General features: G+C 62.4%; 80 protein-coding genes, 1 tRNA gene and 6 pseudogenes. 56 read left to right on the forward strand and 31 right to left on the reverse strand.

Annotated features, from left to right (window positions below):
- The first annotated feature begins 260 nt into the window (after positions 1 to 260).
- The 12 genes from PTE30175_RS20950 to PTE30175_RS21005 all read left to right on the forward strand — a co-directional run bounded on the left by PTE30175_RS20950 (position 261) and on the right by PTE30175_RS21005 (position 9,238).
- On the forward strand, positions 261 to 536 hold the full coding sequence (locus tag PTE30175_RS20950) for a PAAR domain-containing protein (RefSeq protein WP_150699008.1): 276 nt from the start codon (positions 261 to 263) through the stop codon (positions 534 to 536).
- A gap of 190 nt (positions 537 to 726) precedes the next feature.
- Positions 727 to 1,080 (forward strand): ArsR/SmtB family transcription factor, encoded by a 354-nt coding sequence (locus PTE30175_RS20955; RefSeq protein ID WP_150699009.1) that lies wholly within the window; start codon positions 727 to 729, stop codon positions 1,078 to 1,080.
- A 159-nt stretch (positions 1,081 to 1,239) separates the two neighbouring features.
- Complete coding sequence (gene soxC / locus PTE30175_RS20960) at positions 1,240 to 2,616, forward strand: sulfite dehydrogenase (RefSeq protein ID WP_150699010.1); 1,377 nt, start codon at positions 1,240 to 1,242, stop codon at positions 2,614 to 2,616.
- A complete protein-coding gene (locus PTE30175_RS20965; protein ID WP_150699011.1) occupies positions 2,600 to 3,796 on the forward strand; it encodes a c-type cytochrome in 1,197 nt (398 codons plus the stop codon). The genes soxC and PTE30175_RS20965 overlap by 17 nt, the downstream gene beginning before the upstream one ends.
- 133 nt (positions 3,797 to 3,929) lie before the next feature.
- Positions 3,930 to 4,235 carry a c-type cytochrome gene (locus tag PTE30175_RS20970; RefSeq protein ID WP_420819664.1) on the forward strand — a complete coding sequence of 102 codons (306 nt, stop codon included), beginning with the start codon at positions 3,930 to 3,932 and terminating at the stop codon, positions 4,233 to 4,235.
- A gap of 72 nt (positions 4,236 to 4,307) precedes the next feature.
- On the forward strand, positions 4,308 to 4,775 hold the full coding sequence (gene soxY / locus PTE30175_RS20975) for a thiosulfate oxidation carrier protein SoxY (protein ID WP_150699012.1): 468 nt from the start codon (positions 4,308 to 4,310) through the stop codon (positions 4,773 to 4,775).
- 29 nt (positions 4,776 to 4,804) lie between these two features.
- On the forward strand, positions 4,805 to 5,116 hold the full coding sequence (gene soxZ / locus PTE30175_RS20980) for a thiosulfate oxidation carrier complex protein SoxZ (protein WP_150699013.1): 312 nt from the start codon (positions 4,805 to 4,807) through the stop codon (positions 5,114 to 5,116).
- 62 nt (positions 5,117 to 5,178) lie between these two features.
- The gene (gene soxA, locus PTE30175_RS20985) at positions 5,179 to 6,045 is read left to right on the forward strand and encodes a sulfur oxidation c-type cytochrome SoxA (RefSeq protein WP_224788904.1); all 867 of its coding nucleotides are present in this window, start codon (positions 5,179 to 5,181) and stop codon (positions 6,043 to 6,045) included.
- Positions 6,046 to 6,065: 20 nt separating this feature from the next.
- Complete coding sequence (gene soxX / locus PTE30175_RS20990; RefSeq protein WP_150699014.1) at positions 6,066 to 6,719, forward strand: sulfur oxidation c-type cytochrome SoxX; 654 nt, start codon at positions 6,066 to 6,068, stop codon at positions 6,717 to 6,719.
- 9 nt (positions 6,720 to 6,728) lie between these two features.
- Complete coding sequence (locus PTE30175_RS20995; protein WP_150699015.1) at positions 6,729 to 7,259, forward strand: TlpA family protein disulfide reductase; 531 nt, start codon at positions 6,729 to 6,731, stop codon at positions 7,257 to 7,259.
- A 58-nt stretch (positions 7,260 to 7,317) separates the two neighbouring features.
- Positions 7,318 to 9,027: a thiosulfohydrolase SoxB gene (gene soxB, locus PTE30175_RS21000; RefSeq protein WP_150699016.1), complete on the forward strand. Its 1,710-nt coding sequence runs from the start codon at positions 7,318 to 7,320 to the stop codon at positions 9,025 to 9,027.
- A 135-nt stretch (positions 9,028 to 9,162) separates the two neighbouring features.
- Positions 9,163 to 9,238, forward strand: a tRNA-Ala gene (locus PTE30175_RS21005).
- Positions 9,239 to 9,614: 376 nt separating this feature from the next.
- Here the strand turns inward: PTE30175_RS21005 and PTE30175_RS21010 are convergent.
- A pseudogene (locus PTE30175_RS21010) lies at positions 9,615 to 9,879 on the reverse strand (IS3 family transposase); the annotation flags it as partial.
- On the opposite strand from PTE30175_RS21010, the pseudogene PTE30175_RS21015 reads away from it, so the two are divergent.
- Positions 9,860 to 9,994: pseudogene (locus tag PTE30175_RS21015) on the forward strand (IS3 family transposase); the annotation flags it as partial. The pseudogenes PTE30175_RS21010 and PTE30175_RS21015 sit on opposite strands and share 20 nt — an antisense overlap.
- A gap of 92 nt (positions 9,995 to 10,086) precedes the next feature.
- Positions 10,087 to 11,106 (forward strand): annotated as a pseudogene (locus PTE30175_RS21020) (IS110 family RNA-guided transposase).
- A gap of 664 nt (positions 11,107 to 11,770) precedes the next feature.
- Here the strand turns inward: PTE30175_RS21020 and PTE30175_RS21030 are convergent.
- The 4 genes and pseudogenes from PTE30175_RS21030 to PTE30175_RS21045 all read right to left on the reverse strand — a co-directional run.
- Positions 11,771 to 12,994, reverse strand: coding sequence for a D-glucuronyl C5-epimerase family protein (locus tag PTE30175_RS21030; protein ID WP_150699018.1), 1,224 nt, complete (start codon positions 12,992 to 12,994; stop codon positions 11,771 to 11,773).
- A 262-nt stretch (positions 12,995 to 13,256) separates the two neighbouring features.
- Positions 13,257 to 13,553, reverse strand: a complete 297-nt coding sequence (locus PTE30175_RS21035) for a hypothetical protein (RefSeq protein WP_150699019.1) — start codon at positions 13,551 to 13,553, stop codon at positions 13,257 to 13,259.
- A gap of 81 nt (positions 13,554 to 13,634) precedes the next feature.
- On the reverse strand, positions 13,635 to 13,838 hold the full coding sequence (locus PTE30175_RS28805; protein ID WP_263596294.1) for an integrase core domain-containing protein: 204 nt from the start codon (positions 13,836 to 13,838) through the stop codon (positions 13,635 to 13,637).
- 411 nt (positions 13,839 to 14,249) lie between these two features.
- A pseudogene (locus tag PTE30175_RS21045) lies at positions 14,250 to 14,439 on the reverse strand (DUF1153 domain-containing protein); the annotation flags it as partial.
- A gap of 381 nt (positions 14,440 to 14,820) precedes the next feature.
- Between PTE30175_RS21045 and PTE30175_RS21050 the strand changes: the two are divergent.
- Both PTE30175_RS21050 and PTE30175_RS21055 read left to right on the forward strand, forming a co-directional pair.
- On the forward strand, positions 14,821 to 15,996 hold the full coding sequence (locus PTE30175_RS21050) for a GumC domain-containing protein (protein ID WP_150699020.1): 1,176 nt from the start codon (positions 14,821 to 14,823) through the stop codon (positions 15,994 to 15,996).
- Positions 15,997 to 16,258: 262 nt separating this feature from the next.
- Positions 16,259 to 16,915: a DUF3108 domain-containing protein gene (locus tag PTE30175_RS21055; protein ID WP_150699021.1), complete on the forward strand. Its 657-nt coding sequence runs from the start codon at positions 16,259 to 16,261 to the stop codon at positions 16,913 to 16,915.
- Positions 16,916 to 17,113: 198 nt separating this feature from the next.
- On the opposite strand, the gene PTE30175_RS21060 is transcribed toward PTE30175_RS21055, so the two are convergent.
- From PTE30175_RS21060 to PTE30175_RS21070, 3 genes are read right to left on the reverse strand one after another with little or no spacing between them, the layout of a single operon-like run.
- A complete protein-coding gene (locus PTE30175_RS21060; RefSeq protein WP_150699022.1) occupies positions 17,114 to 18,001 on the reverse strand; it encodes a GumC domain-containing protein in 888 nt (295 codons plus the stop codon).
- A gap of 50 nt (positions 18,002 to 18,051) precedes the next feature.
- Entirely contained in the window at positions 18,052 to 19,947 is a 1,896-nt protein-coding gene (locus PTE30175_RS21065; RefSeq protein WP_150699023.1) for a polysaccharide biosynthesis protein, read from the reverse strand.
- 40 nt (positions 19,948 to 19,987) lie between these two features.
- Positions 19,988 to 20,548 (reverse strand): sugar transferase, encoded by a 561-nt coding sequence (locus PTE30175_RS21070; protein ID WP_150699024.1) that lies wholly within the window; start codon positions 20,546 to 20,548, stop codon positions 19,988 to 19,990.
- A 503-nt stretch (positions 20,549 to 21,051) separates the two neighbouring features.
- Between PTE30175_RS21070 and PTE30175_RS21075 the strand changes: the two genes are divergently transcribed.
- From PTE30175_RS21075 to PTE30175_RS21135, 13 genes are all read left to right on the forward strand, one after another.
- Complete coding sequence (locus PTE30175_RS21075) at positions 21,052 to 22,356, forward strand: nucleotide sugar dehydrogenase (RefSeq protein WP_150699025.1); 1,305 nt, start codon at positions 21,052 to 21,054, stop codon at positions 22,354 to 22,356.
- A 2-nt stretch (positions 22,357 to 22,358) separates the two neighbouring features.
- A complete protein-coding gene (locus tag PTE30175_RS21080; RefSeq protein ID WP_150699026.1) occupies positions 22,359 to 23,420 on the forward strand; it encodes a Gfo/Idh/MocA family protein in 1,062 nt (353 codons plus the stop codon).
- Between the two features lies 1 nt (position 23,421).
- Positions 23,422 to 24,006 carry an acyltransferase gene (locus PTE30175_RS21085; RefSeq protein WP_150699027.1) on the forward strand — a complete coding sequence of 195 codons (585 nt, stop codon included), beginning with the start codon at positions 23,422 to 23,424 and terminating at the stop codon, positions 24,004 to 24,006.
- Between the two features lie 15 nt (positions 24,007 to 24,021).
- Positions 24,022 to 25,116 (forward strand): DegT/DnrJ/EryC1/StrS family aminotransferase, encoded by a 1,095-nt coding sequence (locus PTE30175_RS21090; RefSeq protein ID WP_150699028.1) that lies wholly within the window; start codon positions 24,022 to 24,024, stop codon positions 25,114 to 25,116.
- Positions 25,117 to 25,176: 60 nt separating this feature from the next.
- On the forward strand, positions 25,177 to 26,310 hold the full coding sequence (locus tag PTE30175_RS21095) for a lipopolysaccharide biosynthesis protein (RefSeq protein WP_150699029.1): 1,134 nt from the start codon (positions 25,177 to 25,179) through the stop codon (positions 26,308 to 26,310).
- A gap of 3 nt (positions 26,311 to 26,313) precedes the next feature.
- A complete protein-coding gene (asnB, locus tag PTE30175_RS21100) occupies positions 26,314 to 28,335 on the forward strand; it encodes an asparagine synthase (glutamine-hydrolyzing) (protein WP_150699030.1) in 2,022 nt (673 codons plus the stop codon).
- Positions 28,336 to 28,344: 9 nt separating this feature from the next.
- Positions 28,345 to 29,424, forward strand: a complete 1,080-nt coding sequence (wecB, locus tag PTE30175_RS21105; protein ID WP_150699031.1) for a non-hydrolyzing UDP-N-acetylglucosamine 2-epimerase — start codon at positions 28,345 to 28,347, stop codon at positions 29,422 to 29,424.
- Positions 29,425 to 29,447: 23 nt separating this feature from the next.
- Positions 29,448 to 30,743: a glycosyltransferase gene (locus PTE30175_RS21110; protein WP_150699032.1), complete on the forward strand. Its 1,296-nt coding sequence runs from the start codon at positions 29,448 to 29,450 to the stop codon at positions 30,741 to 30,743.
- An 18-nt stretch (positions 30,744 to 30,761) separates the two neighbouring features.
- Positions 30,762 to 33,218 (forward strand): glycosyltransferase, encoded by a 2,457-nt coding sequence (locus PTE30175_RS28810; RefSeq protein WP_224788906.1) that lies wholly within the window; start codon positions 30,762 to 30,764, stop codon positions 33,216 to 33,218.
- Between the two features lie 50 nt (positions 33,219 to 33,268).
- Positions 33,269 to 34,123 carry a dTDP-4-dehydrorhamnose reductase family protein gene (locus tag PTE30175_RS21120; protein ID WP_150699033.1) on the forward strand — a complete coding sequence of 285 codons (855 nt, stop codon included), beginning with the start codon at positions 33,269 to 33,271 and terminating at the stop codon, positions 34,121 to 34,123.
- A gap of 20 nt (positions 34,124 to 34,143) precedes the next feature.
- Positions 34,144 to 35,154: a polysaccharide biosynthesis protein gene (locus PTE30175_RS21125; protein WP_150699034.1), complete on the forward strand. Its 1,011-nt coding sequence runs from the start codon at positions 34,144 to 34,146 to the stop codon at positions 35,152 to 35,154.
- Positions 35,147 to 36,277 (forward strand): non-hydrolyzing UDP-N-acetylglucosamine 2-epimerase, encoded by a 1,131-nt coding sequence (wecB, locus tag PTE30175_RS21130; RefSeq protein ID WP_150699035.1) that lies wholly within the window; start codon positions 35,147 to 35,149, stop codon positions 36,275 to 36,277. The genes PTE30175_RS21125 and wecB (PTE30175_RS21130) overlap by 8 nt, the downstream gene beginning before the upstream one ends.
- A gap of 85 nt (positions 36,278 to 36,362) precedes the next feature.
- Positions 36,363 to 37,325: a glycoside hydrolase family protein gene (locus PTE30175_RS21135; RefSeq protein WP_150699036.1), complete on the forward strand. Its 963-nt coding sequence runs from the start codon at positions 36,363 to 36,365 to the stop codon at positions 37,323 to 37,325.
- A gap of 93 nt (positions 37,326 to 37,418) precedes the next feature.
- On the opposite strand, the gene PTE30175_RS21140 is transcribed toward PTE30175_RS21135, so the two are convergent.
- Positions 37,419 to 39,344 carry an acyltransferase family protein gene (locus tag PTE30175_RS21140; RefSeq protein ID WP_150699037.1) on the reverse strand — a complete coding sequence of 642 codons (1,926 nt, stop codon included), beginning with the start codon at positions 39,342 to 39,344 and terminating at the stop codon, positions 37,419 to 37,421.
- 453 nt (positions 39,345 to 39,797) lie between these two features.
- On the opposite strand from PTE30175_RS21140, the pseudogene PTE30175_RS29135 reads away from it, so the two are divergent.
- Positions 39,798 to 39,962, forward strand: a pseudogene (locus tag PTE30175_RS29135) (polysaccharide biosynthesis protein); the annotation flags it as partial.
- Positions 39,945 to 40,256 carry a polysaccharide biosynthesis protein gene (locus tag PTE30175_RS29140; protein ID WP_338044468.1) on the forward strand — a complete coding sequence of 104 codons (312 nt, stop codon included), beginning with the start codon at positions 39,945 to 39,947 and terminating at the stop codon, positions 40,254 to 40,256. The pseudogene PTE30175_RS29135 and the gene PTE30175_RS29140, both read left to right, overlap by 18 nt.
- Before the next feature lie 136 nt (positions 40,257 to 40,392).
- Here the strand turns inward: PTE30175_RS29140 and PTE30175_RS21150 are convergent, their stop codons facing one another.
- Positions 40,393 to 41,577 (reverse strand): O-antigen ligase family protein, encoded by a 1,185-nt coding sequence (locus tag PTE30175_RS21150; RefSeq protein ID WP_191629160.1) that lies wholly within the window; start codon positions 41,575 to 41,577, stop codon positions 40,393 to 40,395.
- Between the two features lie 270 nt (positions 41,578 to 41,847).
- Positions 41,848 to 43,839 (reverse strand): acyltransferase family protein, encoded by a 1,992-nt coding sequence (locus PTE30175_RS21155; protein ID WP_150699040.1) that lies wholly within the window; start codon positions 43,837 to 43,839, stop codon positions 41,848 to 41,850.
- 364 nt (positions 43,840 to 44,203) lie between these two features.
- Here PTE30175_RS21155 and PTE30175_RS21160 point away from each other — a divergent pair, with 364 nt between their 5' ends.
- Genes PTE30175_RS21160 through PTE30175_RS21180 form a run of 5 tightly spaced genes read left to right on the forward strand, consistent with a single transcriptional unit; the run spans position 44,204 to position 49,069 of the window.
- Positions 44,204 to 45,562, forward strand: a complete 1,359-nt coding sequence (locus PTE30175_RS21160) for a cytochrome c oxidase subunit II (protein WP_150699041.1) — start codon at positions 44,204 to 44,206, stop codon at positions 45,560 to 45,562.
- 22 nt (positions 45,563 to 45,584) lie between these two features.
- Positions 45,585 to 47,342, forward strand: coding sequence for a cytochrome c oxidase subunit I (gene ctaD / locus PTE30175_RS21165; RefSeq protein WP_150699042.1), 1,758 nt, complete (start codon positions 45,585 to 45,587; stop codon positions 47,340 to 47,342).
- Complete coding sequence (locus tag PTE30175_RS21170; RefSeq protein WP_150699043.1) at positions 47,342 to 47,974, forward strand: cytochrome c oxidase subunit 3; 633 nt, start codon at positions 47,342 to 47,344, stop codon at positions 47,972 to 47,974. Before ctaD ends, PTE30175_RS21170 begins: the two co-directional genes overlap by 1 nt.
- Positions 47,975 to 48,019: 45 nt before the next feature.
- A complete protein-coding gene (locus PTE30175_RS21175; RefSeq protein WP_150699044.1) occupies positions 48,020 to 48,733 on the forward strand; it encodes a heme-copper oxidase subunit III family protein in 714 nt (237 codons plus the stop codon).
- A gap of 9 nt (positions 48,734 to 48,742) precedes the next feature.
- Positions 48,743 to 49,069: a cytochrome C oxidase subunit IV family protein gene (locus tag PTE30175_RS21180; RefSeq protein ID WP_150699045.1), complete on the forward strand. Its 327-nt coding sequence runs from the start codon at positions 48,743 to 48,745 to the stop codon at positions 49,067 to 49,069.
- A gap of 27 nt (positions 49,070 to 49,096) precedes the next feature.
- Here the strand turns inward: PTE30175_RS21180 and PTE30175_RS21185 are convergent, their stop codons facing one another.
- Complete coding sequence (locus PTE30175_RS21185) at positions 49,097 to 50,029, reverse strand: LysR family transcriptional regulator (protein ID WP_150699046.1); 933 nt, start codon at positions 50,027 to 50,029, stop codon at positions 49,097 to 49,099.
- A gap of 226 nt (positions 50,030 to 50,255) precedes the next feature.
- On the opposite strand from PTE30175_RS21185, the gene PTE30175_RS21190 reads away from it, so the two are divergent.
- The 8 genes from PTE30175_RS21190 to PTE30175_RS21225 all read left to right on the forward strand — a co-directional run bounded on the left by PTE30175_RS21190 (position 50,256) and on the right by PTE30175_RS21225 (position 61,202).
- A complete protein-coding gene (locus tag PTE30175_RS21190; RefSeq protein WP_150699084.1) occupies positions 50,256 to 51,041 on the forward strand; it encodes a putative hydro-lyase in 786 nt (261 codons plus the stop codon).
- Positions 51,042 to 51,089: 48 nt separating this feature from the next.
- Entirely contained in the window at positions 51,090 to 52,424 is a 1,335-nt protein-coding gene (locus tag PTE30175_RS21195) for an MFS transporter (protein ID WP_150699047.1), read from the forward strand.
- 154 nt (positions 52,425 to 52,578) lie between these two features.
- A complete protein-coding gene (locus PTE30175_RS21200) occupies positions 52,579 to 56,214 on the forward strand; it encodes a hydantoinase B/oxoprolinase family protein (RefSeq protein WP_150699048.1) in 3,636 nt (1,211 codons plus the stop codon).
- Between the two features lie 211 nt (positions 56,215 to 56,425).
- Positions 56,426 to 58,063, forward strand: coding sequence for a hypothetical protein (locus tag PTE30175_RS21205; protein ID WP_150699049.1), 1,638 nt, complete (start codon positions 56,426 to 56,428; stop codon positions 58,061 to 58,063).
- 17 nt (positions 58,064 to 58,080) lie between these two features.
- Complete coding sequence (locus PTE30175_RS21210; RefSeq protein WP_150699050.1) at positions 58,081 to 58,479, forward strand: hypothetical protein; 399 nt, start codon at positions 58,081 to 58,083, stop codon at positions 58,477 to 58,479.
- 28 nt (positions 58,480 to 58,507) lie between these two features.
- Positions 58,508 to 59,080: a hypothetical protein gene (locus PTE30175_RS21215; RefSeq protein WP_150699051.1), complete on the forward strand. Its 573-nt coding sequence runs from the start codon at positions 58,508 to 58,510 to the stop codon at positions 59,078 to 59,080.
- Positions 59,081 to 59,193: 113 nt separating this feature from the next.
- The gene (sctE, locus tag PTE30175_RS21220; RefSeq protein WP_150699052.1) at positions 59,194 to 60,480 is read left to right on the forward strand and encodes a type III secretion system translocon subunit SseC family protein; all 1,287 of its coding nucleotides are present in this window, start codon (positions 59,194 to 59,196) and stop codon (positions 60,478 to 60,480) included.
- Positions 60,481 to 60,503: 23 nt separating this feature from the next.
- Positions 60,504 to 61,202: a hypothetical protein gene (locus PTE30175_RS21225; RefSeq protein WP_150699053.1), complete on the forward strand. Its 699-nt coding sequence runs from the start codon at positions 60,504 to 60,506 to the stop codon at positions 61,200 to 61,202.
- A 96-nt stretch (positions 61,203 to 61,298) separates the two neighbouring features.
- On the opposite strand, the gene PTE30175_RS21230 is transcribed toward PTE30175_RS21225, so the two are convergent.
- On the reverse strand, positions 61,299 to 62,798 hold the full coding sequence (locus PTE30175_RS21230; protein ID WP_224788907.1) for an SLC13 family permease: 1,500 nt from the start codon (positions 62,796 to 62,798) through the stop codon (positions 61,299 to 61,301).
- A gap of 175 nt (positions 62,799 to 62,973) precedes the next feature.
- Here PTE30175_RS21230 and PTE30175_RS21235 point away from each other — a divergent pair, with 175 nt between their 5' ends.
- Positions 62,974 to 63,261 (forward strand): GIY-YIG nuclease family protein, encoded by a 288-nt coding sequence (locus PTE30175_RS21235; protein ID WP_150699054.1) that lies wholly within the window; start codon positions 62,974 to 62,976, stop codon positions 63,259 to 63,261.
- A gap of 49 nt (positions 63,262 to 63,310) precedes the next feature.
- On the opposite strand, the gene PTE30175_RS21240 is transcribed toward PTE30175_RS21235, so the two are convergent.
- Positions 63,311 to 64,447 carry a serine hydrolase domain-containing protein gene (locus PTE30175_RS21240; RefSeq protein ID WP_191629161.1) on the reverse strand — a complete coding sequence of 379 codons (1,137 nt, stop codon included), beginning with the start codon at positions 64,445 to 64,447 and terminating at the stop codon, positions 63,311 to 63,313.
- Positions 64,448 to 64,812: 365 nt separating this feature from the next.
- Here PTE30175_RS21240 and mprF point away from each other — a divergent pair, with 365 nt between their 5' ends.
- The 6 genes from mprF to PTE30175_RS21270 all read left to right on the forward strand — a co-directional run bounded on the left by mprF (position 64,813) and on the right by PTE30175_RS21270 (position 74,006).
- Complete coding sequence (gene mprF, locus PTE30175_RS21245) at positions 64,813 to 67,482, forward strand: bifunctional lysylphosphatidylglycerol flippase/synthetase MprF (RefSeq protein ID WP_150699056.1); 2,670 nt, start codon at positions 64,813 to 64,815, stop codon at positions 67,480 to 67,482.
- Between the two features lie 53 nt (positions 67,483 to 67,535).
- Positions 67,536 to 68,993, forward strand: a complete 1,458-nt coding sequence (locus PTE30175_RS21250) for a virulence factor family protein (RefSeq protein ID WP_150699057.1) — start codon at positions 67,536 to 67,538, stop codon at positions 68,991 to 68,993.
- Between the two features lie 137 nt (positions 68,994 to 69,130).
- Entirely contained in the window at positions 69,131 to 70,438 is a 1,308-nt protein-coding gene (locus PTE30175_RS21255; RefSeq protein WP_150699058.1) for a solute carrier family 23 protein, read from the forward strand.
- A 237-nt stretch (positions 70,439 to 70,675) separates the two neighbouring features.
- On the forward strand, positions 70,676 to 72,268 hold the full coding sequence (locus tag PTE30175_RS21260) for a DEAD/DEAH box helicase (RefSeq protein ID WP_150699059.1): 1,593 nt from the start codon (positions 70,676 to 70,678) through the stop codon (positions 72,266 to 72,268).
- 413 nt (positions 72,269 to 72,681) lie between these two features.
- Positions 72,682 to 73,242 (forward strand): gamma carbonic anhydrase family protein, encoded by a 561-nt coding sequence (locus PTE30175_RS21265; RefSeq protein ID WP_150699060.1) that lies wholly within the window; start codon positions 72,682 to 72,684, stop codon positions 73,240 to 73,242.
- A gap of 8 nt (positions 73,243 to 73,250) precedes the next feature.
- On the forward strand, positions 73,251 to 74,006 hold the full coding sequence (locus tag PTE30175_RS21270) for a peptidylprolyl isomerase (RefSeq protein ID WP_150699061.1): 756 nt from the start codon (positions 73,251 to 73,253) through the stop codon (positions 74,004 to 74,006).
- 40 nt (positions 74,007 to 74,046) lie between these two features.
- Here PTE30175_RS21270 and PTE30175_RS21275 read toward each other — a convergent pair whose 3' ends face one another.
- The gene (locus PTE30175_RS21275; RefSeq protein ID WP_191629162.1) at positions 74,047 to 74,670 is read right to left on the reverse strand and encodes a YbhB/YbcL family Raf kinase inhibitor-like protein; all 624 of its coding nucleotides are present in this window, start codon (positions 74,668 to 74,670) and stop codon (positions 74,047 to 74,049) included.
- Positions 74,671 to 74,687: 17 nt separating this feature from the next.
- Positions 74,688 to 74,933: pseudogene (locus PTE30175_RS21280) on the reverse strand (SAM-dependent methyltransferase); the annotation flags it as partial.
- On the opposite strand from PTE30175_RS21280, the gene PTE30175_RS28320 reads away from it, so the two are divergent.
- Positions 74,869 to 75,054: a hypothetical protein gene (locus PTE30175_RS28320; RefSeq protein ID WP_191629164.1), complete on the forward strand. Its 186-nt coding sequence runs from the start codon at positions 74,869 to 74,871 to the stop codon at positions 75,052 to 75,054. The pseudogene PTE30175_RS21280 and the gene PTE30175_RS28320 sit on opposite strands and share 65 nt — an antisense overlap.
- Here the strand turns inward: PTE30175_RS28320 and PTE30175_RS21285 are convergent, their stop codons facing one another.
- Positions 75,055 to 75,369, reverse strand: coding sequence for a DUF190 domain-containing protein (locus PTE30175_RS21285; RefSeq protein ID WP_150699063.1), 315 nt, complete (start codon positions 75,367 to 75,369; stop codon positions 75,055 to 75,057).
- A gap of 44 nt (positions 75,370 to 75,413) precedes the next feature.
- The gene (crcB, locus tag PTE30175_RS21290; RefSeq protein ID WP_150699064.1) at positions 75,414 to 75,809 is read right to left on the reverse strand and encodes a fluoride efflux transporter CrcB; all 396 of its coding nucleotides are present in this window, start codon (positions 75,807 to 75,809) and stop codon (positions 75,414 to 75,416) included.
- 270 nt (positions 75,810 to 76,079) lie between these two features.
- Here crcB and PTE30175_RS21295 point away from each other — a divergent pair, with 270 nt between their 5' ends.
- Positions 76,080 to 76,769 carry an orotate phosphoribosyltransferase gene (locus PTE30175_RS21295; protein ID WP_150699065.1) on the forward strand — a complete coding sequence of 230 codons (690 nt, stop codon included), beginning with the start codon at positions 76,080 to 76,082 and terminating at the stop codon, positions 76,767 to 76,769.
- Positions 76,770 to 77,190: 421 nt separating this feature from the next.
- A complete protein-coding gene (locus PTE30175_RS21300; RefSeq protein WP_150699066.1) occupies positions 77,191 to 79,479 on the forward strand; it encodes an NADP-dependent malic enzyme in 2,289 nt (762 codons plus the stop codon).
- Between the two features lie 97 nt (positions 79,480 to 79,576).
- On the opposite strand, the gene PTE30175_RS21305 is transcribed toward PTE30175_RS21300, so the two are convergent.
- Positions 79,577 to 83,140, reverse strand: a complete 3,564-nt coding sequence (locus PTE30175_RS21305) for an indolepyruvate ferredoxin oxidoreductase family protein (protein WP_150699067.1) — start codon at positions 83,138 to 83,140, stop codon at positions 79,577 to 79,579.
- Between the two features lie 444 nt (positions 83,141 to 83,584).
- Between PTE30175_RS21305 and PTE30175_RS21310 the strand changes: the two genes are divergently transcribed.
- Together PTE30175_RS21310 and PTE30175_RS21315 are read left to right on the forward strand one after the other, a co-directional pair.
- Complete coding sequence (locus PTE30175_RS21310) at positions 83,585 to 83,779, forward strand: hypothetical protein (protein WP_150699068.1); 195 nt, start codon at positions 83,585 to 83,587, stop codon at positions 83,777 to 83,779.
- Positions 83,780 to 84,107: 328 nt separating this feature from the next.
- Positions 84,108 to 84,596 carry an Lrp/AsnC family transcriptional regulator gene (locus tag PTE30175_RS21315; RefSeq protein WP_150699069.1) on the forward strand — a complete coding sequence of 163 codons (489 nt, stop codon included), beginning with the start codon at positions 84,108 to 84,110 and terminating at the stop codon, positions 84,594 to 84,596.
- 34 nt (positions 84,597 to 84,630) lie between these two features.
- Here the strand turns inward: PTE30175_RS21315 and PTE30175_RS21320 are convergent, their stop codons facing one another.
- From PTE30175_RS21320 to PTE30175_RS21375, 12 genes are all read right to left on the reverse strand, one after another.
- Positions 84,631 to 85,287 (reverse strand): GNAT family N-acetyltransferase, encoded by a 657-nt coding sequence (locus PTE30175_RS21320; protein ID WP_150699070.1) that lies wholly within the window; start codon positions 85,285 to 85,287, stop codon positions 84,631 to 84,633.
- 277 nt (positions 85,288 to 85,564) lie between these two features.
- Complete coding sequence (locus PTE30175_RS21325) at positions 85,565 to 86,530, reverse strand: MBL fold metallo-hydrolase (RefSeq protein ID WP_150699071.1); 966 nt, start codon at positions 86,528 to 86,530, stop codon at positions 85,565 to 85,567.
- A 112-nt stretch (positions 86,531 to 86,642) separates the two neighbouring features.
- Positions 86,643 to 87,266: a TetR/AcrR family transcriptional regulator gene (locus tag PTE30175_RS21330; protein WP_150699072.1), complete on the reverse strand. Its 624-nt coding sequence runs from the start codon at positions 87,264 to 87,266 to the stop codon at positions 86,643 to 86,645.
- Positions 87,267 to 87,273: 7 nt separating this feature from the next.
- A complete protein-coding gene (locus PTE30175_RS21335) occupies positions 87,274 to 88,053 on the reverse strand; it encodes a DUF1835 domain-containing protein (RefSeq protein WP_150699073.1) in 780 nt (259 codons plus the stop codon).
- 173 nt (positions 88,054 to 88,226) lie between these two features.
- Positions 88,227 to 89,315 carry a 1,2-phenylacetyl-CoA epoxidase subunit PaaE gene (gene paaE / locus PTE30175_RS21340; RefSeq protein WP_150699074.1) on the reverse strand — a complete coding sequence of 363 codons (1,089 nt, stop codon included), beginning with the start codon at positions 89,313 to 89,315 and terminating at the stop codon, positions 88,227 to 88,229.
- Between the two features lie 100 nt (positions 89,316 to 89,415).
- Complete coding sequence (gene paaD / locus PTE30175_RS21345; RefSeq protein WP_150699075.1) at positions 89,416 to 89,958, reverse strand: 1,2-phenylacetyl-CoA epoxidase subunit PaaD; 543 nt, start codon at positions 89,956 to 89,958, stop codon at positions 89,416 to 89,418.
- 15 nt (positions 89,959 to 89,973) lie between these two features.
- Entirely contained in the window at positions 89,974 to 90,786 is an 813-nt protein-coding gene (paaC, locus tag PTE30175_RS21350) for a 1,2-phenylacetyl-CoA epoxidase subunit PaaC (RefSeq protein WP_420819663.1), read from the reverse strand.
- Between the two features lie 58 nt (positions 90,787 to 90,844).
- Positions 90,845 to 91,129, reverse strand: coding sequence for a 1,2-phenylacetyl-CoA epoxidase subunit PaaB (gene paaB, locus PTE30175_RS21355; RefSeq protein WP_150699086.1), 285 nt, complete (start codon positions 91,127 to 91,129; stop codon positions 90,845 to 90,847).
- 38 nt (positions 91,130 to 91,167) lie between these two features.
- Positions 91,168 to 92,181, reverse strand: a complete 1,014-nt coding sequence (gene paaA / locus PTE30175_RS21360) for a 1,2-phenylacetyl-CoA epoxidase subunit PaaA (protein ID WP_150699077.1) — start codon at positions 92,179 to 92,181, stop codon at positions 91,168 to 91,170.
- A gap of 163 nt (positions 92,182 to 92,344) precedes the next feature.
- A complete protein-coding gene (locus PTE30175_RS21365; RefSeq protein ID WP_150699078.1) occupies positions 92,345 to 93,124 on the reverse strand; it encodes a slipin family protein in 780 nt (259 codons plus the stop codon).
- Positions 93,121 to 94,509 (reverse strand): NfeD family protein, encoded by a 1,389-nt coding sequence (locus PTE30175_RS21370; RefSeq protein WP_150699079.1) that lies wholly within the window; start codon positions 94,507 to 94,509, stop codon positions 93,121 to 93,123. The genes PTE30175_RS21365 and PTE30175_RS21370 overlap by 4 nt, the downstream gene beginning before the upstream one ends.
- A 262-nt stretch (positions 94,510 to 94,771) precedes the next feature.
- The coding region (locus PTE30175_RS21375) for a hypothetical protein (RefSeq protein ID WP_224788908.1) at positions 94,772 to 95,157 on the reverse strand (386 nt) is incomplete at its 5' end.

Raw genomic sequence — 95,157 nt, forward strand, 5'->3', positions numbered from 1 at the left:
ACCAAGTACCGGCACCTGCCTGATCTAGCCACAGCCCACCGGCCAACTCTCTGCGGTGTGCGTAAATTCGCGCTTACCCAACAACAATTGGGATTTAACCCATCCTTGCCCCAAAAATGTCTCTCATGGGGCACATCCGAGGTAGCTTTCCGGATTCTGACGATGACAATGCAGCTTGACGCCGCGTGGCTTGAACGACCGCAGATGACCCCTGGCGCGCGGACGACAGCGCGACGTCGTACGAAATTGGAGAATTGACGATGAAAATGTTGGCAGTAAAAGGCAATCGCACGACCACCAATGGCTACGTACTGGAAGGCGACGAAACGTCGCTCGACAACGGACAGCCACTCGCACGCCACAAGGATCTCGCCTCTTGCGGCCGTTGCAAAAAGACCGGTCCGATCTTCGGAACAGCGATGTCTCTCTGGACGGGCAACATGCGAGGCGTTCTCGATGGGGACATCGTCAGTTGCGACTGTCCGCAGGGCACCAACCGGGTGATTGCACGCTCCACCATGTACTACCGGGTATAGCGCCACGCACTTGGCCGGCGCATCCGAATTTCAATACGCCCGTCGCAATCAAGGCCGCCCCCTATACCGATTTCCTCCCAATGTTGCAGCGCAGCTTGCAAAGCGCGCAAATTTGCTCAATGATCCGTATATGCGTATGTATGCATATACGAAATAACCTCAACGCGACCCATCATCAAGCTTCAGCGCCATGGAAGAACTCGACCGCGTCTTTGAAAAGGTTTCGCACTATTTCAGCTTGCTGTCCGAGCCGTCGCGCTTGCGCATCCTGCACGCACTGTGCGGCGGCGAACGGTCAGTCGGCGAGGTCGTCACTGCGGTCGGTTCGTCGCAAACGAACGTCTCGCGGCACCTGAACGCCATGTACCTCGCGGGCGTGCTGGCCCGCCGCAAGGAGGGCAACCAGGTCTATTACACGATCGCGGATTCCGGGGTGGTCGAGATCTGTCGCGCCGTGTGCGTGCAGGTCGCCGGCCGAATCGAGGAGGAAGCGCTGCCGTCGAAGGCCGTCGACGGTTTCATGCCGCGCCAGAACGAGGCCTGATTCATCCGTTTCACCGCAGCAAAGTCGTTTGGCAACACAGCCGTACCCGCAACAGCATCACGACGCGGCGCAGACCGCGAGCACTGCAACATCGTTTGTACCCCCGGCCGCCGCCCCCCGAAACGTCGCGGCCGGGCCCCCACGAGACGAGGAGACAGGGTGAGCGACGCAGGATCGAAACCGGCCGGCCGCCTGCGCCGTGCGCCGGAGCATTTCGTGGACGACAGCCTTGCCGGCGACATCGTGCGCGACGGCTTGACGCCGACGCGCCGCCGCTTTCTTCAACGCAGCTTCGCGGCCGCGAGCACCGCACTGGCCGCCGGGATCGCTGGGCGCGCGAGCGCCGCGCCGGCCGGGGCCAGCGAGCCCGCCGGGGATCCGATGATCCTGCAACCGCGTCCCTGGGCGACGTCGCTTGGGCAGCCGGTGGCGGCGCGTCCATACGGCGAGCCTTCGCGCTTCGAAGCCAATCTGCAGCGCCGTCAGTCGCCCGGTCTCACCCAGACGAAGGCCGCCTCGGTCGCGTTCACGCCGCTACAAGGCCTGTTCGGCATCATTACCCCGAGCGGCCTGCATTTCGAGCGCCATCACCAAGGCTGGCAGGACATCGACCCGGACCAGCATCGGCTGATGGTTCACGGGCTGGTGCGTGCGCCCAAGGTCTATACGATGGACGACGTCATGCGCCTGCCGTCCGTCTCGCGCATGCATTTCATCGAATGCGGGGCGAACACCGGCATGGAGTGGGGCAACGCAGCGGTGCCCACGGTCCAATACACCCACGGCATGCTGTCATGCTGCGAATTCACGGGTGTCCCGCTATCCGTCCTGCTCGATGACGTCGGCGCCGATCTCAAGCGCGGCCGCTTCGTGCTGGCCGAAGGCGGCGACGGCTCCGGCATGACGCGCACGATCCCGATGGAGGCGGCACTGTCCGACGTGCTCGTCGCGTGGGGCATGAATGGCGAGATGCTGCGTCCGGAAAACGGCTACCCGTTGCGGCTCGTGGTGCCCGGCGTGCAGGGCGTTTCATGGGTGAAATGGCTGCGGCGCATCAAGGTGGGCGACGCGCCGTGGAACAGCAAGGACGAGACCAGCCACTACGTCGATCTGATGCCGGACGGGCAACACCGGCAATACACGTCGATCCAGGAGTGCAAATCGGTGATCACGTCGCCGTCGGGCGGTCAGGCGCTGCTCGATCGCGGTTATTTCAATATCACCGGGCTCGCCTGGTCGGGGCGCGGACCCATCCGGCAAGTGGACGTCTCCGTCGACGGCGGCCGCAACTGGCGCACCGCGCGGCTGGAATCGCCCGTGCTGCCGAAATGCCTCACGCGCTTCAATGTCGACTGGCAATGGGACGGATCGCCCGCGCTGCTGCAAAGCCGCGCGATCGACGAAACGGGATTCGTGCAGCCGCGATACCGGCAACTCCGGGCCGTGCGCGGAGGACGTTCCATCTATCACAACAACGCGATCCAGACGTGGCAGGTGGCCGAGTCCGGGGAGGTGAGCAATGTCCACGTCGACTGAGCGCACCGTCTCGCGCATTCATGCCCCCTGTCGGACCGCGTTTGGCCTTGCCGGCGTCGTAGTGTTGCTTGCGTTTTTCGCCGCAGGGTCCGGCAGAGCGCAGGCGGCGGGGCCGTCCGCGGCATCGGGCAAGCCGGCCGCCGCGCTGACGCCTCCGGCCGGCGTCGGACGGGCCGCTACGCCGGCCGAGCTGGCCGCGTGGGACATCGACGTGCGGCCGGACTTCCAGGGGCTGCCGAAAGGTTCAGGGTCCGTTGCGGACGGCCAGAAACTCTGGGATGCACGTTGCGCCTCGTGCCACGGCACCTTCGGCGAGAGCAACGAAGTGTTCAACCCGATCGTGGGCGGCACGACGGCCGACGACATCCGAACGGGCCACGTCGCCTCCCTCACTGCCAGCAACCAGCCCGTACGGACCACGCTGATGAAGGTCAGTACCGTTTCGACGCTGTGGGATTACATCCGCCGCGCGATGCCGTGGAACGCCCCGCGTTCGCTGACGCCCGACGAGGTGTACGCGGTGACGGCGTACATTCTCAACATGGGTGAGATCGTGCCGGCGGATTTCGTGTTGACGGAGCGCAATATCGGCGACGTCCAGCAAAAAATGCCCAATCGCAACGGCATGACGCGCGCGCACGGGATGTGGCGCGTGGGCGACAAACCCGACACGCACAATACGGCGTGCATGCACGATTGCGCCGGGGCTGGTATCGTGACGTCCGCACTCCCTGCGTACGCCCGCGACGCACATGGAGACCTCGCTGCGCAGAACCGTGTCGTCGGACCGGTGCGCGGCGTGGATACGAAGCTGCCCCCGCTGTCAGGTTCCGCCGCCCAAAATGCGGCGCAGCGCAAGACCGCGGCCCTCGCCCTGCTGATGGCGGCGAGTCCGGACGCGTCGGCCCATCCAGCCGCCACGACGTCACCGGCAGCGATCCTCGCGGACAAGAACGGTTGCCTGGCGTGCCATGGCGTGACCGAGAAGAAGGTCGGTCCGGCCTTCTCCGAGGTGGCGGCCAAATACCACGGCCAGGACGATGCCCCCGGGCGGCTGGCGGCGAAGATTCGCGCCGGCGGCGCCGGAAACTGGGGTAGCGTGCCAATGCCGCCGCAATCCCAGTTGGCCGAAACCGATCTCCGCGACATGGTGACGTGGATTCTCCGTGGTGCACAATAGCGGGTTAGCGCTGCCGCGTTTTCCGGTGTCGTGCCGGGTGCGTGGGCGGCACACCCCCAAGACATGAGAATTAGGAGATAGCTGTATGAAGCTGAAGCACCTGATGAAAAGCGTGGCGCTGGTTGGGGCCCTGATGGGCGGCTTGATGACGGTATCGTCGGCGCAGGCCGTCGATATCGCGAAGGCGAACCAGCTCGCTGGCGCGAACGCCTGCATGGGCTGCCACGCGGTCGACAAGAAGCTGGTCGGGCCGGCCTACAAGGATGTTGCCGCGAAGTACAAGGGCGACAAGGATGGGGTTGCGAAGCTGGTGAAGAAGGTCAAGGCCGGCGGCTCCGGCGTGTGGGGCCCGATCCCCATGCCTGCGCATCCGGACATGAGCGATGCCGATGCCAAGACCCTGGTGGAATGGGTCCTGGCAGGCGCACCGGCGAAGTAAGCCGGCGGGGACCCGGGCGCCGCCGGAGCCGGACCGGCCGGCGGCGCTCATCTTAGCGAGGAAAACACACAGATGAACCAACAGCGACGCGACATGCTGCGGCTTTCCGCGGCATTGAGCCTGGCCGTGGCCGCCGGGCTGATCAAGCCGGAAGAGGCGCGTGCCGAGGCGGCCCACTGGAACAAGGCGGCCTTCTCGACGAAGAGCGTGAGCGATACCGTCAAGGCCCTGGGCGGCTCGGCGGCGTCGGCCAGCGACCAGATCGTGCTGACGGCCCCCGATATCGCCGAAAACGGCGCCGTGGTGCCGATCGCCGTGACGAGCAAGGCTGCGAACACGCAGAGCATCGCGATCCTGATCGAGAAGAACCCGAATACGCTGGCGGCGTCGTTCGACATCCCGGCCGGCACCGAGCCGTCGGTGACCACGCGCGTGAAGATGGGGCAGACCTCGAAGGTCTACGCGCTCGTCAAGGCCGACAACAAGTTCTTCGTGGCCGAGAAGGAAATCAAGGTCACGCTGGGCGGTTGCGGCGGCTGATTCGACACTCGACAGGCAAGGAGTCAAACATGGGTAATCCGATGCGCATTCGCGCGATTGAGACCGGCGGTGTCGTCGAGGTCAAGGCGTTGATGAGCCACATCATGGAAACCGGCCAGCGCAAGGACGGTTCCGGTAATATCGTGCCGGCGCACTTCATCCAGACGGTGACCGTGACTTGCAACGGCAAGACGGTGTTGAGCGCGCAATGGGGACCGGCGGTGTCGAAGGATCCGTTCGTGTCGTTCAAGTTCAAGGGCGGCAGCAAGGGTGACAAGGTCACCGTGACGTGGGTCGACAACAAGGGCGACACGCGCACTGACGAAACCACGATCGCGTGATCGGCCGTTTCAGCACGATGCTGCGGGTGTGGCGGTTTGTGACCCCACAAGAGGAGATACGGATGACTAAGGCGCGACACAGCGCATCGGCACGGCACACGCGCCCCGCGGCGCCCCTGGCGGCCAGTCTGGCGGCCGTGGCGATGGCGGCATTCGCCACGATGGGCGCATCGCCCTCGATGGCAGCCGACAGCACGGCCGACGCCATTGCCCAGTACCGCCAGATGCTGGCGGACGGCAATCCGGCCGAACTGATCGAGATGCGCGGCGAGGAACTGTGGAAGACCCCGCGCGGGCCCAACAACGTCGCGCTCACGCAATGCGACCTCGGTCTGGGCGCTGGCGTAGTGAAGGGCGCCTACGCCCAGCTGCCGCGCTATTTCCCGGACGTGCATCGTGTACAGGATGCGGAATCGCGCATCGTCGAATGCATGGTGACGCTGCAGGGCTTCAAGCGTGAAGACGTCATCAAGCAGCCGTTCTCCAAGGAAGGACAGGATCCGACCGATCTCGAATCGCTGACCGCCTACGTCGCGGGCTTGTCGCGCGGCGAAACCATCCGCGTGCCGCAGTCGCACAAGGAAGAGAAGGACGCTTACGCACGCGGCCAGAAGCTCTTTTACTACCGTGCGGGACCGTATGACTTCTCTTGCGCGTCGTGCCATGGCGCGGACGACAAGCGTATCCGTCTCCAGGATCTCCCGAATCTGACGAAACCGGCGGCGGCGCGGCAGGCGTTCGCGACGTGGCCGGGCTATCGCGTATCGCAGGGCGCGTTGCGCACCATCCAGTGGCGCATGTACGACTGCTTCCGTCAGCAACGCATGCCCGAACTGAACTACGGCTCGCAGGCGTCCATCGACCTGATCACCTTCCTGGGCGTGATGGCCAACGGCGGCAAGATGGACGCGCCGGGTCTGAAGCGCTAACCGGCCACGAGGCAAACACGATGACAACATTCGCAAAGCGCGCGGCGGGCGTCGCCGCGCTGGCGACCGTGGCCATGATCGGTGCGGCGCATGCACAACAGGCTGGCCCGGGCAGCGCCATGGTCAAGGGCGCGACCGACGCCGACGTCGCGCAGGTGCTGCACGATTCGTTCCGCGCTGCCGGTATTGCCACGCTCGACCGGCTTGATCAGAGCGAACTGCAGCGGCTGTGCACGCAGTACGCGGCGAAGGCCATACCGGCCAAGGTTGCCGGCAAATTGCAGAAGGCGGAGCTGGCCAAGGTCAAGGCGCCCGCCGACGGCAAGTATCTCGGCGACTGGAAGGAAGGCGAGAAGGTTGCCCAGAACGGGCGGGGCATGCAGTTCACCGACAAGGCCGATACCGTCAACGGCGGCAATTGTTATGCATGTCATCAGATGACCAAGGCCGAGATCTCGTACGGCAACATTGGCCCGTCGCTGTACAACTACGGCAAGCTGCGCGGCGATTCGCCCGACGTCGTCAAATACACATGGGCGAAGGTCTACGATTCGCACAGCTTCACGGCGTGCTCGACGATGCCGCGATTCGGCGCAGCGGGCGTGCTGACCGAGCAGCAGTTGAAGGACGTGATGGCGTTGTTGCTCGATCCGGCTTCGCCGGTCAATCAGTAAGCGGTGGTCATGCATCCGGTGCCTCGCCCGTGGCGTGCCCCATGGCTGGCCGGCTTGGCGCGGCGCGCGCTGGCGTTTGCCGTCGCGCTGGGTGCGCTGACGCCGCTGTGCGCCTTCGCGGCCGAGGTGGGAGACACCGTGTCGTTGCCATCCGTGACGTTGCTGGATGGACGGACCTTGCCCGCCGGCTATTTCAGGGGCAAGACCGTCATCGTCGAGTACTGGGCGTCGTGGTGTCCGTTTTGTGCGCAGCAGAACCCGCACCTGCAGAAACTGTATGAGACGACGCGCGGCAAGCCGCTGGAGATCGTCGCGATTTCCATCGACAAGACGCCGAAGGAGGCGTCCGACTACTTGCGCGACCGTCATTACACGTTCCCGGCGGGCATGGACACGGCGGATTGGCAACGCACGCTGGGCAAACGCAAGGCCTTGCCGGAGTTGTATGTGATCGGCCGCAACGGCCGGATCCTGCGCAAGGAAGTCGGCGAAATGTTCCCCGAGGACGTGGCGGCGCTGGCCGAGTACGCGGGGAAGTAGCGCACCGGGGCGCCGGGCGCCCACGCATGGGGTGCTTTAATCCATCACAGGAGTGGAAATGAATCGACGCGAGTTCATGCAGGTGCTGGCGGTGGCTGCCGCCGGCGGCATGGCCCTGTCTCATCGTGAGGACGCGGCGGCGCAGGCGGCGTCGAGCTTCTATGACTTGCCGCGCTTCGGCAACGTTCATCTGCTGCACTTCACCGATTGCCACGCGCAACTGTTGCCGATGCATTTCCGCGAGCCCAGCGTCAATCTCGGCATCGGCGCGCAGGCGAACAAGCCGCCGCATCTGGTCGGCGATGCATTTTTGCGGGCGTACGGGCTCAAGCCCGGCACGCCCGATGCCCATGCGTTTACGTACCTCGACTTCGCGGCCGCGTCGCGTACCTATGGCAAGGTGGGTGGTTTCGCGCATCTGGCGACGCTGGTCAAACGCATGAAAGCGTCGCGCCCGGGCGCGTTGCTGCTCGACGGCGGCGATACCTGGCAAGGCTCGGGCACGGCCATGTGGACGAAGGGCCAGGATATGGTCGACGCGACGCTAGCGCTGGGCGTGGACGTGATGACGGCTCACTGGGAGTTCACCTACGGTGCGGAGCGGGTGAAGTCGGTGGTCGAGGAGCAGTTGAAGGGAAAGATCGAATTCATTGCACAGAACGTGCAGACGAACGACTTTGGCGATCCGGTTTTTGCGCCTTACACCATGCGGTCCATGAACGGCGTGCCGGTGGCGATCATTGGTCAGGCGTTTCCGTACACGCCCATCGCGAATCCACGGTATTTCGTGCCGGATTGGACGTTCGGCATTCAGGAAGAGCGTTTGCAGACGCTGATCGACCAAGTCCGCGGCAAGGGGGCGCAGGTCGTGGTGTTGCTGTCGCATAACGGCATGGACGTCGACATCAAGCTCGCCTCGCGCGTGCGCGGTCTGGACGCAATTCTTGGCGGCCATACGCATGATGGCGTACCTGCGCCGGTTGTCGTGGAGAACGGCGGCGGGAAGACGCTCGTGACAAACGCCGGATCGAACGGCAAGTTCCTGGGCGTGCTCGACTTTGATGTGAAAGGCGGCAAGCCGGTCGATTTCCGTTACAAGTTGCTGCCGGTGTTTGCGAACCTGCTGCCGGCGGATGCGCCCATGCAGTCACTGATCGAGCGCGTGCGCGCGCCGTTTGCCGCCAAGCTGGCAGAGCCGTTGGCGGTGACGGAAGGGGTGTTGTACCGCCGGGGGAATTTCAACGGCACGTTCGATCAGTTGATTCTCGATGCGGTGATGGCGGTCAAGGGCGCGGAAATCGGGTTTTCGCCGGGCTTTCGCTGGGGCACGTCGCTGCTGCCGGGGCAGGCGATCACGATGGAGAACCTGCTCGATCAGACGGCGATCACGTATCCGTACACGACCGTCACGCCGATGACGGGCGAGACGATCAAGACGGTGCTGGAGGACGTCGCGGACAATCTGTTCAATCCCGATCCGTATTACCAGCAGGGCGGGGACATGGTCCGCGTGGGCGGGATGGATTATGCGATCGATCCGAACGCTCCGATGGGGCGGCGGATTTCGGATATGCGGCTTGGTGGCAAGCCGATCGAGGCGGGCAAGACGTATAAGGTGGCCGGCTGGGCGCCGGTCGCCGAAGGTGCGCAGGGTGAGCCGGTTTGGGATGTGGTGGCGGGGTATCTGCGTGGGAGGAAGACTATCGTCGCGTCGGTGCCGAGGCTGCCGAAGGTCGTCGGCGTGAAGGGCAATGCCGGGATGGTTTGAGCGTCGCGCGAATTGGTTGGAAGCATTGTCGGGCGGGGCTTCTGGCGAATCCTGTGGCGGTCGCGCGACGCTTTTTTGCGGGTGCCGCCCCGACTTGGCAACCCTGAGAAATACGCTATAATCGTTCCCTGATGTGGGGCGGTAGCTCAGCTGGGAGAGCGTCGCGTTCGCAATGCGAAGGTCGGGAGTTCGATCCTCCTCCGCTCCACCAACGATCCATTTTTCTTTGAAGGGCAAGGCAATTTTGCCCACGATGTCGCTGGTTCTGGCTTGGTGTCCCAAGTGGATGTCCCAAATCAAATCGGCGATGGCATTTGAGCTCCCCTCACGCCTACATCGCAACTGCCACGGCACGCTGTATTCCGGACTTTGATCTCGGCCGATTTGCACCCCCCTTGTTTCCGGTCCCCGAGGGATATCGACGCCCCCACACGGCGAGCGTCCCCACACGATGGGATCGGCTCGCCCGGCGTCACCGACCAAGGCAGCGTGAGCACGGAGAATATTGGCTAACCAGTCGTCAAGGAAGCTTTCGGATGCCCGGAATGCCAGCGCCGGTAGACGCCGCGCAAGAAGGCCACGTGGAGCAATGCCGTTTGCGGGTCACGATGGCTACGATACTGGTACACCGAGCACGATAACGCCACCAGGCGGCATGCGCGTCGCTCCGTGACCGGATAGCTTGCTCGCAGATAATCCACAATGCTGCGCCTCGGCGAGGACTTCACCACTTTTTTTCAATACGCCGGTCAGCATCGCCTTGTCCAGCGTCAGCTCCGCGACCACCTTCTTTAGTTGGGCGTTCTCGTCCTGAAGTTGCTTGAGTTGCCGAACCTGGTCGGTCTGCAGCCCGCAAAGTAACGGCATGGCGGAAAGCTTCGTGAAGTCGATGAAACGCGATTACGTGGCCCTCATGCCGAAGCCCGATACCGCGACTGCCGCACGCAATCTCGCCATTGCATTTGAGCAATGAAATGAACGCCTCCCACCCAAACCGAGACGACGGTGCCGACCTATAGTTAGACGGCTAGGGAGTCTTGGTACAAGTCGGAGGTCGATATGGTGCTCACGCCAGTCGGGATTGATATCGCGAAGTCGGTAATTCAGGTGCACCACATAGACGCGACCACGGGCCGCACTGTCAGCAAGACGGTCAAACGTGCAAGCTTTTTGCCGTATTTCGCAAACCGCTCCCCTTGCCTTATCGGAATGGAGGCATGCGGTGGCGCGTAACATTGGGCACGTGAACTGACAAAACTGGGACATCAGGTCAAGCTGCTCTCACCGAGATTTGTGAAGGCATTCAACATCGGCAACAAGAGCGATGCGGCGGACGCGCGAGCGATCTGGCTGGCTGTCCAACAGCCTGGCAAGCAGGTTGCTGTAAAAACCGAAACGCAGCAGGCAGTACTTGCCATGCATAGGGTGCGGGAGCAGCTTGTGAAGATGCGGACGATGCAGATAAATGCCTTGCGCGGCCTGATGACCGAATACGGAGAGGTTATGGGCAGGAGCCGCGCGACCCTCGAGAGAGAAATGCCAGGCACCCTACAAAGGCTCGCCGAACGTCTACCGGCAATGCTGATCGACACGTTGCGTGAAAGATGGAGCGAAGTCGCACGAATGGACGAGCAGATCGCAAGGATTGAGCAACGGCTTCGCGTCTGGCTTAAGCAGGACAGAAATTGTTCAGCCATCGCAGAAATTCCGGGCGTCGGCCTGCTGACTGCCACGGCGGCCGTGGCCACGATGGCTGATCCCAAGTCGTTCAGGTCGGGGCGAGAGTTTGCAGCGTTTATAGAGCTCGTTCCCCGACAGTCTGGATCGGGTGGAAAGGTAAATCTGTTTGCGATCAGCAAAAGGGGCGACAGTTATTTGCGCACGCTCTTAACTCACGGAGTGCGCTGCGTACTGGCAAATGCCAAAGACCCGGGTCCTTGGGTCGAGCAGCTAAAGAAGCGACGGCCAGCGAACGTGGTAGTGATCGCTTTGGCGAACAAGCTTGCACGAATCATCTGGGCAGTCCTCGCACACGATCGCCCCTATGAAAAGAGCTATGCGAGTGTTCGTCCGGCGTGAACATACTCCCCCATCGGAGCCGGTAAACAGCAACTCAGCCGAAAAACTCATTGTGCTGTACATGTACCATCAACAGGTTGCGCAGGCGCTTCGCTGATATGACAGAACAGGTAGGACCGGGACTCGCTGAACCTGGGTTGTAATGTGAGCTCCGAGCTCGTTTGAGCAATGAGGTGCGAGTCAGCGGATTTCATCGGGGCCCGCAGCAGTGGTTTGAGCTGCAATCAGGCCGGATATACAGCTGCAACCCATCTTGTTCTGAATTGCAAGCAAAGCTTCTCGCAAAGGGAGGCGTTCATATACATTACAATGAGCAGCACCCTCATAGCGAGCTGAAGTGCCGCTCGCCACGCGAGTTCCGGCGCAGGACCGATTCATCAACCTTAGTGTGAGGCGGTGTCCGGAGGTACGGGGGCAAATCCAGCACGGCTCCTTTCCCATCGAAAAGTCCGCCGAAAACTCGCTTACATCATGGCACTGCTTACCGGGGGCCGCTCAGGGTTCTACTTCTGAAATGTCTGCATGACGGGGGAGCTTACGCCCTGCTAACTCTGACAGGGAAATTGCGCATATGCATGAACTGTCGGATACCGGATCGCCAGTTGCTCTGTGAGCATTTCGGCATTGAGCCGCCGCTGTTCGACCGGCGAAAATTGCCGCTAAGCTATTTCGTCGCCAGATACTTCTTGTAATACTTCAACTCGGGATCCACATCCATCGCCCACCGGTCGGCCCACTCCTTGAAGAACGGATCGTTCGTCAGGTTGTGCAACGTGTACAGCATGTAAATGTGGGTGTCGTGATACGACGGATTGACGATCGGATTACGCTTGTAGATCACGTGCCCAAGGTCGTACGCCGAGAATCCACCGATGTCCGCATAGGGCACGATCATCTTGAGCGTCGCCAACCCGCAGGCGAAATAACCACCCGCGATCGTGGCATCGTCGCCGGCCTCTTTCACGTACGACCAGTCATGCAGACCGATTAATGTGTGTATGAAGCCATTGACCGTGTAGTTCGACTTTGTGTCTGGCGGCACGATCGGGTATTCCTCGAACATTACGTATCGCGATAGAGATGGGCTGAGACTGGCCAGTGAGTCGCGCGAGCCGCCGGCCTTCGTATCCGTCAGCAAAAATGCTAAGGCCTTGTCCCCTGCCTCGATGTAGGCCTTATTTCCCGTGAGCGAGTACGCGCGGGCGAGTAGGCTCAGTGCCTGACCTTGGGCGATTGCGCTGGTCCAGCCGGGCATGTACGTGTTGACGTTCTGAAAGTGGTGGTAGGGGAATGGGTATTCGAAGCCGCCGCTGGCATTCTGCATCGAAAGGAGTTTATCGATTGCCCGAAGGAGTACTGGTAGCTGTGACTTGTCACCGGCCAGATACTTCGCATGCTCCATCAGAGCAAATTGGATTAGCGTCGTGGGGTTGTATTCGAAACCGCCTGCGTAGTTTGCTTCCGGCACAGCTTCGTATTTCACCTTCGGCAGCCCGTCATTGTCGAAGATCACGCGCGCTGGATTGCCTTCGAAGTTCTTCGTGACGTTGTAGTTGAAATACCGGCCGTCCCACTGATGAGCATTGATGTAGATGCTGTACTCGTAGTGCTCGCCAAGATAGGAGTTCACGCCATCGGTGACGATCTTCCAATATCGGTTGCCAGGATCGTAGTTCGGAAACTGCTCATATGCGAACACATGCCCTGGGCGTGCACAATTCTCCATTGCGATCACGGCTGGCGTCTGGGGGAGATGGGACCTATTGGCGCATCCAACGAGCAAGAGGCTAACGACGACGATTGACTGCTTGACCATTACGTTCCTTATTCCACATGTTTGTGATTGTACCTTGGCATCGCTGATGCTTGATATGGCGATCTGCATCATCAAGTCTTTCTCTAATAGTGACTCAGCGGTTCGCCGCAAACCCGCGCCGTTATGTGCATATTTATTGCGCCCTGGATTGGGGAAATCTTACGGAATCGCCCTTAGTTGACGCCGCGAAGCGAAATATCGCCGCATTTGATTTGGGATCAGAGGGTCGTAGGTTCGAATCCTATCGCTCCGACCAGTATTTCCAAGGGTTTTAGTCCTTCAGTGTTTGCCGTTTCTGATACTTTTTCCGAATGGATTCTGATAGTTTCCGATTTCACCGCGCCAGAGGTAGCGTCAGCCGCACGTGCGAAACCGACACGTCGCGGATCTTGACGGAGTCCTCTGCCACATTGGCGTCGCTCTGCGCGGCCGCCGCCTGCAGGGCCTCAATGTGGTATCCCGTCCGTTTGGCGACCGTCAGGGCCTTCGCCCGGATGTCCGTGACCGAGTATTCGACGTCCGCGAGCTTGGCGCGCCGCTTTTCAGCCTTCAAGGCTTTCAGTATGCAATTCGTTGCGTACGGCTTTTCCTCCTGGGTATGGAAAGGGTACCGGCTCTTCACGACGCCCATCGTGCGGACCCGCTCGAGTAGGGCGTCGATCTCGGGCGTGATGGCTAGGTTGATGTACTACCACAGCGATACCTCCACGGGTTAAGTGGCCAATGCGAACGCCTCGGCCGAGGATTTCATCTTCAGCGCCTGATGCGGCCGTCGGTGGTTGTAATACTGAATCCAGTGCGCGATCACGCGGCTGGCATGCTGCAGGGTTTCGAAGCGATGCCGGTGCACGCATTGCGCCTTCAGCGTACGGATGACGCGCTCGATCACGCCGTTCTGCTGCGGGCAATGCGGCATGATGAACTCCTGCCGCAGACCGTCCGTTGTCGCTTCTCCGCAGAAATGGCATTGCCACCCGTCCCACGGAACCGAAGCGTGCAATTAGGGTATGCTCCAGTGCGCTTAAACGCGTGCTGGCCTTGCCGCTGCGTGACAGATGCCCGCCGAGCAATTCGCGCGTGTGGCAGTTGATCGCCAGCGCCAGCGTCGCCCAGCCGTCCCGGCCCGCCCAAGCGCGGCACAGATCGATTGACCAGCGCTCGTTCGGCGCCGTCGCCACCGATGGCATGGCCTGAATGCACGGTCTGAAGCTGATCGGGCGTTAGCGCAACTGCCAGCCCATCAGCTGGTACACGCGCTGGACGGTGTTCTTGTTGAATTCCAGCAGGTGTGCAACCGTCCGGTAGCCGAACGACGGCGACTCCTCGATCATCTCTCGTCCTCGCCAAGCAGGGACTGCAATTTTTTTCTTGCGCGACTCCAGCATCGCTTCGCCGTACGCCTCCCGCAGTTCCTTGATCTGCCGCTCGTACTGCTTCTTCACGCCCAGTGGGTTCGCATGCAAAGGGTTTTCCACGCCTCGCTTGCCATCGTCGACCCAACCCTTGACCTCCGACGGCTGGCTTTGGCCAACTAAGGCATCGTGTCCCGACCGGCTTCGCGCGATATCCTGACGAACTGTTTCTCGCTGTACCGGCTCTTCTTCATGCCACCTCCTCGTCTGAGCTGAGAAGCCATTATCTCGAGATTCGATTTGCACGAAAATCCCGGGTCAGGTCACTCCGGCCATCCGGAATGCGACAGGCCCGTGTCACGACCGCATAAATTGCGAGCGGGGCCCTTCGGGCATTTGTGCCGACTGCAAAAACAACGGACTACCATTTCGTTTCCCCTTGGATTAAGAAGCTGATAGAATCCTGCGTGCCTTCGCTAGGCATTCGCCCGATTTGAATTGGGTTATGAATAAAATGAATAAAGTCAAAATTCGGGGATATTTTCGGTGTTGAATTCCGCGGCAATTGCGCCATCGGACGACGTTGGCCTTGATTTCCTGACAGTGCTGCACTGTTTGCAGCGCAACTACAAGCGTTTCGTCGCTGTCGCCATCGTTCTAACGTTGGCATTGTTCTGCGGTATTTTTGCCGTGCAATGTAAATACGTCAGCGATGGTTTTTTGCACGCCCCGCGCTCTGTCGTCGAATACAACGCACAAAAATCTGCCTTTTCCGACAAGAATCTTTTGCGCCGGTATCTGGAAGCCCGGCGACTGATTGAAAACGCCGATGGCAAGTACCTGCTGGAGGCACTCGACGGCGCATTCTTTCAAAAACATGTGCGCTTCGAGATGCCATACACGAAGGACGACTTGCGCTATCTGGATGACAAGACTCCCGGCGATGTGAAGTCGCTCGGTTTTGCTATCTCGTTTGACAGCAAATCGTCACCTCAAGACGCGCAAGCGCGGGTCAGCTTGATGGGAGATTTCATCAAAGACACCATGTTGCAGCAAGACCTGCTTGAGCTGATCCATGCAAATGCATTGGACGCCAAGTCCCGTCGGCAGCAACTAGACAATAAGCTGATCCGCAAGACGCTCAGCCTGACTGAAGCCAACAGCAAGCTCGTAGCGATTCGTGCAATCGCGGCGCGGTATCCGGACGCCTCCAGGATGGGCGAGCGTCAACTGCTGTCGACGACGAGTGAAGGTGCGCGATATCTCTCGCCCACCGCCCAACTTGTCGGACTCGAGTCGGATATCGCGGACATCAAGACATCTCGGGATCAATTGAATCGCGATATGGCGCAAAACGCCCTGTTGCTTGACTTCTACTCGAGACTCGATGTGCTGATCGAACGGCCCGCGACGGGCGCAGAGCTGCTGGCGGCCTTCCAGGCGACGATCAAAGACGTCTTCAAGGATCAGGAGCTGTCGGACGACAAGGCACGCGAAGTTTACAACCAGCTTCTGCTCATTGCCAATCGTATGCAAGCCAAGCATGTCGATGATCCTCGATTTGTGTCGGGCCCGACTTTGCCCCTGCACCGATCGGGGCCCGGTCCGGTACTACTGGCGTTGGTTTCCTTGGTAATCGGTGCTTTGTTTAGCGCTCTGATAATCCTCCTCAGCGATTCGCTGAAGCAACTCGAAGTCGCCGACGTTGCCGCCGAGCGCTGACCCGGCGCGCGGCCATTAGGGGTGGGCCCGCCTCGCTGCGCCCACCCACCGCACGTACGTGAACACCCCACAGTCTCAAGAGCGTTATCCCATGAACACATTGCTTGACGCCGCAGTCCGCTGCTTCGCGGGCAATCTGCGCCATTGCCTGCAGGCCCTCGCACTTTTCGCCGCAGGCACATGTCTCGTCCATGCCGGCACGACGCGCATTACCGCTACGTACGACCTCGACCTGAACGTCGACTCGCCGAGCCGTTTGCTAATGCAGCCCGATGTCAAATCGGTATTGATCGGCGCAGGCTTCGGCATCCTCAATGGCAATGTGCATGTGGGCGTTGTCGAGGAAACGTTGACCTTCACGGACAATAAGTTCGATATTCGCTCTGTAGGCAAACCGGCGGAAATTGTTGCGAAGGTATTCAAGAACGCAACCATTGTTCGCCAGAGCGACGGCAATATCAGTGCTGGTCGTTTCTTCACTGCGCGCTACATGGAGCGGCGTGGAGAGTCGTACGAGAAGACGGCCGTTATCGACACGCGCGGGAAAAAAGTGCATTTCTACGACGGCCAGAATCTCGTCGCCGACTCGCCGCTGCCGGGGGGGGTAACGGACAACCTGTCGTTTCCTTATGCGTTCCTTGGTCGAAAAATGCCGGCGGCGCCGATTCATGCAGTGGCCACCGACGGCAGGACGATGCGCCCCATGACGTTCGATGTGTCCGAAGAAATGCTGGTCATCGGCAAGCAGAATTATCCTGCGGTCAAATTGAGGCGCCGCAAAATTGAATCGGACGACGCCGGCATCGAGCTCTGGTTCTTGCGTGGCAGCAACTTCCCGCTGCGCGTGCGGGTGGAGATGAGTCAGAAATATGGCGTCATCGTTGATCAAACGCTTCGGGGCGCCCCGGCTGTGCTTTGATCGCACGCGATACGTGTTGCCGCAACCCTCACGGCGATATTTTATGGAGCGAAGCGCGATTGCGCTCGCTGTGATTGATCGGGTGGAGCGCTCGGTCGGCGTCTTCCGTCGGCGCAAACAGAGCAAGCCGCCCCCGAGCAAGCGGCGATCCGCCCGTCCAGCCTCGCAGCTGACTGACGGGTGTTGTCGCATCTTCCCTCAACGTCCAGGGGGAGGCGTTTTCGACCTTCGACGGTCTCGTAGCATCGACACGCTCAAACCGGTCAGAAAGCCTAGCAAGGCACCCCAGCCGCCGAAGATCGGCTTCTTGGGATAGACGGGCCGGTCGCTGACCTGAATCCCCTCTGCCAATGGCTTGGTGTTGAAGGTGCGCGATGCGGTCAGGTCATTCTCCAGCATATGGATTTGATTCCGCAGCTTGTCCGAAGCTTCGAGGCTGGACTGAACCAGAATGCCTGAGAGTAGGTCATTGGTGGCTTTGGCCCCGACAGCATTGATTTGCTTGTCCATCGCTGCCTCGATCGAGGTGCCGTGTTGCTGCATTTGCTGAAGCGACTGCTTGTACTCGGCAATCTGCGCCTGCAACTGGGCCACTACAGGCTGTTGCAGCGCCTTATGAACGTCAATCAGATGCTGCTGATAGGTTTCGACAAAACGACGGGCCTCCTCGGGCGAACTGCCGCGGGCTTGAATCGCGACCAAATCCGTGCCGCGGACCTGCGTGAGCGTGAGGTAGTCCTCGAGTAATGCGGTGCTATGGCTTTGGCTGCGTTCGAGGGGGAGATTGAGCTTACGCAGCACGTCGTCGCGAAACGTGCCCATCGACATGCGTTCGATCGCGTAGGCCGGCGATTCGACCTGCGTGATGTTGTTTGTTCCCCATGTGATCTGTCCGACTTGCAGTACCGTCTTCGCTTGCCACTGCTTGGGAGCTGCGGTGCTGACGGCAACGCCGACGGCTGCGCCGATCAGCGTTAAGCTGAGGAGGCGAACAGCGTGACGTTGGGCAAAGCTGGCAATATCGGACAAACTTAGATCTTGCGAATTATCGGTGCCGGGGGGCGGGAAGGCGGATTCGTTCGACATATCCTTGGCAAAAATTACGCTGGACCGGTGTCGCAACCAACGCGCGCCAGTCAGCAGCTGCTTGTTGCGGGGCTCGGTACGGCCCCGATGTCTTCGCCCGGTTGCGGGGCATACTCTGGGACTAGACTCATAATAGCAAGCATCGTTCCCTCGCGGTCAAAACGCCGGCACGCTCGGAAAAGGGTGTCGAATTCAGGCATCAGCGCTTCCCACGGCACCATCCGTTCGTGTGCGCGCATGATCTTGCGGTGCTCGCTCGCCATGACGTCGTCACCGATCAGTAACTCCTCATAGAGCTTCTCGCCTGGACGCAGGCCGACGATGCTGATGGCAATGTCGCCGTTGGGAAACTCAGGCGTTTTTTCCGAAAAGCCGGACAGATGGATCATCTTGCGCGCCAGATCGATGATGCGTACCGGCGAGCCCATGTCGAGAACAAATACGTCGCCGCCTTGTGCCATTGCGCCGGCCTGGATAACGAGTTGCGCGGCTTCAGGAATCAACATGAAATACCGATTGATGTCGGCGTGAGTCAACGTAATCGGTCCGCCTTCGACGATTTGCTTCTTGAACAGCGGAACGACCGATCCGGACGAGCCCAGCACATTGCCAAAGCGGACCATCGAGAAGCACGTATCGCTGAATTTCGTGGCTGCGGCCTGAAATACGAGTTCGGCGATACGCTTGGTGCAGCCCATGACGTTGGTCGGGCGAACTGCCTTGTCGGTCGAGATAAGAACGCAAGTCGCGACCTTCGCCCGTCCGGCCGCGCGCGCCACGGCAAGCGAGCCCATCACGTTATTGAGCACGCCCTGGTGCATATTGCTCTCGACAAGCGGTACGTGCTTGTATGCGGCCGCGTGGTAGACGGTATCCGTGGCGTAGTCGGCCAGCACCCTCTCAAGCAGGGTTTCATCGCAGACGCTCCCCAGGATCGGCGTCAACGGCAGCGCGGGTGCGCGGCTCTGCAGTTCGGCTTCGATCGCATACAGATTAAATTCGGAGTGGTCGAGCAGGACCAGGTGCGCCGGCTGTTGGCTCGCGATTTGCCGACACAGTTCGCTGCCGATTGAGCCGCCCGCCCCAGTCACCAGGACCGACTTGCCCTTGATGCACCGAGAGAAAAGGTCGGGACGAGGCGGAACGGGATCCCGTCCCAGCAGGTCGCTGAGTTCGAGTTCCCTGATGGAGGATATTGTGATTTTTCCGTCGACAAGGTCGACGATGCCAGGTAGCGCCCGAGTCGTGATGTTGAATTTCGCAAGTGATTCAATCACTTCGCTACGTCGGGAGGGCGACAGCGACGGCATGGCGAGGACAATCATCGATACCGTATAACGATCGAGCAGGCCGTGCAATTCATGAGGTCCGTAGACCCGAATGCCAGCCACGGTCTTGTGGCGCAGCGCAGGATCGTCGTCGATGAAGAAGACGACTTCGTATTCGCGGCTCTGCCGCATGGCCTGCGCTAGTTGAGCTCCGGCGCCGCCAGCGCCGTAGATCAGGACTTTCTGGCGATTCCTGTGTTGGCTGCCCGTCAGGCGCTGTATGAACGAGCGAGCGCCGAAACGGGACAGGGAGACATAGACGAACGCGATCAGCCAGAAGATGGCGAGTGACGTGCGAGGCGTGCCGTTCTGACCAAATAGCAGCATGACCAGGTAACCCGCCAATACCACGATGCCCAAGCCCAGGCAGATCGTCTGTACGACCTGCATCTCGATGAACCGGATCACGGCGCCGTAGAGGCCGGATCGTACGAAGAACACGATGGCGACGCCCGTGATCACGGCCGCGAGCAAAACGGTGGAACTCGTAAATACGCGCCAAGTGCCAAGGCGAAGCGCCGTGGCGAGGAAAAAGCACATCGGTAGACAGATCGCGTCCATCAGCAACATCAGGGCGATCTTGACGGGGCGCTTCAGTTTGACAAGGCGTTCAAGCATGGCTCGGGTGGAATGATCCTGGTGTCGATCGGAAGGACGGTCAGTGCGACACGCCGTCGCGTTTCAATACTTTTAGTATTGTCATCCAGACGATGCGGAGATCGAATGCCAATGACTGACGCTGCAGATATTCAACATCGTAGGCGACCTTGGCCGGGATCGGCAGCTCGTCCCGGCCATTGACCTGAGCCCAGCCCGTGAGTCCGGGGCGCAGAACTTCAGCCCCAGCGGCCGTGCGCAGCGCGATCAGGTCGTCCTGGTTGAACAGGGCGGGGCGCGGTCCGACAATGCTCATGTCGCCCGTTAGAATGCACCACAGCTGCGGCAGTTCGTCGATGCTCGTGTTGCGTAGGAAGCTGCCGATCGGCGTCAGGTGCGCGGCCGGATCGGACAGCAGGTGGGTGGCGACCGCCGGCGTTCCCACTCGCATCGAGCGAAATTTCGGCATGCGAAAAATCCGATTGTTCCGGCCAACGCGGTCCGACCAATAGAGGGCGGGGCCTTGCGACGTCAGTTTCACCGCCATCGCAACGAATAGCAGGGGGACCAGAAGTACGAGACCTGCGCAGAGCGCAACGCAGAAGTCGAAGAGGCGCTTCATGTATCTAAATCTTTCCGGAAGTCTCCAATCCGTATCCACTTGGCGGCATGACAGGAATCCCGCTTATCCACCGTAAGTGGCTACGTTACACGTCAATACGTTGCGGGAGAACGCGCCGTATTGGCGCAGCCGAGCTCCATTGGCCCTGTACGGCTGTCGCAATTTGAAACAATTTTTGAGAATCAGGGCGCTCGGGAATTGCGATAAATTCAACCATATCGAGCCGCTCGGGTGCCGGAAATCGCCTAATTATACAGGCACCCCCTTCCCAAAAACACCGGCGCGTGCGGGTTTCCCCCAGCGGCAAGCGGCCGCGGGCACCGCATTGTTGTGCTGGGCAGACAGTTGCATGCACAAATATTGGTACAATGTGTGCCGTTGAACGCTCGTAACCGGGTGGACATCGACCTCCGCGCCTTGGATTCAAGTTCGTTCCATGGCTCTTTGTTCTTGGTAATCCACGTTCGTCGAAGCTACGCCTCACTCCCAGTAAAAGTCATCGAATGGAAAGAGATTTCAAGCAGCTTGTCATTTCACGACAGGCGCGCATAGGTATTGTTGGTCTGGGTTATGTCGGATTGCCGCTCGCACTGCGTTTTGTGGAGGTCGGTTTTCCCGTGCTCGGCTTGGATATTGACGAGAGCAAGGTTGAAAAACTCAATCGCGGCGAAAGCTACATTGAGCACATCGGTGCCGCCTCGGTGCAAGCTGCTCGTGCGAAAGGCCTGACGTCGACCACCGACTTCAGCCAGGCAAAGCAATGCGATGTGCTGATCATCTGCGTGCCGACGCCGCTCAATGAGTTCCGTGAACCCGATCTGTCCTACGTCACCGGCACCGTGGATTCGCTGGTCCCGCATCTGCGCGCCGGGCAAATGGTGTCGCTGGAGAGTACGACGTACCCGGGAACCACTGACGAAGAGCTGCTGCCGCGTATCGAACGTGCCGGGCTCAAGGTCGGCGTTGATGTATTTCTCGTCTTCTCGCCGGAGCGCGAAGATCCGGGCAATCCCGATTTCACGACGCGCACAATTCCGAAAGTGGTGGGTGGCCACACACCTGCCTGCCTCGATGTCGGCGTAGCGGTCTACAGCCAGATCATTGACGAGGTCGTTCCGGTGTCGAGCACGCGAGTCGCCGAAATGACCAAGCTGCTGGAGAACATCCATCGCGCGGTCAATATCGGTCTCGTTAACGAAATGAAGATTATTTGCGATCGCATGGACCTCGACGTGTTCGAGGTGATCCGCGCGGCTGCGACCAAGCCCTTCGGCTTTGTGCCCTATTGGCCTGGCCCGGGCCTGGGCGGTCACTGCATTCCCATTGATCCGTTCTACCTTACGTGGAAGGCGCGCGAGTACGGCATGCATACCCGGTTCATCGAACTGGCCGGCGAGATCAACAGCGACATGCCGCAATGGATTGTTTCGAAGGTCACCGACGCGCTCAACAGTCGCGAACGGGCCGTCAAGAACAGCCGCATTCTCGTGTTGGGTATCGCCTACAAGAAGAATGTGGACGACATGCGTGAGTCGCCGTCGGTGGAGTTGATGGAGCTGCTGCGCGACAAGGGCGCACAGATTGCCTATTCGGACCCGCACGTGCCGCACTTCCCTCAGATGCGCGAGCACCACTTCGATCTGTCCAGCGTCGCGTTGGACGCGGCGTCCGTCGCTTCGTATGATCTCGTCCTTCTCGCGACGAATCACGACTCGTTCGATTACGACCTGATCCAGAAGCACGCACGGTTGATTGTCGACACGCGTGGCGTCTATCGGGAACCACATCGCAATATTGTCAAGGCTTGACGATGCGCCAATTCCCTCCTGCCATTCAAGGGCGCAAGGTGAAATTTGCGTTGGTCGGCTGCGGCCGGATCTCAAAGAACCACATCGGCGCCATCGAGCGACACGCAGAGCGTGCCGAACTGGTTGGTGTTTGCGACATCGATCCTGTGGCCTTGGCGCAGGCTGCCGCAGCTACCGGAGCGCGGCCATACGCGAGTCTGAGCGCGATGCTTGCCGAATGCGACGCCGACGCGGTGATTCTGACGACGCCGTCGGGCTTGCATGCCGAGCAGGCGATCGAAATCGCCGCGGCGGGCCGTAACGTCATTACCGAGAAGCCGATGGCGACCCGGTGGGAGGACGGCAAGCGCATGGTCAACGCATGCGATGCGGCGGGGGTGCGCCTCTTCGTCGTCAAGCAGAATCGCCGCAATGCGACGCTGCAGTTGCTCAAGCGCGCGGTCGAGAAGAAGCGCTTTGGGCGGATTTATATGGTCAATCTGAACGTGTTCTGGACGCGTCCTCAGGAGTACTACGATAGCGCCTCGTGGCGCGGCACCTGGGAGTTCGACGGCGGCGCATTCATGAATCAGGCCAGCCATTACATCGATCTGATCGACTGGATCATCGGACCGGTGGAAAGCTTGCACGCCTATACTGGAACGCTGGAGCGCGACATCGAGGTCGAAGACACTGGCGTCATCAGTTTGCGCTGGCGCAGTGGCGCCCTGGGGTCGATGAACGTCACGATGTTGACGTACCCGAAAAATCTGGAAGGCAGCATCACGATACTCGGCGAAAAGGGAACCGTCCGAATCGGCGGGGTGGCGGTCAATGAAGTTCAGACTTGGGAATTTGCTGAGCCGGATGAAGACGACGCCAAGGTAGCCGGGGCCAGCTACGAGACGACTTCGGTGTACGGTTTTGGTCATCCGCTGTATTACGACAACGTCATTCGCGTTCTGCGCGGCGAGGCAGAGCCGGAAACCGACGGCCGGGAAGGCCTGCGTTCCCTGGAAGTCTTGATTGCCGCCTACCGTTCGGCGCGTGATGGCAAGCGCGTTGCGCTGCCGCTGGATTACTGACATGGCGGTGACCATCCATCCGAGCGCCATTGTTGACGATGGCGCTAGTATCGGCGACGGTTCGCGTGTTTGGCACTTCGCGCATATCTGCGCGGGCGCCCGGATTGGTGAGCGATGCTCGTTTGGACAGAACGTGTTCGTCGGCAATGACGTCCTGATCGGCAACAACGTCAAGGTGCAGAATAACGTCTCCGTGTACGATGCCGTGATCCTTGAGGACGACGTTTTCTGTGGCCCAAGCATGGTGTTCACGAACGTCTACAATCCGCGTTCCGCCGTCACCCGCAAGGAAGAGTATCGGCGCACTGTCGTGCGCACTGGTGCGACACTGGGCGCCAATTCGACGATCGTGTGCGGCGTGACCGTTGGTGCGTACGCGTTTGTAGCCGCCGGCGCTGTCATTAACCGCGATGTTCCCGAGTATGCACTGATGGCCGGCGTGCCGGCCCGGCAGATCGGATGGATAAGCCGTTTTGGCGAACGCCTGGAACTGCCGTTGAGCGGCAACGGGGAGGCGGTATGCCCGCACACGGGAGAAACCTATGTCCTGGCGGAAGGGGTATGTAGCATCAAGGCCCATCCTTGACGGGCGCGAGACATTATGGAATTCATTGACCTGAAAGCGCAGTATCGGGCGCAACAAGACGAAATCGACAGCCGCATTCGTGCGGTGCTCGACCACGGCCGCTTCATCATGGGGCCGGAAGTCGCCGAACTCGAAGAGAAATTGGCCACTTATACGGGGGCGCGGCACTGCGTAACCGTGGCTTCCGGGACGGAGGCGCTGCTGATTGCGCTGATGGCGGCTGGCGTCCGCCCGGGCGATGAGGTCATCACCACGCCGTTTTCGTTCGTAGCGACGGCTGAGGTCATCGTACTGGTGGGGGCAAAGCCCGTGTTCGTCGATATCGAGCCGGATACCTGCAATATTGATGTCAGTCTGATCGAGGCCAAGATCACTCCGCGCACGCGGGCGATCATTCCCGTGTCGCTGTACGGACAGATGTCCGACATGGACGAAATCAACGAGATTGCGGCGCGTCACAACCTGGTTGTCATCGAGGACGCGGCGCAGAGCTTCGGCGCGACGTATCGTGGCAAGCGTAGCGGTAACGCGTCAACGATCGGCTGCACCAGTTTCTTCCCGAGTAAGCCGCTCGGCTGCTACGGCGACGGCGGTGCCATCTTCACGTCGGACGACGCGCTGGCAAAGGCCATGCGGGAAATCCGCGTACATGGCCAGGAAAAGCGCTATTACCATACCCGCGTCGGCGTGGGCGGCCGCATGGACACGTTGCAATGCGCAATCGTGCTCGGCAAGCTGCCTCGTCTGGAGTGGGAGGTGGAGCGCCGTATCGCGCTTGGCACAATGTATCAGGATCTTCTTGCGTCGGTCGACGGGCTCGTCCCGATGGTCGTGCGTTCGGATCGCACCAGCGTCCACGGCCAGTTTACCGTGCGCGCCGATGCCGGCCTGCGGGATACCTTCCTGCAACGTTTGTCGGAAGCGAAGATCCCTTACGCGATTCACTACCCCACGCCGATCGATCAGCAGCCGGCCTATCGCGAATTCGCGTCGCCCGAGGGTTGCGCCGCCTCCACCGCGGCCGCCGGTGCTGTTTTCAGCTTGCCGATGAGTCCCGACCTCAGCGAGGCGGATCTGGATAAAGTCATCCGTGCGTTGAAAGGCAACTAGCCGGTGTTCCTGCGGCAGATAGCGACGGTCGCCGGAGGCGCCGCAGCTGGGCAACTGATCGTGTTGGCCACCACACCGTGGTTGGCCCGGATGTACCCGCCGGCAGCATTTGGTGAATACGCGGCATTTCTGTCGATGTGCAACGTGTTCGTCGCCACCGCTTGTTTTCGCTACGACGCGGCATTGAACGCTGCGGACGACGACAAGGTTGCCAGCCTCTTCGGGGCCGCCTTCCTTGCAACGTTGGCAACGGCCGGCTTTGGCGCCTTGGCCGTGTGGTCGCCTTGGGCGCATGCGCTACTGGGGCGCGTCGTCGGAGAGGGGGCCAGTGTATGGAACGTGGCTGCCGCGGCAATCGTCTGCGGCGTATTCCAAGCGAGTTCCGCGATGGCGATCCGGGACGGTCGTTTCGCATGGTCAAGCCTGCTGCGGCTCGCACAGCCAGCGGTGTTTTCGATCGCAGCACTCCTGTCGCCGATCGGGTTGATTTACAGTTGCTTGCTGGGATTCGCGGTGGCAACGCCGCTTGCATTGCGCTACCTGACGCGATTGGACTGGGCCGGCTTGGCGCGAGTCGTGCCGTCGGCGTGGCGTTTCCGCGAGTTCCCGATCGTATCGCTGCCGACGTCGTTGCTCGACGCCGGGTCGCTGGCGATGCCGATCTGGTTCATCTCGTCGCAATATTCTTCGCATGACGCCGGCAACTATGCCCAAGCCCAGCGTCTTTTGGCGGCGCCCCTGACGTTGTTCGCCATGGCGCTCGGGCAGGTATTCCTGAAACGTGCCGGCGATATCGTTCGACAAGGTGCCTCGCCGCGCGCGTTTCAACGCCGCGTCGCGGTTTGGCTGGCCCTTGGGGCAGGTGTATTGTTGCTGGGCGTCATGCTGTTGGGGCGACCGGTTCTCCATCTGTTTCTGGGTGATGGTTGGCGCACGGACACGGAATTCCTGGTGTTGGTGTTTCTTCCTGTCGCCGTGCGGAGTTGTGTCTCGCCAGTCACGGGAATCTTCATCGTCAAGGCACGTCTACGGATTTGTGCGATCTGGCAGGCACTGTATTTCTGTATAACGGGCGCCGTGTTCTACTCACTCGCCGGCCACGTGCCGATTGAACAGTTGCTGATTGCGTACGCGATCAGCGAGACCGTGTGCTATGGGTTGTACTTATACATCGCTGATAAAGTGGCAGGATAACCAATGTGTGGCATCGTAGGCATCGTTCAGTCGAATCCCGTGGACTTGCGCCATGTCGCGGACATGGCCGATCTTATTCGTCACCGCGGACCGGACGACGAAGGCATTGTGGTCTTTCCTGCGCAGGGGCCGGTTTGTCTCGCGGGTGACGACACCCCGTCGTTCGACCAGGTCGGTGCGCTTCCCTACCGTCCGGTGGCACATCGCCGGGAATGGTTTGCCGATCGGCCCGCGACCTATCTTGCGATGGGGCATCGCCGCTTGTCCATCGTGGATCTGTCGCCGCTTGGGCATCAGCCGATGTCCTACCAGGATCGCTACTGGATCGTCTATAACGGAGAGGTGTTCAATTATGTCGAGTTGCGCGAGGAATTGACCCGTTACGGGTACCGTTTCCGCTCGCATTCCGACACCGAGGTGTTGCTCGCCGGCTATGACCGCTGGGGGGCCGGCCTGCTCGATCGTTGCAATGGCATGTGGTCGATGGCGATCTACGACCGCGAAAAGCACACGCTGTTCCTGGCGCGCGACCGTTTCGGAGTGAAGCCTCTCTATTACCGAGTGACGAACGACGGTGCGTCGTTGGCCTTTGCCTCCGAAATCAAGGCATTTTCCGCATTGCCCGATTGGCGTCCCACCGTCGCTGCACAACCGGCATTCGATTTTCTTGCCTGGGGGATTCAAGACCACGGCGACGAGACCCTGTTCCAGGGCGTGTATCAATTGCCGCCGGGTCATTTCGCGATGCTTCAGCTCAATGGCCATGGGGGCTTGACGCGCCGCTTGGACCCAAGGCTGGCGGTTACGCGTTGGTATGATCTCGAGCGCAAGCATTGCGACGTTCCGATGAATTTCGACGAGGCTGCAGGCGAGTTTCGTCGCTTGTTCCTCGATGCGGTGCGTCTACGCATGCGCGCAGACGTGCCGCTCGGCTCGTGCCTGTCCGGCGGGCTGGATTCGTCCTCGATCGTTTGCGCGGTGCGTGCAGAGCTCGATTCGATTGGGGCAACGATGCCGCAAAAAACGTTCTCGTCGTGCTCGGAATACCGTGCAGTCGACGAGCGCGAGTTCATCGAGGAGGTGACGCGCGCCAACAACGTGGAGAGCACGCTGCTTTTCCCGTCCGGAAGCGAGTTGTTCGAGCGTCTCGACGATCTCGTGTGGACGCAAGACGAACCCTTCGGCTCTTCCAGCGTGTTCGCGCAATGGTGCGTGTTCCGTACCGTGCGCGAAAACGGTGTCCTCGTCATGCTCGACGGCCAAGGGGCGGATGAGCAATTGGCCGGATATCATGGGTTCCTGGGTGCGCGGCTCGCGGGTCTCGCACGCCGGGGCCAAGTGAGTGAGTTTTCCACGGAGTTTGGCGCAATGCGCCGGCTACATGGTTACGGCGGCGTCAAGTTCGCGGAATACCTTGTGGCGAATCTGTTCCCGGGGTCGATTCGGCCGCTGGGTGCGTTGCGCGGGATGACGCAGATGCGGCGCGACTGGATTGATCCCGCCGCATTGGGTGCGCGTGATCGCGACCCGTTCGTCCCGCTCGGCGCTCGCGCACTATCCGTGCGTCAGTTATCGCTGGCCCAAATGAACGGTTCCAACCTGCAGATGCTGCTGCATTGGGAGGACCGCAATTCGATGGCACATTCGATCGAAGCGCGCGTGCCGTTCCTCGACTACCGGCTGGTGGAGTACTCGCTCAACCTGCCCGAGGTGTTCAAAGTCGAACATGGCATGACCAAGCGTGTCCTGCGTCAGGGTATGCGTGGCATGGTGCCCGAAAAAGTTCTCGATCGCATCGATAAGAAGGGCTTCCTGACAGCGGAGGAATTCTGGATGAAGGGCGATCATAGCGCGCAGTTCGCTGCTCGCCTCGATGAGGCGATCGAGCGCGCGGGGCGTTTCATTGACACCGGCATGCGTGACGTACTGTCGCGCGTGGTGGCCGGCAAGGCGCCGTTCAGCTATCACGTTTGGCGCGTCATCAGTTTTGGCGCTTGGCTCAAACGATTTGACATCACGGTGTAAGGACCCCATATGAAGAAAGTTTATTCGATCGTCGGGGCACGGCCTCAATTCGTCAAGGCTGCGGTGGTCGCGCATGCTTTTGCGCGCGAAGCCCAGGCCGAGCATCACCTGATCCATACGGGGCAGCATTTCGACGAAAACATGAGCGACATCTTCTTTAGCGAGCTGGAAATTCCGGCGCCGCTGCACCGCCTTGCGGTCGGTGGATTGTCGCATGGCGCCATGACCGGACGGATGCTTGAGCAGGTCGAGGATATCTTTCTCAAGAACCGTCCCGATGCCGTAATCGTCTATGGGGATACCAACTCGACGCTGGCCGGTGCGCTAGCCGCCGTCAAGCTCCATATTCCAGTGGCGCACGTTGAAGCAGGTTTGCGCTCGAAGAATCGGGCGATGCCAGAAGAGATCAATCGCATCGCCACCGATCACGTCAGCGATCTGCTGTTCGCCCCCAACGATACGGCCGTCAAGCAATTGTTGTCCGAGGGACTTCCTGCGTCCAAGGTCAGCAATGTTGGCGACGTCATGTTCGATGCATGCCTGCGCTATGCCCAGGGTACGGGCGACGACAGCATTCTTGCGGCGCTGGATGTGGCGCCGCTCGGTTACACGCTCGCAACGGTGCATCGCGCCGAGAACACCGATTCCCCTGATCGCCTGGCGGGAATCCTGGAAGGGTTCCGGCGCGTTGGGAGTCCTATCGTACTGCCCTTGCATCCGCGGACGCGGGGCAAGATCGAAGCGTTTGGCTTGCAGGTGCCGCCGAACGTGAAGTTGATCACCCCTGTGGGTTTTCGCGCGATGCTGGAACTCGAGCGCCATGCGCGCTGTATTGCCACCGATTCGGGCGGCGTACAGAAAGAGGCCTTCTTCATGCGCAAACCGTGCGTGACGATGCGCGACGAAACCGAATGGACGGAACTGGTGCAAAGCGGGTGGAACGTATTGGTCGGCGCAAATTCGGCGTTTATCGCCGACGCCATCGCCGGAGCGGCCGCACCAGCGGATTGGCCAGCGTTCTACGGTGACGGGGATGCCTCCGGGAAGATCGTCGCGCAAGTACTTGCGCTGCCCGCGCTGGCCCGTTGATTGCCCTGGAAGAGCCGTCTGCCATGAAAGTCGTTTTTTTCGTCCATTATTTTCCGCCGCTCAATTCGACCGGTTCCCGGCGCGTTGAGTCCTTCGCGAAGTACCTGGCGCGCGATGGACACGAGATCGTCGTTGTGTCGACGAGCAAATCGTTGCGAGACGGTCCGCTCACCGAGCCGGTGCCCGGATACGTCCGACTCTATGAAATCGATTCGCAAGGACGTCTTGTCACGACGCGCGACGACAGCGCGACCCAAGGTGCCGCGACGCCCGCCGCGAAACGCATCCACTGGACCCGCCGCGTCAAGCAGAAACTGATGCGCGTCTTCGGGCAGGTGCTTGACCACCGCATTACGTTTGCGTTGGCACTTCGATCCGCCAGCCTGGCGCCGGAAGTCGTGGCCGAGCTCTCGAGCGCGGACGTATTTGTCAGTTCTTGTCCGCCGTGGCCCGCCCATTTGGCGGCGCTGTTTGCGTGCCGCCGCTTCAACAAGCCCTGGATTGCAGACTATCGAGACCAGTTCAGCGGCAACCACGTCATGAACGGGAGCTGGCTGTCCGACCAAATCGAGCTTTGGATCGACCGCATCCTGCTTAAGCGCGCCACGGCGGTCACGGTGATATCCGAGCCGATGCAAACGTATTACGAGACCATGCACGCGCTTGTCGAGTGTGTCGAAAATGGTTATGACAGCGAGCTATTCGACAAGGTGCGCGCCGAAATGCCGGCCCGGCCTGCCGAAACGCGCCAATCGCAATCGGTGCTGCGCTACTTGGGGACGATCACACGCGATCGTATTCCGTTGAATTTGCTCGCAGCGCTTGAGTTGCTGGCCGGCGAGACGACGTCTGGCATGCCGACAGTACGGTGCGAATTTTACGGCGACACCCGCATTCTGGAGGATTATGTCGCAGCCCGTCACCCGCGTCTCAAGGGTTGGATCGAGTTCCTGCCGGCCGTGCCCTATGCGAAATCCATTGAGGCGATGCTGACCGCAGATGCATTATTCTTCATCGAAACCTCGGATCTTTCGAGTCTCAGCGCGCGAGGGGTGCTGACCACCAAATTGTTCGAATACTTGGCATCGGAGCGCCCGATCGTCGCCGAAATCGACGACGCGACGCTGGCTGCCAGCTACATCCGGCGCGCTTCGCCGCAGCATGTCGTGTCTCGCGACGCAACGGCGCTGGCTGCCGCTTTGCGGGCGCTTGGGCGCGGAAACGCCGCACAAGTGAATGACGAATTCGTGACCAGTCTCGCGCGCAAGGAAAAGGCACGGGAATTCGAGCAGCTTGCGCTTCGGCTCACGCAGCGCTAATCGGATTTGCACGGAATCATGGAAAGATTTCTCAGGGCCATCGTCGAACCTTCCGCAGGCGCCGTCGTACTCGCGCTGGGGCTCATCACGTTCTACGGCGTAGGCACGTGGTTCGTGAATGTTCCGATGCGTCCGGAAACCGCTGCCGACATGTCATTGCTGCCGTGGGTAAGCGCGTTGTGCGTGGTACTTGGTTCATTGTGCTGCCGCCGTCACGCGTCGGTGGTTTTCCGAGAGGGGTGTGCGAAATGGGTGGTTTGCGGTGCGACGCTGCTGTTCCTGACGTTTTGCATTGTCACGTTGATGACGGCGGCATCGATCCCAATCGTGCAGGCGATTCATGGCGCCTCGGCCGCCGACATTGCGGTGGCGCGCGAGGAGTTTCTCAAGGCGCGCGTCGGCTGGGCTGCGGTCCTGCCGTATGCGAATGGCCTATTGACCGCCGCGGTCCTGCCGTATTGCATGTGTATTGCGCTTCTGCGCCGCTACCGTTTCCGGTGGTGGATCGTCGCACTTTTCTTCGGCTACTCGATGATATTCGTCGAGAAGGCATTCTTCCTGCGCGTCCTCCTGCCGCTGATGGCGGTCGTCGTCGTGAGTCGCACACGCCGCATTCGCCTTGGCTGGCTGCTCGCCGCTGCCGTGGCGCTGCTACTGTTTAACATCGTCCTTTCCGGATTTGCCGAGTCGACTGGGACTTCCGTCGGCGACTTTCTCCTGTTCCGTGCGTTTGCGGTACCCGTGAGCACGGTGACGGATTCGCTCGACTATTGGTGGAAAACGTATCACGGTGCGCCGTTTCTTGGCGCTACGAACCTAGTGTTCTCGTCATTGTTCGGGTTACCTCGCGTGCCGTTTGAGCGTGAGGTCTTCGAATACGAGTGGGGGGCGTCCGTGACGGGAACCGGCTCGTCCAATGCCGCCTATTTCGTGGAGGCGTATGTCAATTTCGGATGGATCGGCGTCATCGTCACCAGCCTGCTGCTCGGTGCGTTGATCAGCTATATCGGGCGTTCTCGTGATCAGGCCCTGCGCTGCACGCTACCGCTGGTGCTCTACAGCGTGTTCGTCGGCGGTTTCTATGGCGTGTTGTTCGGTAATGGCCTGGTGGTTACGCTCGCATTGTCGGCCTGGCTGAATCGCCGTACTCGGCGAGTGCCCACCCTTGCACTCGCCGGGTCCGGGGTGTTGCATTCGGTCGCCGCCGAAGCGATTCCAGAGGCGCCCGCTGCTGCGTCACACCTTGCGTCCGATCCAATGAACTATTTGGTCGTTAGCCAGTACTACCACCCGGAATCGTTCCGCATCAACACGCTTTGCGAGGACTTGGCGGCGCGAGGCCATACTGTGACGGTGTTGACCGGACAGCCCAACTACCCGAGCGGTACGATAGCGCCGGGGTACCGAGCCTGGTCGTTCCGGCGAGAGTCGATCGGGGGCGTGGAGGTGATTCGTATCCCCCTGTACCCCCGCAAGCGGGGCTCGGCAATTCATTTGATCCTTAACTACCTGAGCTTTGTGGCTTCCGGCATTCTTTTCGCGCCGTTCCTGCTATGGGGAAGGCGCTTCGACGGCATCTTCGTCTATGCTGTGTCGCCGCTTCTGCAGGCCTTGCCGGCCGTTGTGCTGAAATGGCTCAAGCGTGCTCCGCTGGTCATATGGGTGCAGGACCTTTGGCCCGAATCGCTCGAGGCGACGGGCTTCGTGAAGCATCCCGGCATGTTGCGCGCCGTGGGCGTTGTGGTCCGTTTCATCTACGCCCGTGCCGACTCTGTACTGGTGCAGTCTGACGGATTTGTCGAGCCTGTGGCGCGATTGTGCGAGCGCCGCAAGATCGCGGTATTCCCGAATAGTGCCGAGGCAGTGTTTAAACAAGACGGCTTGGGTATTCCGTCGCCGATCGCCGGCCTGGACGAAGGTTTTTCTGCCGTTTTTGCCGGGAATCTTGGCACGGTGCAGGCATTGCCGACGATTTTGGACGCCGCCGAACGGTTGCGGGAATATCGCGATATCCGCTTCTACCTGGTGGGCACCGGCACGCTCGCAGATGAGCTCGCCCGACAGATCGAGGCGCGCTCGCTCTCCAATGTTGTCCTGGCCGGGCATTTTCCGATCGAACAGATGCCGGCGATTCTTTCGCGCGCATCCGTGCTGCTGGTGACGCTGAAAAACGTCGCACTTGGCCGTCTGACGGTGCCGAGCAAAATCCAGGCCTATCTGGCTGCCGGGCGTCCAATCATCGCCGCATTGGATGGCGAAGGTGCCCGCGTGGTCGAGGCGGCCGGTGCAGGTCTCAGTTGTCCGAGCGAGGATGCCGTGCAGCTCGCCGACCGGGTACTGGCGCTGTATCGCATGAGCCCTGCGGAACGCGAGCACCTTGGCCAAAATGGCAAGGCATTCTTCGCCGCGCATTACGATCAGGGCCGATTGAATGATTTTCTGGTGGATCACTTTGGCGAATTGACTCGCCGTTAAGGCGAGCCGGCTAAGGGCAACCCCCTCTCTTTCGTATAGGCGACATTGCAATGAGAATTCTTATCCTCGGTGCTTCCGGCATGCTCGGCAACGCCGTCTACCGATATTTTTCCGGGGACGCGACGCACCAGGTTTTCGGTACGATACGGCAACCCGCCGCGGCGAACGCCTTCGATGCGGCATTGCGCGGCGGTCTCATTCCGTACGTGGATGTGCTGAACGAAGACGACCTTGTGCGCGCGTTTACCGCGTCCAGGCCGGACGTCGTGATCAATTGCGTCGGTCTCATCAAACAGCTCGATTCGGCTAACGATCCGCTTGCCGCGTTGCCCATTAACGCACTGCTGCCGCATCGCGTCGCGCGTTTGTGTGCGTTGGTGGGCGCGCGTATGGTGCATGTCAGTACCGATTGCGTGTTCTCAGGCAAGAAAGGAGGGTATGTCGAAAGCGACCAACCCGACGCCTACGATCTTTACGGCCGCAGCAAATTGCTTGGCGAGGTCGACTATGCCCACGCCATCACACTGCGCACATCGATCATCGGCCATGAGCATGGCCGCGCTAGCGCCCTGATCGACTGGTTCTTGTCGCAGAGCGGCCAGATCAAGGGCTTTACGAAGGCCATATTTTCCGGCGTGCCGACCGTCGAGCTGGCACGCATCATCGGTCAGTACGTCCTGCCGCACCCTGAATTGCACGGGTTGTATCACGTTGCGGCCCAGCCGATCGCCAAATTCGATTTGCTGACGCTGGTGGCGCGTGCCTATGGCAAGCCGATCGACATCATGCCCAGCGACGAACTGGTCATCGACCGCTCGCTGGACGCAACCCGCTTTAAGGACGCCACGGGCTATACCGTGTCCGACTGGCCGGCGTTGATCGCAGGCATGCACCAATTCAAATAATCGTTTGAGAGGAACACATCATGTTCGATGACAAGGTATTGATGATCACGGGGGGCACAGGTTCGTTCGGCAATGCCGTACTCAAACGCTTCTTGAACACTAACGTTCGTGAAATCCGGATCTTCAGCCGCGACGAGAAAAAGCAGGAAGACATGCGCATTGAGCTCGCGAACCCGAAGCTCAAGTTCTATATCGGGGACGTTCGCGATGCCGCGAGCGTGCGTGACGCCATGAAAGGCGTGAATCATGTCTTCCACGCGGCGGCGCTCAAGCAGGTGCCCTCATGCGAGTTCTATCCGATGGAGGCGGTGCGTACCAACGTCCTCGGTGCAGAAAATGTCCTGCACGCGGCGACGGCGAGCGGCGTGGAGCGCGTCGTGGTCTTGAGTACCGACAAGGCCGTGTATCCGATCAATGCGATGGGTATTTCCAAGGCCATGATGGAAAAGCTCATGGTGGCCAAGTCTCGTATCCAGGGGCCGGGGGACACCGTGATGTCCGCCACTCGCTACGGAAACGTCATGGCGTCGCGCGGATCGGTGATCCCGCTGTTCGTGAGCCAGATCAAGGAAGGCCGGGACGTGACGGTCACCGACCCGACCATGACCCGCTTCCTGATGTCGCTCGACGATTCTGTCGATCTGGTATTGCACGCTTTCAACCATGGCTGCCAAGGCGACATTTTTATTCAAAAGGCGCCGGCGTCGACGGTGGGCGAGTTGGCTCAGGCGTTGATCGAGCTGTTCAACAGCAAGAGCCAAGTGCGTGTCATCGGAACCCGACATGGCGAGAAGCTTTACGAGTCGCTGGTGTCGCGTGAGGAAATGGCGCGGGGCGAAGACATGGGGCGTTACTACCGGATTCCGGCGGACGACCGCGACCTCAACTACAACAAGTATTTTGTGCAAGGGGAAACGAGTATCTCCCAGGCGGACGACTATACCTCCCACAATACCGAGCGCTTGAATGTCGAACAGATCAAGCAATTGTTGCTGAAACTCGATTTCATTCGGGAGGAACTCCGTGCTTAAAGTCATGACGATCGTCGGCACGCGGCCGGAGCTGATCAAGATGAGCCGTGTGATTGCCGAACTGGAGCGGCACACGCAGCACGTTCTGGTGCACACCGGACAGAATTTCGACTACGAGCTGAACCAGGTCTTTTTCGATGATCTGGAGATTCGTCGTCCCGATCATTTTCTCGACGCTGCCGGGGAGACGCCGGCCGAGACGATTGCACGTGTGATCGAGCGCGCCGACAAGGTGATCGAGCAGGAAAAGCCTGATGCACTGCTGCTCTACGGCGACACCAACTCCTGCCTGGCCATCATCCCGGCCAAGCGTCGCAAGGTTCCGGTGTTTCATATGGAGGCGGGCAACCGCTGCTTCGACCAGCGGGTGCCGGAAGAACTCAATCGCAAAGTGCTCGATCACCTGTCGGACATCAATCTTGTCTTGACGGAAAACGCCCGGCGCTATCTGCTGGACGAGGGCATACGGCCGGAGACCATCTTCCGCACCGGTTCGCACATGCGCGAAGTCCTCGACTACTACGCGCCCAAGATCGAGCGTTCGGATGTCCTGGAACGCACCTCGCTGGTGCCCGGTGAGTACTTCGTCGTGAGTGCCCACCGTGAGGAAAACGTTGATTCCCCGGAAGCGCTTCACGACCTTCTCGACACGCTGGAAGCGTTGGTTCAGGAATTCGGTTTTCGCGTGTTGGTATCGACCCACCCGCGCACACGCGCACGCTTGGCAGCGCTGGGCCGCAAACTGCCGGAAGATCGCATCGAATTCGCCAAGCCGTTCGGTTTCGTTGATTACATCAAGTTACAGAAGGACGCGTTTTGTGTCTTGTCCGACAGCGGCACGATTACCGAAGAAACCTCGCTGCTGAACCTGCCGGCGGTCACGATCCGCAACGCACATGAGCGTCCGGAAGGCATGGACGTGGGTACGCTCGTCATGTCGGGGCTCAAGAAGGATCGCGTGCTCGACGCCGTGCGCATGGTGACATCGCAGTACGACCGAACGCGTGCACCCGTCCTGCCCGTAGCCGATTACGAGAATCCGCATGTATCCGTGCAGGTGGCTCGCATCGTGTTGAGCTACACCGATTACATCAACCGCACTGTCTGGCACAAGTCGGCCTGATATAAGCCTTGCAAGCTTGGGTCCGGCGACCGTATTGTTTTCGATGCGGTGGGACCCTTGTTGACGGGTGGCGTGGACGATCCTCATGACGAAAAGAACCGCCTACGCCGTTTGGCGCCGCCCCCTGTGGCTTTGCGCCGGCCTGGTTTTGAGCGCAGCCTGCCTCACAGGCTGGGCCGAGCCGGGCGGTGCGTCAAATATCAGCAGTTCCCGCGCGTTGTTCGAATTGCCCGACGGCGTCAACGAATTCGAACTTGTATACAGTGATGGGGATTACTATTTCTTCCACCATGCCTTCAACGCCCAGCGCACGATGGTAAGACGCGCTAGTAGCGTGGCCGGCCTCGCCAACGCCCTCGACGCGTTTGCAATGCCTGGCCTGTATCCCACGGCAATTGTCGACAACGGCGTCTGGCACGGCTGGGTTTGGGATGGCGCTCGGACCGTGCATTACGTGGCCCCTTCGTGGGATGGCCCTTATGAACGGACGGATGTCGTGGATATTCCCAGTGCCACCGATTGGCAGGTGCGACGCAATCCCGAGGATGGCTTGTACTATGCCTCATACAAGGATATCAACTCGCTCACCGCCGACATGGCTCGTGCGCCGAGCCCGAATGGACCGTGGGAGCGCCTCGGTCCCGTGTTTGCGTCGGACCAGCGCGCGAGTTGGCATCGGGCAGAAGAAGCGGATGCCGCTGTCTTCTTCGAGAAGGGGCGCGTTTACATAACGTTCGCCGGTTGGGGGGCGTCGAGGGATCTGGCGAGCGGTGAGCAGGTGATTGGCATTGTGGAACTCAACCCGATCACGTTCAAGGCCGTCGACGAAGGGCAGATCCTATTGCATCCGTCGCATGACTGGCAGCTGCGCGGCGGCGGCCGCAAGATATTCAACCCGGTCTTCCTCGCTGTGAGCGATACACCGCCCCGTGTGTACTATGCAGTCAATCCGTCGACGGAGGGCGTAACTGCCGGCTGGGGCTATGTGGATAACGTTACCTTGCCAACGACACTCACCGCGATCCAGGCCATTGCGAGTTCGCATTGACGCCATACCGTAGTCGGGACTGCCATGGCCGTGATCCATCGTGACCGACCTCCACGGGGTCGCGCGTTTGTTGCGCAACCCCGTGGGCGATCCCTATCGGGCACCGTGGACTTTCACGGCTTGTCCCACGCTGCCAAGCAACAACCCGTGGGCGGTGAAGGCTTTGGCGAGGACGCCACTTCCGTAAATGTTCAGATGCTGGTTGTCGAAGTAGATGGGCTTCCCTTGATAAACCGAACCTTGATCGAAGTCGGCAAAGTATTGCGTCAGGTCGACCCATCGGACATTGGGTATCGATTCGGTCAGCCGTCGAATCGTTTCATTGGCACGTGTTGTCTCGCCGCCGGTCTCGCGTGAGACATGTAGTCCAATCTGCTGGAAATGAGCGAGACGGAACGGGGAAACCGGCACGTGAGGCACATCGGACAGGACAACCACGGGACGTTGCGCGGCGATAGTGCGCAGAGTGGCTTCAAGCTTGCGCAGGTAGTCCTTGTCGGACGCAAGATCGGTCCACCCCATCTGGAATGCCCAATAGGATGTGATGACAACGACCTTGTAGTTCAGGTAATTGTCGCGGACGTATGTCTTGAGCGCCGCGCAAGGCGCCCATGCGAAATCGGGCAGCACCTTTTCGTCAAAGCCGAAAACGGGCGAGCATGAACTACCTGTTACGACGTTGGCCGCCCATCCCTCCCGTTTTCCCACAACGTCGACGAACGTGTTCAACGCGGCGGCGTGGGAGTCGCCGATCACCAGCGCGGAGGGCGCAACGTCCGGCGCGCCCCGCACGCATCGTTTGGTCAGGTTGCCATGACAAACGTCCAGTCCGTAACTCGTCAACATGGCGTCTTTCGGTTGCGGAGCGGAAAATTGAAGTGCCACGGCGCCAATGGCGGCCAGGAGTGCAGAGGGAACGAGATAGATCCGCGGAAATGCCCACCAGAAAGTCATAGGCCTGCGCTTGAAAGGACGCTCCACGAACAGGTACGTGGCGAACGCCAATGCGAAAGTCAACAGGACTGCGGTTACCGTCCAATGCCATGGCAGGGCGTAGCGCCCGTAAACGTAGCGCATGTACGCCAACACTGGCCAATGCCATAGATAGAGCGCGTAGGAAAGCAACCCAATCCAGACCAGAGGAAGTGCGCCAAGACAACGCGAAACGGGCGTCGTCATCGTTTTGCCACTGTAGATCAGCAGTGCCGCAGCGCCGCACGGCAGCAATGCCGCAAAGCCGGGGAACGGGGTGTCCCGATGGATCGCGAACAGGGCGACCGGCAACGCACAGAATCCTATGCTGCCAAGGATCACAGCCAGCCACTTCTGCCGAATTGGCGGAATGAAGGCGGCCAGCGCCCCTATCAGAATCTCGCCGGCGCGGTTCTGGAGCAGAAAGTAATAGCGTGTGGGGCCGTCCGGCGAGTGAACCAGCTTCGCGCTATAAGCAAATGCGGCGGCCGTCAGCACCGCGATGCCCAATGGCAGCAGGGCACGGATCGAGCGCCGGTCCGGCAATTTCCGGAGGATGATGCAAAGGCCGAACAGGAGCACAGGCCAGACGAAGTAGAACTGCTCTTCGACCGACAGCGACCACAGGTGTAATAGGGGTGTTTCGTCCGATCCCAGATCGAAATAGCCACGTTCCCGCGAGAACAGGATGTTAGCCGAGAAGATAAGGGCGTACTTGACCGAACTCACCAACGACGCCAGGTCTTCCGGCAGCAGCACGATCCATCCGACGGCCAACGTTGCCACAACGACGACCAGGAAAGCCGGGAGAATCCGACGCATGCGCCGAACGTAGAACTGGCCGAATGAGAACCGGCCGGCCAGCATTTCCTCTCCAATGATCCGTGTGATCAGATAGCCCGAGATCACGTAGAAGATGTCGACGCCGACAAATCCGCCGGGGACGAGCCGATAATCAATATGGAAGAGGATGACCGAAAGGACGGCGATCGCGCGGAGGCCGTCGATGTCCGGGCGGTATTTTAGTGGTTCTGCCTGACGATGCATAACTTCCGGGTCCTGTTTGGATGGGAGATTCTATCTCAACACCGCCATTCAATGTCCGGCCTTGCGTTCCCCTCCCCTTGGCACTTCGCCACGACCGTCTAGCCTTAAAGGAACACGATCTCGGTGCATGCGCCCGTCTATGGGTTGATGTGTGCCGAGTTCCGGACTCGCGCGCCGGGAATGGCGCGCACGGTGGAGATGGTCGTGTCCCGACACGCCGCGCACGGTATGCGGAGAAAGAAAGACTCACTTCTCCGGTAGCGCTTCACGACCTTCTCGAGGTGCTGCCACACATCGGCACCAATGACCACAATCGGACGCTATATGACCGCTTCAACGGGTACCTTACATACGCATTGCGTTTGAGCCAATGGTACGTCCAACCAGCGTCAGGCGTTGCTGTTGATGGCACGCCTTTGTTGGCTTTGTCCGTCTTCGTCAAGTGCGATATGTGGCGCCCGCAATAATGTCATTGGCACGCTGACCGTGGCTGAGACGGCGTTTCGCCAGGGCGTCGGAACCTTCGTGCTGATATCCACGGATAAGGCTGTACACGCAACCAATGTCATGGGTGCGACCCAGCGTTGTGCGGAGTTAATCGTGCAGGACTTTGCGCGGCGTGCGATTGCCGGGATGACGGGGCTGCGCCCCGGAGTGAAGTTGTACGAGGAACTGCTGATCGCAAGCGCGAACGCCAGCGAAACGCGTCAACCGAAGATCATGAAGGCCGATGAGCCGTGCTTGACACCGGAGCGGATGGAGACCGTCATCGCACGCTTGCGGGAACAGATGATCGACGCGCGCCGTTCCGAGCGTGTCAGCGCCTTGTTGATGGGTTTTGCGCTTCGAATGGATATCGGCCAGCTGCACCCGGCCTGCGACGCGAGGCCGATCGCCGCGAATCAGGCCTGAGGTGCAATTGGGCGCCTGGGCCAGGCGCCGGCTTGCTACACTTTTCGCCACAGCGTCCTGCGTGGCGTCGGCCACTGCGACAATCGCGCGCAAGTGTGGCGTTGTCAGCGCCGCATTTGTCCACGTACCGATTCGATCACTCGTACGTCGACGAGTGGGCAGCACTGCTGCCGCCCTCCGACCGCGACATCGCCAATCCAGCAAGCACGGCAAGTACGGTTGAATAGATGGCTGCGGTAAGTTTGAGCGTAAACGTCTCGACTGTGAGTCCGAAAATGAAGAAGCTCAGAATGTACACCAAACCCATGAGGGCGGCGTGCCGTCGTTCGCGAGACGGTGCATGGAGTTGACGCCAAAGCGTGAACGCAGGCCCTGCATACAGCAGCAAGATTGCCAGCAACCCTGGTGTACCGTAGTCGACGGCGTACGCAATCAATTGGTTATGGCTCTCGCCCCGGCCAAGTTCAGCGGCGAGTGGCGTCAGCACGTCTTCCTGAGTGAGTGGGCTCATCGCTTTCTTGTAGCCAAGCGCTCCCAGTCCAAGCACTGGATGATCCGAAAACAGGATGCCCCCCGCTTTCCAAAGTTGAAGGCGAACGCCAACTGAAGTGTCTTCTTGGCCACGTTCGAGGGAATGGATATCGGCTTGAAGTTCGCCGAAGCGCGATTGGACGGTTGGCGAAAAGACAAATGGGATGGCGATCACCGCAGATGCGCATACCACCGCTGCCAGCTTCTGCCACCACGCCCGATCGCGCATGCCCAGCGCGGCCAGTAACAAGACGACGGCCGGCACTGCAACCCACCCGCCGCGCGACCCCCCCGCGAGCGACGCATATGCGGCGCAAAGCGCGCCGCATACCTTGAAAATGCGGATAGCCAACGCGTCACGCTGAAACCAATCGATCGACACCAGCGAAAGCACGGCCAACACGCACGCGATGTCGCCGAAGTGAATCGGATTCAGAAAGGTGCTCCCGATACGTCCGCTCCCCCAATCGAAGGGGGCGAACACTACCACCGCCGCCGCGCCGAGGCCGCCCAGCCCAAACGTGAGCGAGCTCCAGGGTGCAATCCTGATCCGTCGGGTTTGCAGCGCTAGGAAGATGGGAATGGCCATGAGGAATCGCGACGGGGAATCGAGCGTGTTCATCACGATGTTGCCGTGCCAGCCTTCGCTCAACAAGATCGCGGCAAACGGCGCCGCCATGGCGTAGCAGAAGAGCCTGACCCCGGGGACAGACCAGCTGGTTAGAACTCGCGCCCGGGCTTCCCGTTGCAGCAGGGAAAAGGTTGCGATAATTGCGGCCAGGATCAGCAAGGCGTTTCCCGCCCTAGGGATCGCGAGTGATGCGGCCGGATATACAAGGATGAGTAAACTGGGCAGCCAGTGCCCGGGATGTAGTGCGTTCGTTCGAGCGGCGTGGACTTTCGACATACGATGACTTGCGTTCTATTCCGTGGCGGCCAATCGAATGGGCCCTTGAGGGGGCGCAGCATAGCCGCAGCATTGGTGGTTCTTGGGAATCGCGGAAGGCCGAGAAACCCGATTGATCCTCCGAATCATACGGCATTCCCGACCGGCAGCAGTCTATACACCCGGTGTATTGGAAAAAGCAGTGCCAGAGACCGAATGGGGGGAAGGTTGCGTTGTAGCAGAACCGCGCTCCGCCGTGATTTCGGCCGGCAGCAGCCGTTTCCCCAAACGGGTCAATAGCTCGCCCAGTGTGGTGCTGCCGTAGATATTCAAATGCTGTTCGTCGAAGTAGGCTGGCTTCCCTTGAAACAGGCCGCCATGTGTGAACTGCCGGAGCTCCGGTGCAAGATCGATCCAGTGGGCGTTCGGGACCGACTCGACGACCTTTCGGATCCGGTCATTCGCCTGCTGGGTCTTTCGTGAAAACGGGCGGTCCACGTCAAAATGAATCCGGTCGAATCGAGCAAGCCGGAACGGCGACACCGGCAAACGGGGGACGTCGGAAATGACGTAGACTGGGCGCGCCTTCGCAAGCGTGCGCAGCGTGTTCCCGAATTTCTCCAGATAGTTCCGATCGGTGGGCAAATCCGTCATGCCGAGCTGAAAGGCCCAGTAAGAGGCAATGAGGATGGCGTCGTACGAAAGATACTCACGTTTGACAAATTTTGTCAGTTCGGCGCATGGCTTTTGCGCGAAATCGGGCAAGGCCAGTGCATTGAAATCGAAGACCGGTGAGCAAGAGCTCGCTGTAACAACACGAGCGGACCGACCCTCCTGCCGTCCAACGACGTCGACGAACGCATTGAGCGCTGCGGCATGCGAATCGCCAATCATCAGGACGGTTGGCGCCACCTTTGTGTCGCCGCGCACGCAATGGCCGGTCAGGGTGCCGTGGCAGACGTTTGCGCCATAAGACGCCAGCATTGGATCGGCGGGGGCGGGTGCCGAAATGCGGGCATCGACGAGGCATGCCGTCAGCAGCAACGCGGCTGGCGTGGCGTAATGGCCGATGGCAGCGCGCGGAAATGTCATCTTGCGTCGCTTGAATCGCTTTTCCAGGAGTTCGTAGGAAAGAAGCGATAACAGGAGCATCACGGCGATCGCCGTGATGTTCCAGCCTACGGGCAACGAATACTGGCCATAGACATATCGCATGAAAGTCAATACTGGCCAATGCCAAAGGTAGAGCGAATACGATAGAAGCCCGACTGAGACGAGTGCAGGGAGCGCGAGCAAGCGTGCAACGAGTGTTCGGGTCCCCTCCGGATACCGGCCCGCATATAGGATCAACGCGGTGCTCACTGAGGGCAGCAGTGCCAGGAGGCCGGGGAACCTGGCGTTTCGATCGATTACGAATAGTCCGACGGCCACGCCGACAAGGCCCGGCGTAGCCAAACAGCCGGCGATGTTTCGCTCGACGGCCATAGGGAGGAAGGCGGCCATCGCACCGACCAACAGTTCCCCGAAACGAGAAAACAAGGAGTAGTAGCCAGACGTGCTCCCGGGCCTGCGCACCATCCACTCGCTGATCGTGAATCCGATGGCGATCATCAGGGCGATTGCGATCAGCATGCCATTTCGGGCGAATAGCTTGCGCTTGACGAGCCGAGACGATGCGAGCGCAAAAAGCCCCAAAAGCAGGACCGGCCAGACGAAGTAGAACTGCTCTTCCACCGATAGCGACCAAACATGCAACAATGGGGTTTCATCCGACGCCAGGTCGAAATAGTTGCGCTCCCGGGCGAAATGGATATTCGCGGCGAACAGCAGTGCAGACCGGATCGAAGCCAGCAGGGACAGGTAGTCTTCCGGAAGAAGCAGAATGCGCCCCACTACGAGAGTGACGGCTACGACCAGCAAGAAGACAGGGAGAATCCGCCGAATCCGGCGAACGTAGAATGCCTTGAAGGAAAACCGGTGGCTCCGCATTTCGGAAGCAATGATCTTGGTGATCAAATACCCGGAAATGACAAAGAAGATGTCGACTCCGATAAAGCCGCCTGGCACGATCCTGTAGTTTACGTGAAACAAAATCACGGAAAGCACAGCTATCGCGCGCAAACCGTCGATATCGGCTCGGTACGGATTGGCGGAAGGGGTGGGCATTGGGGTGAGGCAATTATGAATAGGCAGCGCGATTTTAGCCCATGTGGAGAGACGTCGACGGGAGGATGACCTGGCCGAGCCAAAACTGCGTTCAGTTCATCCTTGACACGACGCAATGACCGTCTAGCCTTAATAGAACACAATTTTGGCACGCGCTCCCGCCTAACGGGTGAGCGCGCGCCAACGTCCGGACGCGCATGCCATCCGGGGCATGCGCGGCGAGGCGGGCGTGACCTGGCGTGCCTTGCCAGGCATGCGAGAGGGAGACTGACAAGGAGACCGGCATCGTGCAAGACGGTTCGTACGGCTTCGTCCGCGCGGGCGTGCACTTTGGCATACACGCGCATCGGCACCATAGCGGCCCATGACGATCGCGATCGTTCTGATCGTCGTTGTCGTCGCGGCGCTCCTGTTCCACTTCTGGAGCCCGTGGTGGCTGACCCCGCTGGCGTCGAACTGGCGTCAGATGGACGACACGCTCACCATTACGCTGGTCGTCACCGGCGTGGCCTTCGTTGTCATCAACCTCTTCCTGGCTTGGGCGATCGTGCGCTACCGCCACCGTCCCGGCCATCGCGCCGCCTACGAACCCCATAACCGCAAACTCGAAGCGTGGCTGATCGGCATCACGGCTGTCGGCGTTGTCGCCATGCTCGCCCCCGGTCTGTTCGTCTATGCCGAACTGATCCGCCCACCCGCCAACGCCCTCGTTGTCGAAGTCGTCGGCCAGCAATGGCAGTGGCGGTTCCGCTTCCCTGGCGCCGACGGCAAGCTCGGCACCTCCGACGCCGCTTACTTCTCCGCCGACAACCCGCTTGGCGTCAACCCGAAAGACCCCGCCGCGCAGGACGACATCATCATCGACGCCCAGGAAGTCCACCTGCCCGTCGGCGTCCCCGTCAAACTCCTGCTGCGCGCCAAGGACGTCCTCCATGATTTCTACGTCCCGCCGTTCCGCACCCGCATGAACATGGTGCCGGGCATGGTGACCCAGATGTGGTTCACACCCACCAAAACCGGCCGCTACGAGATCCTGTGCGCCCAACTATGCGGCGTCGGTCACTCCAACATGCGCGGCGTCGTGGTCGTCGACGATCGGGCCGCCTTCGCCGCCTGGCTCGCCGCCCAGCCCACCTTCGGCCAGCTGCAAGCCCAGCACGCGGGCGCCGCCACCACCGATCCGCTCGCGGAAAAGGGCAAGCTGCTCGCCCAGTCGCGCGGCTGCGCCGGCTGTCATTCGGTCGACGGCAGCCCGGGTGTCGGCCCGACCTGGCACGGCCTCTACGGCAAGACGGAAACGTTCCAGGACGGCAGCACGGCAAGGGTCGACGACGCCTATCTCGCCGAGTTCATCCGCAATCCCACAGCCCGCGTGCCCAAAGGCTTCGCCCCGATGATGCCGGTGATGGACCTGTCCGACGCGGACCTGGCGGCGCTCATCGCCTATATCCGGACGCTTGCCCCTGCCGCTCAGCCTCAAGGGGCCCCGCACGCCGCCACACCCGCCAACGCACAGGCCGCTATCGTCGTGCCCCCGCCCGGCGGGGCGCCAGCCCCGATCGTGCCCGTGCCGGCGCGACCGGAATCCGGCACGACCGGCGCAGCAGGCGACTCGGGCCAACCCGCAACACCCGTCGTCCCGCCGCCAGGGCTCATGCCGGCGCAGACCCCATACGGCACGCCGGGGTCCGTGCCCGCACCGCCCCAACCCCAGAAGCGCTAGCGCAACCGCGAAGGAGAGGCCCATGGCCTACGATGCCGACCACGAACCGCAAAGCTTTCTGACGAAGTACATCTGGAGCCAGGACCACAAGGTCATCGCCATCCAGTACTCGCTCACGGCGATCGCGATCGGGCTCGTCGGCGTGGTGCTGTCGAACCTGATGCGGCTGCAACTGGGCTTCCCGGGAAAGTTCGCCTTCATCGACGCGAATCATTACTACCAGTTCGTCACCATGCACGGCATGATCATGGTGATCTACCTGCTCACGGCCCTGTTCCTGGGCGGCTTCGGCAACTACCTGATCCCGCTGATGGTCGGCGCGCGAGATATGGTGTTCCCGTTCCTCAACATGCTGAGCTACTGGTTCTACCTGGTGGCCGTGCTCGTGCTGGTCGCGAGCTTCTTCGTGCCGGGCGGTCCAACCGGCGCAGGCTGGACGCTATACCCGCCACAGGCCATCCTCCCCGGCACGCCGGGTGTCGAGTGGGGCATTGTCCTGATGCTTGTCTCGCTGCTGATCTTCATCGTCGCGGCGACGGCGGGCGGCCTGAACTACGTGACCACGGTGCTGCAGGCGCGCACCGAGGGCATGACCCTGATGCGTCTGCCGCTGACCGTCTGGGGTATCGTGATGGCCACGGTCCTTGCGCTGCTCGCGTTCCCGGCATTGTTCGTGTCCGGCGTGATGATGCTGCTCGACAGGACGCTGCACACCAGTTTCTTCATGCCGGCCATCGTTTCGATGGGCCGGGCGCTCGATTACAAGGGCGGCAGCCCGTTGCTGTTCCAGCATCTGTTCTGGTTCTTCGGGCATCCCGAGGTGTATATCGTGGCGCTACCGGCCTTCGGCATCGTCTCGGACCTCATCAGCACGCACGCGCGCAAGAACATCTTCGGCTACCGCATGATGGTCTGGGCGATTCTCGCCATCGGCGTGCTGTCGGTCGTGGTCTGGGCGCATCACATGTTCATCAGCGGCATGAACCCCTATTTCGGGTTCTTCTTCGCCACCACAACGCTCGTCATCGCCATCCCGACCGCGATCAAGGTCTACAACTGGGTACTCACGCTCTGGCGCGGCGACATCCACCTGACGGTGCCGATGCTGTTCGCGATCGGCTTCATCAGCACCTTCGTGGTCGGCGGGCTGACGGGCCTGTTCCTCGGCAACGTGTCCGTCGACATGCCGCTGTCGAACACGTATTTCGTCGTGGCGCATTTCCACATGGTGATGGGCGTTTCGCCGATTCTCGTCGTGTTCGGTGGCATCTACCACTGGTATCCGAAGATCACCGGCCGCATGCTCGACGACCGGCTGGGCCAATGGCATTTCTGGATCACTTTCATCGGCACCTACGCCATCTTCTTCCCGATGCACTACCTCGGCGTGCTCGGCATGCCGCGCCGTTATTACGAATTCAACAACTATCAGTTCATCCCCGACTCCGCGCATCTGATGAACGCCTACATCTCGGTGGCGGCGTTCGTCGTCGCCTTCGCGCAACTGCTGTTCCTGTTCAATCTTGCGTGGAGCCTGCGCCGCGGCAAGGCGGCCGGGCCGAATCCGTGGCGTGCCGCGTCGCTCGAATGGCAAACGCCGGACACGCCGCCCAAGCACGGCAACTGGGGGCCGACGCTGCCGGTCGTGTATCGCTGGGCGTATGAATACAGCGTGCCCGGCGACGCGCAGGATTTCGTGCCGCAGAACGCGCCGCCGCGCGACCGGGAGCGCGCCGCGCCCGGCGGCGCCCTGCCAAAAGGCGCGGAAGGAGCTATCTGATGAGATCGATGCCCGCGTACTATCCCCCCGACCCGAGCGGCACAAACGGCGCGCCGCATCGGAAGACGTCGGCCGCACAGGTCGCCTTGTGGTGGCTGATGGGCGTGATCGGCATGTTGTTCACGCTGATGCTCACCGCCTACGTAATGCGCATGAGCTACGGCGATTGGCAGCCCATTCCGGCCGGCACATCGATCACACCGCTGTGGGGCACGACCGCGTTGCTTGTGCTGGCCTGCGCCATGCTGCAAGCGGCCGTGCATGCCAGCCGGCACGGTGAGTTGTTGCGCGCACAGCGGCGCTGGGCGATCGCGGGACTCGCGGCCGCGGCATTTCTTGCGGGGCAACTGTGGGTCTGGCATCTGCTCGGCCTGCGCCATTTCGACGTAGCGGGCAATCCGGCCAACAGCTTCTTTTATCTGCTGACGGGCCTGCACGGCCTGCATGTCGCCGGCGGCTTGCTCGTGTGGGCGGCGCTGGCCAGGCGCCGACTGTCGCCGGCCACGCGCGCGCACCGTCTCGCGCTGACGGCCCAGTACTGGCATTTCCTGCTGGCGCTGTGGCTGGTGTTGTTCGCGGCCATCGCGAACCTGACGCCGGCCATCGCCCAGCGGCTGTGCGGCGTAGGCTGACACTCGGCGGTTGAGCGCCGAACGGCGACCGAAGGAGTCATCGTCATGGACACCAGCGAAACACCCGCCGCAGCGCCCCACGGCGACGTCGTGGGGGCGGCCGCCTTGCCCGGCGGCCTGCGCGGCGTCGTGGCCGACTGGTCAGGCGATCGCACGGCCTTCAAGGTGCCGTGGGGCAAGGCGATGATGTGGATCTTCCTGGTCTCGGACACGTTCGTCTTCTCGAGTTTCCTGATCGGCTACATGACGGTGCGAATTTCGACCACGGCGACATGGCCGAATCCCGGCGAAGTGTTCGGGCTGGAAGTCGGCGGCCACTCGGTACCGCTGCTGCTCATCGCCATCATGACGTTCGTACTGATCAGCAGTAGCGGCACGATGGCGATGGCCGTCAACTTCGGGTACCAGCGCGATCGCGACAAGACGGCTGCCTGCATACTGGCGACGGCCTTTTTCGGCATGGCTTTCGTCAGCATGCAGGCGTTCGAGTGGAGCAAGGTGATCTTGCATGAAGGCATCCGTCCGTGGGGCAACTCGCTGGGCGCGGCCCAGTTCGGTGCGTGCTTCTTCATGATTACCGGCTTCCACGGGTTGCATGTGAGCGCCGGCGTGATCTATCTGCTCACGGTCATGCGCAAAGTGCTAAACGGTACGCTGGAGCGCCGCGGCAATTACCAGCTCGTCGAGATCGCCGGCTTGTACTGGCACTTCGTCGATCTCGTCTGGGTGTTCATCTTCGCGCTGTTTTATCTCTGGTAGGGGGCGGCCATGGCCCACGCATCCACTTCCGGTTCCGGCCAGCAGCATCCGATCGGCCTCTATCTGAAAATCTGGGGGCTGCTGTTCGTGCTCTCGACGCTGTCGTATCTCGTCGATTACGCGAATCTGCAAGGCTATCTGCGTTGGGGACTGATTCTCGCGCTGATGATCGCCAAGGCGGGGCTGATCGTGGCCGTGTTCATGCACATGGCATGGGAGCGGCTGGCGCTGGTCTACGCGATCCTCATCCCGCCGCTTTGCCTGCTCGTGCTGATGTCCATGATGGCGGCCGAAGCCGACTACACGTTCCTCACGCGCCTCTTATTTTTCCGCTGAAGTCGCGCAGCGGGCCCCACGCGCCCGTTACAACGGTTCGACGAGCCGCTTGTCGCTCTTGCTGCAATACTCCGCGCAGGCCGCACGCGCGGCGGTGGCGGCGCCGTGCACGAACAGCGGCGCATCCGCGCGCCGCGACATCGACACGACGATCGACGGCGGCGCCGGTTGCAGCGGCAGTTCGACCACTTCGCCGCTTTCAATCAGCTTGTCGACAAACAGGCGCGGAATGGCCGCTACGCCAAAGCCGTCGCGCACCAGCTGCACGATCACGGCGATCGACGGGGAGCCGGTAATGCGCGTCTCCGACAGCGGCACGCCATGCGCGCTCGCGAGCTTGGCGACAATATCCTCGAGTGCGCGATGTGGCGCCGTGCCGCGCCCGAACGTCAGGATCGGGTGCCGCAGGACATGCACCGCCAAGCCGCTGCGCGCCGACGGCAGCAGGCCCGCGCGCGCGATCCAGTGCACCGGATAGTTGGCGAGCGCGTCGCACACCACGTTGCTCTCATCGCTGCCTTCCACGCGGATGATGAGATCGAGCTCATCGGCGATCAGCCGGCGTTGCAGCACGACACTCACGTCGACCGTCAGTTCGACGTCGAGCTTGGGATAGTCGGCCGCCAGGCGCCGCATGTAGTGCGGCAGCCAACTGTGCACGACCGTCTCGATGACGCCGAGCCGCAAACGGCCGCGCATTGTGCTCTCGCCCGATGCCGCCGCTTGCAGCCGGCGCGCGGCCTCGACGACCGCCTTGGCGTATCCGAGCAGGTATTCCCCATTCGGCGTGAGACGGAAGTCGCGGCTCTCGCGATCGACGAGCGCCGTCTGCAATTCTTCCTCCAGGGCCTTCACACGCTGTGAAATTGCCGCGGGCGTGGCATGCAGCGTGGCAGCCGTGGCCCGGAAGCTCCGCAGTTTGGCGAGCGTCACGAAGGTGTCGAGAAAGCGAGTGTTCACGTGGGAATGGCCAGTAAATGTCGTGTTGATGCGCGACGTTGCCGGAGAGATCGTGAGAAATGGCAGCGAGCGTGCGGGGGGTGAAATTCGCTTCACCCCGGGAAAACCCGCGAAGTTGTTAAGAAATTCTATACGCCAGTAGCAAGAAAAAGTCGTTGGCGATAAATTTTTTTTCTTTCTATGCTTCAACCCAATTCATCACATTGCCACGTGAAACCCCATGTCGATGCGCGAGGACCTCATGCCCTTCGAATTCCGCCAGGCCGTGCGAAACGGCCAGTTTCGCGGTCCGACCGCCGGTTACTGCGGCGACTACGCCCAGGCCAACCTGGCGATCCTGCCGTCGGCGTATGCCAACGATTTCCTGCGTTTCTGCCAGGCCAACCCGAAGCCGTGCCCGCTACTGGCTGTCGGCGAACCGGGGCAGTGGCATGTGCCGGCGCTCGGCCGTGAAGTCGATATCCGCAGCGACGTCCCCGCGTTCTATATCTATCGCGACGGCCGCCTGGCGCAGGAGACCGATTCGTTGGCCGACGTGTGGCAGAACGATTTCGTCGTGTTCGCAATCGGCTGCTCGTTCTCGTTCGAGCAGATGCTCGCCAAGGAAGGGATTCCGTTGCGTCACGTGGAGGAAGGCCGCAACGTGCCGATGTACCGCACGAAGATCGCCAACCGCCGCGCCGGCATTTTTGGGGGCGAGCTTGTCGTGTCGATGCGCCCCATGCGCGGGGCCGACGCGATTCGCGCCGTGCAGATCACGAGCCGCTTTCCGGGCGTGCATGGCGCGCCGATCCATATCGGCGACCCGGCCGAGTTGGGCATCGAGGATCTGGCAAAGCCCGAATTTGGCGACGCGGTCACGATCAAGGAAGGCGAATTGCCCGTCTACTGGGCCTGTGGCGTCACGCCGCAGACGGCAATCATGGGCGCGAAACTGCCGCTGGCCATCGCGCACAAGCCCGGCCACATGCTGATGACCGATATCACCAACGCCTCGCTCGCCGTGTTCTGAACACGGTAATCGAAGTCACTTTTCGCACCATGCACCCCGGAGTGATCCATGGATAGCAAAACCCCCCTTGCGGCCACGGCCGCTCACGCGAGTGCCGTTGCCGACACGGCACCGGCGTCATCCGAAACCGGCGGCAGCCTGATCGCCTGGTATGGCGAGGCCACGTCGCGCCAGAAGCGGGCGTTCTGGAGCTGCAAGGTCGGCTACATGCTCGACGGCATGGACACCCAGATGCTCAGCTTCGTCATTCCGACGCTGGTTGCCACCTGGGGCATCAGCCTCGCGGACGCCGGGTTTATCGGCACCCTGACATTGCTCGCGTCCGCGCTTGGCGGCTGGGTCGCCGGCATCCTGTCCGACCGCATCGGCCGTGTGCGCACGCTGCAGCTGACGGTGCTCTGGTTCGCGGTCTTCACCGGGTTGTGCGGTCTTGCGCAGAGCTATCACCAACTGCTGGCCGCCCGCGCGCTGATGGGCTTCGGCTTCGGCGGCGAATGGACCGCAGGCGCTGTGCTGATCGGTGAAGTCATCCGCGCCAAGGACCGCGGCAAGGCGGTCGGGCTGGTGCAGTCGGGCTGGGCCATCGGCTGGGGGCTCACCGCCATCCTTTATTCGGTGCTGTTCTCGGTGCTGCCGGCCGACATGGCATGGCGCGCGCTGTTCCTGGTCGGGCTGCTGCCCGCACTGCTGGTGGTGGTCATTCGCCGCTACGTCAAGGAGCCGGACGTCTACGAAAAAGAAAAGGCCGCGCAGGCCGCCACGAGCGACCGCCCCGGCTTCATGGAAATCTTCAGCCCCAAACTGCTGTCGACGACGATCCGTGCGGCGTTGCTGACGACCGGCGCGCAAGGCGGTTACTACGCGATCACGACGTGGCTGCCGACCTTCCTGAAGACGGAGCGCCATCTGACGGTGATGGGTACCGGCGGCTATCTGGCGATGATCATCTTCGGCTCGTGGGTCGGGTACCTCTCGAGTTCGTATCTGACCGATCGTCTGGGCCGCAAGCCGAACTTCATCCTGTTCGCGGTGGGTTCGATGGCCATCGCATTCGCCTACACGTCGCTTTCGATGACCGACAGCACCATGTTCTGGCTCGGCTTCCCGCTCGGCTTCTTCGCCTCGGGGATCTTCAGCGGCATGGGCGCGTTCCTGACGGAGTTGTTTCCGACGCGTGTACGCGGCTCCGGCCAGGGGTTCTGCTACAACGTCGGCCGGGCCATCGGCGCGCTGTTCCCCTTCCTGATCGGGGCGCTGTCCAAGCATTACGGACTCGGCGCGAGCATCGGCATCTTCGCCGCAGCCGCCTACGGCGTGCTGATCATCGCCGCGCTGACGCTGCCCGAGACCCGTGGCCGCGAGCTGGAAGCGGCCGGCGCATGAGCGCCCTCCACAACCACTGAATCCCTGTATTCCCGAGCCAGGCTTGCCGCGCGTGTCGCGCGGCGGGCCGAACTCACCCCGAATTCCGCGCGGCCGGCGCCAAACCGGCTGTCCGGGCACCGCACCTCCTGTCTTCAGCAAGCGAAATCCGATCATGACGAACGTCACTACCTCCGCGACTGCCGCCCCCGCAGCCCCCTCCCGTTGGCAATTTTGGATCGACCGGGGAGGCACCTTTACCGATATCGTGGCGCGCCGTCCCGACGGCACCCTCACCACGCACAAGCTGCTTTCGGAAAACCCGGAGCAGTATCGCGATGCCGCGGTGGCGGGGATTCGTCATCTGCTTGGCCTGTCGGCGAACGCACCCATCACGCCCGAGCGGGTCGAGATGGTCAAGATGGGCACGACGGTTGCGACCAACGCGCTGCTCGAGCGCAAGGGCGAGCCGACGGCGCTGATCACGACGCGCGGCTTTCGTGATGCGTTGCGCATTGCGTATCAGAACCGTCCACGCCTGTTCGACCTCGACATCGTGTTGCCCGAGGCGCTGTATGACGACGTCGTCGAGATCGACGAACGCGTTGGGGCACACGGCGAGGTCGTGCATGACCTCGATCTGGCGAGCGCGAGCGAGGCGCTCACGGCGCTTTACGCCAAGGGCGTGCGGGCGCTGGCGATCGTGTTGATGCATGGCTACCGTCATCAGGCCCACGAGAAGGCGCTGGCTGTGCTTGCGCGCGAGATCGGCTTTCCCCAGGTCTCCGTCTCGCACGAGGTGTCGCCTTTGATGAAGTTCGTCTCGCGCGGCGACACCACGGTGGTCGATGCGTACCTGTCGCCGATCCTGCGCCGTTACGTCGAACAGGTCGCGGGCGAGATGCCCGGCGTGAACCTGCAGTTCATGCAGAGCAGTGGCGGCCTGACCCGGGCCGACAACTTCCAGGGCAAGGACGCCATTCTGTCCGGCCCGGCCGGCGGCATCGTCGGCATGGTGCGCGCCTCGACGCAGGCGGGCTTTCCGCGCGTGATCGGCTTCGACATGGGCGGCACGTCGACCGATGTTTCCCACTACAACGGCGAGTTCGAGCGCGTGTTCGAGACGCAGGTGGCGGGCGTGCGCATGCGTGCGCCGATGATGAGCATTCACACGGTGGCGGCGGGGGGCGGTTCCGTGCTCGGCTTCGACGGCACCCGCCTGCGCGTCGGCCCCGATTCGGCGGGGGCGAATCCCGGGCCCGCGGCGTACCGTCGCGGCGGGCCGTTGGCCGTGACGGATTGCAACGTCATGCTAGGCAAGATCCAGCCGGACCATTTCCCGAAGGTCTTCGGCCCGCATGCGAATGAACCGCTCGACCGCGATATCGTCGTGCGCAAATTTACGGCGCTGGCCGACGAGATCGCGGCCGCGACGGGCGTGCGTCAGACGCCTGAAGCGCTTGCCGAGGGATTTCTCGAGATCGCCGTGGGCAGCATGGCGAACGCGATCAAGAAGATCTCGGTGCAGCGCGGCCATGATGTCTCGCGTTATGTTCTGACAACGTTCGGGGGCGCGGGCGGCCAGCATGCATGCGCCGTGGCAGACGCCCTCGGCATGACGCAAGTCTTTGCGCATCCGCTCGCCGGCGTGCTGTCGGCCTACGGGATGGGCCTCGCGGACCAGACGGCCATGCGCGAACGCGCGATCGAAGCAACGTTGACGGATGCCGCGTTGTCCGGGCTGGCGGATGCCCTGGGCGCGTTGGCCGATGAGGCCGTCGGCAGCCTGCTGGCACAGGGCGTGGCGCCTGAGCGCATCGACACGATCCGCCGGGTGCACCTGCGTTATGAAGGCACGGACTCGGCCATCGCCGTGCCATTTGGCGACGTGGCGCAGATGCGGGCAGCGTTCGAAGCCGCGTATCGTCAACGTTATTCGTTCCTGATGGACGGCGCGGCGCTTATCGCGGAAGTGGCATCGGTCGAAGCGATCGGCCGGTCCGACGCCCCCGTCGACATTGCACCGCTGGCGGCGCGCACGCACGGCGCGCCCGAGCGCGTGACCTCCGTGCGCCTGTATTCCGGCGGCGCGTGGCACGACGCCGATCTGTTCGCGCGCGAGACGCTGCTGGCCGGCGATACGCTCGATGGCCCGGCCATCGTCGCGGAAAAGAGCGGCACGACTGTGATCGAGCCGGGTTGGCGCGCCGAGATGACGACGCAGGGCAATCTGGTGCTCACGCGCGTCATCCCCCGCGCGGGCCAGCGCGCGCTGGGCACGGCAGTCGATCCGGTGCGTCTGGAGATCTTCAACAACCTGTTCATGTCGATCGCGGAACAGATGGGCCTGCGGCTGCAGAACACCGCGTACTCCGTCAACATCAAGGAACGGCTCGACTTCTCGTGCGCCATCTTCGATCGCGACGGCAACCTGATCGCCAACGCGCCACACATGCCGGTGCATCTGGGATCAATGGGCGAGAGCATCCGCACGGTGATCGAGCGCAATCGCGGCAACATGCGCGACGGCGACGTCTTCATGCTGAACGATCCCTATCACGGCGGCACGCATTTGCCGGACGTCACAGTGATCACGCCGGTGTTCGCGGATGATGACGCCGAGCCGCTGTTCTACGTGGGCTCGCGTGGCCACCATGCGGACATCGGCGGCATCACGCCGGGATCGATGCCGCCGGATTCCACGCACGTGGAGGAAGAGGGCGTGCTGATCGACAACTGGCAGCTGATCGCCGGCGGCGTGCTGCGGGATGCCGAAACACGGGGTCTGCTCGGCTCGGGGCGTTATCCGGCGCGCAACATCGACCAGAACATGGCAGATCTACGCGCGCAGGTGGCGGCCAACCAGAAGGGCGTGGACGAACTGCGCCGCATGGTCGGCGAGTTCGGGCGCGAGGTCGTGCTGGCGTATATGGGGCACGTGCAGGACAACGCGGAAGCGGCCGTGCGCCGGGTGGTCGGTGCGCTCAAGGACAGCCACTATCGCTATCCGCTCGACAACGGTGCGGTGATCGAGGTGAGCATTTGCGTCGACGACGACAAGCGTGGCGCCACGATCGACTTCACCGGCACGTCCGCGCAATTGCCGAACAACTTCAATGCGCCGCGCGCGGTGTGCATGGCGGCGGTGTTGTACGTCTTCCGTACCTTGGTGAAGGACGACATCCCGCTCAACGCCGGCTGCCTCAAGCCGTTGACGGTGATCGTGCCGGCCGGATCGATGCTCAACCCGGTGTATCCGGCGGCGGTGGTGTCGGGCAATGTGGAAACATCGTCGGCGATCACGAACGCGTTGTACGGGGCGCTCGGCGTTGTGGCGTCGAGCCAGGGCACGATGAACAATTTCACATTCGGCAACGCGCAGTACCAGTACTACGAGACGATCTCGGGCGGCAGCGGCGCGGGCGACGGGTTTGACGGCGTCGACGCGGTGCAGACCCACATGACGAACTCGCGGCTGACCGATCCTGAAGTGCTCGAATGGCGCTATCCGGTGCGTCTGGACAGTCACGTGATTCGCCACGGATCGGGCGGTGCGGGGCGTTGGCAGGGCGGCAATGGGGCGGTCCGCAGGGTGCGCTTCCTGACGCCGATGACCGCGTCGATCCTGTCGAACAACCGGGTGCACGCGCCGTTCGGCGCAGCGGGCGGGAGCACCGGTGCGCTCGGTTGCAACTACGTTGAACGCGCAGGTGGCGAGCGGGAGGCGCTCGGCCACATCGGCCGCACGCAGATGCAGCCTGGGGACGTGTTCGTTATCGAAACGCCGGGAGGCGGCGGGTTCGGACGCTAATCAGTCAAGCGCAGAAAATCTCACGCGTTCGGTTCGAACTCGAAAGTGATGCGCGATTTTCCGAAGCGGGCGAAGGGGCGCATCACTACGATTGGCATTCCCTTCGCCAGCGGATGACGGAGCGCGAATACGTTCGGCGGCGTTCGATGCGGTAATGCCGGGCCTCGCCGCGCTTGATCCTCCGCCCGGCGCGCACGCTACGGAGATGCAGATGTCCACGACTGAGTTCCAATGCCGGCAACGATCGTCTTTCGATCACAGGTCTGCGCTTCTGATCGAGGCTGCTGTCGCCGAGGACACGAACCGAGACGTGGATGAGGGCACCCACCGGCGCGTTCGCGAAATCGACCGAAAGCTTCCCGAATGCATGCGTCAAATGGGGTGGTCGCAACAGCAATGGGCCGGTCACCTCGACAGCATCGGGCTTCGGGGCAATAAGCACGAACACCCCATGCGCGAACACCCCTTCACGGGCTCGCATTCGTCGTTCACGGTGCTGCTGAGCGTGAGCGCAGGATATTCAGCGGCTGGCCTGTCAAACCGTCGCTATGCGAATGCCGACGATGTCCGGGAGTTCCTGTTTTTGGAGTACCAGCGAGATCGCTTTGACTGCCCTGCCTACATTACAAAGGACTGGGAGCATTTCAACGAATTGCTGGGCGGCGCGGTTGAGCCGGAGGGGGCCCGAAAGGAGGTATGGGGTGAGAGGGGGGCGCGCGATCTTGCAAAGATCAAGCTCGATCCCTCCCGCTACCACGAAACACCGACCGGGTATGTCTTGCGCGACGTGCCGAAATCGCTCGCTGACAAAGGGTGGTCGCAAAGCGATTGGGAGAATTATCTCAGTAAGCTCGACATCCACACGGACCGGCATCGCGCAAAAGCGGATATTGCCCCCGAAATGAAGTGGTCCGACAATTTGCATGTACTCATCGAGGGTGTATTCAACGATCGCGAGGAACGGGAGTTTTTCCAAGCGCTGTATGGTTCAGGCGACTACTCGCCATCCAGTATCAACCACATTCTTACCGTCGGCGGCAGCCGCCAGAATGCCAACGATGTTGACCATCTGCGGACTCGCGCCGAAGGGCAAAATCGCCGCATGCATGCGGACCCCGAGCGCTACAGCCGCACGCCGCACGGATACATCTCGCGTCGCGTGCCAAAGGCTTGGGCGGACAAAGGGTATTCACAAACGGCTTGGGAAAACTTGCTCCGGGAGAAAGGTTTGTGGTCGGAAATCCCTGATGCGGGGCGTGGCGCCCGGGACGCGGCAAGCAAACGGATTCTCGACCCGAGGCTCGACCCTGAATTGGGTATCCATCGCATTTTCTACAGCAGACCGCCGGGCGGGACGGATCCGAAACTCGATATCGGCGTCCCTGATGGACGCGTCGGCTATTGGGGGCTGGTCGACATCATGCGTTTCATTACGGTGGCGATGCAGAACCTGGCCCGATACATGGCTGGCGTGACCAAGAACAATACCGACGTCGCAGAAGACGCCGGGCGCTACGCCGTATGGTTGAGCCGTCTGTCTGCGGATCTGAAGAATGCGACTGACTCGCTCGATGCCAGCAAGATGGACAGCAAGATCACCGACTTCCTCGACAAGCACAAGATTCGTCTGGAAGGTCAGAACAGCCTGCCGACCCAATGGAAGAAGGCGGATCTCGAAGCCTATCGCGACCTCCTGCAGAACTTCGCGAACAGGATCAAGACGACCAACGAGCAGCACATCACGCGGCTGAACGAAATCACCGGCATGGCCAGTTCGCTGCAGGACATGCTCGCGCGTTACGTCAAGATCGGCACGGACATGTACGCATCGGCGGCACGCAATCTGTAATCTCCGGAAGAGGCGCAATGGCATCCGATATTTGTAACGACACGATAGACCCGACCGATGCATCCATCGATGCGGCGATCGCTGCGCTTGAGCAGCAACGTTCGGCGCTGACCAACGCGATGTTCGATCTCGCCAGACTTCACCGCGACCTGACGGCGCTCACCGTCGACGCGCAAACGGACCCATCCGCAGCGGCGCGTCTTGCGAAACTCTCCTCGGCCATGTCCGCACCGTCGGTGCGCGCTCAAGAGGGGGCGGTGCGAGAGATTGGGCGTCGCCTCGCCCATCTGTCCAGCGCGCTGGAAGCGGAGGCCGGTCTTCCGCGCCGCGAGGACAACGCCGAGCCGTCGGGGCCATCGAAAGCGCGCAAATTGCGCCCGCGTCTGCGCCGCTCCGGCACGAACGGTTTCGCCTGAGGCAACGCTTCAATTTTCGGAAAATCCAATGGATCACATCGACGCGCGAAGACTGCCCGCTGCGGGGGACTTCCTTCGAGCCGCCGCAGACCTGCCGTTGCAGGAAACCGCTCCTGCCAACAAGACGCAATTCGCCCGGCATGCGGGTGAGGGCAGCTACTGGCACGCCGTTGACACCGTGGCCAACACAGTGCGCGATATGCATGCCGCCTTGACGCGCATGGCGACGCTTGCCCAGGCGCGCGTCGTTGTCGCCAAGGACGCCAGCCGCCACGCTTTATGGTCAAGCAACATGATCAACACGAGTGCGCCGGAAGGCGGTGTGTACCGCTTGCCGGAAGCCGTCGCCACCTTTCTTGTGCGGCACAACCTCTTCATTGGCGACGACGCGGCGATCCGGCAGCCGGCAACGAAAGCCGATATCGAGGCATACCGCGATCTGCTGCAGGACTTTGCGGGCGGCGTGACAAAGCTTCAGGAGCAGGAACTGCTTGCCTTCAACAAAATGCAGGGCATGGCCGCCGCGCTATTCGACATGACGTCGCGCATGCTCAAGATGGGCCATGAGATGTGCACATCGATTACGAGAAATATCGCATGACGATGTCCGCAGAATGCTCCGACCCGCTCGCCCGGTTTCTGGCCAACGCCGAGCTTCGTGCCGCCGCGATGCGCGGCATGAACGCCATCCACTTGACCGAATAGGAATCACACATGGCAATGCTCACTACGTTCCCGGCCGCCGGCATGCGTGGCGGACTGCCAGTGCTCAGGCAGTCGCTTGAATCGCTCGACCCGGCCAGCGCGGCCGAACTTCCCGCATCGGGGCGGGAAGGGCTGGATATCGATACGCTCATGCTGAAACTGACGTTCGAGTTGAAGCGCTTCGTCGGCACACTCGCGGCGCAGACCCTCGAGATCGACAAGGTGATGGTCGAAAAGATGACGGCGCTCATCAACGAACGGATCAAGACGCAGGCAGAAGAACTCAAGAAGAATGCCGAAGCGGCGGCCAAGGCGCGCAAGGCGGGGATCCTTGGCGTCGTCATCGCATGGGCGATGGCGGCAGTGGATGCCGTCATCGGTGTTGCCAAGGTGGTCGGCGGCTTCCTGAGCGCCAATCCCATGATGGTCTCAGGCGGCTTCATGAATATCGCGTCCGGTGCCCTTGGCATTGCGGCCGCCGCCTTCAGTACGCTGGCCCTGCTGGACGAGAGGCGCCGCGACAAGTGGGCAGGCATCGCGAGCAAGCTGTCTTGCGCGGCGATGAGCGTCTCGATCGCCGCTGCGTTCGTGGACATCACGAGCGCACTGCGCAACGCCTTGCTGGCGCATATTGCTTCCAAGGCAACCAAGCAAATTTTGGCGAACAAAAGCGGTGCAATCGTGGGCGAAATATTGAAGTCCGGCGGCAACGAGATTTTCGCGGACGTGTCCAAGCGCTTCGCAAAGCAAGTCTCTGAACAGGTTGGAACGTGGATGAAGAAAGAGGGGGTTCGCCCGCTCCTGATGCGTGTCATCAACAATCAGAAAGAGATGTTTGCGCAAATCGAAAAAATCGCCGAGAAATCGTTCCGAAAGGGCGCAGGCAAGGCGTTTCTGGACCTGGATCTGTACGCTCGGGGCTCGGCGCGGGAGATCGGCGACAGGGTGCTTGCAGCGACGCAGGCTGCACTTGAGAAGTCCGGGAGGCGGCTGCAAAACCAGGTACTGATCAGGCTTGAGGCGGTCAATCAGATCCGCGCGACTGCGCAGGGCGCAGGACGGGCCGGGCAAGGGGTATTGAATGGCCAACGCGCCGAGTTGCGCCTGGATGCGGACAAGTTGCGGGTCCGCCGCGACGAACTGCAGACCCAGTACCAACACTATGAGCAGGACCGGAAGGAGAACAATCGCCGTCTCCAGCGGCTCATCCGCAGCGATGGCGATTTGACGCGCGTCGCACAAGACAGAACGCGCGTGCGCATCAGCGTGATCCAACGTATCGCCAACATGGCGTAACTGAAATGCGAAGGAGGATGACTATGACGAATGTTGCAGTGATGGCTCGGCTTTGCGAAACGGCACAACAGGGTTTATCCGGCAGACCGATTTTCGAGGATACGGGTTCCGGCAGTGCGACGCCGAAGCGGCACGGCGACCCGAAGATCGACTTGGCCAACCTCGGGAGCCTCCAGGCCTTGATGGCCGAACTCCAGCACATGTTTTCGAAAATCTTCGAGCGGTTGCGCGATATCCAGATGATGCAGGGGGTGGAAGCGAAGCGTGCGCGTTACGAACAGTTTGCGCGAATGCTGAAGAGCTTGCTGGACGAGGCCAACAAACGCTTCGACGGCGCCAAAACGCAGGCATGGCTACAGGTCGCTGGCGGGGTTGTGCAATGTGGCGCGGGAGTTGGCGGTGCCACGACGTTGATTCGCTTTGGCGGGACCGACGCTGGCGGATTGTGGCAGGCAGGTGTCAGGCTGAGTTCGGAATCGGCATCTGGCGTGTCGGGCGCCATGAACGGAGGCGGCACTTTCGCGTCGGCCGAGGGCGAACTTGCGGCGGCTCGCGCCGGGCAGGGCGCGCAGTTCGAGCGGGATGCCTCGGAAGGCTTCACGGACCTCGGGCGGAAGTCGAACGATCAGGCGACGTCCCTTGATCAGCTGGCCGTGGATATCGTCCGGACCATCACCGACATGATGAAGCAGTTGAGCCAGATCGTTTACGGCCAACGATAGGCGTGGCGCTCGAGAACGACGTCCGGCGCTTGCGGCGCGTGCCCTGACGATCGGCGTGCCCGCCACGGTCTGCGGCCCAGCGGGCGGTGCGGGCGGTCAACCGAGGTAGCCGAGGGAGCGCCACCACAGATAGTCGAGCGGAAAGAGGAAAACGATCGTGAGCGCAGCCATCGCGAGCGTGACGCGCGTGCCGTCGCGGATACCGACGCCGCCCAGATGCATCGCGATCATGATCGGCGGGCATTGGTAGGGCAGCAGCACCGTGGAGAAGACCGGCACCTGCAACATCAGCACCGCATACAGCGGCAGACCGCTTGCCTGGGCGAAGTGCTCGGCAAGCGGCGTGAGCACCGCCGGCAGGGCGGGCAAGGTCGAGACGAGTCCGATCGCACTGCCGATCGCCACCAGCCACGCCGCATTCTGCGCGAGATGACCCGGCGTCATGTTGACGGCTTCGAGGCAGGCCTGCGCCAGCCGTTCGCCCAGGCCGGTTTCCGCGACGACCGCGCCCACGCCGAGAAATCCTGCGACATAGACAAGCGGCGTGATGTGCATCTGCTCGGCGAACACCTTGGGCGGGACAATGCCCGTGGCTGGAAGCAGGCAGACAATGGCTGCCGCGACCGAGACCCACGCGGGCGAGATGCCGTGCCAACCGTCGGTCGCGAAGAAGGCGAGCGCGATGAGCAGAATGCCCGACAGCCTGCGTTCGTTAGGCGAGAGCGGGTTGGACGCCTGCGGCGGCGTGACGTTTAACGCATCCGCCTGCGGGAACAGCCTGCAGATGACGGCCACGAGCAGGACCGCCTTGAGCGCGCCGAGGATCGGGAAGTGCAGCAGAAGATACGGCCCGTAATGCAGATGGATGCCGTAGAAGGAATCGGCGGCGCCCAGGAGCACGCTATTGGGGATGTTCGCGGGCAGGATGGTCGTGGGCGGCATATAGCTCGCAGCGGCGACGGTCATCACCAGCCCGGTGCGGCCACGGCTGCCCGGCACAAGGCCGAGGCGGTCCGCCAGCGCGAGCACGATCGGGATCAGGAGCAGAATGCGTCCCGTCGTCGAGGGCATGACGAACGCAAGCCCGACCGATGCGACGGTCACCGAGGCAACATAACGGGCGTAGCCTGCCGAGCGCAGCCCGAACAAACGGCTTGCCAGCCGCGCGCCGAGACCCGTGGTGCGCACGGCAATGCCGGTGACGGCGCCGCCGAACACGAGCCACCACGCCGCCGATTGAAAGCCGGAGAAGATGACGGCCGGCTTGGCCACTTGTAGCAGTACGGCAAGCAGGAAAAAGATGAGGGTGGTGATCGGCTCGGGGAAGATGCCGAAGGCCCACGCCCCGATGGTGAAGAGCACCAGCACTGCCGCCTGCGCGGCGGTCGGGGTGAAGCCCAATGCGCCGCCCCAGTGCGCTGCGGCCCAGAGGGCGGCGGCAAGCACGGCGAAGGCGGCGTATCCCGCGAACTGGAGCAAGCGTTTGCGCAGCGCTTCGCGTTGCTGCATGTCAAGGGCGCTGACGGCCGCCGGGCCGGCAGGCGTGGGCGCACGGGGCGGCTCCTGCCCGGCCGGGGCGCCACGGGAATCGGTCATGAGGCGTTGTCCTGTCTCGTCGTGGTGTTAGGGTGCGGATCGCTTTTGCCGTATCCTAACGGCTCGTGACGTGGCAGAACACCACGCATTCGACAATTATCTACGCGATCATGCCACGCCAGTCTCGCCCCAACGCCGTACCGCCGCGCAATTTCGTACACGGTGGCCGCATTGTATGAGCGCCGGCTGGTTCCTCTACCTGATCGAATGCCGCGGACAGCGGATCTATACCGGCATCGCCGTTGATGTCGAGGCGCGCTTCGCCGCGCACGCGGCAGGCCGGGGGGCGCGCTACACGCGCGCGAATCCGCCTGAGCGCCTGCTCAAGGTCGTCGCCTTCGCCGACCGCGCCGCCGCGTCGCGTGCCGAGTATCGTGTAAAGCGCCTGACGGCCGCGCAAAAGCGCGCCTTTGTCGCAGGCACGCTCGCGGTGGATTTCACCGAGGCGCCAGGCCCGGAATGAGGCCGTCGAAGGCCCGGGAATGGCGTGCTTGCCGGCCGATGACCACAAACTACGGCAGCAAGCGCGCCTGATGGATCATCTTGCGGATATCGCGCGCCATCGGACCGAACTGGCTGCGCGACGGAATCGGCGATACCACCACGACCCAGCTGTCGCCCGGCACTGTCTTCTCCACGACCGTGTAGTAGGCCGATTGTGTGCTGAAGAAATCCGCGATGCCGTCGTGGCTGATGCGATAGCTGCGCTCGCTCGCCCCCGGCTGCAGGAATACTCCGAGGGTGTAGTAGATGTCGCGTCCGCTTGCGATCGGCCCGGGCCGGGTGTCGAGCAGGGTGGTTCGCAAGGCACTCGCGCCGAGCAGCGTCGGGTGCCGCATGTCGAACACACGCCACAATTTCAGCACCGCCGCCGGCGACATGTGCCAGCCCGCGAACGGGGCGAGCAGGTGCCAGTTGTCGGGGATCTTCGCGTCCGTAATGCCGAGCGGCCGGAAGATGCGGGTCTGGCAGAACGTCGCGTAGTCCTCGCCCGACACCGCCTCGATCACCATGCCGAGCAACAGGTACGATACGTTCGAGTAGACGAAGTCCTGTTTGCCGGTGGAATGGTTCGCGTCGCCCGCGTCGAGGTAATTGAAGAAATCCGCATTCCCGCCCACGCGCCGGATGGCCAGCCCGCTATACAGGCCGTTGACGGGATCGTTGAACCCGTTTGTCGGCAACCCGGCGCGGTGGCCGAGCAGACGCCTCACGGTAAGCTCGCGCATCGAAGGATCGAGCGGCTTGCCGTGCTGCTTCGAATAAGTGTCCAGCAGATCGCCGAGCTTTGCGTCGAGCGACAGCTTGCCCTGCTGCACCAGCAAGGCAATGCCGATGGCCGTGACCGATTTCGACAAGCTCGCCATCGGCAACATTTCGCCCACCGTATCGCCCGACGTGGCCGCCTCGAGCGGTGCGGCGCCATCGGATTCGTCGCGCAGCCAGACATGTTTCAGGCCGTACGTGGCTTTCAACTGCGCCAAGCCTTGCTGCAGCGTCGTTTGCCCGATCGGCACCACTGGCGCGATCGGCATCGCGCCCGCTTGCGCGGACAGGGCAACGACGGCGCCATTCTCTTGTGCAAATGCTCCCGCTGCCGTCAGCGCCAGACATAACGCGACGGACCATTGGCCCAACCGTTTCCACATCGTGTCAACTCCCAGTGCGCTCGCCACGTTCTTTAAACTGTTCGCCCCCTTCTTCGGAGTCGAAATGATTTGGGCTGCGCAGGTCTTATAAAACGGCAACAGTCCGAAGCTTAGGACAACTTCGGCTAAATACCTAGTAAAAACCCTGTATTTTACATTAACTTGGCTGTATCGGGCAAAAATTCCCATAGCTTCCCCTTATCCGGCCCGCCGGCCATGACGCTGCGCCGGGACGGAATGACCGCCAGGCGCCGGATTTGGCCTGCCGGCGGGCCCGGTGTAAGCTATCCGTTGCGCCCCGCCCATAGGCCGTCGGCCCGTTTGCCGCCCTGCGGCTGCGCGCCGGCCGAAGGAACGACCGTTTCATGACTGAGCCGTCCAGCGAGCGCGTCCCCCCCGACGCCTCGACCGCTGTACCCGCCGAGCCGGCGGTCGCCGTAGCTGCCGAAGCGGCCGCGTTGCTGCTGCCGCGCTCACTCGCGTCCTGGCGGCGCCTTCCCTGGTCTGCCGCCCGCCCGTGGCTGATCGGCGCGGGCGTGCTGATCCTCGGCGTGCTCGTGATCGATGCCCTGCACCACGTCTTGCGCGATGTCCACTACGACGACATCGTGACCGCCGTTCGTGACACGCCGCCGACACGCCTGGTGCTGGCGCTGCTCGCTACATTGGCCAGTTATGTCGCCTTGATGGGCTACGACGCGTCCGGCCTGCGTTACGCCGGCGCGACCGTAAAGCGCTCGACCGTCGCCCTGACGTCCTTCATCGCCTACGCGCTTGGCAATTCGGTGGGATTGGGCGTGCTGACGGGCGGCACCGTCCGGATGCGCATGTACGCCGCCGCGGGCGTCGACGCGTCGCGCGTGGCGCAAGCCGTTGCGTTCAATGCCGGGGCGTTTGGTCTCGGTATGACCGCCTTCGGCGCGTTGGGCCTGCTCTGGGGGGCGCCGCGCGTGGCCGAGTTGACCCACATGAGCGCCGGCGTCTTGCAGCTCGTTGCGGTCCTGGTGCTGGCGGGGGTGGCGGCGTTCATCGTGCTGTGCCTGCGCCGCCGCACGGTGATGATTGCAGGCCGCTGGCCGTTGCGTTTGCCTCCGGCGGGCCTGGCGGTGCGCCAGTTGCTGATCTCTGCGGCGGATTTGTCGGCGGCGGCGGCAGCGCTGTGGTGTCTGTTGCCGGCGGGCGTCGTCGATCTGCCAACGTTCGTTGCCTTCTACGCCATTGCCATGGCCCTTGGCGTGCTGAGTCACGTGCCGGGCGGCGTCGGCGTGTTCGAGGCAGTGATCCTGCTCGCTTGCGGTGGACACGCGCCCATCGGCCAGTTGGCCGGCGCCCTGGTGTTGTACCGCGCGATCTATTTCCTGTTGCCGCTGGTGCTGGCGGCCTTGCTGCTGGCGAGTTTCGAATTACGGAGCGGATCCGCCGCACCGATCGGCCGCGCCGCCGTGCGCCTGTTCCCGGGACTGTTGGCGGCGCTGACGCTTGTCGCGGGGGTGATGTTGCTGATCTCGGGCGTGACGCCGGCGACGGGCGAGGCGGAGCAGTTTCTGCGGCGGCATGTACCGCTGTTTCTCGTCGAACTGTCGCATTTGATCGGCAGCGTGGCGGGGCTGGCCATGCTGTTTCTCGCACGCGGCCTGCTGCATCGGCTCGACGCCGCATGGTGGGGCTCGCTCGGCCTGACGGTCGTCGCGGCAGTCCTTGCGCTGCCCAAGGGCATCGCCTTGTCGGAAATGCTGGTGCTGTGCACGCTGGCCTTTCTGCTGCTGGTGTCGCGCAAGCAGTTCGATCGCCGCTCGTCGCTGTTTACGCAATCGTTCGAGCCAGGCTGGCTGATTGCGGTGGCGAGCGTGATTGGCGCGTGTACCTGGATCATGTTCCTGGCTTACCGGCAGGTCGCGTACGCGAATCAATTGTGGTGGCAGTTCACGTTCGACGGAGACGCGCCGCGTTCGATGCGCGCGCTCATGGCCGTGGCGATGATGGGACTGGGCCTCAGCCTGTGGCAGTTGCTGCGCCAGTCGGCCGGAGTGTCAGTGCGCGCGAGTGAGGCGGACCTCGCGCGGGCGGCGGAAATCATCCGCAAGCAGCCGGCCGCCGACGCTTGCCTGGCGCTGATGGGCGACAAGGCCTTGCTGTTCTCGCCTTCGGGCAACGCGTTCATCATGTACGCGAAGCGCGGCCGATCGTGGGTGTCGCTGTCCGATCCGGTCGGCGCGCAGAAGGAGTGGCCGGAGCTGATCTGGCGGTTCATCGAACTGGCCGATGCGCACGGCGGACGCGCCGCGTTCTACAAGGCGCGTCCAAATGCGTTGCCCCTGTATATCGACGCCGGATTGCGGGCCTACAAGCTGGGCGAGGAAGCTTATGTGACATTGCCGGACTTCAGCCTGCAGGGTTCGCGGCGCGCCAATTTGCGGCATGGCGTGTCGCGCGCGGAACGTGAGGGATTGCAGTTCGAGATCGTCGAGCCGGACGAGATGGCGCCCTTCCTGCCCGAGTTGCGGCGTATCTCGGAGGCGTGGCTCGCGAAACACCACGCGCGGGAGAAGGGATTTTCGCTCGGCGCGTTTGACGAAGCGTACGTGCAGCGGCAACCGGTCGCGCTTGTGCGCCGTGCGTCGCGCATCGTGGCATTTGCAACGCTGATGTGCCCGGAGGTGCAGCGCATCGAGGCGAGCATCGACCTGATGCGCCAGACGCCGGACGCGCCCCCGGGCACAATGGACTTCATGTTCGCGCAGTTGATGTTGCATTTCAAGGCCCTCGGCTACCAGCGTTTCGGCCTGGGCATGGCCCCGATGTCGGGCATGGTGACGCACCAGCTCGCGCCGCGCTGGCAACGATTTGGCCGCATGATGTTCGCGTATGGCGGGCGGTTCTACAATTTCCGCGGGTTGCGCAGCTTCAAGGACAAGTTCGACCCGGATTGGGAGGCGCGTTACCTGATGACGCCCGGCGGATTGGCGCCGATGCTGACGCTGGCGGATGTCGCGGCATTGGTGGGCGGCGGCTGGAAGGGGATGATCACGAAATGACGGTAGCCGCGCGCAGGCGTTCGCCGCGAGGGCAGTTCGGGGAGAGGCAAGAGATGAAGCGCGCCGCATGGCTGGTGGGACTGGGAGTGATGTTCGGCGCGGGTGCGGCCATGGCGGCGCCCGAGCTTGTCTCGCATGGCCGCTTTGAAAACGTTCCTGTATTTCACCCGCAAGGCGAGCCGAACGGCACGGTGCTGTTCCTCTCCGACGCGGGTGGCTGGACGCCGCGCGCGGAACGCATGGCGCGCGCATTGACCGAAACGGGTGCGCTCGTTGCCGGCATCGACACGGCGCGCCTGATGGGGAATTTCGATAGCGATCCCGGCAAATGCGTGTTCCCGTCCGGCGATCTCGACAATTTCGGACGTTTCCTCGAAGCCTACGAAAAGCTTTCGGCGTATACGCCGCCGTTGCTGGTCGGCGATGGGGTTGGCGGCACGCTCGCCTATGCGATGCTGGCCCAAGCGCCGGCCGAGACATTCTCCGGGGCGCTTTCTGTCGACTTCTGCCCCGTGCTGCAGATGAAAAAGCCGCTATGCCAGGGCGAGAACGTCTATTTCCAGCGCGGTGTCCCCGGGGCGGGCGTGAGCTTGCTGCCTGCGCCCGCGTTGCCCGCGCCGTGGCTGGTGATGTCCGGCCCGGCGGGGCGGCCGGGGGGCCATCCGATGTCGTGCACGGACCGCGCGGCGCAATCGTTCTCGGCGCGCGTGGCGGGTGCGAGCTGGGTCGTCGGCGGGCTTGCGGGGGGATTGACCGGCACGGCCCTTGAGGACAGCGTACCCGCCAGTCCTGTGCTGGCCGACTGGATAACGCAATACAAGAACGCTTTCCAGCGGCTGAACGCACACCATCCGCCCGGTACGGCGAAGCCTCCGGCGGCGGTATCGGACCTGCCGGTCATCGAGATTCCGGCGTCGGGCGCCGCGCCGGCCGACATGGCCGATACCTTCGCGATCCTCTGGTCCGGCGACGGCGGATGGGCGGGGCTGGACCGGGAGGTGGCCGGGGCGCTGTCGGCGCGCGGTGTGCCGGTGGTCGGCGTGGATTCGCTGCGGTACTTCTGGTCGGCGCGCACGCCGGCGTCGGGCGGGCTCGATCTGGATCGTCTCATCCGCTTCTATGAGGCTCGCTGGCGCAAACGCCGCGTGCTCCTGATCGGCTATTCGCAGGGCGCCGACGTACTGCCGTTCATGATCAACCGCGTGCCGGCGGCCACGCGCCAGCATATTGCGCTGGCGGTGCTGATGGGGCTCGGGCAAAAGGCGGATTTCGAGTTCCGTATGACCAACTGGGTGATGTCGAGCCAGAACGGCTTGCCGATTCGTCCCGAAGTGGAGCGCTTGCCGGCCGGGCTGGCGATGTGCGTCTACGGCGTGGAGGAGACCGACAGCAACTGCCCGTCGCTCGATCCGAAGCGGGCGAAGATCGTGAAGCTGCCGGGCGGTCATCATTTCGATGGGGATTACCGCAAGTTGGCGCAATTGATTCTCGACGGGGTCAAGGGGCGGTGATATCCGGCCGGTTCGCTCTCGCCGCACGCGCCGAGGGCGCCGTCTCTTAGCCTGCCTTGCCATTCCCACGGCCGCTCCGTACACTGCCGCGAGTTTTCCTATCCATCCCGCTTCAAAAACCATCAGGAGAAAATCACATGGCGGAGGGTTATTTCCCGGCGTGGCGCCGAACGACCGGTGCGTCGAACGGCATCGTCGCGCCCGATGAGCGGCTGGGCTGGCCGCAGACCGTCGCAATGGGCGTGCAGCACGTCGTCGCAATGTTCGGCTCGACGGTCCTCGCGCCGCTGCTGATGGGCTTCGATCCGAATCTCGCGATCCTGATGTCCGGCATCGGCACGCTGTTGTTCTTCGTGCTCGTGGGCGGACGCATTCCCAGTTACCTCGGCTCCAGTTTCTCGTTCATCGGTCTCGTCATTTCAGTGACCGGTTACGCGGGCGGCGGCATAAACGCCAACATCCCCGTCGCGCTCGGCGGGATCATCGCTTGCGGCGTCGTCTACGCCATCATCGGACTGATTGTGATGGCCGTCGGCACGCGCTGGATCGAAACGCTGATGCCGCCGGTGGTCACCGGAGCGGTGGTGGCCGTCATCGGACTGAACCTTGCGCCCGTCGCGGTCAAGGGCGTATCGGGCAGCAACTTCGACACGTGGATGGCACTTGCGACCGTCCTGTGCGTTGGCATCGTGGCGGTGTTCGCGCACGGCATGGTGCAGCGCCTGCTGATTCTCGTCGGGCTGGTGCTGGCGTATGCGCTGTATGCAGTCCTGACAAACGGCATGGGGATGGCCAGGCCGATCGACTTTTCGATCGTGGCCAACGCCGCCTGGTTCGGCATGCCGCATTTTTCGGCACCGGTCTTCAAGCCTCAGGCGATGGTGCTGCTTGCGCCGATCGCGATCATTCTCGTGGCCGAGAATCTGGGGCACATCAAGGCCGTGTCGGCCATGACGGGGCAGAATCTCGATCGCTACATGGGACGCGCATTTGTCGGCGACGGCATTGCGACCATCGTGTCGGGCAGTGTTGGCGGGACTGGCGTGACGACCTATGCGGAAAATATCGGCGTGATGGCCGTCACGAAGATCTATTCGACGCTTGTATTTGCCGTCGCGGCGGTGATCGCGCTGCTGCTCGGTTTCTCGCCGAAGTTCGGTGCGGTGATCCAGACGATCCCGGGCCCCGTGCTCGGCGGTGTGTCGATCGTCGTGTTCGGGTTGATCACGGTGGCCGGCGCGCGCATCTGGGTGCAGAACAAGGTCGATTTTTCGGACAACCGCAATCTGATCGTCGCCGCCGTGACGCTGGTGCTGGGCGCCGGCGATTTCACGCTGAAGTTCGGCAGCTTTTCGCTGGGCGGCATCGGGACGGCCACGTTCGGCGCCATCATCCTGTACGCCTTGCTGCGCGGCCGCGCCAGCTCGGTGCCCGCCGCGATGTAGTGTCCGGCGCGCGCCCCAACTTCACGTCAATCCGGTGCGCGTGGTAAACTACGCGCTCTCAAGACTTGGCCGTACCCGCGACGGCCGTGCCTGTTCGACTGCGACAGGCCGTCTTGCCGGCGAATGCCCGGCGCGCCCTTGAGGCGAGCGCCGCGTGCGCGCCCTACGCGGGCCTTCCACTCCAAAAATAATCTCGATTTCGCGCGGGGCAGTGTGGTCCGCGCCATTGGTCTTTATATGTCTTTTGAATCGCTCGGCTTGTCCGAGGACATTTTGCGTGCCGTAGCCGACCTCGGCTACACCAGTCCGACTCCCATTCAGCAACAAGCCATCCCTGCCGTGCTCGGCGGCGGCGATCTGCTCGCCGGCGCGCAAACCGGCACGGGCAAGACCGCCGGCTTCACGCTGCCGATCCTGCAGCAACTGTCGCACCGGCCGCGTCCATCGGGCAGCAAGCGCGTCGTGCGCGCGCTTGTGCTTACGCCCACGCGCGAACTCGCGGCACAGGTAGAAGAAAGCGTTACGCAATACGGCAAGTACCTCAAGCTGAACTCCATGACGGTGTTCGGCGGCGTCAGCATGGTGCCCCAGGTCAAGCAACTCTCGCGCGGTGTCGATATTCTCGTCGCCACGCCGGGCCGTTTGCTCGACCACATGCAGCAAAAGACGATCGATCTGTCGCACGTCGAGATCCTGGTGCTCGACGAAGCCGACCGCATGCTCGACATGGGCTTCATCCGCGACATCAAGAAGGTGCTCGCGGTACTGCCCGCGCATCGTCAGAACCTGTTGTTCTCGGCGACGTTCTCGGATGAGATCAAGCAATTGGCCGACGGTCTGCTCAAGTCGCCGGCGCTGATCGAAGTCGCCCGCCGCAACACGACGGCGGAAACCGTCGCGCAGAAGATCCACCCGGTCGATCGTGATCGCAAGCGTGAGTTGCTCGAACACTTGATCACGCGCTCGAACTGGTTTCAGGTGCTGGTGTTCACGCGCACGAAACACGGCGCGAACCGTCTGGCCGAACAGTTGACGAAGGGCGGCATTCCGGCGCTCGCGATTCACGGCAACAAGAGCCAGGGCGCGCGTACGCGTGCGCTCGCCGAGTTCAAGAGCGGTACGCTGCAAGTGCTGGTCGCCACGGACATCGCCGCGCGCGGCATCGATATCGACCAACTCCCTCACGTGGTCAACTTCGATCTGCCGGAAGTGGCGGAAGATTACGTTCACCGCATCGGCCGCACCGGCCGCGCGGGTGCAAACGGCGAAGCGGTGTCGCTGGTGTGCGTTGACGAACACCAGTTGCTTGCGCAGATCGAAAAACTGATCAAGCGCACGATCGAGCGCGAAGTCATCGACGGTTTCGTGCCGGATCCGCACGCGGTGGCGCAGCCGATTCGCAAGGCCCCGCAAGGCCAGGGCCGTGGCCAGGGCGGTGGCCGCAATGCGCCGCCCTCGCGCGCACCGCGTGAATCGCGCGAACCCCGTCAGGGCGGCGCCCAACAAGGACGTGGCCGTAACGGCGGCGGCAATGGCGCTGGCAGCGTCGCTGGTGGGCGGGGCGAGGGCGGCGGTAAGGGAGGCGGTAACGGTAGCGGAACTGGCGGCGCGCAAACGCGCGGTCAACCGCCGCGCCGTTCGGAAGGCGCCCGCACCAGCGCGCCGCGTCCGCATGGCACGCCGGCCGCGCAACCGCAGCGTGAAGGCCGCGAGGGCCGTGGCGGCAACGACCGCGCAGAACGCGGCGGCCGTGACGCTCGCAGCGCCAATGCCCCCCGCCGCGATGGCGTGGGCGGCGCGCTGCTGATGGGCAAGGCCAAACGCGGCTAAGAGCGGGCGGCGCGCGCCCGTTCCGGTGTGTCCGCGATGCAACGGCGTGACTCGCCGTTGCCGCGGGCATTTGCCTTTCCGCGTTCCATCGCCTACAACTCCGATATACCGCTCGCGACATGCGCCCCACAGGCGCAGTGCCGCAAGCCCGGTCCGGCCGCCGTTGCAGGGTCCATGTGCCGGCAATCGAGAGGCGGGGAAGTGGGGCGGGAAGCGGGGCGGGGAAGCGGGGCGATGAGGCGAAATCAGGCAGTGTCTGCCATTCCCCGGGCCCAACCCGGTAGAATTCGCATCACGGCGCCCGTCCGTGTCCCTATCCTCCGCTTGCCCACAGGGCGCCCTTCTCCGGCGAAGGCTGTCGCATCCGACGGCGCACGCGCGAAGGACGAGCGAGCGGTCAGGAGTTGCAAGCAATGCTGAGAAAAAATCCGCGTGGGGACTACCCCATCGTGCATGAGTCGTCGTTTGTCGATCCCACCGCGATCCTGTGCGGGCTGGTTATCGTTGGCGAGAACGTGTTCATTGGCCCGTATGCCGTGATTCGCGCCGACGAGGTCGACGAAAATGGCGCCATGGAGCCGGTGGTGATTGGCGCCAATTCGAACATTCAGGACGGGGTCGTGATCCACTCGAAAGACGGCGCACGTGTGACGATCGGCGAGAACACGTCGATCGCCCATCGTTCGATCGTGCACGGACCGTGTGCGATCGGCAATAACGTGTTCATCGGCTTCAATTCCGTACTGTTCAATTGTGTCGTGCACGACGGTGTCGTGGTGCGTCACAACAGCGTCATCGACGGCCGCGACATTCCGTCGAACTTCTACATTCCGTCCACCACGCACATCAGCCGCGACACGGATCTCTCGACGATCCCGAAGGTGACTGTCGATGCGCGCGAGTTTTCCGAGTCGGTGTCGCGCACCAACAATGAGTTGGCGCGCGCCTACCGTCGCATCCAGAACGAGTTCTAGGAGTCGTCATGTCTCTCAGCGTCAACGGTATTGTCATCGACTCGCGCACCCTGGCAGAGGAAATCGACCATCACCGCGACGTCGCCGATCCCGAAATCGCCGCGCAACGTGCGCTGGTCACGCGTGAGTTGCTGAGGCAGCGCGCCCGCGAACTGAAGTTGCTGGGGGAAACCGCGCTGGGAGACATTTCCGACGAGGCACTTGTCGATGCGTTATTTGCGCGCGACGTTCAAGTGCGTCGTCCGACGATGGACGAGTGCCGCGCATATTTCGCCGAACACGCCGCGCAGTTCCGGCAGGGCGATCGTGTGCAGGCAAGCCATATCCTGTTCGCGCTTTCGGGGGCGGTGCCGTTGGCCGCCACGCTCGCACGTGCGCAGGAAGCGCTCGACGCCGTGCTGGTGGAGCCGGCATTGTTCGAGGGACTCGCGCGGCGGCTGTCGGACTGCCCATCGGGGCGCGAGGGTGGGAGCCTTGGCATGCTGATGCGCGGCCACAGCGTCGCGCCCGAATTCGAACTCGTGCTGTTCTCCGGTGACCGACTGGGCATCGTTCCGCGGCTCGTCAATACACGCTACGGATTCCATATCGTGCGTATCGAGCGCCGTGTGAAAGGACATATGCCGGCCTTCGAGGCCGTGGCCGAACGCATCGCGGCCGAACTCTATCACCAGGCTCGCCAACGTGCGCTGCGTCACTATGTCGCCTTGCTGGCGGGGGCGGCAGACATCAGCGGTACAGCCGGACCGTCGTTCCTCCAATAGGCGGGCGCGGGTTCGCGCTCGCGTTGTTGCGTCACACCGGCTACTGTCCCGCGGGGCGCCCGTACGTCGCCACGAAGGTGGCGCGTGCGATTGTGTGCGCTTCGATTTCCCTCACCAGTTCGCTGGGCGGCAGGTTCATTTCGAACTTGCGGCCGTCGTTGTCGAGCGCGTAGAGCGTGACGATGTAGTGATGCGCCGCATCGCCGACGGGCGGACAGGGGCCGCGGTAGCCTGCATCGCCGAAGTCGGTCCGGCCTTCGCGCGCGCCGAGCCTGGTCAGTTCCCCGTGCGAACTTGCGTTCTCCTGGAGCTGCGACGTTTTCGCCGGGATACCGGTGGCGATCCAATGCCACCAGCCTTTGCCGCCGCGGGCGTCAGTGTCATACACCGATACGGCGAACGCCCTCGTGCCGGCGGGGGAGTGCTGCCAGGCGAGTGGCGGCGAATGATTCGCCCCGGTGCAGCCGTAGCGATTGTTGACCAGCGCAGCGGGCAGCGTGCCGCCGTCGGCCACGGTGGGACTCGTCAGGGTGAACTCTGTCGCCGCAGCCCTGGCGGGCGTCTGCGCGCAAGTCGGGAGCGCCAACGCGCCGCAAAACGCGGCGGCGGCGAGTCCGGTAGCGAATCGGGCGCATGTGCGTGATGCGGTAGCCGGATCGGTCATGACACCTCCTCTTGCCTTCAAGCCGTCAGTTCGAGCGTGAGCGTATCGATCGTGAACGAGCCGTCCGGCTGGATCTGGTAGTGGGTGCGCACGTCGTCTGCCATGGCAATCCATTCGCCGACGGCGTAATTGCGCACATGAGAAGTGTCGCGCAAAACCTCCACGGCTTGCAAATACGTGTCGAGCAGCGGCTGGCCTGTGGAGACCACGTCGCAGATCACGACCCGGCCGCCCGGCCTGAGCACCCGGCGCATTTCCCGCAATGTTGGGGCTTCATTCGGTGCCGCCCGTTCGCCGGGGCTCGGCGAACGCTTGCCGTTTCGCGTGTCCGGGCATAACGACGTCAAGCTCGTGATGTTGCTGGCGCAGCCTGACGAGGACTGATCAGTCGCCGACGATGCCGTACTCGACCGGGACCTTGACGTAGAAGACCTTCACGTTCTCGGTGCGGAGCGTTTCCATGAAGCGGACCAGCTCGTCGGCGGAAAGCGCCATCGTCACTTCGACGGGTTGTTCCGCGAGCTCGAAGAAGCGGGCGAGATGCAACCGCCGGCTACGCCCGAAACCTTCCTCGCCCCGCAGCACGGTGCAGCCAGCGACGCCAAGTTTGCGGGCCGTTTCCACCAGCCAGTCGGCCAGCGGCCGATGCGCATGGTGCTGGGTTTCCTGGAAAAAGAGCGTGAGCTGATAGCCTTCCATGACGAACCTCCTTCTCGCCCGGCTTCCCGGGCGGGGACGCGACTTCACGTGTGGCGCGGCCATCCCGCGACGAGCGCGACCGTGGCCATGCCGAGTATCGTCATGACGAGCGAGCCGATGACGTGCGCGGCGACGGCGCCCACGGCCCAGCCAAAACGGCCGTTCTGGAGCAGTGTGGTGACTTCCGCGGAAAATGTCGAGAAGGTGGTCAGTCCCCCGAGAAAGCCGGTGATGACGAACAGCCGCCATTCCGCAGGTATTCCGGGCCACTGGCCGAACACTGCGACGGCCAGGCCGATCATGTAGCCGCCGCCAAGGTTTGCGACAAGCGTGCCGAGCGGCACGGTAGGGAAAAAGGTATTGAGTTGCAGGGCAAGGAACCAGCGCAGCAACGCGCCTAACGCGGCGCCGGCGCTGATGGCGGCAATCGATGCAAACATGCATGATCCTAAGGGTCAACGGGAGCCGCGGGGCGTTCGCGGGGCGTTTCGAGTGTAGCACGCAGCCATCTGCCGCCGACTGTCTGTCACCGCGGCCTGGTCTGTTGTCTAAATTTTTGGACAAAGCAGGGGTGGGCTGTGGCATAATTCCCGGTTAGGCACTTGTCGCGCCGTGTTGTCTATGCGGCCGCCTGTCGGTCCCCCGCGGAGAGCGGCCGGCCGACCCGATCATCCGGTTGCGTCGTCCCGCAACAAGCAAAGGATCTGTCCATGATAGGCATCGACCGTCAAACGATTTCCGACATCACCGCCAAAATTCTTCTTGAAGTTGGCGCGGTGCATTTCAACGCAGAGAAGCCGTATATCTTCACGTCCGGCTGGGCCAGCCCGGTCTACACGGACTGCCGCAAGCTGATTTCGTACCCGCGCGTTCGCCGCACGCTGATGGACCTGGCCGAAGCGGTGATCATCCAGGACATCGGCTGCGAGCAGTTCGACACGGTGGCCGGCGGTGAAACGGCCGGCATCCCGTTCGCCGCGTGGATCGCCGACAAGCTGATGTTGCCGATGCAGTACGTTCGCAAAAAGCCGAAGGGTTTCGGCCGCAACGCGCAGATCGAAGGCGATCTGCCGGAGGGCTCGCGCGTGTTGCTGGTGGAGGATTTGACGACCGACGGCCGTAGCAAGATCAATTTCTGCAAGGCGTTGCGTGAAGCGGGCGCGAGCGTGAATCACGTGTTCGTGATTTTCCACTACGACATCTTCCCGGAAAGCCGTCAAGTGCTGAAGGACATCGACGTGAACCTGCATTCGCTGGCCACGTGGTGGGATGTCCTGCGCGTCGCCAAGGCGCAGAATCACTTCGACACGAAGACGCTCGACGAGGTCGAGAAATTCCTGCATGCACCGGCCGAGTGGTCGGGCAAGCACGGCGGCGCTACGGCGTTCCCGAAGGACTGAGGCCGCGCTTCGCGGTTGAGTTCCGAGACGGCTGTCCTTTGGGGCGGCCGTTTTTTATCCCGCGTTTTCCCCCCATAGTAAAGCGACCGCATCCCCTGCGTCGCCAACGCCTGCGAGCCCGCACGCATTGGGCGCTGGGTGTACACTTTGCGTCCTGCGGTACGCCTCGGCGCCCCGCAGGACCCCCGAATGGCCCAGGGCCTGAAAAGGCCCCGGGCCTCGGGAGCATACGGCAGCGGCATCCCGCTGCCGTGCAGCGAAGAATGCCGTCGTCGACACAATCGCCGAATCCCTCCGGCCACCTCTTCCAGCCGCTGTACAGCCGTAGCCAGCCGTGAAGTTGCGAGAAACGGCTCGTGCCGGCATGGCGCACCGCGCGTGCGCCTGCCGGTCGTCGCAATGCATAAACAGGTATGAAAACATGGATGAACAACTGAAACAAAGCGCCCTGGCGTATCACGAGAATCCGCGTCCGGGCAAGATCTCGGTCACGCCGACCAAGCCGCTGTCGAACCAGATCGACCTGTCCCTCGCGTATTCCCCCGGCGTCGCCTACGCGTGCGAAGCGATCGCCGAAGATCCGCTGAACGCCAATCGCTACACGTCGCGCAGTAATCTCGTCGGCGTCATCACCAACGGCACCGCCGTGCTCGGCCTCGGCAATATCGGCCCGCTGGCCGCCAAGCCGGTGATGGAAGGCAAAGGCTGCTTGTTCAAGAAATTCGCCGGCATCGATGTGTTCGACATCGAACTCGCGGAACATGATCCGGACAAGCTCGTCGAGGCCATCGCCATGCTCGAGCCGACGCTCGGCGGCATCAACCTCGAAGACATCAAGGCGCCGGAGTGCTTCTATATCGAGAAGAAGCTGCGCGAGCGCATGAAGATCCCCGTCTTCCACGACGACCAACACGGCACCGCCATCATCGCTTCGGCCGGCATCCTTAACGGCCTCAAAGTCGTGGGCAAGGATATCGGCAACGTGAAGCTGGTCTGCTCGGGCGCCGGCGCCGCTGCGATCGCCTGCCTCGACCTGCTCGTCAATCTCGGTCTGAAGAAAGAGAACATCCTCGTCCTCGACTCGAAGGGTGTCATTCACACCGGCCGCGACAAGCTCGATGAAAGCAAGGCGCGTTATGCCGTGGCCACCGAGGCGCGCACGCTCGCCGACGCCAGCAAGGGCGCCGATGTGTTCCTCGGCTGCTCGACCGCCGGCGTGCTGACGGCGGACATGGTCAAGTCCATGGGCGACAAGCCGCTGATCCTCGCGCTGGCCAATCCGGAACCGGAAATCCGGCCGGAAATTGCCAAGGCGGCGCGCCCGGACTGCATTATCGCCACGGGCCGCTCGGATTATCCGAACCAGGTCAATAATGTCCTGTGCTTCCCGTTCATCTTCCGTGGCGCCCTCGATGTCGGCGCGACCACGATCACGGAAGAGATGAAGCTCGCCACGGTCCGCGCTATCGCGGAACTGGCGCAGGAAACCGAGCAAAGCGAAGAAGTTGCGCGCGCCTATGAAGGCCACACGCTCGAATTCGGCCCGGAATACATCATTCCGAAGCCGTTCGATCCGCGCCTGATCATCAAGATTGCGCCGGCTGTGGCGCAAGCCGCGATGGATTCGGGCGTCGCCACGCGTCCGATCGCCGACATGGATGCTTACCGCGAGCAACTGGGCGCCACCGTGTACCGCACGGGCATGGTCATGCGCCCGGTGTTCGCCGCCGCACGCGCACGCTTCGCCTCGGCAGCGCCTGCCCGTATCGTGTTCGCGGAAGGTGAAGACGAACGCGTGCTGCGCGCCGCGCAATTCGTGTTGGCCGAAGGTATCGCCAAGCCGATCATCGTCGGACGTCCGGCGGTCGTCGAAATGCGCCTGAAGAAGATTGGCTCACGGCTGAAGCCGGGCACCGACTTCGAAATCGTCAATCCGGAAGACGATGCGCGTTATCAACGTTGCTGGCAGGCTTACCATGAGATCGGCGCACGCAACGGGGTGACGCCGGAAGTGGCCAAGGCCGCGATGCGCAAGGACAATACGCTGATCGGCGCGATCCTGGTTCGTCTGGGCGAAGCCGACGGCATGATCTGCGGCATGATCGACACGTACCACCGCCACCTGGATATCGTCGATCAGGTGCTGGGCATGTCGCCGGGGGCGCAGAACTACTTCGCGATGAACCTGCTGATGCTGCCGGGCCGCAATCTGTTCATCAGCGATACGTACGTGAACGAAATGCCGAGCAGCGAACAACTGGCAGAGTTGACGGAACTTGCCGCCACGGAAATCGAACGCTTCGGCATCACGCCGAAGGTCGCGCTGCTGTCGAACTCCAATTTCGGCAGCGTGGCGAGCGCATCGGCCAAGCGTATGGCCCGTGCGCGCGATCTGCTGTTCGAACGTGCCCCGCACCTGGAGGTCGATGGTGAAATGCACGGCGATGCGGCGCTGTCGGAAACGGTTCGCCGCACGGCATTCCCGGCCTCGCGCCTGTCGGGCGAAGCCAATCTGCTCGTCATGCCGAATGTGGAAGCGGCGAACATCACGTACAACCTGCTCAAGATGACGGGCGGTGACGGCGTGACGGTCGGCCCGTTCCTGCTGGGTTGCGCAAAGCCGGTGCACATCCTGACGCCGGCCGCGACCGTGCGCCGGATCATCAACATGACGGCCGTGGCCGCAGCAAACGTCGGACGCAACGACTGATGCTGCATTGATGTAGCCAGCAGGCGAAAAAAAGCCGCATGTCTTCAGTGAGAAGCATGCGGCTTGTTCTTTGGGACGGGCCGCTTGGCCCGGTGCCTTATGCCGCCTTGCGCGAGGCGCCGTCGCGGTACTGGGCCAGCAGCTTCGCCCACTTGATGCGCGTGGCTGCAAGGTTCTGGTCCTTCACATGTCCGAAGCCGCGAATTTCCTGCGGCAGGCTCGCGAGCTGCACGGCCAGCGGAAGGTTGTCGGCGCTCAGATGCGCGAGCAGTTCGGCCACCAGCGCTTCGTACTCGCCGATCAGCGCACGCTCCATTTTGCGCTCTTCGGTGCGGCCGAAGACGTCGAGCGGACCGCCACGCAGACCCTTGAACTTCGCGAGGAGCCGGAACGCGGTCATCATCCAGGGACCGTAGGCCTTCTTGACGAGATGCCCCTTGTCATCCTGCTTTGCCAACAGCGGCGGTGCGAGATGGAAGCGCAGCTTGAAGTCGCCTTCGAACTGTTCATGCAGCTTCGCCATGAACCCCGGGTCCGTGTAGAGACGGGCCACTTCGTACTCGTCCTTGTACGCCATCAGCTTGTGCAGTCCGCGCGCGACGGCTTCCGTCAACGGCATCTGCAACCCCTCCGGCGCGCTCGCTGCCTCGGCGGCGCGCACCTGATCGACGAGCCGCTTGAACCGTTCCGCGTAGGCGCGATCCTGATACGCCACGAGTTGATCGTAACGTCGCGCGATCAGCGTATCGACCGCTTTCGGGGTGTGCAGCGTGATCAGCTTGCCGCCGGTTTGTGCCGCCGGCGGGGTCTCGCTTTGTTGCGCGAGCTTGCGCACGCTGGCCAGATCGTGGGCGGCGCGGCGGCCCCATTCGAACGCAGCCTTGTTTTTCTCGATGGACACGCCATTGAGCTCGATCGCACGCGTCAGCGCCGCGTGCGACAACGGCACCCAGCCCTTTTGCCATGCGAAGCCGAGCACGAACGGGTTGGTGTAGATGGTGTCCCCAAGCAGCCGCTCCGCCAGATGATTCGCGTCGACGAAATCGACTTCCTCGCCCGCGGCGTTACGGATATCGTTTTCGGTACTCACGCCGGGGAACTGCCAGTTCGGGTTGCGGACGAAATCGGCCGTGGGCGTATGCGCGCTGTTCACGACCACGCGCGTTTGCCCGCGCTGGACGCGCGAGAGCGTATCGTCGCTGGCCGTCGTGATCGCATCGCAGCCGATCACAAGCCGCGCTTCACCCATGGCGATGCGCGTGGCGTGGATGTCCTCGGGCTGCTGTGCGATCTGCACGTGGCTCGTGACCGCGCCGCCCTTCTGGGCAAGCCCTGTCACGTCGAGGGTGGTTACACCCTTGCCCTCCAGGTGCGCGGCCATGCCGAGCAAGCCGCCGATCGTCACCACGCCGGTGCCGCCCACGCCCGTCACGAGAATGCCGTACGGACGCGAAATCGTGGGCAATGCAGGCTCCGGCAACGGCGCGAGGGCTTCCTTGTCGATCTGCGCGGTCTTCGGCTTGCGCAGTTGTCCCCCCTCGACCGTCACGAAGCTGGGGCAGAAGCCGTTCACGCACGAGAAATCCTTGTTGCACGTGGACTGGTTGACTTGGCGCTTCGTGCCGAACTCGGTTTCCAGCGGCTCGACCGACAGACAGTTCGACTTGACGGAACAGTCGCCGCAGCCTTCGCAGACCGCTTCGTTGATGACGGCGCGCTTGGCCGGATCCGGGTATGTGCCGCGTTTGCGGCGGCGGCGCTTTTCGGTGGCGCAGGTCTGGTCGTAGACGAGGATCGTGGTGCCCGAGATCTCACGCAACTCGCGCTGCACGCGTTCGAGTTCATCGCGATGATAGACCGGCGGGTTGCCTACGAGCGACACGCCCTGGTATTTCTCCGGCTCGTCCGTCACGATGACGATCTTCGTGGTGCCCTCGGCGTCAAGCTGCGCCACGATCTGCGGCACGGTCAGCGTACCGTCGACCGGCTGGCCGCCGGTCATCGCGACCGCATCGTTGTAGAGAATCTTGTAGGTAATGTTCACCTTGGCCGCAATCGCGGCACGAATGGCGAGCAGCCCCGAGTGGAAATAGGTGCCGTCGCCAAGATTGGCGAACACGTGATTGTCTTCCGAGAACGGCGCCTGCCCGATCCAGGGCACGCCCTCGCCGCCCATCTGCGAGAAGGTGTCGGTGCGGCGGTCCATCCAGGTCGTCATGTAATGGCAACCGATGCCGGCGATCGCACGCGAGCCTTCCGGCACGTTCGTCGACGTATTGTGCGGGCAACCCGAGCAGAACCACGGCTTGCGTTCGGCGGCGACACGCGGCTTGGCGAGTGCTTCTTCCTTCGCTTCGATCACGGCCATGCGCGCGGCGATGCGCTCGCGTACGTCGCTCGGCAGGTCGAACTTCTCCAGGCGCGTGGCGATGGCCTTGGCAATGATCGCCGGCGAGAGTTCATAGTGGGCGGGCAACAGCCAGTTGCCCATCGGCACGGACCATTCGCCGCCGGCGCCGTCTTTCTCGTCGAACTTGCCGAACACGCGCGGACGCACGTCGTCACGCCAGTTGTAAAGCTCTTCCTTGATCGCGTACTCGAGAATCTGACGCTTTTCTTCCACCACCAGAATTTCCTGCAGGCCGGTGGCGAAAGCGCGAGCGCCTTGCGCTTCGAGCGGCCACACACAACCGACCTTGTACAGACGAATGCCGATGCGGCTGCACGTGGCTTCGTCGAGGCCGAGATCGGCGAGCGCCTGGCAGACGTCGAGATAGGCTTTGCCGCCGGTCATGATGCCGAAGCGGGCATGCGGCGAGTCGATCGTGACGCGATCGAGCTTGTTCGCGCGCACGTAGGCGAGGCCGGCGTACCACTTGTAGTCGAGCAGCCGCGCTTCCTGCACGAGGGGCGGATCGGGCCAGCGGAGATTCAGGCCGTCGGGCGGCATGATGAAGTCCGTCGGCAACGTGATCTGGACGTTTTGCGGGTCGATCATGACCGACGCAGACGATTCCACGACGTCAGTCACGCACTTCATGGCAACCCATAGCCCGGAATAACGGCTCATCGCCCAGCCGTGCAGGCCGTAGTCGAGATATTCCTGAACGTTGGACGGATACAGCACCGGCAGGCCGGCGGCCTTCAGGACGTGCTCCGACTGGTGCGCGAGCGTGGACGATTTCGCGGCGTGATCGTCGCCGGCCAGGACCAGCACGCCGCCATGTTTCGACGAGCCGGCCGAGTTGCCGTGCTTGAAGACGTCCATGGAACGGTCCACGCCGGGACCCTTGCCGTACCACATCGAGAACACCCCGTCGAACTTCGCGGGGTAGAGATTGACCTGTTGCGAGCCCCAGACCGCTGTCGCGGCGAGGTCTTCATTAAGTCCGGGCTGGAAGACGATATTGTGCCCGGCCAGATGCTGCTTGGCTTTCCACAGGGAAAGGTCGAGTCCGCCCAGCGGCGACCCCCGATAACCGGAGATGTATCCGGCGGTATTCAGGCCAACGGCGGCGTCTCGCTGTTGCTGCAACATGGGCAGACGTACCAGCGCCTGGATGCCGCTCATGTATGCGCGGCCACGATCCAGCGTGTATTTGTCGTCGAGTGTGACCGATTCCAGCGCAGCCAACAGGCTCGCGTTGACGGGGGCATTCATGGGGTGTGCTCCTCACTTCACTGATTTTGGGATCGCCAAAACTTCCTGCCGGCTTGCTCTCGTGAAGCAAGCCGACGGTGGTGATTGCCGGACCTTGTGGGCCGCACGACCGGAGGGTCTGGCGGCGGATCCTTCTTCTATGTCTGCCGGCTATGGTAGCACCGGGTCCTGCCGCATGCAGTAGGTGCACTCCGGTACTTCCAGTTCCAACGGCAGACGCGAAGCAGTATATCGGAAAAGTATTGACGTTTACGTTAACGTTAACCCGGCGGCGACGAGTAATCCAGTACATTTCGGGTGAGCGCCACAGCGGGGCGGGCACGTCGGATGTTTCCGACCGGGGGGCGTAACAACGTGTAACGCCGGGCGGACACGGGGAACGGATCAAGCAGAATGGCCACTAACGAAGCCAAGCCTGTGCATCAACACGTAGAAGGAGTCCCTGTGAATCAACGACATATCGCCAAATTCCTGCTGGTATCCGCCTCGTTCCTGACGCTCGAGATGAGCGTTGCACGTGCCGACGAGCTAGCCCGAGACACCGCGGCGCCAGGGGTTGTTGCCCGCATCGCGGAGCAGCCATACCAGGGGCCGCTCGACACCCGCACAATCGATCCGCGCAAATTCCAGCGCCGGTAATCCAGCCAGGAACGCGGGCAGGAACCCAGGCAGAAGCGCGAGCCATTCACGAATCCGAAGACCTGTCTCAACGTCCTCGGACAGGTCTGAAAAAAACCAAGGGCGCCGGCAATTATGTTGCCGGCGCCCTTTTCGTCTTCAGAGGGGAGCCTGTGCGTCCCGTCCAAACCGGTGGTGTCGCGATGTCCGATGGCAGGCGCGAAGATGGGCAACGCGTGGCCGACTGCAAAGTATAATGCACCGATTATACGTTTTTTTTGCGATCTCTTTCCCCTCGGGCGAGAATTGGGCAATACAATTGCGCTCAAAACCAGAATAAGGGGGAGATATGCCAAAGCTGGAATTGGACAAGACGGACCGCCGAATCCTGGCGCTCCTGCAAGAGAATGGACGATTGTCCAATCTGGAAGTCGCCGAACAGGTGAATCTGTCGCCGAGCCCGTGCCTGCGGCGTATCCGCCGGCTGGAAGAGGCGGGCGTGATCCGCGGCTACGTGGCGCTGCTGGATCCGGCGCGTCTGGGACTGGGGCTGCTCGCGTACGTCAACGTCCGGATCGAGAAGCGCGGTGTTGCCGATTCGCACGGGCAGACACCCCCCTCGCGGTTTCGCGCTGTCGTCGACACATGGCCGGAAGTGGTCGGCTGCTACGCAATGACGGGCGACATGGATTATCTGTTACGCGTCCACGTCAATGATATGGCGCATTTCTCGCGCTTCATGCAGGAGCAATTGCTGCAGCATCCGAGCGTCATCGACGTGAAGACGAGCTTCGTGCTCGACAGCTTCAAAGAGACGACGGCGTTGCCGCTACCCTGACAACCATCAGGTCCGGGTAGATTCAGGGCAGATATCAGGCTGCGCGTTGCTGCGGCAGCAGGGCGCCGAACAGCCGGCGCGCGTTGCGCATCTGGCGCTTGACCGCGTAGTCGAACGCGGCGGCTTGTTCCTGCACCATTTCGCTCAGCATCGAGCCGGTGTCGGCCGGCGGCAGCGTGAGATACGCATCGGCTTCGCCGTAGGCGTAATGGATTTCCATGCCGGCCTTCCTGGCAATACGCATCATGCGGGCATTGCGCGACAGGCAGTGCATGTAGAGGGTGTCGATGCCCTTGTTGCGGCTGTGGATCGCCGCGCGCTCGAACAGACGCGTGCCGACACCCTGACCACGCGCCGATTCCGACACGGACACGCCGAACTCGGCAACACGGCCGTTCTGGCCTTCCGGCAGGAGCGCGAGATGCGCCACGGCCACCAGCGCCAGATTGTTGTCGTACACACCGAAGATGCTGTCGCGGATAAAGTCCAGGCCGGCCACATAGCGCACGATCACGTCATCGGAAACCGCCTGCCCGAAACGCAGCAGACGGTCTTCTTCCCCGAGTGACGTGAAATGGCGCATCAAACGATGGCGATCCGCCGCCGACAACTCGCGAATCAACACGCCCGTCCGCTCGTTGGCGGCGACCGGGGCGTGGCCGTCGGCAGGCATGTTGGGGGGCGTGGTCATGGCAAATCCTTGTGTTCTTTCCGGCCGCAAACGACATTGCTGCGACGCAAAAGAATTATAGCCGATTTTATAGGTGAAAACCCTAGGACCGACCGGTCGGGATTTGAATGATTCGTCTAAATGCTTGTAAAGCCAAGGGTTTCTGCGGCGCTTGGGGCGATCGGCAGTTGCTGCGAGGCAACACGCAAGCGCGCCGGAATAGTGCGCGGAAAAAATAACCGCGCGCCCGGCAGGGCCGGAACGCGCGGCGAGTGCTGCGCTATGCCGCCGTGCAGGTTTACTCCGCTTCCTGCAGGCCGTGCCACATTTCCTGGTCGCGCTCGGCGGTCCAGATGCGCGGGTGCTTGATGCCGCTGGCTTCGTCGACTGCACGGGTCACGTCGAACGGCAGACAGTGTTCATAGATGAACACGTGGCCGAACTTCGGATCCATCTGCGTGCGCACATAAGCCATCGTGTCCTTGAGCGACAGTCCCTTGGCGACGGCCGCCTTGGCGCTCGTCAGCAGCGTGCTCACGAAATCCTTGGTGTAGTCGAGGCCTTCGTTGACACGCGCCGGGCCGATCAGGGCGGGGCCGCGGCCCGGCACCAGCGCTTCGGCGTTCATGGCGCGCAGCGCTTCGAGCGTGGCCGGCCATTCTTCCAGTTGGGCGTCGCCCGTGTAGGCGGCCGCCTCGAATTCGACGAGATCGCCGGAGAACAGCGTCTTGTCCTTGGGCAGCCAGACGATCGTGTCGCCCTTGGTGTGTCCCATGCCGATGTGCTTGATCTGCACTTCCAGCTTGCCCATGAACAGTGTGAGTTCGTTATCGAACACGAGCGTCGGCCAGGTCAGGCCCGGAATCGATTCGACAGCGTCAAACAGGCGCGGGAAGCGTTCGATCTCCGACTTCATGTCGGCTTCGCCGCGTTCCTGGATCATTTCATAGGTGCCGCGGCTCGCAATGATCTGCTCGCAGCCTTCGGCCAGATAGGCGGAGGCGCCGAGCACGCGCACAGCGTGGTAATGGGTCAGGACGACGTATTTGATCGGCAGGTCGGTGACCTTGCGGATTTCCTGGATCAGCGCCTGCGCCATGACCGGCGTGGCGGTGGTGTCGATGACCATCACGCCGTCATCGCCGATCACGACGCCCGAATTGGGGTCGCCTTCGGCGGTAAACGCATAGGCGTTGTCGGACAGCTTGGTGAAACTCGTCTGCTTGACGGCCAGATCGGCCTGAGACGCGAACTGCTTGCTCATGGGGGTGCCTCCTCGCTGGGGGTGATTTTAACTAATCGTAACGAATTACGTATTGTTAAAAGTATAGGGCATTCCCCGAGGTCTTGCAGTCGCGTCCGTCTGGTGCGTGTTGCTAGGGCGTTTCGGCGGCGGACAGCGACTTGGCCAGTCCGTGTTCCATCACGTCGATGACTTCGTCGGCGAAATCGCGATAACGCATGCGGCCGCCTGGCTTGAGCCAGGTAAAGGTCCAGTTGATCATGCCGAAGAGCATCATGGTCAGCGCGGTCTGGTTCTCCTTGTTGACCCGGTCGGGGAATGCCCGGGCGAGCTGACGCGAAAACGCGGCGACGACATCGCGTTGACGGTTCAGCACGATCTCGCGTTGGTTGTCGACAAGGAATTTAACGTCGTTGAGCAAAGCGATGTGACGGGTTTGCGACGTTTCATACTCGTCGAGGAAGGCGCGCACGAGTTCGTGGAACGTTTCCTGTTCCGAGAGGCCGCGGCGCTGTCCGAGCGCTTCGACTTCCGCGATGATCAGCATGAGCCGCTTGGTGTAGCGCTCGAGCAGATCGAACAGGATGGCATCCTTGCTGACGTAGTAGTGATACAAACGGGCCTTCGAGGTGCCGCAGGCGGCGGCCAGTTCAGCCATCGAGGTGCTCGGATAGCTGGCGCGCGCGAAGGCCTCGGCGGCCACCTCGAGGATCTTTTCGCGCTGCGACTCGTGGTCGGGCGCTTTGGTACGTGCCATGCGGGAGTTACTCCAAACGTAGTTCGCACGCCGCGGGGGCGGTGGTGTCGCCGCGCAGTGCGAGGCGGCCGGCGGCGCCGAGTTCGCGGCAGCGCCAGAGCAGAAAGGTGTCGGTAGCGAAGAAGCCGTCGATGCGGGCCATCAGGTTGGGCAGGAATCCGGTCATCGGCGTCCACTCGACAGGCGCGCGGGCCAGGATGAGATCGTCGATCTCGCCGAACGCGCCCCCCTCGAATGTGTTGTGTGTCCAGCGGCGGATCTGCGTGTTGGCCTGCTTGAGCGCGCGCCATTCCAGCGACAGCCGGCCGATGCGCAGCAACGACGTCGGCGCGATGTGCGGCAGCCGGTCGGCCAGCGTTTCCGGCGTATACATGCCGACGCTGGTGCGTCGCGACGGCACGCCCGGCGGATCGAGGTCGGCGGCGCGCAGCGGTATTTCGTTGATTCGCGCAGGGGTGTTGCGCAAGGTGAACGCGACGCGGCGCAACGTGAGTTGATCGGCCGCACTGTCGCCATGCCAGCAGGCGACGGCCGCCTCGCCCTCGGCGAGTCGGTGCAACGACGCCAGCTCTTCGCGCAGTTCCCCCGCATAGTCGCGTGAGGCGGGCGGCGCGACGCGATGCCAGAAGGCGGCGCGCTGGCGTTCGGTCTCGTCGATCTCGCGCAACGGGCCGACGGCCAGATCGTCGCGCAATACCAGAACGGGGTCTGCGCGTTGCGCCAACGCCAACGCCGCGCGTAACTGCTGCGCGGCGACATCGCCACAAACGACATGGATGGTATTCATGCCGATAGTTTACGGTATTCCCCGCCCGTCCGGGTGACGGGCGCGTGATGGCGCGAATAATAAGCCGATAGCGTCGCGTTTGCGCCGGATGCCGCCCATTTTGCACCTCGCGGGAACGGCCGCTGCGGCATGCAACGGCCGATCTGCGCCGGTGTGGGCCGGCGAAGCCGGCGTTAACGCTCGTCGTAGCTCACCACGACGCGGTCCGTTAACGGTCGCGCCTGACATGTCAGGACGAAACCTTGCTCGACTTCGTGGTCTTCCAGCGTGTAGTTCTTGTCCATCGCCACTTCACCTTCGAGCACCTTGGCGCGGCAGGTACAGCATACGCCGCCCTTGCACGCATATGGCAGGGCGAGACCGGCCTGCAGGCCCGTGTCGAGAATGCTCTGGCCTTCATACGGCTGGCGCAGGCGGCGTTCCTTGCCGTCCATCACGACGACCAGCTCGGCTGTCGGCGTGGCGTCGGTGATGACGACCGGCTTGGCGCCGGCTTGCGGCGACGGCACGCCGAAACGTTCGACGTGGATCTTTTCCTTGGCGACGCCGGCGGCGGCAAGCGCGGCTTCGGCGGCATCCATCATCGGACCGGGACCGCAGATGAACGCTTCGTCGATCGATGCCGGCGGAATCAGCGCCTCGAGAAACGCGGCACATTTGTCCCGATCGAGCAGGCCGTTGAACAGATCGACTTCCTGCGCTTCATCGGACAGCACGTGGTACAGGCGCAGGCGGCCCAGATACGTGTTCTTCAGGTCTTCCAGCGATTCCGCGAACATGATCGCCGGCACGGAACGATTGCCGTAGACCAGCGTGAACTGGCTGCTCGGCTCCGTCGCGAGCGTGGTCTTGATGAGCGCAAGCATCGGCGTGATGCCGGAGCCGCCGGCGAAGCCGACGTAATGCTTGGCGTGGTCGGCCGACAAACGGGTGAAGAAACGGCCATCGGGCGTCATGACGTCGAGCGCCTGGCCCGGCTTGAGCTGATCGTTGGCGAAATTCGAGAACTTGCCGCCCGGCACGCGCTTGATGCCGACGCGCAACTCGCCCGTGGCGTCATAGTCGGGCACGCCGACGCAGATCGAGTACGACCGGCGCGCTTCCTCGCCGTCAATGGCGGTCTTGAGCGTCAGGAACTGGCCTTGCGTAAAGCGATAGGCGTCGCGCAGCGTCTCCGGCACGGTGAAGGCGATCGAGATCGCGTCGGCGGTCTCGGGACGGATTTCGCGAATGGTCAGCGAGTGGAATTGCGGGGTCGTCATCGATGGCTTCCTTGCGGCGAGCGGGACGGTGCGCATGCTTTGGGCACACCGGTCGTGTCCGGGCGGCTCCGGGGAGGCGTCCGGCCAACGGGTCAACAGGTCAATAGGGCTTGAAAAAGTCGAACGGTTCGCGGCACGTGCGGCAACGATACAGCGCCTTGCACGCGGTCGAGCCGAACGCGGACACGACTTCAGTGTCGTGCGAGCCGCACTGCGGGCACGCCACGCCGTCCTTCGGGCGGCCATAGAACTTCACCGGCACTGCGCCGCCGCCGACCACCGCATGCGCGCCTGTGGGCGGCGCAATGCCGTACGCGCGCAGCTTGTCGCGCGCCTCGTCCGTAATCCAGTCGGTGGTCCATGCGGGCGCGAGCACGGTCGTGATGCGATACGGGCCGAGGCCCGCCTGCGTCATGGCAGTGTCGATGTCCTGCGCGATCTGGTCCATCGCCGGGCAGCCGGAGTAGGTCGGCGTGATCACGATTTCGAACGTGCGCGCCGCGCCGTCGCCCGCCAGGCGCACGTCACGCAGGATCCCGAGTTCGCGGATCGACACGACCGGAATCTCCGGGTCGGGCACGGCTTCCAGCGTCTGCCAGGCGAGCGGCAGCGTGGCTTCGGATGGGCGCGTCGATACGTTCATCGCGATATCCCCGCCTTACCAGGTGGCGCCCGGATGCAGGCGCGCCAGGCCCTGCATTTCGGCGAGCAGGTAGCTCATGTGCTCGGAGTGCACACCGAACTTGCCTGTGCTGATGAAACCTCCGGCGGCCGGCGCCTCGAGCGTTGCCTGCTCGAGCGTTTCATTGACCACGGCCTGCCAGGCGTCTTTCAGGCTTTCGGTCGTGACCGCGATGCCGCGGTCGGCGACCGCCATCTCGATTTCGTCCGAGGCGAAGATCTCGTTGGTGTACGGCACAAGATAGGCGAGCGCGGCTTGCGCGCGCTGGTGCGACTCGGCCGTACCGTCGCCGAACCGGATGAGCCAGTCGCGGGCGTGGTGCAGGTGATAGTGCGCTTCCTTGATGGACTTGGCGGCGATGGCAGCCAGTTCCGCATCGGCGGACACGGTGAGCGCTTGCCACAATTCGACCATCAGGGCCGAGTAGAGGAAATTGCGCACGATCGTCACGGCGTAGTCGCGATCGGCAGCCGAGCTGCCGGCGGTCGGGCCGAAATGCGGCAGCTCTACGAGCGTCCAGTTCCGGAAGGCCGGTTCGTCGCGCAGATACGCGTAATCGTCTTCGGTCTTCGCTTTGCCGGTGAGTTCGCCTTCGAGCGCGGCGGCGTGCGTGTACAGCAGACGCGCCTGGCCGATCAGGTCGAGACTGATGTTCGACAGGGCGATATCTTCTTCCAGCACGGGGCCGTGGCCGCACCATTCGGCGTTGCGTTGACCAAGGATCAGCGCGTTGTCGGCGAGGCGCAGCAGATAGGAAAGGTGTTCCTGCGTCGGTTTCATGTTCGTCATTCTCGTGTGAAGGACACGCCGGTGCGCCCGCGAGCAGGCGGCGGGCCGGCGCGACGCCTTACATGTGGTTCACTTCTTCCGGCAACTGGTAGAAGGTCGGATGACGGTAAATCTTGTCGGCGGCCGGATCGAACAGCTCGCCCTTGTCTTCCGGCGCGGAGGCCGTGATGGCGGCCGACGGCACAACCCAGATGCTCACGCCTTCCTGGCGGCGCGTGTAGACGTCACGCGCCATGCGCAGCGCCTGTTCGGCGTCGGCGGCGTGCAGGCTGCCACTGTGCTTGTGCTCGAGGCCCATTTTGCTGCGGACGAACACTTCCCAGAGGGGCCATTCCTTGTTGATAGCTTGCGTCATGATCTTTCCTTGTGGGGACGGTTCGCTCAGGCAGCCTGCCTGGCGGCGCGCTGGCGTTGTTTTTCGGCGTGGGCGAGGGCGGCTTCACGGACCCAGGCCCCTTTTTCGTGAGCGGCGACACGCGCGCCGACGCGCTCCTTGTTGCACGGGCCTTCGCCATTGACGACGCGCCAGAACTCGGACCAGTCGATGGTGCCGTAGTCATGCTGGCCGCGCTCGGCGTTCCACTTCAGATCCGGATCGGGGAACGTGACGCCGAGCACCTTGGCCTGCTCCATCGCGGCATCGACGAACTTCTGGCGCAGATCGTCGTTCGAGATGCGCTTGATGCCCCACTTCATGGTCTGGGCGCTGTGGATGGAATCCTTGTCGCTCGGGCCGAACATCATCAGCACCGGCCACCACCAGCGGTTGACGGCTTCCTGCACCATGTCGCGCTGCTGCTGCGTGCCGGCCATCATGGCGAGCAAGGCGTCGAAGCCCTGGCGCTGATGAAACGACTCTTCCTTGCAGATGCGGATCATGGCGCGCGCGTACGGACCGTACGTGCAGCGGCACAGCGGCACCTGGTTCATGATCGCGGCGCCGTCGACGAGCCAGCCGATCACGCCCACGTCCGCCCAGGTGAGCGTCGGGTAATTGAAAATGGACGAATACTTCGCCTTGCCTGAATGCAGCGCGTCGATCATCTGGTCGCGCGACGTGCCGAGCGTTTCGGCGGCGGAGTATAGATACAGGCCGTGGCCGGCTTCGTCCTGGACCTTGGCCAGGAGAATGGCCTTGCGCTTCAGGCTCGGCGCCCGCGAAATCCAGTTGCCTTCCGGCAGCATGCCGACGATTTCCGAGTGCGCGTGCTGCGAAATCTGACGTACGAGCGTCTTGCGATACTCGGCGGGCATGTATTCCTGCGGTTCGATCTTCTGATCGGCGGCCATGCGCTCGTCGAAACGAGCCAGTTGCTGCTGCTCGGCCTCGCTCAGGGCGCGGGCATCGTCGAGAGAAGCGACCTTGCCGGCCACATCGATGGCTTGCGTATACATAGAGAGAGGCCTCCGCGGCATTGTGGGGAATATGGGGCATTATAAACCAACCGACCGGTCGGTCAATAAATGATTGCAAAAATATGATGCAGCAACTGCAGCGGTGTTCGGGCCCATCGGGCCCGCCTGTACGGCATCACTGGCCCCGGCGAGCGCCCCTTGGTCACTTGGGCGATTTCTCGGAGGCTTCGCGCCATGCTGAAATGGTCTTGAAGATGTCCATCGGCATCGGGAATACGATCGTCGAACTTTTGTCGCTGGCGATATTGGTAAGCGTCTGCAAGTAGCGCAATTGCATCGCCTCGGGTTGCCGGGACAACATCTGTGCCGCTTCAAGCAGTGCTTGCGACGCCTGCAGTTCGCCCTGCGCGTGAATCACCTTGGCGCGGCGTTCGCGCTCCGCCTCGGCCTGTCGGGCGATGGCCCGTATCATGGATTCGTTGAGGTCGACGTGCTTGATCTCTACGGTCGAGACCTTGATCCCCCATGCGTCGGTCTGCGAGTCGAGCACGCGCTGAATGTCGAGGTTGAGCCGTTCCCGCTCGGCCAGCAATTCATCGAGTTCGTGCTTGCCAAGCACCGCGCGCAGCGTCGTTTGCGACAACTGGCTCGTTGCCTCCAGAAAACGCGCCACCTGGATGACGGCCTTTTCCGGGTCAACGACTCGGAAGTAGACGACCGCGTTGACCTTGACCGAGACGTTGTCGCGCGTGATCACGTCCTGCGGCGGCACGTCGAATACGACCGTGCGCAAATCGATCCTGACCATCTGCTGGACCCCGGGAATCAGCAGGAACAGGCCCGGTCCCTTGACGCGCCAGAAGCGTCCGAGCAGGAACACGACGCCGCGTTCGTATTCCCGCAATATCCGAAACGCCGACAAGACGAGCAGCAGTACCAGCAGGAACGGCACCGAACTGAAGAGAAAGGAAAGTCCCATCATGAGGCTCCGGACGAGTCGGAAGACAAGGGGGCGACGGTCAGCACAAGGCCGTCCCGCGCCTGTACGCGAATGCGTTGGTCAATGGCCAGGGGCACCGTGCTGCGCACGCGCCAGCGTTCGCTGTGGACCGTGGCCCAGCCTTCTTCGCCGACCTGCGGTACGTCGCTCAGCATGACGCCCACCGCACCGAGGATCGCTTCCCGGCCTGTCACGACCGGCCGGCGCCTGGCGCGCAATGCGAAGCTCGACACGCCGAAGATGAACAGGCCGGTCGTTACCGCCAGCGCGACGATGAGCGAGATCGGCACGCCGAAGCCTGGCGCGTCGGTGTCGATCAGCATGACCGCGCCGATCGAGAACGCAACGATTCCCCCGATGCCCAGCGTGCCGAAGGTCGGCAGGAACGCCTCAGCGATCAGGAACGAGATGCCGAGCATCACGAGCGCCAGGCCGGCGTAGTTGATCGGCAGCGTCTGGAGGGCGAACAGGCCGAGCAGCAGGCAGATCGCGCCGGCCACGCCCGGCAGGACGAAGCCCGGATTCGCGAATTCGAAGAACAGCCCGTACACGCCGATCATCATCAGGATCAGCGCCACGCTCGGGTCAGTGATGACGGTAAAGAGTTGTGTGCGCCAGTCGGGCTTGATGATCTCGATCCTGGCGTCGCGCGTATGCAATACATGCGGACCGGCAATGGTCTCGACGCGGCGGCCGTCGATTTGCCGCAACAAGTCGGGGGTATCGCGCGCAAGCAGGTCGACAACATGGTCGCGCACTGCGTCGGACGCCGGCAGGCTGACCGACTCGCGTACCGCGCGCTCGGCCCAGTCGGCGTTGCGGCCACGCAGTTGCGCCAGGCTGCGGATATACGCGATGGCGTCCTGCATCTGCTTGCGGGCGAGCGTCGACTCCGTATCTTCGCCGTTTGCGGGCTTGGCCTTCTCGTCGGGCTTGCCGCCTCCCCCGGGGCTGGTTGGAATGCCTATCCGGATCGGTGTGGCGGCCCCGAGGTTGGTGCCCGGCGCCATCGCGGCAACATGGCTGGCATACAGAATGTAGGTGCCGGCGCTGGCGGCGCGTGCACCGCCCGGTGCCACGAAGGTCGCCACGGGTACCGGCGAGGCCAGGATCGCCTTGATGATCTGGCGCATCGAGACGTCGAGTCCGCCCGGCGTATCCATCTCGAGTACGACCAGGGCGGCACGCATCTCCTGGGCACGGTGCAGGCCATGCTCGACGAACGCCGCGCTGGCCGGGCCGATCGCTCCGGTCACGGGCAATACAAACACGGCGCCGGGCGGGGGCTGGGACGCCGGTTCGGCCGCCGGCGCAACGGCACACAGTCCGAGCAAGCAGACGAGCAACCACCTTAGCATTCTGACCATCGTGCCTCCTTGGCTGTCGGAGGGCAGGCTATGGATTAATAATAGGTGTTAGTCGACGCCTTGCGGACGACGAGCATCGACTTGGAGAAAGTGATCGCTCGGCGGCAGCGTCAGGGCGCACAGTCGTTGCATAACGTGGCAATGCGCCATATGCGTCGAGGCGCGACGGATTGCCGGTCAGCGGATTGGCACCCGCTGCCCAGCCTATATATAGAGAGGCATCGTACGGGAACCACGGTGGGGTATTGATATAGAGGGGCTATCAGGAAGGATATTCGATTTCGTTGTTTGCGCCGCGTGAAGCGCGCCGGTAAAGTGAACGCGTCTCCTCCATGAGCTTCCTGTCCCATGGAACTTGGCAGCCCGCGCCGAGGGAGCGGGCTTTTTTGCCCGCTGTAAAATTATTTTCACAAAGGGCTTGCGCACTTCGTTGGACTTCACTAATATCTCGTTCTCGCAACAAACAACGCGCAGCGAAAGCGGCGAAACGGATGTGGCGGGAAGGCTGGAAAGCCTTGTTGGAAGCGGTTCTTGAGCTTGTGCGACGCGAAAGCGGCGAACGAAAAAAGCGAAAAAAACTGTTGACGACGACGAGAAGTTGCGACATAATCTCACTTCTCTGCTGCTGATGCAGCGACGCAGAAAACG

This window comes from Pandoraea terrae, assembly GCF_902459695.1.
Classification (GTDB): domain Bacteria; phylum Pseudomonadota; class Gammaproteobacteria; order Burkholderiales; family Burkholderiaceae; genus Pandoraea; species Pandoraea terrae.

Coding starts and splice junctions, on each gene's coding strand:
- PTE30175_RS21060 (WP_150699022.1), bottom strand. CDS start 18,001: ATGTCGAACGAATCCGCCTTCCCGCCCCCCGGCACCGATAATTCGCAA.
- PTE30175_RS20955 (WP_150699009.1), top strand. CDS start 727: ATGGAAGAACTCGACCGCGTCTTTGAAAAGGTTTCGCACTATTTCAGC.
- PTE30175_RS21085 (WP_150699027.1), top strand. CDS start 23,422: ATGGCGGTGACCATCCATCCGAGCGCCATTGTTGACGATGGCGCTAGT.
- PTE30175_RS21250 (WP_150699057.1), top strand. CDS start 67,536: ATGAAGCGCGCCGCATGGCTGGTGGGACTGGGAGTGATGTTCGGCGCG.
- PTE30175_RS21055 (WP_150699021.1), top strand. CDS start 16,259: ATGCAGCCCGATGTCAAATCGGTATTGATCGGCGCAGGCTTCGGCATC.
- PTE30175_RS21180 (WP_150699045.1), top strand. CDS start 48,743: ATGGCCCACGCATCCACTTCCGGTTCCGGCCAGCAGCATCCGATCGGC.
- PTE30175_RS21275 (WP_191629162.1), bottom strand. CDS start 74,670: ATGACCGATCCGGCTACCGCATCACGCACATGCGCCCGATTCGCTACC.
- paaE (WP_150699074.1), bottom strand. CDS start 89,315: ATGACGACCCCGCAATTCCACTCGCTGACCATTCGCGAAATCCGTCCC.
- PTE30175_RS21255 (WP_150699058.1), top strand. CDS start 69,131: ATGGCGGAGGGTTATTTCCCGGCGTGGCGCCGAACGACCGGTGCGTCG.
- soxA (WP_224788904.1), top strand. CDS start 5,179: ATGACTAAGGCGCGACACAGCGCATCGGCACGGCACACGCGCCCCGCG.
- asnB (WP_150699030.1), top strand. CDS start 26,314: ATGTGTGGCATCGTAGGCATCGTTCAGTCGAATCCCGTGGACTTGCGC.
- PTE30175_RS21210 (WP_150699050.1), top strand. CDS start 58,081: ATGGCATCCGATATTTGTAACGACACGATAGACCCGACCGATGCATCC.
- PTE30175_RS21070 (WP_150699024.1), bottom strand. CDS start 20,548: ATGAAGCGCCTCTTCGACTTCTGCGTTGCGCTCTGCGCAGGTCTCGTA.
- PTE30175_RS21270 (WP_150699061.1), top strand. CDS start 73,251: ATGTCTCTCAGCGTCAACGGTATTGTCATCGACTCGCGCACCCTGGCA.
- PTE30175_RS21315 (WP_150699069.1), top strand. CDS start 84,108: ATGCCAAAGCTGGAATTGGACAAGACGGACCGCCGAATCCTGGCGCTC.
- PTE30175_RS21035 (WP_150699019.1), bottom strand. CDS start 13,553: ATGGGCGTCGTGAAGAGCCGGTACCCTTTCCATACCCAGGAGGAAAAG.
- PTE30175_RS21135 (WP_150699036.1), top strand. CDS start 36,363: ATGACGAAAAGAACCGCCTACGCCGTTTGGCGCCGCCCCCTGTGGCTT.
- PTE30175_RS21240 (WP_191629161.1), bottom strand. CDS start 64,447: ATGTGGAAACGGTTGGGCCAATGGTCCGTCGCGTTATGTCTGGCGCTG.
- mprF (WP_150699056.1), top strand. CDS start 64,813: ATGACTGAGCCGTCCAGCGAGCGCGTCCCCCCCGACGCCTCGACCGCT.
- crcB (WP_150699064.1), bottom strand. CDS start 75,809: ATGTTTGCATCGATTGCCGCCATCAGCGCCGGCGCCGCGTTAGGCGCG.
- PTE30175_RS21110 (WP_150699032.1), top strand. CDS start 29,448: ATGAAAGTCGTTTTTTTCGTCCATTATTTTCCGCCGCTCAATTCGACC.
- PTE30175_RS21080 (WP_150699026.1), top strand. CDS start 22,359: ATGCGCCAATTCCCTCCTGCCATTCAAGGGCGCAAGGTGAAATTTGCG.
- PTE30175_RS21215 (WP_150699051.1), top strand. CDS start 58,508: ATGGATCACATCGACGCGCGAAGACTGCCCGCTGCGGGGGACTTCCTT.
- soxY (WP_150699012.1), top strand. CDS start 4,308: ATGAACCAACAGCGACGCGACATGCTGCGGCTTTCCGCGGCATTGAGC.
- PTE30175_RS21260 (WP_150699059.1), top strand. CDS start 70,676: ATGTCTTTTGAATCGCTCGGCTTGTCCGAGGACATTTTGCGTGCCGTA.
- PTE30175_RS21205 (WP_150699049.1), top strand. CDS start 56,426: ATGTCCACGACTGAGTTCCAATGCCGGCAACGATCGTCTTTCGATCAC.
- PTE30175_RS28810 (WP_224788906.1), top strand. CDS start 30,762: ATGGAAAGATTTCTCAGGGCCATCGTCGAACCTTCCGCAGGCGCCGTC.
- PTE30175_RS21265 (WP_150699060.1), top strand. CDS start 72,682: ATGCTGAGAAAAAATCCGCGTGGGGACTACCCCATCGTGCATGAGTCG.
- PTE30175_RS28805 (WP_263596294.1), bottom strand. CDS start 13,838: ATGCCGCATTGCCCGCAGCAGAACGGCGTGATCGAGCGCGTCATCCGT.
- PTE30175_RS21175 (WP_150699044.1), top strand. CDS start 48,020: ATGGACACCAGCGAAACACCCGCCGCAGCGCCCCACGGCGACGTCGTG.
- PTE30175_RS21065 (WP_150699023.1), bottom strand. CDS start 19,947: ATGCTTGAACGCCTTGTCAAACTGAAGCGCCCCGTCAAGATCGCCCTG.
- PTE30175_RS21325 (WP_150699071.1), bottom strand. CDS start 86,530: ATGAGCAAGCAGTTCGCGTCTCAGGCCGATCTGGCCGTCAAGCAGACG.
- PTE30175_RS21320 (WP_150699070.1), bottom strand. CDS start 85,287: ATGACCACGCCCCCCAACATGCCTGCCGACGGCCACGCCCCGGTCGCC.
- ctaD (WP_150699042.1), top strand. CDS start 45,585: ATGGCCTACGATGCCGACCACGAACCGCAAAGCTTTCTGACGAAGTAC.
- paaA (WP_150699077.1), bottom strand. CDS start 92,181: ATGTATACGCAAGCCATCGATGTGGCCGGCAAGGTCGCTTCTCTCGAC.
- PTE30175_RS21305 (WP_150699067.1), bottom strand. CDS start 83,140: ATGAATGCCCCCGTCAACGCGAGCCTGTTGGCTGCGCTGGAATCGGTC.
- PTE30175_RS21155 (WP_150699040.1), bottom strand. CDS start 43,839: ATGCCCACCCCTTCCGCCAATCCGTACCGAGCCGATATCGACGGTTTG.
- soxX (WP_150699014.1), top strand. CDS start 6,066: ATGACAACATTCGCAAAGCGCGCGGCGGGCGTCGCCGCGCTGGCGACC.
- PTE30175_RS21125 (WP_150699034.1), top strand. CDS start 34,144: ATGTTCGATGACAAGGTATTGATGATCACGGGGGGCACAGGTTCGTTC.
- PTE30175_RS21075 (WP_150699025.1), top strand. CDS start 21,052: ATGGAAAGAGATTTCAAGCAGCTTGTCATTTCACGACAGGCGCGCATA.
- PTE30175_RS21225 (WP_150699053.1), top strand. CDS start 60,504: ATGACGAATGTTGCAGTGATGGCTCGGCTTTGCGAAACGGCACAACAG.
- soxB (WP_150699016.1), top strand. CDS start 7,318: ATGAATCGACGCGAGTTCATGCAGGTGCTGGCGGTGGCTGCCGCCGGC.
- PTE30175_RS21230 (WP_224788907.1), bottom strand. CDS start 62,798: ATGACCGATTCCCGTGGCGCCCCGGCCGGGCAGGAGCCGCCCCGTGCG.
- PTE30175_RS20970 (WP_420819664.1), top strand. CDS start 3,930: ATGGGCGGCTTGATGACGGTATCGTCGGCGCAGGCCGTCGATATCGCG.
- PTE30175_RS21030 (WP_150699018.1), bottom strand. CDS start 12,994: ATGATGCAGATCGCCATATCAAGCATCAGCGATGCCAAGGTACAATCA.
- PTE30175_RS21160 (WP_150699041.1), top strand. CDS start 44,204: ATGACGATCGCGATCGTTCTGATCGTCGTTGTCGTCGCGGCGCTCCTG.
- PTE30175_RS20995 (WP_150699015.1), top strand. CDS start 6,729: ATGCATCCGGTGCCTCGCCCGTGGCGTGCCCCATGGCTGGCCGGCTTG.
- PTE30175_RS21370 (WP_150699079.1), bottom strand. CDS start 94,509: ATGGTCAGAATGCTAAGGTGGTTGCTCGTCTGCTTGCTCGGACTGTGT.
- PTE30175_RS21300 (WP_150699066.1), top strand. CDS start 77,191: ATGGATGAACAACTGAAACAAAGCGCCCTGGCGTATCACGAGAATCCG.
- PTE30175_RS21285 (WP_150699063.1), bottom strand. CDS start 75,369: ATGGAAGGCTATCAGCTCACGCTCTTTTTCCAGGAAACCCAGCACCAT.
- PTE30175_RS21190 (WP_150699084.1), top strand. CDS start 50,256: ATGCGCGAGGACCTCATGCCCTTCGAATTCCGCCAGGCCGTGCGAAAC.
- paaD (WP_150699075.1), bottom strand. CDS start 89,958: ATGAACGTATCGACGCGCCCATCCGAAGCCACGCTGCCGCTCGCCTGG.
- sctE (WP_150699052.1), top strand. CDS start 59,194: ATGGCAATGCTCACTACGTTCCCGGCCGCCGGCATGCGTGGCGGACTG.
- PTE30175_RS21120 (WP_150699033.1), top strand. CDS start 33,269: ATGAGAATTCTTATCCTCGGTGCTTCCGGCATGCTCGGCAACGCCGTC.
- wecB (WP_150699031.1), top strand. CDS start 28,345: ATGAAGAAAGTTTATTCGATCGTCGGGGCACGGCCTCAATTCGTCAAG.
- PTE30175_RS21140 (WP_150699037.1), bottom strand. CDS start 39,344: ATGCATCGTCAGGCAGAACCACTAAAATACCGCCCGGACATCGACGGC.
- paaC (WP_420819663.1), bottom strand. CDS start 90,786: ATGACGAACATGAAACCGACGCAGGAACACCTTTCCTATCTGCTGCGC.
- PTE30175_RS21365 (WP_150699078.1), bottom strand. CDS start 93,124: ATGATGGGACTTTCCTTTCTCTTCAGTTCGGTGCCGTTCCTGCTGGTA.
- PTE30175_RS21295 (WP_150699065.1), top strand. CDS start 76,080: ATGATAGGCATCGACCGTCAAACGATTTCCGACATCACCGCCAAAATT.
- PTE30175_RS21200 (WP_150699048.1), top strand. CDS start 52,579: ATGACGAACGTCACTACCTCCGCGACTGCCGCCCCCGCAGCCCCCTCC.
- PTE30175_RS20965 (WP_150699011.1), top strand. CDS start 2,600: ATGTCCACGTCGACTGAGCGCACCGTCTCGCGCATTCATGCCCCCTGT.
- PTE30175_RS21335 (WP_150699073.1), bottom strand. CDS start 88,053: ATGAATACCATCCATGTCGTTTGTGGCGATGTCGCCGCGCAGCAGTTA.
- PTE30175_RS21195 (WP_150699047.1), top strand. CDS start 51,090: ATGGATAGCAAAACCCCCCTTGCGGCCACGGCCGCTCACGCGAGTGCC.
- soxZ (WP_150699013.1), top strand. CDS start 4,805: ATGGGTAATCCGATGCGCATTCGCGCGATTGAGACCGGCGGTGTCGTC.
- PTE30175_RS21170 (WP_150699043.1), top strand. CDS start 47,342: ATGAGATCGATGCCCGCGTACTATCCCCCCGACCCGAGCGGCACAAAC.
- PTE30175_RS21330 (WP_150699072.1), bottom strand. CDS start 87,266: ATGGCACGTACCAAAGCGCCCGACCACGAGTCGCAGCGCGAAAAGATC.
- PTE30175_RS21235 (WP_150699054.1), top strand. CDS start 62,974: ATGAGCGCCGGCTGGTTCCTCTACCTGATCGAATGCCGCGGACAGCGG.
- PTE30175_RS21090 (WP_150699028.1), top strand. CDS start 24,022: ATGGAATTCATTGACCTGAAAGCGCAGTATCGGGCGCAACAAGACGAA.
- PTE30175_RS20950 (WP_150699008.1), top strand. CDS start 261: ATGAAAATGTTGGCAGTAAAAGGCAATCGCACGACCACCAATGGCTAC.